Annotated in this window: 96 protein-coding genes (2 of these 96 only partly in view); 32 read left to right on the top strand and 64 right to left on the bottom strand. The window is 68.3% G+C overall.

All coding sequences use genetic code 11. The annotated features are described in order from the left end of the window. The 3 genes from AC1D29_RS04025 to AC1D29_RS04015 all read right to left on the bottom strand — a co-directional run. A protein-coding gene (locus AC1D29_RS04025; protein ID WP_477894607.1) for a carboxymuconolactone decarboxylase family protein crosses the window boundary here: on the bottom strand, positions 1–209 show its beginning. It extends 271 nt beyond the left edge of the window; 209 of the gene's 480 nt are visible here — the first part of the coding sequence; the start codon lies at positions 207–209; its stop codon lies beyond the left edge, outside the window. A 99-nt stretch (positions 210–308) separates the two neighbouring features. Next, positions 309–2120 (bottom strand): glycoside hydrolase family 9 protein, encoded by a 1812-nt coding sequence (locus AC1D29_RS04020; protein ID WP_477894606.1) that lies wholly within the window; start codon positions 2118–2120, stop codon positions 309–311. An 11-nt stretch (positions 2121–2131) separates the two neighbouring features. Continuing rightward, a complete protein-coding gene (locus tag AC1D29_RS04015) occupies positions 2132–3238 on the bottom strand; it encodes a hypothetical protein (protein WP_477894605.1) in 1107 nt (368 codons plus the stop codon). Positions 3239–3547: 309 nt separating this feature from the next. Here AC1D29_RS04015 and AC1D29_RS04010 point away from each other — a divergent pair, with 309 nt between their 5' ends. From AC1D29_RS04010 to AC1D29_RS03980, 7 genes are all read left to right on the top strand, one after another. Next, a complete protein-coding gene (locus AC1D29_RS04010; protein ID WP_477894604.1) occupies positions 3548–4798 on the top strand; it encodes an ROK family transcriptional regulator in 1251 nt (416 codons plus the stop codon). Positions 4799–4861: 63 nt separating this feature from the next. Next, entirely contained in the window at positions 4862–5812 is a 951-nt protein-coding gene (locus AC1D29_RS04005) for a carbohydrate kinase family protein (protein ID WP_477894603.1), read from the top strand. A gap of 13 nt (positions 5813–5825) precedes the next feature. Beyond that, positions 5826–7064: an MFS transporter gene (locus tag AC1D29_RS04000; RefSeq protein ID WP_477894602.1), complete on the top strand. Its 1239-nt coding sequence runs from the start codon at positions 5826–5828 to the stop codon at positions 7062–7064. Positions 7065–7136: 72 nt separating this feature from the next. Beyond that, complete coding sequence (locus tag AC1D29_RS03995) at positions 7137–9776, top strand: TonB-dependent receptor (RefSeq protein ID WP_477894601.1); 2640 nt, start codon at positions 7137–7139, stop codon at positions 9774–9776. Positions 9777–9925: 149 nt separating this feature from the next. After that, positions 9926–10528, top strand: coding sequence for a DUF1326 domain-containing protein (locus AC1D29_RS03990; RefSeq protein WP_477894600.1), 603 nt, complete (start codon positions 9926–9928; stop codon positions 10526–10528). Beyond that, on the top strand, positions 10525–11352 hold the full coding sequence (locus AC1D29_RS03985) for a DUF2182 domain-containing protein (RefSeq protein ID WP_477894599.1): 828 nt from the start codon (positions 10525–10527) through the stop codon (positions 11350–11352). Before AC1D29_RS03990 ends, AC1D29_RS03985 begins: the two co-directional genes overlap by 4 nt. After that, entirely contained in the window at positions 11345–12226 is an 882-nt protein-coding gene (locus AC1D29_RS03980) for a DMT family transporter (RefSeq protein WP_477894598.1), read from the top strand. The genes AC1D29_RS03985 and AC1D29_RS03980 overlap by 8 nt, the downstream gene beginning before the upstream one ends. A 48-nt stretch (positions 12227–12274) precedes the next feature. Here the strand turns inward: AC1D29_RS03980 and AC1D29_RS03975 are convergent, their stop codons facing one another. Continuing rightward, a complete protein-coding gene (locus AC1D29_RS03975; protein ID WP_477895161.1) occupies positions 12275–13462 on the bottom strand; it encodes an MFS transporter in 1188 nt (395 codons plus the stop codon). A gap of 14 nt (positions 13463–13476) precedes the next feature. Further along, a complete protein-coding gene (locus tag AC1D29_RS03970; RefSeq protein WP_477894597.1) occupies positions 13477–14727 on the bottom strand; it encodes an SGNH/GDSL hydrolase family protein in 1251 nt (416 codons plus the stop codon). 76 nt (positions 14728–14803) lie between these two features. Between AC1D29_RS03970 and AC1D29_RS03965 the strand changes: the two genes are divergently transcribed. After that, positions 14804–15688: a LysR family transcriptional regulator gene (locus AC1D29_RS03965; RefSeq protein ID WP_477894596.1), complete on the top strand. Its 885-nt coding sequence runs from the start codon at positions 14804–14806 to the stop codon at positions 15686–15688. A gap of 46 nt (positions 15689–15734) precedes the next feature. Here the strand turns inward: AC1D29_RS03965 and AC1D29_RS03960 are convergent, their stop codons facing one another. The 5 genes from AC1D29_RS03960 to AC1D29_RS03940 all read right to left on the bottom strand — a co-directional run bounded on the left by AC1D29_RS03960 (position 15735) and on the right by AC1D29_RS03940 (position 20340). Continuing rightward, positions 15735–16214, bottom strand: coding sequence for a carboxymuconolactone decarboxylase family protein (locus AC1D29_RS03960; RefSeq protein ID WP_477894595.1), 480 nt, complete (start codon positions 16212–16214; stop codon positions 15735–15737). 81 nt (positions 16215–16295) lie between these two features. After that, a complete protein-coding gene (sigJ, locus tag AC1D29_RS03955) occupies positions 16296–17234 on the bottom strand; it encodes an RNA polymerase sigma factor SigJ (RefSeq protein WP_477894594.1) in 939 nt (312 codons plus the stop codon). 67 nt (positions 17235–17301) lie between these two features. Then, positions 17302–17844 carry a hypothetical protein gene (locus tag AC1D29_RS03950; RefSeq protein ID WP_477894593.1) on the bottom strand — a complete coding sequence of 181 codons (543 nt, stop codon included), beginning with the start codon at positions 17842–17844 and terminating at the stop codon, positions 17302–17304. A 55-nt stretch (positions 17845–17899) separates the two neighbouring features. Beyond that, complete coding sequence (locus AC1D29_RS03945; protein WP_477894592.1) at positions 17900–19477, bottom strand: hypothetical protein; 1578 nt, start codon at positions 19475–19477, stop codon at positions 17900–17902. Further along, positions 19474–20340, bottom strand: a complete 867-nt coding sequence (locus AC1D29_RS03940) for an ABC transporter ATP-binding protein (protein ID WP_477894591.1) — start codon at positions 20338–20340, stop codon at positions 19474–19476. The genes AC1D29_RS03945 and AC1D29_RS03940 overlap by 4 nt, the downstream gene beginning before the upstream one ends. A 240-nt stretch (positions 20341–20580) precedes the next feature. On the opposite strand from AC1D29_RS03940, the gene AC1D29_RS03935 reads away from it, so the two are divergent. Beyond that, positions 20581–21321: a transporter substrate-binding domain-containing protein gene (locus AC1D29_RS03935; protein ID WP_477895159.1), complete on the top strand. Its 741-nt coding sequence runs from the start codon at positions 20581–20583 to the stop codon at positions 21319–21321. A 7-nt stretch (positions 21322–21328) separates the two neighbouring features. On the opposite strand, the gene AC1D29_RS03930 is transcribed toward AC1D29_RS03935, so the two are convergent. The 9 genes from AC1D29_RS03930 to kdpF form a co-directional block, all read right to left on the bottom strand. Further along, positions 21329–21547, bottom strand: a complete 219-nt coding sequence (locus AC1D29_RS03930; RefSeq protein WP_477894590.1) for a DUF3820 family protein — start codon at positions 21545–21547, stop codon at positions 21329–21331. After that, positions 21544–22209 (bottom strand): response regulator, encoded by a 666-nt coding sequence (locus AC1D29_RS03925; RefSeq protein WP_477895157.1) that lies wholly within the window; start codon positions 22207–22209, stop codon positions 21544–21546. The genes AC1D29_RS03930 and AC1D29_RS03925 overlap by 4 nt, the downstream gene beginning before the upstream one ends. Before the next feature lie 34 nt (positions 22210–22243). After that, positions 22244–24925, bottom strand: a complete 2682-nt coding sequence (locus tag AC1D29_RS03920; RefSeq protein WP_477894589.1) for a DUF4118 domain-containing protein — start codon at positions 24923–24925, stop codon at positions 22244–22246. Continuing rightward, positions 24922–25890 (bottom strand): magnesium/cobalt transporter CorA, encoded by a 969-nt coding sequence (gene corA / locus AC1D29_RS03915; protein WP_477894588.1) that lies wholly within the window; start codon positions 25888–25890, stop codon positions 24922–24924. The genes AC1D29_RS03920 and corA overlap by 4 nt, the downstream gene beginning before the upstream one ends. A gap of 16 nt (positions 25891–25906) precedes the next feature. After that, complete coding sequence (kdpC, locus tag AC1D29_RS03910; protein ID WP_477894587.1) at positions 25907–26536, bottom strand: potassium-transporting ATPase subunit KdpC; 630 nt, start codon at positions 26534–26536, stop codon at positions 25907–25909. Positions 26537–26550: 14 nt separating this feature from the next. Continuing rightward, positions 26551–27294, bottom strand: coding sequence for a TorF family putative porin (locus tag AC1D29_RS03905; protein ID WP_477894586.1), 744 nt, complete (start codon positions 27292–27294; stop codon positions 26551–26553). 25 nt (positions 27295–27319) lie between these two features. Further along, positions 27320–29320 (bottom strand): potassium-transporting ATPase subunit KdpB, encoded by a 2001-nt coding sequence (kdpB, locus tag AC1D29_RS03900; protein ID WP_477894585.1) that lies wholly within the window; start codon positions 29318–29320, stop codon positions 27320–27322. 128 nt (positions 29321–29448) lie between these two features. Beyond that, the gene (kdpA, locus tag AC1D29_RS03895) at positions 29449–31245 is read right to left on the bottom strand and encodes a potassium-transporting ATPase subunit KdpA (RefSeq protein ID WP_477894584.1); all 1797 of its coding nucleotides are present in this window, start codon (positions 31243–31245) and stop codon (positions 29449–29451) included. A 163-nt stretch (positions 31246–31408) separates the two neighbouring features. Further along, positions 31409–31501, bottom strand: coding sequence for a K(+)-transporting ATPase subunit F (kdpF, locus tag AC1D29_RS03890; protein WP_477894583.1), 93 nt, complete (start codon positions 31499–31501; stop codon positions 31409–31411). Between the two features lie 236 nt (positions 31502–31737). On the opposite strand from kdpF, the gene AC1D29_RS03885 reads away from it, so the two are divergent. After that, a complete protein-coding gene (locus AC1D29_RS03885; protein WP_477894582.1) occupies positions 31738–32481 on the top strand; it encodes a substrate-binding periplasmic protein in 744 nt (247 codons plus the stop codon). Between the two features lie 19 nt (positions 32482–32500). Here AC1D29_RS03885 and AC1D29_RS03880 read toward each other — a convergent pair whose 3' ends face one another. The 3 genes from AC1D29_RS03880 to AC1D29_RS03870 form a co-directional block, all read right to left on the bottom strand. After that, the gene (locus AC1D29_RS03880) at positions 32501–33202 is read right to left on the bottom strand and encodes a riboflavin synthase subunit alpha (RefSeq protein ID WP_477894581.1); all 702 of its coding nucleotides are present in this window, start codon (positions 33200–33202) and stop codon (positions 32501–32503) included. 56 nt (positions 33203–33258) lie between these two features. Next, the gene (locus AC1D29_RS03875; protein ID WP_477894580.1) at positions 33259–34464 is read right to left on the bottom strand and encodes an ammonium transporter; all 1206 of its coding nucleotides are present in this window, start codon (positions 34462–34464) and stop codon (positions 33259–33261) included. 135 nt (positions 34465–34599) lie between these two features. Then, the gene (locus AC1D29_RS03870; RefSeq protein WP_477894579.1) at positions 34600–34962 is read right to left on the bottom strand and encodes a Spx/MgsR family RNA polymerase-binding regulatory protein; all 363 of its coding nucleotides are present in this window, start codon (positions 34960–34962) and stop codon (positions 34600–34602) included. A gap of 23 nt (positions 34963–34985) precedes the next feature. On the opposite strand from AC1D29_RS03870, the gene AC1D29_RS03865 reads away from it, so the two are divergent. Together AC1D29_RS03865 and AC1D29_RS03860 are read left to right on the top strand one after the other, a co-directional pair. Beyond that, a complete protein-coding gene (locus AC1D29_RS03865; RefSeq protein ID WP_477894578.1) occupies positions 34986–35717 on the top strand; it encodes a leucyl/phenylalanyl-tRNA--protein transferase in 732 nt (243 codons plus the stop codon). After that, entirely contained in the window at positions 35714–36454 is a 741-nt protein-coding gene (locus AC1D29_RS03860) for an arginyltransferase (protein ID WP_477894577.1), read from the top strand. The genes AC1D29_RS03865 and AC1D29_RS03860 overlap by 4 nt, the downstream gene beginning before the upstream one ends. Here AC1D29_RS03860 and AC1D29_RS03855 read toward each other — a convergent pair. Next, entirely contained in the window at positions 36451–37671 is a 1221-nt protein-coding gene (locus AC1D29_RS03855) for a pyridoxal-dependent decarboxylase, exosortase A system-associated (protein ID WP_477894576.1), read from the bottom strand. The two genes, AC1D29_RS03860 and AC1D29_RS03855, sit on opposite strands and share 4 nt — an antisense overlap. Positions 37672–37703: 32 nt before the next feature. After that, on the bottom strand, positions 37704–39293 hold the full coding sequence (locus AC1D29_RS03850) for an acyl-CoA ligase (AMP-forming), exosortase A system-associated (RefSeq protein WP_477894575.1): 1590 nt from the start codon (positions 39291–39293) through the stop codon (positions 37704–37706). A gap of 133 nt (positions 39294–39426) precedes the next feature. Here AC1D29_RS03850 and AC1D29_RS03845 point away from each other — a divergent pair, with 133 nt between their 5' ends. From AC1D29_RS03845 to AC1D29_RS03810, 8 genes are read left to right on the top strand one after another with little or no spacing between them, the layout of a single operon-like run. After that, the gene (locus AC1D29_RS03845; RefSeq protein ID WP_477894574.1) at positions 39427–39684 is read left to right on the top strand and encodes an acyl carrier protein; all 258 of its coding nucleotides are present in this window, start codon (positions 39427–39429) and stop codon (positions 39682–39684) included. Then, positions 39681–40505, top strand: a complete 825-nt coding sequence (locus tag AC1D29_RS03840; protein WP_477894573.1) for a hydrolase 2, exosortase A system-associated — start codon at positions 39681–39683, stop codon at positions 40503–40505. The genes AC1D29_RS03845 and AC1D29_RS03840 overlap by 4 nt, the downstream gene beginning before the upstream one ends. Further along, positions 40502–41353 carry a hydrolase 1, exosortase A system-associated gene (locus AC1D29_RS03835; RefSeq protein WP_477894572.1) on the top strand — a complete coding sequence of 284 codons (852 nt, stop codon included), beginning with the start codon at positions 40502–40504 and terminating at the stop codon, positions 41351–41353. Before AC1D29_RS03840 ends, AC1D29_RS03835 begins: the two co-directional genes overlap by 4 nt. Then, positions 41323–42045 carry an ABC transporter permease gene (locus AC1D29_RS03830; protein WP_477894571.1) on the top strand — a complete coding sequence of 241 codons (723 nt, stop codon included), beginning with the start codon at positions 41323–41325 and terminating at the stop codon, positions 42043–42045. Before AC1D29_RS03835 ends, AC1D29_RS03830 begins: the two co-directional genes overlap by 31 nt. Positions 42046–42048: 3 nt before the next feature. Next, positions 42049–42999 (top strand): glycosyltransferase family 2 protein, encoded by a 951-nt coding sequence (locus AC1D29_RS03825; RefSeq protein WP_477894570.1) that lies wholly within the window; start codon positions 42049–42051, stop codon positions 42997–42999. Beyond that, positions 42972–44099, top strand: a complete 1128-nt coding sequence (locus AC1D29_RS03820; RefSeq protein WP_477894569.1) for a glycosyltransferase family 4 protein — start codon at positions 42972–42974, stop codon at positions 44097–44099. The genes AC1D29_RS03825 and AC1D29_RS03820 overlap by 28 nt, the downstream gene beginning before the upstream one ends. Further along, positions 44096–46297, top strand: a complete 2202-nt coding sequence (locus AC1D29_RS03815) for a GNAT family N-acetyltransferase (protein WP_477894568.1) — start codon at positions 44096–44098, stop codon at positions 46295–46297. Before AC1D29_RS03820 ends, AC1D29_RS03815 begins: the two co-directional genes overlap by 4 nt. A gap of 15 nt (positions 46298–46312) precedes the next feature. Beyond that, positions 46313–47983, top strand: coding sequence for an asparagine synthetase B family protein (locus tag AC1D29_RS03810; RefSeq protein WP_477894567.1), 1671 nt, complete (start codon positions 46313–46315; stop codon positions 47981–47983). Between the two features lie 7 nt (positions 47984–47990). On the opposite strand, the gene AC1D29_RS03805 is transcribed toward AC1D29_RS03810, so the two are convergent. The 10 genes from AC1D29_RS03805 to AC1D29_RS03760 are packed head-to-tail and all read right to left on the bottom strand — an operon-like array spanning position 47991 to position 60706. After that, positions 47991–49127 carry an acyltransferase family protein gene (locus AC1D29_RS03805; RefSeq protein WP_477894566.1) on the bottom strand — a complete coding sequence of 379 codons (1137 nt, stop codon included), beginning with the start codon at positions 49125–49127 and terminating at the stop codon, positions 47991–47993. A gap of 5 nt (positions 49128–49132) precedes the next feature. Then, on the bottom strand, positions 49133–50092 hold the full coding sequence (locus AC1D29_RS03800; protein ID WP_477894565.1) for a polysaccharide deacetylase family protein: 960 nt from the start codon (positions 50090–50092) through the stop codon (positions 49133–49135). 57 nt (positions 50093–50149) lie between these two features. Further along, positions 50150–51070 (bottom strand): glycosyltransferase family 2 protein, encoded by a 921-nt coding sequence (locus tag AC1D29_RS03795; protein WP_477894564.1) that lies wholly within the window; start codon positions 51068–51070, stop codon positions 50150–50152. A 51-nt stretch (positions 51071–51121) separates the two neighbouring features. Continuing rightward, on the bottom strand, positions 51122–52600 hold the full coding sequence (locus AC1D29_RS03790; RefSeq protein WP_477894563.1) for an oligosaccharide flippase family protein: 1479 nt from the start codon (positions 52598–52600) through the stop codon (positions 51122–51124). 34 nt (positions 52601–52634) lie between these two features. Further along, positions 52635–53696: a hypothetical protein gene (locus tag AC1D29_RS03785; RefSeq protein WP_477894562.1), complete on the bottom strand. Its 1062-nt coding sequence runs from the start codon at positions 53694–53696 to the stop codon at positions 52635–52637. A 28-nt stretch (positions 53697–53724) separates the two neighbouring features. Then, entirely contained in the window at positions 53725–55047 is a 1323-nt protein-coding gene (locus AC1D29_RS03780) for a putative O-glycosylation ligase, exosortase A system-associated (RefSeq protein WP_477894561.1), read from the bottom strand. Next, entirely contained in the window at positions 55040–56251 is a 1212-nt protein-coding gene (locus tag AC1D29_RS03775) for a glycosyltransferase (protein WP_477894560.1), read from the bottom strand. Before AC1D29_RS03775 ends, AC1D29_RS03780 begins: the two co-directional genes overlap by 8 nt. Beyond that, positions 56248–57450: a glycosyltransferase family 4 protein gene (locus tag AC1D29_RS03770; RefSeq protein WP_477894559.1), complete on the bottom strand. Its 1203-nt coding sequence runs from the start codon at positions 57448–57450 to the stop codon at positions 56248–56250. Before AC1D29_RS03770 ends, AC1D29_RS03775 begins: the two co-directional genes overlap by 4 nt. Continuing rightward, positions 57447–58763, bottom strand: a complete 1317-nt coding sequence (locus tag AC1D29_RS03765; RefSeq protein ID WP_477894558.1) for a nucleotide sugar dehydrogenase — start codon at positions 58761–58763, stop codon at positions 57447–57449. The genes AC1D29_RS03770 and AC1D29_RS03765 overlap by 4 nt, the downstream gene beginning before the upstream one ends. A gap of 17 nt (positions 58764–58780) precedes the next feature. Next, entirely contained in the window at positions 58781–60706 is a 1926-nt protein-coding gene (locus AC1D29_RS03760; protein WP_477894557.1) for an XrtA/PEP-CTERM system amidotransferase, read from the bottom strand. A 226-nt stretch (positions 60707–60932) separates the two neighbouring features. Between AC1D29_RS03760 and AC1D29_RS03755 the strand changes: the two genes are divergently transcribed. The 4 genes from AC1D29_RS03755 to AC1D29_RS03740 are packed head-to-tail and all read left to right on the top strand — an operon-like array spanning position 60933 to position 65212. Continuing rightward, on the top strand, positions 60933–61313 hold the full coding sequence (locus AC1D29_RS03755) for a GtrA family protein (protein WP_477894556.1): 381 nt from the start codon (positions 60933–60935) through the stop codon (positions 61311–61313). Between the two features lie 13 nt (positions 61314–61326). After that, on the top strand, positions 61327–62358 hold the full coding sequence (locus AC1D29_RS03750; RefSeq protein WP_477894555.1) for a glycosyltransferase family 2 protein: 1032 nt from the start codon (positions 61327–61329) through the stop codon (positions 62356–62358). A 12-nt stretch (positions 62359–62370) separates the two neighbouring features. Beyond that, complete coding sequence (locus tag AC1D29_RS03745; RefSeq protein ID WP_477894554.1) at positions 62371–63564, top strand: glycosyltransferase 87 family protein; 1194 nt, start codon at positions 62371–62373, stop codon at positions 63562–63564. A 4-nt stretch (positions 63565–63568) separates the two neighbouring features. Next, a complete protein-coding gene (locus AC1D29_RS03740; RefSeq protein ID WP_477894553.1) occupies positions 63569–65212 on the top strand; it encodes a hypothetical protein in 1644 nt (547 codons plus the stop codon). On the opposite strand, the gene AC1D29_RS03735 is transcribed toward AC1D29_RS03740, so the two are convergent. The 11 genes from AC1D29_RS03735 to AC1D29_RS03685 all read right to left on the bottom strand — a co-directional run bounded on the left by AC1D29_RS03735 (position 65167) and on the right by AC1D29_RS03685 (position 78237). Beyond that, positions 65167–66318 carry a TIGR03088 family PEP-CTERM/XrtA system glycosyltransferase gene (locus tag AC1D29_RS03735; protein WP_477894552.1) on the bottom strand — a complete coding sequence of 384 codons (1152 nt, stop codon included), beginning with the start codon at positions 66316–66318 and terminating at the stop codon, positions 65167–65169. The two genes, AC1D29_RS03740 and AC1D29_RS03735, sit on opposite strands and share 46 nt — an antisense overlap. Beyond that, positions 66315–67595, bottom strand: a complete 1281-nt coding sequence (locus tag AC1D29_RS03730) for a nucleotide sugar dehydrogenase (RefSeq protein WP_477894551.1) — start codon at positions 67593–67595, stop codon at positions 66315–66317. Before AC1D29_RS03730 ends, AC1D29_RS03735 begins: the two co-directional genes overlap by 4 nt. A gap of 41 nt (positions 67596–67636) precedes the next feature. After that, positions 67637–69184 carry an exosortase A gene (gene xrtA / locus AC1D29_RS03725; RefSeq protein ID WP_477894550.1) on the bottom strand — a complete coding sequence of 516 codons (1548 nt, stop codon included), beginning with the start codon at positions 69182–69184 and terminating at the stop codon, positions 67637–67639. Beyond that, on the bottom strand, positions 69184–70377 hold the full coding sequence (locus AC1D29_RS03720; RefSeq protein ID WP_477894549.1) for a TIGR03087 family PEP-CTERM/XrtA system glycosyltransferase: 1194 nt from the start codon (positions 70375–70377) through the stop codon (positions 69184–69186). The genes xrtA and AC1D29_RS03720 overlap by 1 nt, the downstream gene beginning before the upstream one ends. After that, positions 70374–71423 carry a FemAB family XrtA/PEP-CTERM system-associated protein gene (locus AC1D29_RS03715; protein ID WP_477894548.1) on the bottom strand — a complete coding sequence of 350 codons (1050 nt, stop codon included), beginning with the start codon at positions 71421–71423 and terminating at the stop codon, positions 70374–70376. Before AC1D29_RS03715 ends, AC1D29_RS03720 begins: the two co-directional genes overlap by 4 nt. Next, positions 71423–72310 (bottom strand): XrtA system polysaccharide deacetylase, encoded by an 888-nt coding sequence (locus AC1D29_RS03710; protein ID WP_477894547.1) that lies wholly within the window; start codon positions 72308–72310, stop codon positions 71423–71425. The genes AC1D29_RS03715 and AC1D29_RS03710 overlap by 1 nt, the downstream gene beginning before the upstream one ends. A gap of 22 nt (positions 72311–72332) precedes the next feature. After that, the gene (locus tag AC1D29_RS03705; protein ID WP_477894546.1) at positions 72333–73439 is read right to left on the bottom strand and encodes an XrtA/PEP-CTERM system-associated ATPase; all 1107 of its coding nucleotides are present in this window, start codon (positions 73437–73439) and stop codon (positions 72333–72335) included. A gap of 26 nt (positions 73440–73465) precedes the next feature. Further along, complete coding sequence (locus tag AC1D29_RS03700) at positions 73466–74992, bottom strand: TIGR03016 family PEP-CTERM system-associated outer membrane protein (protein WP_477894545.1); 1527 nt, start codon at positions 74990–74992, stop codon at positions 73466–73468. Further along, entirely contained in the window at positions 74973–75956 is a 984-nt protein-coding gene (locus tag AC1D29_RS03695; protein WP_477894544.1) for an XrtA-associated tyrosine autokinase, read from the bottom strand. Before AC1D29_RS03695 ends, AC1D29_RS03700 begins: the two co-directional genes overlap by 20 nt. Before the next feature lies 1 nt (position 75957). Next, positions 75958–77547, bottom strand: coding sequence for an XrtA system polysaccharide chain length determinant (locus tag AC1D29_RS03690; RefSeq protein ID WP_477894543.1), 1590 nt, complete (start codon positions 77545–77547; stop codon positions 75958–75960). Between the two features lie 66 nt (positions 77548–77613). After that, positions 77614–78237 (bottom strand): XrtA/PEP-CTERM system exopolysaccharide export protein, encoded by a 624-nt coding sequence (locus tag AC1D29_RS03685; RefSeq protein WP_477894542.1) that lies wholly within the window; start codon positions 78235–78237, stop codon positions 77614–77616. A gap of 248 nt (positions 78238–78485) precedes the next feature. On the opposite strand from AC1D29_RS03685, the gene AC1D29_RS03680 reads away from it, so the two are divergent. Continuing rightward, positions 78486–80111 (top strand): FAD-binding oxidoreductase, encoded by a 1626-nt coding sequence (locus AC1D29_RS03680; protein ID WP_477894541.1) that lies wholly within the window; start codon positions 78486–78488, stop codon positions 80109–80111. A 7-nt stretch (positions 80112–80118) separates the two neighbouring features. Here AC1D29_RS03680 and AC1D29_RS03675 read toward each other — a convergent pair whose 3' ends face one another. From AC1D29_RS03675 to AC1D29_RS03625, 11 genes are all read right to left on the bottom strand, one after another. Continuing rightward, the gene (locus AC1D29_RS03675; protein ID WP_477894540.1) at positions 80119–80820 is read right to left on the bottom strand and encodes a hypothetical protein; all 702 of its coding nucleotides are present in this window, start codon (positions 80818–80820) and stop codon (positions 80119–80121) included. Positions 80821–80902: 82 nt separating this feature from the next. Further along, complete coding sequence (locus AC1D29_RS03670) at positions 80903–81775, bottom strand: PEP-CTERM sorting domain-containing protein (protein WP_477894539.1); 873 nt, start codon at positions 81773–81775, stop codon at positions 80903–80905. Between the two features lie 180 nt (positions 81776–81955). Beyond that, a complete protein-coding gene (locus AC1D29_RS03665) occupies positions 81956–82711 on the bottom strand; it encodes a S1 family peptidase (RefSeq protein WP_477894538.1) in 756 nt (251 codons plus the stop codon). A gap of 17 nt (positions 82712–82728) precedes the next feature. After that, the gene (locus AC1D29_RS03660; RefSeq protein WP_477894537.1) at positions 82729–84006 is read right to left on the bottom strand and encodes a GNAT family N-acetyltransferase; all 1278 of its coding nucleotides are present in this window, start codon (positions 84004–84006) and stop codon (positions 82729–82731) included. A gap of 39 nt (positions 84007–84045) precedes the next feature. Continuing rightward, positions 84046–86841 carry an XrtA/PEP-CTERM system TPR-repeat protein PrsT gene (gene prsT, locus AC1D29_RS03655; RefSeq protein WP_477894536.1) on the bottom strand — a complete coding sequence of 932 codons (2796 nt, stop codon included), beginning with the start codon at positions 86839–86841 and terminating at the stop codon, positions 84046–84048. Then, entirely contained in the window at positions 86838–88199 is a 1362-nt protein-coding gene (prsR, locus tag AC1D29_RS03650; RefSeq protein ID WP_477894535.1) for a PEP-CTERM-box response regulator transcription factor, read from the bottom strand. The genes prsT and prsR overlap by 4 nt, the downstream gene beginning before the upstream one ends. Then, the gene (gene prsK / locus AC1D29_RS03645) at positions 88196–90346 is read right to left on the bottom strand and encodes an XrtA/PEP-CTERM system histidine kinase PrsK (protein WP_477894534.1); all 2151 of its coding nucleotides are present in this window, start codon (positions 90344–90346) and stop codon (positions 88196–88198) included. The genes prsR and prsK overlap by 4 nt, the downstream gene beginning before the upstream one ends. Before the next feature lie 60 nt (positions 90347–90406). Further along, positions 90407–91789 (bottom strand): TIGR03013 family XrtA/PEP-CTERM system glycosyltransferase, encoded by a 1383-nt coding sequence (locus AC1D29_RS03640; RefSeq protein WP_477894533.1) that lies wholly within the window; start codon positions 91787–91789, stop codon positions 90407–90409. A gap of 698 nt (positions 91790–92487) precedes the next feature. Next, positions 92488–93630 (bottom strand): branched-chain amino acid ABC transporter substrate-binding protein, encoded by a 1143-nt coding sequence (locus AC1D29_RS03635; protein WP_477894532.1) that lies wholly within the window; start codon positions 93628–93630, stop codon positions 92488–92490. A 121-nt stretch (positions 93631–93751) separates the two neighbouring features. Then, complete coding sequence (locus AC1D29_RS03630) at positions 93752–94174, bottom strand: DNA polymerase III subunit chi (protein WP_477894531.1); 423 nt, start codon at positions 94172–94174, stop codon at positions 93752–93754. 2 nt (positions 94175–94176) lie between these two features. Beyond that, the gene (locus tag AC1D29_RS03625) at positions 94177–95640 is read right to left on the bottom strand and encodes a leucyl aminopeptidase (RefSeq protein ID WP_477894530.1); all 1464 of its coding nucleotides are present in this window, start codon (positions 95638–95640) and stop codon (positions 94177–94179) included. Between the two features lie 28 nt (positions 95641–95668). Between AC1D29_RS03625 and lptF the strand changes: the two genes are divergently transcribed. From lptF to AC1D29_RS03605, 4 genes are read left to right on the top strand one after another with little or no spacing between them, the layout of a single operon-like run. Further along, positions 95669–96766 (top strand): LPS export ABC transporter permease LptF, encoded by a 1098-nt coding sequence (gene lptF / locus AC1D29_RS03620; RefSeq protein ID WP_477894529.1) that lies wholly within the window; start codon positions 95669–95671, stop codon positions 96764–96766. Continuing rightward, positions 96763–97890 (top strand): LPS export ABC transporter permease LptG, encoded by a 1128-nt coding sequence (lptG, locus tag AC1D29_RS03615; protein ID WP_477894528.1) that lies wholly within the window; start codon positions 96763–96765, stop codon positions 97888–97890. Before lptF ends, lptG begins: the two co-directional genes overlap by 4 nt. Continuing rightward, complete coding sequence (locus AC1D29_RS03610) at positions 97890–98258, top strand: sirohydrochlorin chelatase (protein ID WP_477894527.1); 369 nt, start codon at positions 97890–97892, stop codon at positions 98256–98258. Before lptG ends, AC1D29_RS03610 begins: the two co-directional genes overlap by 1 nt. Further along, positions 98255–99199: a CysB family HTH-type transcriptional regulator gene (locus AC1D29_RS03605; RefSeq protein ID WP_477894526.1), complete on the top strand. Its 945-nt coding sequence runs from the start codon at positions 98255–98257 to the stop codon at positions 99197–99199. Before AC1D29_RS03610 ends, AC1D29_RS03605 begins: the two co-directional genes overlap by 4 nt. A gap of 14 nt (positions 99200–99213) precedes the next feature. On the opposite strand, the gene AC1D29_RS03600 is transcribed toward AC1D29_RS03605, so the two are convergent. After that, the gene (locus AC1D29_RS03600) at positions 99214–100914 is read right to left on the bottom strand and encodes a FimV/HubP-related protein (RefSeq protein ID WP_477894525.1); all 1701 of its coding nucleotides are present in this window, start codon (positions 100912–100914) and stop codon (positions 99214–99216) included. Between the two features lie 131 nt (positions 100915–101045). On the opposite strand from AC1D29_RS03600, the gene AC1D29_RS03595 reads away from it, so the two are divergent. Beyond that, positions 101046–101750, top strand: coding sequence for a Crp/Fnr family transcriptional regulator (locus AC1D29_RS03595; RefSeq protein WP_477894524.1), 705 nt, complete (start codon positions 101046–101048; stop codon positions 101748–101750). A 78-nt stretch (positions 101751–101828) separates the two neighbouring features. Next, positions 101829–102902, top strand: coding sequence for a phosphotransferase (locus AC1D29_RS03590; protein WP_477894523.1), 1074 nt, complete (start codon positions 101829–101831; stop codon positions 102900–102902). A gap of 3 nt (positions 102903–102905) precedes the next feature. Here AC1D29_RS03590 and AC1D29_RS03585 read toward each other — a convergent pair whose 3' ends face one another. Beyond that, positions 102906–103613 (bottom strand): hypothetical protein, encoded by a 708-nt coding sequence (locus AC1D29_RS03585; protein ID WP_477894522.1) that lies wholly within the window; start codon positions 103611–103613, stop codon positions 102906–102908. A gap of 87 nt (positions 103614–103700) precedes the next feature. Between AC1D29_RS03585 and AC1D29_RS03580 the strand changes: the two genes are divergently transcribed. Further along, a complete protein-coding gene (locus tag AC1D29_RS03580) occupies positions 103701–104393 on the top strand; it encodes a glutathione binding-like protein (RefSeq protein WP_477894521.1) in 693 nt (230 codons plus the stop codon). A 12-nt stretch (positions 104394–104405) separates the two neighbouring features. On the opposite strand, the gene AC1D29_RS03575 is transcribed toward AC1D29_RS03580, so the two are convergent. The 6 genes in view from AC1D29_RS03575 to AC1D29_RS03550 are tightly spaced (at most 18 nt apart) and all read right to left on the bottom strand, a layout consistent with a single transcriptional unit that may run on beyond the window. Continuing rightward, on the bottom strand, positions 104406–107693 hold the full coding sequence (locus tag AC1D29_RS03575) for a phage tail protein (RefSeq protein WP_477894520.1): 3288 nt from the start codon (positions 107691–107693) through the stop codon (positions 104406–104408). Next, positions 107693–109603: an ATP-binding protein gene (locus AC1D29_RS03570; RefSeq protein ID WP_477894519.1), complete on the bottom strand. Its 1911-nt coding sequence runs from the start codon at positions 109601–109603 to the stop codon at positions 107693–107695. The genes AC1D29_RS03575 and AC1D29_RS03570 overlap by 1 nt, the downstream gene beginning before the upstream one ends. After that, complete coding sequence (locus AC1D29_RS03565; RefSeq protein ID WP_477894518.1) at positions 109600–111297, bottom strand: hypothetical protein; 1698 nt, start codon at positions 111295–111297, stop codon at positions 109600–109602. The genes AC1D29_RS03570 and AC1D29_RS03565 overlap by 4 nt, the downstream gene beginning before the upstream one ends. A 2-nt stretch (positions 111298–111299) precedes the next feature. Next, on the bottom strand, positions 111300–112565 hold the full coding sequence (locus AC1D29_RS03560) for a hypothetical protein (RefSeq protein WP_477894517.1): 1266 nt from the start codon (positions 112563–112565) through the stop codon (positions 111300–111302). Between the two features lie 4 nt (positions 112566–112569). Further along, complete coding sequence (locus AC1D29_RS03555) at positions 112570–115026, bottom strand: hypothetical protein (protein WP_477894516.1); 2457 nt, start codon at positions 115024–115026, stop codon at positions 112570–112572. Positions 115027–115044: 18 nt separating this feature from the next. Next, a protein-coding gene (locus AC1D29_RS03550) for a phage tail protein (protein ID WP_477894515.1) crosses the window boundary here: on the bottom strand, positions 115045–115343 show its 3' end. It continues 2428 nt past the right edge of the window; the window shows 299 of its 2727 coding nt (coding positions 2429–2727); its start codon lies off the right edge, out of view — the gene reads right to left on this strand; it ends in the stop codon at positions 115045–115047.

Raw genomic sequence — 115343 nt, 5'->3', positions numbered from 1 at the left:
TGCAGGCGCAGCTCGCGCTCGCCGTGCATCTTGGCCTGCTTGACGTGCATGTCCAGGCAGAACGCGCAGCCGTTGAGCTGGGAGGCACGGATGTCCACCAGCACGGCCAGCGTCTTGTCCATGCGGAAGGCCATGCCGAAGTCCATGTACTTCTTGGACAGGTCGGCGGACTGACGGAAGTAGTCGAGGCGGAGGGCGTGCGTGCTCATGGCGATGTCCTTGGCTTGTGGCGGACCGGCGGAATCGCTGGCCTCACTCTCAAGACGGATCAACCGCGCCGTTTGTGACGGGAACGGGCTCGCCGCTTCTTACTTCGCCGTCGCCACCGCCGCCAGCAGCATCCAAGCCGAGTGCGGCAGCCACTGCTCCACCCAGCGCCACTGCGCATCGTCTGGCCCCGGGCCGAAGGCGATGCCCTCGCCCGTGTCGCTGCCCACCGCGCCGGTGATGCCGTTGGAGATGCCGCCGGCAAACATGTCGCCCGCGCTGGATGGCACGGCCGGCGGGTTGCGCTGGCCAAAGCCGTAGAGCATGGAAATGCCATACGGGTTGCGGCCCAGCGTCCAGTCGAGCTGGCTCTGCGCATAGCCGGCCCAGTCGGCCGGCATGCCGGCGCCGACCTTGCGGCCCGCGACGACCATCGCGGTGCTGAGCGACGCCAGCCGCGCGCTCTCGCCCTGCCACCAGTAGCCGGTCTCGTTGCGGTGTGGCATGAAGAAGCCCTCCAGCACCTCGCCGTCGGGCCTGCCGCCCTTGGCGAGCTGGAAGGCCTGGCGCGCGTAACCGTAAGGGTTGGACACGCGCTGCGTCAGCTCGATCTCGTGGCGCAGCGCCGCGGTGATCGCGGCGCCCGCTTTCGCGCGGCGCTGCGCGTCGGTCTCGATGTCGAGGTAGTGGCCCAGGCTCAGCGCAGGCATGCCGGCTTCAACCCCGTGGTAATAAGGCCGCGAGCCACCATCGCTGACGAAACCGCCGGCCGGGGTCTGGCGCGCCATCAGCTGGCCGGCACGCACACGCGCCGCCTTGAGGAAGCGCGGCTCGCGCGTCGCATGGAACAGCTCGGTGGCGGCCATCAGCGCCGTGTAGTCGTCAATGATGTTCTCGACGCCGTCGGCGCCGTACTGCGCATTGAACTGCTGCAGGTGATCGAAGGCCCGCACCGCGTCGGCCAGGTAGGTCGCGCCTTCGAACTCGCCATGCCGGCCGGACTGCTTGGCCAGCAGCGAGGCCCGCGCCAGCGTGGCGATGGCCAGGCCGCCGCCCGCGCGATAGGCCGAGCGGTAGAGCTTGGTGTAGGTACCGTCCTCGCCCTCGTAGCCGACGACCATGCGCTCGGCGCCCTCGCCGCCCCATTTGTCGAACACGGTCGTGTAGAAATAGCCGTCGGCATCGAGGATGCGGTGCAGGTAGTCGGCGCCCCAGAAGGCCTCGTCCTCGACACGCCGCTGCAGGCCCGCGCGGCGGTACAGGTCTGCCGAGGTGTGGGCCGTGTAGGCCAGCACCCAGGCCACCATGGAGGTCTGCTGCGGGTTGAAGAAGTTCGCGTAGCCGAGGTGTGACAAATACTTGCCGGTGTCGCCACCGGCGTCCTTCCAGCCGCCCCAGACGTTGACGTGGCGGTCCGTCTCGAAGATGCGGATGCGGCGATCGCCGTCACCGGTGTGGCGGCTGCGGTGGAAGTAGTCCAGCGTCTTGTCGGCAATGGTCGTGAACAGCGCCCGGTCCTGCACGCGCACGGGAGCGGACAGCACGCGGGCGCTGCCCAGCGTGACCTCGACGCGGTAGACACCCGACGCTTGCAGCGACGAGAAATCGACCTCGAAGTAGCGCTTGCCGGCGCCCCAGGCCGAGAAGTCCGGCAGCGCCTTCAGCGCGCCCTGCGCGACGACCTTGCCGCCGGCCAGCACGCGGTAGCGCCCGGCTTGCGCCGGGCCCGTGGACTCGACGATCGCGCGCTTGGGGCCGACGCGCTCCAGTGCCACCTGGTTCAGTTGCACCAGCAGCGGCTCGGTGGGCAGGCTGACCGAGACCGTCGTCACCGGCGCCGGCGTCTGGGCCCGCAGGCCGGCGGGCAGCAGCGCCGCCCCCGCGGCGAGGGCGATGGCGTGGCGCCTGTTCATGCGGTCTCGATTCATTGCCAGGCCATGTTCTTGGACCACTTGACGCCGGAGGTCGGGCACTTGCCGCTGTTGTCGGGGTAGCTGCTGTTGATGACCTGGTTGACGACGCTGACGCTGTTCATGGCCGGATTCTTCTTGTAGATGTCCAGCGCCATGCTCGCGCGCCAGCAGTTGCCCGCATCGTCGCCCAGGCTGCCGGACTTGAGCCAGCGGATGTACTGGTCGGTCAGGTAGGTGGCGAAGCAGGTCTCGTTGCTCATGCTGCCGCAGTTGCCGGCGTTCTTGACCGAGGTGAAGGCCGAGATGCTGGCGATGGAGCCGGTGTTGACCTGCACCTGGAAGGCCAGGCCGACGAGGTTGTATTGGTTGAAGGCGGTGAAGCCTATGCCCTTCAAGGCGGCGAGCACCGGCAGCAGCTTGTCGTTGTTGATGTGCGCGTAATGGCTCATCACATACTTGTCCTGCTGGCTGTCGAAGGCCGACTGCAGGGCCTTGCAGATCTTGGTCAGCGCCGCGCGCTTGGTCGAGTTGGAGCGGCTGAGGTTGGGATAGGGGTCCAGCTGCGAGTCGTCGGCCTTGAAGTTGCCGGCCGACACGCCGGTGACCTGCACGCCCCAGTTCTTCATGTCGGTGTTGGTCGCGCCCGTCTTGCCGAGTACATAGGGCGCGAAGGCGTTCTTGAAGTAGTCGGGAAAGTCGCCCACCGTCGTCACGCCCACCGGACCGAAGGTGTTGCCGCGGTAGTCGGAGATGCCCACGCTGGCTTCGTAGTCCACCTCGCAGTAGCGCCAGGGGCCGACGTCCTGGTAGTTGGTGGTGCCGTTCTCCGGATAGGCGTCCATGCTGAGCACGGCCTGCCATTGGGCCACCGTCAGCTTGCGGCTCTTGTCGAAGACATTGCCGTACACGCGCGAGTCCCCGACGGGAATCACACCACTGGCAGCGGCGGGCTGGACCGCCGTGACCACGGCCTGGCCGCTGGCAGTCTCGGTCTGCGTGTACAGCCAGCCATCCTGAACGAAGGCCGTGCTCTTGGCGGGGTTGCCGGCCGAGAGTGCGAGCGAAGACAGGCCCAACAGGGCGACAGCCGCACAGGAGCCGATCCGGAGTGATTGCATGTTTGCCTCAACGAAGTCTTGTGGCCATGGCCACGGGTTGTTGATGCCCAGAAGCGGCGCCAAGAGCGCACCGCCGGCGAGGAGAGCGCAACTTCACTGCTGGATGCGCCGGGCCAGACCTCGTCCCTCCAACGGGACCATGGGGCGCGAATGTAGGGCCGCCTAGCCGGCATCGTCAATATTTAAATCCAATGGTTGTTTAAATTTATTTCAAAGGCGCCAGACGACAACGCTGCCGCCTCGGACAGAATCGCGGCCTGAGTCCAGCCCCCACCTATCATGGGCGCCACGAAAGCGCCGTCAGCACGCATGAGAACCACCGGCCGAGGAGCCACCCAACAGTCCAGCGCCCCCTACAACCGCCGCGTGGTGCTGGACTTCATCCGCCAGCAAGGCGCCGCGTCGCGCAAGGACATTGCCGACATGGTGTCGCTGAGCGCCCAGACGGTCGCCAACATCACCAACGACCTGGAGGCCATCGGCCTCATCGTTTCGCGGCGGCTGAAGGTCGACAAATCCCGCGGCCAGCCGCCCATCGCCTTCGAGCTGAACCCGCAGGCGGGCAACGCCATCGGCATCAGCCTGGAGCCCGGGCGCGCGTCAGCGGCGCTGGTCAATCTCGTCGGCGAGATCCGCCACCGCTGTGAGGTCGAGATGGACACCAGCGACCGCCGCCAGATGCTGGCCGCGATGCTGCAACTCGTGGCCCAACTGCGGCGCGAGTCGAGCGAGCGGCTGTGGGGCATAGGCGTCGCCCTGCCCGGCCCGCTGGGCCACACCGACATCAGCTTCATCGGCCCGACCGCGCTGGAGGGCTGGAACGATTTGTCGGTGCTGGACGAGCTGCACGAAGCCACCGGCCTGCCCTTGTTCTACCGCGTGGACAGCGTTGCCGGTGCGCTTGGTGAGACGCTGTTCGGCGTTGCCAAGCACCTGGACGACTTCTTTTACCTGCACCTGGGACTGGGCCTGGGCGGCGCGCTGGTCATCGGCCGCTCGGCCTACCCGGGCGCGGACGGCAACGCGACCGAGATCGGCCACGTGCCCATCGTGCCCGGCGGCACGCCCTGCTACTGCGGCAACCGCGGCTGCCTGGAACGCTATGTGTCCATGCATTCGCTGGCCGAGGCACTGAGCGTGTCCGACCACGATGTCTGGACGCTGGATCTCGCACAGCGCCTGCAGCAGCCTGGCGACGAAGCCCTTCACCGCTGGTGCCGCCAGGCGGCCGACCGGTTGCGGGACGCCGTCTGCATGATCGAGAACATGCTGGACCCGCGCGCCATCGTCATCGGCGGCTCCGCGCCCAAGGTGCTGGTGGAGCACCTGGTGGCGCTGGCCCAGCCCTGGCATCGCTCGGTGCGCGGCGGCATGGCCAGCCCGGAGACACGCATCGTGCTGTCGGACCGGCAGGACGACAGCTCCATCCTCGGCGCGGCCGTGCTGCCCATCTACGAGATGCTGTCACCGCGCCTGGAAGTGCTGCAGCAGGACCGCCGCGCAGACGTCGACGTGGCCGAACTGATGGGCCACCGGCCAACCGGCAGACGGGGCGGATAAATATTTAAAACCACTGGTTTTATTTATTGACAGACGATTCGGGGCGCTTCTATAGTCAGCGCCATGGACACGGATCGCGCACCCCTTCGCCCCCACCAGGGCACCAGCCTCAGCATCGTTGGCGACGTGGGCGTCGACCTGGTTCTCGGTTCGCTGGAGGCCTGGCCCGAGATCGGCACCGAGCTGCTGATGCCGCGCAGCGAACTGCGCGCCGGCGGTTCGGCCGCCAACGCCGCCCTCGCCGCCCGCCACATCGGCCTCGCCACCCAGCTGATCTCGGCCGTGGGCAACGACCACTTCGGCCACTGGCTCGCCGAGCAGTTCGGCGGCGTGCGCACGCACCTGGAGGTCTGCGACTGCGAGACCACAGTCTCCGTGGGCCTGATGCATGCCTGCGGCGAGCGCAACTTCTTCACCACGCACGGCCACCTGCAGCAGCTGTCGGTACAGCATGTGCTCAAGCATCTGCAGCCAACGCGCGCACCGGCCATCGCCCTCTTCACGGCGCCCTTCCTGCTGGCCGGCCTGCGTGAGCGGTACACCGACCTGATCGCCGAAGCGGCCACCCGCGGCTACCGGATCGCGCTGGACACCGGCTGGCCGCCCGAGGGCTGGGACCGCGACGAGGTGCGCGGCTGGCTGAAGCACTGCGACCACCTGCTCATCAACGAGCTGGAAGCGCGCAGCATCGCCGGCACCGAGGACCTGGACGCCGCCATGGCGCTGATCGTGCAAGACCTGAAGCCCGGTGCCAGCATCATCGTCAAGGTCGGCGCGCAAGGCGCCATCGGCGTCGAAGCCGGCCGCCACGTCAGCCAGGCGGCAGAACCGGCCGACATCTTCGACACCATAGGCGCGGGCGACGCCTTCAATGCCGGCTACCTCGCGGCCCGTCTGCGTGGCGGCACGCTGGCCGATGGCCTCGCCTCCGGCTGCCGTACCGCCCGCGCCATCCTGTCGCGCTTCCCGCGCAAGACCATCCACGCCGGCGAGTTCGCCGACTGCGTCGCCTGACCGCCGCAAAGCCATGAAGCACCGCGCGCTGATCGTCGGCTACATCCTGCTGATCTGGTTCGTGATCTCCTTCGTCACCAACCTGATCGGCCCGCTGATGCCGATCATCATCCAGGACTTCCACCTCAGCCTGGCGATGGCGGGCTTCCTGCCCTTCTCCTTCTTCCTCGCCTACGGCCTGGTGTCCATTCCCGGCGGCATGCTGGTGGAGGCCAGGGGCTCGCGCTTCACGCTGCTGGTCGCCTTCGCGCTGAACTTCGGCGGCTCGCTGGCCATCGCGCTGCTGCCCAGCTACGCGACAGCCATCGCCGGGCTGTTCGTCATCGGCCTGGGCATGGCGCTGCTGCAGGTCGTCATCAACCCGCTGATGCGCACGGCCGGCGGCGAGGCCCATTTCGCGTTCTTCTCGGTGATGGGCCAGCTCGTGTTCGGCCTCGCGTCCTTCCTGAGCCCGCTCGCATTCAAGCTCTTGATGGAGCGCCCCGGCGCCGCCGCGGCGGGCCTGGCCTGGGTGCCGTTCTACTGGGTGTTCGCGGCGGGCTTCATCGCCCTCATCGCCGCCAACCAGACGCTGCCGCTGCCCCAGGTGCAGCTCAAGGACGACGAGCGCGTCGGCGGCTGGGCGGCCTACCGCGAGCTGCTGGCGCGGCGCGATGTGCGCCTGTTCTTCCTGGCCATCATGGCCTACGTGGGTACGGAACAGACGCTGGCGAACTGGATGTCGCAATTCCTCACCACGTACCACGGCATCTCGGCCACCGACGATGGCGCCGACACGGTCGGCCGCTTCTGGGGCCTGATGTCGCTGGGCTGCCTGCTGGGCCTGGGCCTGCTGAAGCTGTTCGACTCCCGCGCGGTGCTGGCCGGCTTCACGGTGCTGGCAATGGGTTGCGTCGCCCTTGCGCTGTTCGGCCCGGCCAATGTGTCGCTGTGGGCCTTTCCCGCCTCGGGCTTCTGCCTGTCGGTGATGTTCTCCATCGCCTTCTCGCTGGGCCTCAACTCCGTGCCCCGCCACCACGGCGCGTTCTCCGGCGTGCTGTGCACCGGCATCCTGGGCGGCGCCGTCGTGCCGCTGATCGTCGGCGTGCTGGGCGACGCCTTCGGCCTGCGCGCCGCGATGGCCCTCGTCTTCCTGACGCTGGCCTACATCCTCAGCGTCAGCGCGTGGGCCAGGCCACTCGTGCGCAACGAGACGCTGTCCGTGGCGCAACTGCTTTCCCAGATCAAGCCCAAGCCAAGACCCAGGGCCTGAATTCCCTGCATGGCATCTGGCGGCCACCGGCCGGGATGCCTCCTGCCCGACATGAACCAAGGAGCGACCGTGATGAGACCCAACCGAGCTGGATTCCACCGAACCGTCACCGCCACGGCCGCCGCGCTGCTGGCCTGCCACGCCGGCGCCGCGCTGGCGCAGGAAGCCACCGACAAGCAGGACAAGAACGAGCTGCCCACCGTCGTCGTCAACGCGACGCGTGTCAACTCCAACCTGCTGAAGACGCCGGTGGCCGTCACCGCCATCACGCAGGAGGCGCTGAGCCGCGAAGGCATCCACGACGTGCGCGGCCTGTCCGGCACGATCCCGAACTTCCAGATCTCCTCCGGCGCCGACTCCGGCATACAGATCAACATCCGCGGTGTCGGCTCCACCAACTTCACCGAGATCGGCGACCCCGCCGTGGGCCTGCACGTGGGCGGCCTGTATTCGCCGCGGCCGCAGGGGGCGCTGGCGCTGATGTTCGACCTGGAGCAGGTGGAAGTGCTGCGCGGCCCGCAGGGCACGCTGTTCGGCCGCAACTCCACCGGCGGCAGCGTCAACATCATCCCGGCCAAGCCCGACTTCGCTTCGACCTACGGCAATGTCGAGACCGACTTCGGCAGCTACCGCAAGCGCCAGCTCAACCTGGTGCAGAACATCCGCGTGAACGACAAGTTCGCGCTGCGCGCCACCTTCAGCAAGGTCAAGCGTGACGGCTGGATCAACCAGCAGCAGGACTTCACCGACGTCGACATCCCCGAGCACGGCTTTCACGCCGACGGCATCCCCGACGTCGACCAGCGCCGCAACACGCTGGTCTCCAAGAGCAAGTATTACTACAACCGCGACGAGTGGGCCGCCCGCATCGCCGGCCGCCTGAAGCTCACCGACAACCTCGAGTGGCTGCTCGCCTACGAGAAGTTCCAGAACAACAGCGCCGGCGACATCGCGATGAAGGACTGCGACATGGCCGCCGGCACGGCCTTCGCCTGCACCGGTGGCAAATGGGACGTCAAGGTCAACGTGCCGGGCAAGACCGACATGTCCATCGATACCGTGCGCTCCAACCTGGTGTGGAACCTCAGCCCGAGCTCGAGCGTGGAGTACGGCTTTTCCTTCGCCAACCAGAAGCGCTCGCAGCAGGCCGACGACGACGGCGGCTACCACCCCATCGCCAGCCAGGTGACAGCCAGCCTGCCCGTGGGCCCCGATGGTGACTGGGGCACCTGGCCCGTCTCCGACATGACCTCGTTCACGCTGGGCTCGACCTACAAGTCCAGCGTGCATGAGCTGCAGTTCAAGCACCACACGGACAACCTGCAGCTCGTCACCGGCCTGTTCTGGATGCACGAGAAGAACGCCATCGACTACGCGCAGGAGCAGCTCGTCACGGCGCCCTATGGCTTCCCGACCAGCCAGTTCTATCACCAGCCCGACCGCCAGATCGACGCCAAGGCCGTGTTCGCCCAGGCCGACTGGAAGTTCGCGCCGACGTGGACGGCCACGCTCGGTGCCCGCTACAGCTACGACAAGAAGACCGACCGGAACGGCCAGGTCTTCGGCGGCTGGGACGGCTCCACGCCGGCCTACTACAACGGCCTCTACCATCCCGGCACGCCGGGCGACCCCGATTTCCGCGCCCACAACGGCCGCGACCTGACCGAAAAGATGGGCCCGTTCGCCGGCACCGGCGCCTATGCCGAATGGGGTGCGCCCGCGGGCAACGACAACTCGGAGAGCTGGAAGAAGATCACCTACCGCCTGGGCCTGGCCAAGCAGCTCACGCCGCTGGACATGATCTACACGTCGCTGTCCACCGGCTACAAGGCCGGCGGCTTCGGCGACAAGGACGACCGCTGCGGCGGCCATGACTGCGTGGACGGGCCGGCCGGCCCGCAGTACACCTTCTTCTCGTACAAGCCCGAGACCGTCACCAACCTCGAGTTCGGCTACAAGGGACTGATGCTGAACAAGCGGCTGAGCCTGTCGGCCACCGTCTTCTTCAGCCGCTACAAGGACATGCAGGTCACCGGCGACAACTTCGCCTCGCGCATCAAGCGCACGGAGCCCTGCCCCGACGACAACCCCACCTGCGACATCGTCACCAAGTGGCAGACGGTCAACGTGGGCGTCGTCAGCATCCCCGGCCTGGAGCTGGAGGTCGACTACAAGCCCTGGCCCGGCGCGCGCGTGGGCGCGTTCTTCAGCTACATCAACAGCAAGATGAAGAACTACCCGTCGTACAGCGACAGCTGGAACTGCGGCGTGCGCGAGGAGGTCGGCGCGCCGCACTGCCCCGAGCCCTACAGCGGCCCCATCCGCGAGTTCGCCGGACGCCAGATCCTGGACATCACCGGCAACCACCTGCCGCTGTCGCCCAAGTACAGCTTCGGCATCAACTTCTCGCAGAACTTCGTCTTCGCCGAGGGCTGGGAGCTGACGCCCTGGGTCAACCTGAAGTGGCAGGACAAGATGTACTTCACGCTGCTCAACCTGGACAACCCGCACATCTCCGACGGGCAGAAAGCCTTCACCAAGATCGACGCCAGCCTCAAGCTGCAGGCGCCCAAGACCTGGCACGCCGAGCTGTACGTGCTGAACGCGACGAACAAGATGACCAAGAACGCGGTGCAGGACGGCGGCGGCTTCGTGCGCGGCTACTGGAACGACCCGCGCACCTACGGCATCCGCGTCGGCATCGACTACTGACCCGGGCGCCCCACCGCTCGTGCCAGCACGGCGCCGGAGGAGCGTCGTCGGCCTGGACTCGGCCTGGTGCGCGGCGTAGGATCATTTTTCGCCTTGCCGGCCGAGCCGCGGCGACAAGTTCATTGTGTTTGGCTTTGACGGAGCGTCATATGAGCTATCACTTGGAAGGTCGTCTGCTCGAGGTTTGCAACTGCAACGTGCTGTGTCCCTGCTGGATAGGCGAGGACCCCGACAACGGCACCTGCGACACCATCGTCGCGTGGCGCATCGACAAGGGCGTGGTCGACGGTGTCGACGTCAGCGGCAACACCATTGCGGCCGTGGCCCATGTCCCCGGCAACATCCTGCAAGGCAACTGGACCGCCGCGATCTTTGTCGACGACCAGGCCTCCGCGGCGCAGGAAGCGGCGCTGCTCAAGGTCTACACGGGTCAGGCCGGCGGGCCGGTCGCCGATCTCGCCGCGCTCATCGGCAAGGTGGTTTCCGTGGAGCGGGCACCGATCAAGTTCACCGTGTCCGACGGCAAGGGCATTCTTGAGATCGGCACCGACTACTACGCGGAACTCGAGCCCTATCGCGGCGCGATGGGCGGCCTGACCACCCTGTCCGACACCGTGTTCTCGACGGTGCCGGGAGCGCCCGTGTTTGTCGGCAAGGCGCCGACCTATCGATCCAGGAATCCCGCGCTGGGCATCGACCTGGACCTCAAGAACCACAACGCGCTGCAGAGCACCTTCGTCTTCGACGCATGAGCGCCGCTGGCGGCGCCGTACCGGCGCGCCCGCCCGCCGGCGACGCCCGCCACCGCCGCGTGTTCCTCGCGGTCCTGAGCGCCCTGGCGGTGCTCGCCTGGCTGGCGCTGTGGGCCTGGGCGCGCAGCCCCTACGGGCGCTACCTCGATCACGGCGACTGGACCACGTCAGGTCCGGCCGCCTTCGTGTGCCGAGCCATTCCCGGCGGCGACTTCATCGTGCCCGCGCTGCTCTACGCCGTCGCGTGGATCCTGATGACCACGGCCATGATGCTGCCGACCACCCTGCCCCTGTTCAACGCCTTCGATCGCCTGACGGCGCGGCGCGCGGACCACCGGCGGCTCCTCGTGCTGCTGGGCCTGGGGTACATGGCGGTGTGGGGCGCCTTCGGGCTGGCCGCGCATGTGCTTCACGCCGGGCTGCTGTCGCTGGTCAACAGCGTGCCCACGCTGGCCTGGCATGGCTGGCTGATCGCCACGGCCATCATTGCGCTGGCCGGGGTCTTCCAGTTCAGCCGCCTCAAGCACCGCTGCCTGGAAAAGTGCCGCACGCCTTTGAGCTTCGTCATGGAACATTGGCGCGGCCAGGCCGAGGCGCGCCACGCCTTTGCCCTCGGCGCCCACCACGGGCTGTTCTGCGTCGGCTGCTGCTGGGCGCTGATGCTGCTGATGTTCGCGCTGGGCACCGGCAGCCTCGGCTGGATGCTGCTGCTGGCCGCCGTGATGGCGGTCGAGAAGAATGTGCGCTGGGGCCACCGGCTGAGCACGCCGCTGGGCGTCGCGCTGCTGGGCTGGGCGGCCGCCCTGGTGACCACCCATGTCTGAGCCGCGCGCCGGCCCGCCGCTGCCGCAAACCGTGGCCCTCACCGCGCTGGCGATGCTGGCCTTCGCGGCAAATTCGCTGCTGTGCCGGCTCGCGCTGCGGCAGGCGCTCATCGATCCGGCCAGCTTCGGCAGCATCAGGCTGGTCGCCGGGGCTCTCACGCTGGCGGCCATCGTGCGATTCCGGCCGGGCCCAGCCGCCGCGGTTCATTCCGATTGGCGCGCCGCCGCCATGCTGTTCACCTACGTCGCCTGCTTCTCCTTCGCCTATCTCAGCCTGTCCGCGGGCACCGGCGCCTTGATCCTGTTTGGCGCGGTGCAGGTGACGATGTTCAGCGCGGGCCTGCGCGCCGGCGAGACGTTCAGGCCGCTGGCCTGGTTCGGCCTCGCGCTGGCCGTCGCGGGGCTGGTCTATCTGGTATCGCCCGGTGTCGCCGCGCCACCCCTCCTCGGCGCGGCCATGATGGCGCTGGCGGGCATGGCCTGGGGCGTGTACTCGCTGCGTGGTCGTGGCGTGAGCGACCCGCTCGCCGCGACGGCTGGCAACTTCCTGCGCGCCACGCCACTCGCCCTGCTGGTGAGCGTGCTGCTCGCCCGCCAGGCGCATGCGGACACGGCCGGCGTCGCACTGGCCGTCATCTCGGGGGCCGTCACGTCGGGCATCGGTTACGTCGTCTGGTACGCGGCGCTGCGCGGGCTGCCCGCGCTGCGCGCGGCGACCGTGCAGCTGTCGGTGCCGCTGATTGCCGCATTGGGCGGCGTGGCGCTGTTGTCGGAAGCGCTCACGCCGCGCCTGCTGGCGGCCTCGGCGGCCATCCTTGGCGGCATTGCGCTGGTGCTGGCCAGCAAGTCGCGCAACACGCGCCCGCCGCGCTAGTGGCCCAGCCGGGCGCGCGTCTGCGCGAGCAGGTCCGCCGGGCTGGGTTCACCTGCGCTCATGGCAGGGTTCTGGCCGGCGCCACAACGGCCGGCCGGCGCAGGCCGACTGCGCCAGCGCCAGCAGCGCGAGCGCGGCGGCAGCGAGGCCGGCGGACAGCACGGGCAGCCAGGCCAGGCCCATGCCCGCGCGCAGCGCCTCGGCCCCCAGCCACGCGGCGCCCGCGTTGCCCAGGTTGAAGGCGGCGATGTTGAGCGTGGAGCCCAGCGAGGGCGCGTCGGCCGACTCGACCAGCACGCGGCTCTGCAGGCCCGGTGCGGTCGCGAAGGCGGCCATGCCCCACAGCACGATGCAGACCACCACCAGCGCCGGCACCGCGAGCACCGCGTGCAGCGCCAGCTCCACCAGCATCAGCGCCACGAGGATGGCGGCCATCGCGCGCTGCGGCCAGCGGTCCGCGGCCCAGCCGCCCAGCACGTTGCCCACCGTCAACCCCAGGCCGAACAGCACCAGCACGCCGTTGACCTGCGCGGCGCTGAACTGGGCCTCGGACTGCAGCATCGGCGCCAGGAAGGTCAGCGTCGTGAAGATGCCGCCAAAGCCCAGCGCCGTCAGCCCCAGCGCCGCCAGCAGCCGCGGCCGGCGCAGGATGGCCCAGCTGCCGGCCGAGGCCGATGCCGCACGCAACTGCATGGACCTGGGCACCAGCACCAGCAAGGCCAGCAGCGCCACCAGCCCCAGCGCGCTGACGGCCCAGAACGTAGAGCGCCAGCCCGCCTGCTGGCCCAGCCAGGCGCCCGCCGGCACGCCCAGCACATTGGCCAGCGTCAGCCCGCTGAACATCAGCGCGATGGCCGAGGAGCTGCGTTGCGGTGGCACCAAGGCCACGGCCACGGTGGCGCCCAGGCCGAAGAAGGCGCCGTGCGTCAACGAGGCCACGATGCGCCCGGCCATCAGCCAGCCATAGCCGGGTGCCAGCGCGCACAGCACATTGCCGAGGATGAACAAGACCATCAGCCCCGACAGCGCCCTGTAGGGCGGCAGCCGCGCGGTCAGCACCGCCAGCGGCGGCGCGCCCAGCGCCACGCCCAGCGCATAGCCGGTCACCAGCAGCCCGGCCTGAGGCAGGCTGCTGCCCGTGTCCGCGGCCACGGCCGGCAGCAGGCCGACGATGACGAACTCGGTCGTGCCGATGGCAAAGGCCGCCAGCGCCAGCGCCAACAGCGGCAAGGGCAGTGTCCAGCGCGGGCTCATGGCCGCAGCTCCGGTGCAGCGGCGCCCAGCGTGGCGCCCAGGTCCACGGCCTCGGCCATGCGCCGGTAGCCCAGATCGTTGGGGTGCAGGTGGTCGCCGGAATCGAGGTCGGCGCGCAGGCGCGAGGGCCGCGCGGGGTCGCGCAACACGGCGTCGAAGTCGACCACCGCGTCGAAGACACCGCTGCTGCGCAGCCAGGCATTGAGCGCCTGGCGCAGCGCCTCCTTCTGCGGGCTGTAGTGGCCCTCCAGCGGCGTGCCCTGCAGCGCGTTCTCGAACGGCGGCACGGTGGCCGCCACGACCCGCACGCCGCGCGCATGCGCCAGCGCGACAAGTTGCCGGAAGCCCTGGGTCAAGGCCTGCAGCGAGACCGGCGCCTCGCGGGGCGCGAACGGGCTGCCCGGCATGCCGATGTCGTTGGTGCCCAGCAGCACCAGCGCCGCGCGCACACCGGCGTGGCGCAGCACGTCGCGCTCGAAGCGGGCCAGCGCGCTGTCGCCCCAGCCATTGCTCAGCAGCCTGTTGCCCGAGATGCCGGCATTGAGCACCGTCACGCGCTGCGCCATGAAGCGCCGCGCCAGGTGGTCGGGCCAGCGCTGGTCGGCGCCCGGGGTCGAGCCATTGCCATCGGTGATCGAGTCGCCGACGGCGACGACCACGGCCCGGTCGGCGGCCGACTCGACCAGCAGCTCCGACACGAAGCCGCGCGCGGTGGACGTCTGCACGGGCACGGTGTCGCGGCGGCCGACAGCGTCGCCGGGCAGGATCAGCGTCTGCTCACGGGCGTCCCAGTGGAAGCCGGCCAGCGCCGTCGGCTGCGGCAGATGCAGGTCAACTTCCAGCCGCTGGCCCGCCACGGTGCGCAGCGCGACCGGATCGCTGACGGCACGCGCGCCGGGCACGACGACGACGCCGTCCTCACCCTGGAAGCGGACGGCCGATGCGCCCTCGCCGCCTTCGGCACGGACCGCCACCCGCCCCAGCGTCAGTGGCGTCGTGCCGTACTCGTTGCTGATGACCAGCCGCAGGCGCTCGCCGCTGGCGCCGGTCTTCAGCACCTGGCGCAGCGTGACGTCGCGCAGGCTCGCGGGCAGGCCCAGCGGCGCCACCCAGTCGTCACCCCAGACGGGCTGCGGGCTGGACAGCCACGCAGGCCGCCAGGCGGGCCGGGCGTCGGGTGGCGGGGCTGCTGCGGCGTGCGCCGTGAGCAGGGCGGCAAGGAGGGAGGTGGCAAGTTGGCGTTTCATGGCGCCACTCTCCTGCATTCCATATTCAATAGGAAGACAGCAAAATGGAAGCCTCGCCATTCGATACTGGAATACCGTGGACCGACTTCGTGCGATGGCCGTCTTCGTGAGGACCGCCGACCTGGGCAGCCTGTCGGCCGCGGGGCGGTCCATGGCCATGACGCAGCCCACCGTCAGCAAGCTGATCGCGGCGCTGGAGGCCTCGCTGGGTGTACGGCTGCTGGAGCGCGGGCCGGCGCGCGCGGTGCTGACCGACGAGGGCCTGCGCTTCCTGGACAGCGCCCGGCGCCTGGTGGAGGACTACGAGGAGGCCGTCGCCAGCCTGGACGAGCGCGCCCGCCAGCCGCGCGGGCTGGTGCGCATCTCCGCGCCGCTGGCGCTGGGCGAACTGCGGCTGAACGCATTGATGCTGCGCGCGCTGCAGCAATACCCCGAGCTGCAGATCGACCTGATCCTGGAAGACCGCTTCGTGGACCCCGTGGAGGAGCGCTTTGACCTGACCGTGCGCATCGGCGGCGAGCTGCCCGCCGACCTGGTGGCCCGGCCGCTGGCGACCTGGCCGCGCTACATCGTCGCGTCACCGGCCTATGTGGCGCGTCACGGCCTGCCGGAGAGCGTGGAGGACCTGGCGCAACACCGCTTCCTGCGCTACCCGCTGTGGGCCGACGACAACGTGACACTGACCGGCCCCGACGGACCGCAGGCGCTGACGCTGGCCAGCCGCTACCGCGTCAACCACGCGGTGGCGTTGCTGGACGCCGTGCGCGACGGCGCCGGCATCGCCTTCCAGCCCTGCTGGATGGTCAAGGAGCCGATCGCGCGCCGGCAGCTGGTGCGGCTGCTGCCGCAATGGACCGGGCCGGCGCAGACCGTGCACCTCGTCTACCCGCCACGCCGGCGGCCGCCGATGCGCGTGCAAGTCATGCTGGACCTGCTCACGCAGGAGATCCAGGCGCTGTAGCGGCAAGCGCCGGTTGGCGGCGCGTCTGGGCGGGTCGAGGCTCGACTCAGTTCAACCCCGCCTTGTCCAGCCCGAACATCTTGTCCTGCGAACCGGGCACGTTGCGGAAGGCCACGTTCATGCGGTTCCAGCCGTTGATGGCGGCAACGCGCCAGGTCAGTTCGGACAGCTCCTCGTCGGCGAACTGCTCGCGCACCTCGGCGTAGGCCGCGTCCGAGATGCCCTCGGGGGCGATGCGCGTCAGCGCCTCGGTCCACGCCAGGGCCGCGCGCTCCTTGGGTGTGAACAGCGGCGACTCGCGCCAGATGGCCACGTGGTGCAGGCGCAGCTCGCGCTCGCCGTGCATCTTGGCCTGCTTGACGTGCATGTCCAGGCAGAACGCGCAGCCGTTGAGCTGCGACGCGCGGATGTCAACCAGCAGCGCCAGGCCCTCGTCCATCTTGAAGGACATGCTGAAGGCGAGGTACTTCTTGAACAGGTCGGCACTGAGGCGCGAGTAGTCGAGGCGGGGTTGCTGCGTGCTCATGATGGATGTCCTTGAGGTTGGTCGGGCCGGCGGATTTGCCGGCCTCATCCTCAAGACGGGGCAGCCCCGCGCGTTGTGACATCAGACGCGACGGCCTTGCGCAATCGCCTGCAACTTGTCCGGGTTGCGCTGGATGTAGAGCGCACCGACCTGGCCCTGCGCCTGGGCCGGCGCCAGCGCGATGGTCTGGACGATGCGGCCGCCGGCCGCGTCGTCGATGACCAGGCAGCCCGGCAGCCCGTTGACCAGCGCCGGCACCAGCCGCCAGCCCTGGCTGGTGGGCAGCTGCGCAAAGCCGATGAAGGTGCGCGCAATCAGTGCGCCGCCGTGCAGCGCGCGCGGCACCGCGCTGACCTTGCCGCCGCCGTCGGCCATCAGCACGGCGTCTTCGCTCAGCAGCCTGGCCAGGCCCGTCACGTCGTGGCTGCGCACGGCGTCCATGAAGGCAGCGATCAGGCGTTCGCCATCCTCCTTGGCCACCTCGCGGCGTGCGTAGTCGGCCTTGACGTTCTTGCGCGCGCGGCTGATGAGCTGGCGGCAGGTGGCCTCGCTGCGGTCCAGGTGACGGGCGATCTCGTCGTAGTCCAGGTCGAACACGTCGTGCAGCAGGAAGGCCGCCCGCTCCAGCGGCGACAAGCGCTCCAGCGCCAGCATGAAGGCGATGGACACGTCCTGCGCGAACTCGGCCTGCTTCTCGGGGCCGGGTGCCCAGCCGAACAGTTCCTCGTCCTCCAGCAGCGGCTCGGGCAGCCAGACGCCCACGTACTGCTCGCGCTGCGCCGCGGCCGAGCGCAGCTTGTCCAGGCACAGGTTGGTCACCAGCCGCGACAGGAAGGCACCGGCATGCTGCACGCCGGCTTCGTCCACCTCGGCCCAGCGCAGCCAGGCCTCCTGGACGATGTCCTCGGCCTCGGCGCGCGAACCGAGCATGCGATAGGCCAGCGCGCGCAGGCGGCGCGCATGGTCGCGGTCAAAGCTGCGGGCGCGGGCGGCGGGAGAGAGATCGGTGTCGTCGGCCATCGGGGCGGGCTCCAGGGTTGCTGGTGATGCTCACCAGACGGAACAGGCCCGCAGTTTGTGACACGAATCAGGGGCAGCGCAGGAACATGCCTTGCACGGTGCACACGCCGCGCGGCCCGACGACGTTGGGGCCGATGCGGGTCAGCGTGGAGCCGTCGCTGCCCAGGCAGGTGGCTGCATTGCAGTTGCTGACCGTGATGGGCGGATCGAAACGCGGCAGCGGAACGGTCACCGGCGGCATGGCGGGCGTTTGTGCGCGTGGGGCGACGGCCGTCGGCCGGGCGGGCGTGGGCACGACCCAGGTGTGCTGCGACGGCGGGGGCGACGTGGTCAGCCCGCCGAGGCAGGCGTTGGCCACGCGCACGCGCAAGGGCTGCAGGCGCGCGGCAACCGAGCGCTGGCGGTCACGGTCGGCCGCGACGGCGGACGAAGCCGCGCCGCTGGCGGCCAGGGCTTCCTCGGCCTGGTCCAGCGCCTGCAGGGCCGTGCGGCAGGCCGGTGTCTTGGGCAGCTCCTCGGCCAGCGCCGCCGAGCAAGCGCCCAGCACGAGGGCGGCCCGGCACAGGCTCAAGGCCAGTGCCTGGAAGCAGGCGGTCGCGCGCGTGGTCATGGCCTGCGTATCTTGCGCTCGCCACCCGGTGCCGGTGTAGGCCGAGGCCTTTCGCTCAGGTCCGACGCAGCCGGGGCAGCGCCAGCAGCGCCGCGAACACCAGCCCACCCGCCAGCACATAGCCCAGCGCGCTGCCGGCATGCGCGTCGCCACCCAGGCCCAGCAGGTCCAGCCCGGCCACGCCGGTCCGCTGCAGGCCGAGGTAGAGCGCGAACAGGAACAAGGCCAGGAAGCTGCGCGGGCCCTGCGTCAGCCGGCCCAGGGCCGTGGCGGCCGCGCTCAGGAACAGCAGGCCGGCCACGCAGGCCAGCGCCCGCGTTGGGTCGTCCACGCCCCAGCGCAGCAGGGTCGGCAGGCTCAGCAGCAACCCAAGGCCGAAGGCCGCCAGGCCCAGGCGCCAGCCGCGCTCCCAGGCGCCACCCGGCGCGGCGCTGGCCAGCGCCAGCGTGCCGCTCTGCAGGTCGCGCGAACTGACGTCGGCCACGGCCACGCCCCAGGTACCCAGCAGCACGGCCAGCAGCGTCGGCAGGTGCTCCACCGGCGCGGCGGTGGCCGCCACCGCGCAACCCAGCATCACCAGCGCCGGCAGCGGCTGGCTCAGCAGCACCAGGCTCACGTCCGCCAGCCAGCGGCCGGGCAGGCCCGGCAGCCGGGCGCTGGCGCGCAGCAGCAGCTGCAACGCGGCCGTCAGCGGCCGCACCAGCGGCTGCAGCAGCCACTGCAGCAGCGCCACGACGCGCCAGCGGCCCGCCGCGTTGCGCAGCTTCACCAAGTCTGGCGCGTAGCGATGAAAGCGCAGCACCGCGGGCACCAGCGGCAGCAGCGCCAGCAGCATGGACCCCACGCGCAGCGCCACCAGCTCCTTGCTCCACAGCCCCTCGGGCATGTGCAGCACCGGCAGCGTCGCGTCGAACGGCCCGCCGCCGACGCTGATGTGCGTGACGTCCAGCAGCTGGCTCAACGCCACCAGCAGGGGCGACGCGCCGTTGATGTCGAACACCTGCCAGCCGCTCAGGCGGGCGACGCCCTGCCCCAGCATGGCCGGCATGAAAGCGAACTGCGCGATCCAGAACAGCCAGTACAGCAGGTCGCCGCGTTTGCCCATCAGCGGCGCCCAGGCATCGGCCAGCACGGCCAGGCTGGCGCACAGCATCAGCCCCGGCGCCAGGCCCAGCACGAGCATCTGCAGGTAGGGCAGCGGCTGCAGCGGCCCTTCGCCGCGCACCAGCTGCAGCACCCAGATCGTCAGCATCAGCACCGTGCCCAGCGACATCAGGAAGCCGAACGCGCCCAGCCAGCGCGCGCCCAGCAGCTGCGCGTTGCCCACCGGCGTGGCGGCCAGCACCGCGGCGGTGCCGCAGCGCAGGTCTTCCTGGCTGCGCCCGCGCGCCAGGTAGAAGCCCGCCAAGCCGAACAGCAGCGACGCGATCAAGCCGGTCGCGAACGCGAGGGCCTGGCTTTCATAGGCGACGCGCTGCTGGTGCACCACCATCATGGCGGCGCCGCTTTTCGGGTCCAGCACCATCAACCAGCTGACGGCCACGACGGCCAGCAGCACCACGAGGCTGCTGAGACGCCGGCTGCGCAGCCGCCATTCGTTCAGCGCCAGGGCCTGGTAGAGCGTCATGTTCATGCGGCCTCCCGTGCGTCGGCATAGCGTTGCGCCATCAAGGCTTCCTCGAGGCTGGCATTCGCCGGCTCGGCGCCGGGGCATGGCAGCGATGGGTGGGCCATGCGCACCTGCACGCGCGCACCCTGCGGCTGGGCCTGCAGCACCTGCACCTGGCCGCGCAAGGCCTCGTAGGCGGCAGGTGCCAGCAAGGCTGTCCAGACCTTGCCCGCCGCGCGCGCCAGCACGGCGTCCGGCGTCTCGAAGGCCACCAGGCGGCCCTGGCGCAGGATGGCCAGCTGCGAGGCCATGTTCTCGACGTCCGAGACGATGTGCGTGGACACGATGACCAAACGCTTGCGGCCCAGGTCGCCCAGCAGGTGGCGAAAGCGCAGCCGCTCCTCGGGGTCCAGGCCGGCCGTGGGCTCGTCGACGATGAGCACGTCGGGGTCGTTCAGCAGCGCCTGCGCAATGCCCAGGCGCTGGCGCATGCCGCCCGAGAAGCCGGCCGCCGGGCGGTGGGCCTGCTCGTGCAGGTTGACGAGTTCCAGCAGCTCGCGAAGGCGGCGCGCATCGCGCACCCCTTTCAGCGCGGCAAAGTACTGCAGGAACTCCAGCGCCGTCAGGTGCGGGTAGACGCCGAAGTCCTGCGGCAGATAGCCCAGGCGGCTGCGCATCAGCTCGGGCTTGGCGACGATGTCCTGGCCGTCCAGCAGGATGCGGCCGCGCGTCGGTTTCGTCAGCGTGGCGAGCATCTGCATCAGCGTGCTCTTGCCCGCGCCGTTGTGGCCGATCAGGCCGACGACGCCGGGCGCCAGGTCCAGCGACACGCCGTCCACGGCGTTGACTTTTCCGAAGGTCTTCACGACGTCTTGAATCTGCAGCATGGCCACTCCTCTGATGCGAATGGACGCAGCCTAGGGACCGCAGGCGCGGCTTCAAACGCGGTTGCGACGGACCGCAGCGCCTGCGGCCCAGGCCGGCAAAAGGGCGGCCTGGGCCGGCGCCGTGGGGCGAAGATGCACGCCACCTTTGCAGGAGCCACCGCCATGCGCCAGCCGATCCGCCTCGCCCTCCGCCATGCGATGCTCATTGCCTGCATCGCCACTCTGCTGTCCTGTGCCGCCATGACACCGCCTCCCGCCCAAGCCATTGCCGACCTCGCGCCCACGGGGCGGCTGCGCGCCGTCATCAACCTGGGCAACCCCATCCTGGCCAACCGCGACGCCGACGGCCAGCCCGTGGGCGTGTCGGTGGACCTGGCGCGCGAACTGGCGCGGCGCCTGGGCGTGGCGGCCGACCTGCTGGTCGTGACGTCCGCGGGCGACTCCGTCGACGCGCTGGCCACCGGCCGCGTGGACGTGGGCTTCTTCGCCATCGACCCCGCGCGCGCCGCGACGACGGCGTATTCAGCAGCCTATGTGCAGATCGAGGGCGCCTACCTGGTGCGCAATGATTCGGCCTTGCAGTCCAACGACGAGGTGGACCGGCCCGGCGTGCGTGTGGCGGTCGGCGCGCGCAGCGCCTACGACCTCTACCTGACGCGCGAGCTGCGCGCTGCCAGCATCGCCCGCGCGCCCACGTCGCCCGCGGTGGTCGACTTCTTCGTCGCCGAGCAGCTCGACGTGGCCGCGGGCGTGAAGCAGCAGCTGGAGGCGGACGCGAAGCGCATCCCCGGCCTGCGGCTGCTGCCGGGTCGCTTCATGGTCATCCAGCAGGCCATGGGCATGGCCAAGGGCAAGCCAGCGGGCGCCCGCTTCCTCGCCGACTTCGTGGAAGCGGCCAAGGCCTCGGGCTGGGTGGCTGCCGCGCTGCAGCGGCACGGCATCGGCGGCGCCACCGTCGCACCGGCCGCGACGGCGCGCTGACCGCGCGTCAGCGGCGGTGGCCGCGCAACGGCTGCAGCAGCTCGCCCAGGCCGTTGTGGTCGATCTCCTGCATCAACGCCAGCAGCCGGCCCACCTCCCCCTTGGGAAAGCCCTCGCGCGCAAACCAGTTCAGGTAGTTGCCCGGCAGGTCGGCGATCGGCGTGCCCTTGTGCTTGCCGAAAGGCATCTCGGTGGTGATCAGCTTGAGCAGGTCTTCGGGGTTCATGTCTTGAGGCGGTAGCCGACGCCAGCCTCCGTCACCAGCCACTGCGGCCGGTTGGGATCGGCCTCGATCTTCTTGCGCAGGTTGGCCATGTGCACGCGCACGTAGTGCACGTCCTCGGCATGGCCGGGGCCCCAGACGGTCTTGAGCAGGTGCTGGTGCGTCAGCACGCGCCCGGGGGCGCTGGCCAGCTCCTGCAGCAGCCGGTATTCGATGGGCGTGAGGTGCAGCTCCTCGCCAGCGCGGGTGACGGTGCGCAGCGACCGGTCCATGGCCACGTCGCCGAAGCGAAAGACGGGGTCGGCGACGGCGCTGGCGCCGCCATGGCGACGCAGCTGCACGCGCACGCGCGCCAGCAGCTCGGACACGCCGAAGGGCTTGACGAGGTAGTCGTCGGCGCCGGCGTCCAGCGCCTGCACCTTGCGCTCCTCGCCCTCGCGGGCCGACAGCACGACGATGGGCGCCTGCGACCAGCCGCGGAACTCGCGGATGAAGTCCAGGCCGTCGCCATCCGGCAGGCCCAGGTCCAGCACGACCAGCTCGGGCCGGCGCGTGGCCGAATCGATGAGGCCGCGCTGCAAGGTGGCGGCCTCGAAGACCTCCAGGCCCTCGCTCTCCAGCGCCATGCGCACGAAGCGGCGGATCTCCGGCTCGTCCTCGATCATCAACACGCGTGCGGCGCCCACTCTCTCTGCTCCCTCAAGCCGGCGGTTGGCCGAGCGGGAGTTCCACTCGCACGCAGGCACCGCCCGTCGCGACATTGTGGGCGCTGATGCGCCCGCCATGCGCCTCGACGATGGCCTTGCAGATGGCCAGGCCCAGGCCCACGCCGGGTGTGGCGCTCTCGCGGTCGCCGCGCTCGAACTTGTCGAACAGCTGCGCCTCGCGCCCCGCCGGGAAGCCGGGGCCGCTGTCGGTCACGTCGATCTCGACATGCCGCCCCGCCGTGCGCGCACCGATGCGGATGGGGCCGTCCGCATACTTGGCAGCGTTCTCCAGCAGGTTCACGAGCACCCGCTCGATGAGCACCGCATCCAGCTCGACGAGCGGCAGTTCGGGCGGCAGCTCCACGACGACGTGCCGACCGGCCAGCACTTCGTCGAGGCCGGCCAGCGTACTGCCCACCACCTCCTGCAGCGGCAACCAGTGGCGGTTGAGCTGCACGGCGCCGGACTGCAGACGTGCCATGTCCAGCAGGTTGCTGACCAGCGCGCTCATGCGCAGCGCGGAGCGACGCATCGCGTCGGCCACCTCGGCCTGCGGCGGGCTCAGGCTTGGCGGTGCGAGCTTGAGCGCATCGGCCAGGCCCACCAGGGCGGCCAGCGGTGTGCGCAGGTCGTGGGAGATGGCCGTCAGCAGCGAGTTGCGCAGCCGCTCGCTCTCGATCTGCAGCGTGCTCTGCTGCGCGACCTCGATGTAGTGGATGCGCTCCAGCGAGATCGCCAGCAACGCGGCGCAGGTGTCCAGGAGCTCGCGCGCCTCGGGCGACCAGCGGCGCTTCTGCTCGCCGATCCGGCCCTCCACCGCCAGCACGCCGCGCAGCCGCATCGGCGCGGTCAGCGGCAGCATCAGGCAAGGGCTGGCGGGCAAGGTGTCAGTGCCCTGCCCCGCAGCCTGGGCGTGGTCGAAGGCCCATTGCGCGACGCCAAGGTCGGGCTGCACGCTGGCGCCCGGCAGCACGGCCAGCACCTCGCGGCCGGCCGAAGCCGACAACGGCGGTGTCAGCACCGCGGATGCCACACCGAACTCCGCGCGCAGGAAGCGCGTCGCGATCTCGGCCACTTGTTCGGGCACCAGGGCCGCGCCAAGGTCGCGAGACATCGCATACAGGCCTCGAACGCGCCGCTCGCGTTCCTGGGCCGCACGGGCTTGCGCCTGCAGCCCGGCCGCGAGCTGGCCGATGACCAGGCCCACCAGCAGCAGCACACCAAAGGTGACGAGGTATTGCGCGTCCCCCACCGCGAATGACCAGCGCGGCTCCACGAAGACGAAGTCGAAGGCCGCCACGCCCAGCAGCGCGGCCAGCGCCGCCGGCGCGCGGCCGAACCACAGCGCAACGCCCACGACGTTGAGCAGGTAGAGCATCGCGATGTTGGTCGGGGCGATGAAGCGCAGCAGCCCGTTGGCGACCATCGTCGTCAGCGTGACCCCAACCAGCGCGGCCACATAGCCGCGCAGGGCCAGCGGTGCGAGCAGGCCACGCGCCTGCTGGGGCGGTGGGTCGCGCTCGCGTGTCGCCGTGGGCAGCGCGACCTGCAGCACGTCCATGTCCTCGGCGAGGCGGTTCAGCGCCTCGGCCAGCGACGGCCGGCCCGGCCAGCGCCAGGCGCGTTCGCGGCGGCCGACGACGAGGCGGGACAGGTTGTGCTCGCGCGCATAGCCCACCAGCGCGGCGCCGAYTTCGGGGGCCGACAGCACCGCCGTGCGCGCGCCCAGGCTTTGGGCCAGCTCCAGCGTGCGCTGCGCGCGCTGGCGGGCCGGCTCGGTCAAGGCCCGCGTCGTCTCGACATGCACCGCATGCCAGTCCAGCCCAAGTTGCTGCGCCAGCCGCGCCGCGCTGCGCACGACCTTGTCGCTGGCCGCGCCGGGCCCCACGCAGGCCAGCAGCGACTCGCGGTTGGGCCAGACGGCGCCCGCGCTGTGTTCGCGCCGGTAGGCCTGCATCTGGTCGTCCACGCGGTCGGCCGTGCGGCGCAGCGCCAGCTCGCGCAGCGCGAGCAGGTTGCCCTTGCGGAAGAAGTTCTTGGCGGCGCGCTCGGCCTGCTGCGGCAGGTAGACCTTGCCCTCCTTCAATCGCTGCAGCAGCTCGTCGGGCGGCAGGTCCACGACGACGACCTCGTCGGCCTCGTCGAAGACCTTGTCGGGCAGCGTCTCCCACACGCGGATGCCGGTGATGCCGCCGACGATGTCGTTCAGACTTTCCAGGTGCTGCACGTTCAGCGTGGTCCAGACCTCCACGCCGGCCTCGCGCAGCTCCTGCGCGTCCTGCCAACGCTTGGCGTGGCGCGAGCCGGGCGCGTTGCTGTGGGCCAGTTCGTCCAGCAGCAGCACGCCGCCAGGTTCGGCCGTGCCCCAGGCCAGCGCGGCATCGAGGTCGAACTCGCGCAGCGTCTGGCCGCGGTGGACGATGTCCTTCAGCGGCACGCGCGGCAGGTCGCGCGCAATGGCCTCGGTGTCGGCGCGGCCATGGGTCTCGACGACGCCGATGCGCACACCCCTGCCCTGACGCTGCGCCGCGTGTGCGGCCGCCAGCATCGCAAAGGTCTTGCCAACGCCGGCATTGGCGCCGAAGAAGATCTTCAGCCGACCACGCCGCCCAGCGGCCTCGTCGCGCTGCAACCGGGCGAGCAGCGCGTCAGGGTCTGGGCGTTCCTCGCTCACAGCCAACCGAGGCGCTTGAAGCGCCAGTACAGGGCACCGCTGACGAGCACGATGGTGCACAGCGCCATGGGGTAGCCGTAAGCCCATTTCAGCTCGGGCATCTTCTCGAAGTTCATGCCCCAGATGCCGGCCAGCGCCGTGGACGCCGCAAAGATGGCGGCCCAGGCGGCCAGGCGCTTGGTGACCAGGGATTCATCCAGCGTGACCAGCGTCAGGTTCACCTGCGTGGCCGCGATGATGGTTTCGCGCGCCGCATCGATGCTGGCTTGGATGCGCAGCAGGTGGTCGTAGACATCGCGGAAATAGTCCTGCATGGCCTTGCAGACGACGGGCACGCGGCCACCGTGCAGCTTGGCCGTCACTTCCAGCAGCGGCGTGACGGCATGGCGCAGCGTGGCCAGGCGCTGCTTCAACGCGAACAGGCGCTGCACGACGGCCTGACGGTCCAGCCGGGGCTGGAACATCGTCGCCTCCAGCTGTTCCAGCTCGGCCTCGATGGCGTCGATGAGCGGGAAGTAGCGGTCCACGACCGCGTCCATCAGCGCGTAGAACACAAAGCCGGGGCCTTGCTGCAGCAGATGCGGCTCGCGCTCGGCGCGGCCGCGCACGCCCAGGAAGCCCTGCGAGCTGCGATGACGCACTGAGACGATGAAGCGCGCGCCGACGAAGACGTGCACCTCGCCGACCTCCATGTCTTCAGAGCCGGCCTCCAGCAGGTGCATCGCGGCGAACAACATGTCGCCGTATTCCTCCAGCTTGGGCCGCTGGTGGCCTTTGCGGGCGTCCTCCACGGCCAAGGGCGGCAGGGCCAGCTCGCTTTGCAGCAGGTTCAGCTCCTCGTCGCTGGGGTCGCGCAGCGCGATCCAGATGAAGCCGGTCGTGCGCTCCAGCGCCTCGGAGACGCCTTGCAAGCCGGGCTCGGCCACGATCCGGCCATCCTCGTACACGGCGCTGTTGATCAGCATGGCGATTGGCCCAGAGTCATCGTGCGGTCATCGTCGCATGGTCAAGCGCCAGATTCAGGGCCAGCACGTGCACGCGCGGCTCGCCGATGAAGCCCAGCCAGCGGCCCTCGGTATGAAGCGCCACAAGCGCCCGCACCTTCTCGACCGGCAGACCACGGACGCGGGCCACGCGGGCGACCTGGTAGTCCGCCGCGGCACGGCTGATGTGCGGGTCCAGGCCGCTGGCCGACGTCGTGACGAGGTCGACCGGCACGGGCTGGGTGTTGCCCGGGTCGGCGGCGCGCAGCGCCTGCACGCGGGCCTTGACGGCGTCCACCAGGGCCGGCGCGGTCGGCGACAGGTTGGAGCCCGCCGAATTGCCGGCGTTGTAGGGCATCGGACCGGTGGCGGACGGGCGGCTCCAGAAGTGGCCAGGGTCGGTGAAGGTCTGGCCGATCAGCGCCGAACCGACGGCCTTGCCGTCCTGGACGATGAGGCTGCCGTTGGCCTCCCTGGGGAAGACCGACTGGGCCACGCCGGTGACGACCAGCGGATAGGCCAGGCCGGTCACCAGGCTCAACAGGACGAACAGCGTCAACGCGGGGCGCCACAGCGGCACGTCCGGCGTGGCCGCCGTCGTGGCGGGAGTGGAGAGAGTCGTGGTCATGACGGAACTCCTGTTCAGAAAGTCTTCTTCAGGCCGACCACCAGCGTGGTCTTGCCGAGGAATTTGCCCGTCGCCGGGCTGGCGTAGAAGGTCTTGTCGGCATCGGTGCCGATGACGGCGCCGCTGACCACCAGGCCGGAGAAGTCCTTGGCCAGCGTCAGCGAGTAATCGGTGTACGAGGCCACCGCCAGGTGCTTGACGGTCTGGTGGCCGACGTGGGGCGACAGCGTGATGCCGTCGCCGAGGTCGAAGCTGGCTGTCACGTCGAAGTAGCCGCTGTTCTTGCTGTTGACGTTGCCGAACAGGTTGGTCGTGCTGTGCGAATACTTGGCCGTCACCGGGCCGAAGGTCACGGCACCGTAGAGCTCGAAGGTGTTGGCGTTGGCGAAGCCGGACACGGCCTTGAGCTTGTTGCTCGGGTAGAGGTAGTAAAGGCCCCCCACGTCCAGCGTCAGACCCTGGGCGACTTCGGTCTTGTAGCCGCCGTAGAGGTCGATCTCGACATCGGCGTCGCCGCCGGGGATGTCCTTGATCCACTTGATGGTCGACGCCCAGGTGCCGACGTAGAAGCCGCTCGGGGCGGCGTAGTCGATGCCGCCCTGCAAGGCGGCCTTCAGGCGGGACTGGGAGATGCCGCGGTAACGGTATTCGCTGACGGCGCCGACATTGAACGACAGCGGATCGGCGGGCGCCGCAGCGTCCTCCGCAAAGGCGGGAACGGTGGCAGAGAGAACGAGCAGGGAAACGAGGGTTTTCATGTTGGGGTAAGAGAGATGGCGACGCTCACGCCAGGCCGAGCGCGACGAGGATGAGGTCAATGACCTTGATGCCGATGAAGGGGACGATGACGCCACCCAGGCCGTAGACCAGCAGGTTGCGGCGCAGCAGCGCCGCGGCGCCGATGGCGCGGTAGCGCACGCCCTTGAGCGCCAGCGGGATCAGCACGACGATGATCAGCGCGTTGAAGATGACCGCGCTCAGGATGGCCGAGTTGGGGCTGGCCAGGCGCATGACGTTCAGCGCGGCCAGCTGCGGGTAGGTCGACACGAAGGCCGCCGGCAGCACGGCGAAGTACTTGGCCAGGTCGTTGGCGATGGAGAACGTCGTCAGCGAACCGCGCGTCATCAGCATCTGCTTGCCGGTCTCGACGACCTCGATGAGCTTGGTCGGGTTGCTGTCGAGGTCGACCATGTTGCCGGCCTCCTTGGCGGCCTGCGTGCCGGTGTTCATCGCCACGGCCACGTCGGCCTGCGCGAGGGCTGGCGCGTCGTTGGTACCGTCGCCGGTCATGGCCACCAGCCGGCCCTGGCCCTGATGCTCGCGGATCAGCGCCAGCTTGGCCTCGGGGGTGGCCTCGGCGAGGAAGTCGTCCACGCCGGCCTCGGCGGCGATGGCCGCGGCCGTCAGCCGGTTGTCACCGGTGACCATGACCGTCTTGATGCCCATGCGGCGCAATTGCGCGAAGCGCTCCTTGATGCCGGGCTTGACGATGTCCTTCAGCTCGACGACGCCCAGCACTTGAATGCCATCGGCCACGACCAGCGGCGTGCTGCCGCGGCGGGCGGCCTCGTCCACGCTGGCCTGCACGCTGGCGGGCCAGCGGCCGCCCAGGGCCTCGACGTGGGCGCGCACCGCGCTGCCGGCGCCCTTGCGGATCTGGCGCGAGCCGAGGTCCACGCCGCTCATGCGGGTCTGGGCCGTGAACGGCATGAACTCGCCGCGCTCCGCCGTTGCCGCTGCGCCGAACTTGCGGTCCGCCAGCGCGACGATGCTGCGGCCTTCAGGCGTCTCATCGGCCAGCGATGCCAGACGCGCGGCCTCGGCCAGCTGCGCCTCGCTCGCGCCGTCGACCGGCCAGAACGCATCGGCCTGCCGGTTGCCCAGCGTGATGGTGCCGGTCTTGTCCAGCAGCAGCACGTCCACGTCGCCGGCGGCTTCCACGGCTCGGCCTGAGGTGGCGATGACGTTGGCCTGCAGCATGCGGCTCATGCCGGCCACGCCCACGGCCGACAGCAAGCCGGCGATGGTGGTGGGGATCAGGCAGACCAGCAGCGCGACGAGCACGACGATGCCGACCGGCTGGCCCGAGCCGGCCACGGCCACGCTGAACTGCGAGAACGGCAGCAGCGTGGCACAGACGCCCAGGAACACCAGCGTCAGCGCGACGAGCAGGATGGTCAGCGCGATCTCGTTGGGCGTGCGCTTGCGCTGCGCGCCCTCGACCATCGCGATCATGCGGTCCACGAAGGTCTCGCCCGGGTTCACGGCGACGCGCGCCACGACCCAGTCGGACAGCACGCGTGTACCGCCGGTGAGCGCCGAGAAGTCACCGCCGCTCTCGCGGATGACGGGCGCCGATTCGCCGGTGATGGCGCTCTCGTCCACGGACGCGACGCCGTCAACGACTTCGGCATCGGCCGGCACGACGTCGCCGGCCTCGATCAGCACGACCTCGCCCTTGCGCAGCGTGCCGGCCTCGCGCGGGTGCCATTGCAAGGACTCGCGCGCCACGCCGGGCTTCCAGCCCTCGGCGACCTTGGCCCAGGTCTCCTTCTTCAGGCCGCGCAGCGACGCGGCCTGGGCCTTGCTGCGGCCCTCGGCCAGCGCCTCGGCGAAGTTGGCGAACAGCACGGTGAACCACAGCCACACCGTCACGGCAACGACGAAACCGTTGGGTTGGGCCATGGACAGTGCCGTCGTCAGCAGGCTGCCGAGGTAGACCACGAACATGACCGGGTTGCGCAACTGCGTGCGCGGGTCCAGCTTGGTGAAGGCTTCGCCCAATGCCTGGCGAGCCAGCTTGGGATCAAACAGGGAAAAACCAGCGCGATTCTCAAGAGAGCGACGGGCCGCTCCCGAGCTCTCTTGCCCCCCTCGGGGGGCCTGGCGCGCAGCGACAGGTTCGGGGGTACTCATGACTTGCTCCACAGGATCAGGTGATCGACGACAGGCCCCAGGGCCAGCGCCGGCACGTAGTTCAGAAGGCCGACGAGAAGGACGGCACCGATGAGCAGCACGACGAACAGCGGGCCGTGCGTGGGCAGCGTGCCCTCGCCGGGAGCCAGGCGCTTCTTGGCCACCAGCGAGCCAGCCATGGCCAACACCGGCACGATGACGCCGAAGCGACCCATCCACATGACCAAGCCCAGCAGCAGGTTGTAGAAGGGCGTGTTCGTCGACAGGCCACCAAAGGCGCTGCCGTTGTTGTTGCCGGCGGACGAGAGCGCATACAGCACTTCGCTGAAGCCGTGCGCGCCGGGCGCCGCGATGCCGGCCTTGCCGGGCTCCATGGTGACGGCCAGGGCCGTGCCGATCAGCACGGCCAGCGGCGTCAGCAGGATGGCCAGCGACACCATCTTCATCTCATGGGCCTCGATCTTCTTGCCCATGTATTCCGGCGTGCGGCCGATCATCAGGCCCGCGACGAAGACCGACAGGATGGCGAACACCAGCATGCCGTACAGGCCCGCGCCGACGCCGCCGAAGACGACTTCACCCAGCTGCATCATGACCATGGGCACCGCGCCGCCCAACGGCGTGAAGCTGTCATGCCAGGCGTTGATGGCGCCGCAGCTCGCGGACGTCGTGATGACGGCAAAGAGCGACGAGGCCTCGATGCCGAAGCGCACTTCCTTGCCTTCCATGTTGCCGCCCGACTGGCTGGCGCTGGCCACGGCGTCGACGCCCAGCTTCGTGAACTGCGGGTTGCCGGCCTGCTCGGCCGCCGTCGCGATGACGACGGCGACAACGAACAAGGCGGTCATCGCGCCCAGCAGCGCCCAGCCCTGGCGCATGTCGCCCACCTGGCGGCCCATGACGAAGCACAGCGCCGCCGGGATCAGGAAGATGGACAGCATCTGCAGCGCATTGGTCGCCGCGCTCGGGTTCTCGAAGGGATGGGCCGAGTTCGCGTTGAAGAAGCCGCCACCGTTGGTGCCCAGCATCTTGATGGCGAGCTGGGAGGCGACGGGGCCGACGGCGATGCTCTGACTCTGGCCGGACTTGTCGACCATGACCGGCTGGCCATCGGCGCCCTTGAGCGGCTGGCCGGCCTCGTCGAGCTTGGGCTCCTGCCAGCTCTGCGCCTCGATGGTCGTCACGTCCTGGTAGGGCTTGAAGGTCTGCACGACGCCCATGCCGGCCAACAGGACGGCGAACACCAGCGACAGCGGCAGCAGCACCCACAGCGTCGCGCGGGTCAGGTCGGTCCAGACGTTGCCGATGGCCTGGGCGTTGTGGCGGGCGAAGCCGCGCAGCAGCGCGATGACGACGGCGATGCCGGTGGCAGCAGACAGGAAGTTCTGCACCGTCAGCGCGAGCATCTGCGTCAGATAGCTCATCGTGGTCTCGCCGCCATAGCCTTGCCAGTTCGTGTTGGTCACGAAGCTGATGGCGGTGTTGAAGGCCGAGTCCGGCGACACCGCGCCCATGCCCTGTGGGTTCAGCGGCAAGTACTGCTGCAGGCGCTGCAGCGCATAGACGGCGATGACGCCCAGGCCGTTGAAGATCAGCAGGCCCAGCGCATAGCGCAGCCAGCCCTGCTCGGCATCGGCATTCACGCCAGCCAGCTTCAGCACGCCGCGCTCGGCACGGCGCAGCCACTCGATGCGGCCTTCCATCGCCGCGTGAATCCAGCGCGCGAGCGGCCACGCCAAGGCCAGCAGCACGACGAGGAATGCGATCAGTTGAATCCAGGCGGAGGTCGTCATGCCAACCTCTCGTCCGATGAGTACATCGGCCGGCCTTGCAGGCCGCGCTGCAGCGATTGCTGCAGCCCTTCGGCAGGCACCCGGTTTCCACCGGACAGCGGGTGTCCGGCCTCAGCCCCCGAGGGGACGGCCGCTTGCTTGGGGCGACCCTGCACTGCGCGGCTCATGTCAGATCCTCCGGGAACAGCAGGGCCCAGAACAGGTAGATCACGAGGAACACCACCAGTCCGGCCGACACCCATTCAAGAACGCTCATGCGCGGCCTCCGTTGCGTTGAACGCGAAGTCCCTCGCAGCCCCAGGCCGCCAGCGCCGTCACGAGGGCAAGGGCAGCGCCCAGCCCCAAAAACACGATGTCCATGACACCTCCTTTGATAGGAAAGGATTCTGGAAATCGAGCCGTCAAACCGCCGACAAGATCGCGGTGCGTGGCATCAAGAAAGCATCAAGAACGCATCGAGGCGAGGGCCTGGCCCCTACCTAAAATCCCTTGATGACCCATATGCCGGATTCGCGCCGCCGCCAGATGCTGGTGCTGGCGCTCGCAGAGGCGCTGGGCCTGTCGGCGTCGTCAGCCTGGGCGGCCGGCAAGCCCGTGGTGCCGCTGTTCATCGGCAACGGCCCGTCGTCGGAGCAGGCGCCAAGGATGCTGGCCTGGCTGGCGGCGCAGCTGGGCCTGACCTGGGACTTGCGCCCGACCCCCTGGCTGCGCGCCCAGAAGCTGGCCGCCGCGGGCGAAGGCGTGATGTACGGCCTCAGCCGCACGCCGCAGCGCGAGAAGGAGCTGCAGTTCAGCCTGCCGGTCTGGCTCAACCACACCTGGGCCATCGTTCGCGATGGCGAACAGGACCGCGTCCGGCAGTACGGCGACCTGGCCGGCCAGTCGGTGTGCTGGGCCCGCGGGTCGAGCTATGGGGACTTGTTCACGCAGGCCGGCCTCGGGCGCATGGCGGGCGTGGAGGCAGCCGACGATGCCGGCGCCCTGCGCATGGTGGCCGCCGGGCGCTGCCGGGCAGCCTTGCTCACCCTGGAAACGGGCCAGGTCGAACGGGCCGAGCGGCATCCCGCGCTGGTCGACCTGCGCGAGCGCGGCCTCGCGCTGTTGCCCGCCCCCGTCGCCACGACACCGCTGCATTTCGTGACCGGGCACGGCAGCCGTTGGGCCTGGGTGATCGAGCGCCTGAACCCGGTCATCGCGCGCTCGCGCGCCGAGCTGGAGCGCATCCGCCAGGGCTGAAGCAGGCGCTAAGGCGGCGTTAGCGCGGCAGCGTGAGCTGGGTCAGCTCGATGCCACGCTCGCGGGCGATGGCTTCCAGCACGGGCAGCAGCGGCCCCAGCTTCTCGTCCAGCGCGTCGCGCACCGTGTCGACGACGACTTGCGTGCTGCGCTCGATCTCGATGTGCGCGCCGTCGCCCACGACCTTCTCGCCGAAGGTGGTCATGCGCAGCGTCTCGGGAATCAGCCAGACCTCGAACCAGCCCGAGCCGTCGCGGTCACGCTGCGCCTCGGCCACGGTCAGGCTGCAGCCGTTGACGGCGATGTAGCCTTTGGCGAAGACATAGCGCATCCACGGCGCCGGCAGCGCGAAGCGGATGACGCGGTTGTTGTCCGGCGTGCGGATCTCGGCGATGCGCGCCGACACGTCCACATGGCCGGACAGCGGGTGGCCGCCGATCTCGGCGCCATCCTTGGCGGCACGTTCGACGTTCAGGCCCGAGCCGACGGCCAGGCGGCCCAGCGTCGTCAGGTTCAGCGTCTGCGCCATCACGTCGAACAAGGCCACGTCCGGTGACGGCCGCTCGGTGACGGTCAGGCAGACGCCGTCGCAGGACACGCTGGCGCCGATGGCGAGCTCGTCGTCGAAGCCGGCCGGCAGCTTCAGCGCCAGCGTGTGCAGCCCCTCGCGGGCGTCAATCGATTGGACGTGGGCGACGCCCTGAACGATGCCTGTGAACATGATGAAAAAAGGCCCCAGGGAAGACGTCGGGGCCGTTTGGAAAGTGATGAGTCAGCTTACCAGCTGACCTCGCGGTCGGGCGTCGAGCCGATCTTGTGGATGGACAGGTCGGCGCCCTCGAACTCCTGTTCGGCTTCCAGCCGCAGGCCGGTGACGCGCTTGATCAGCCCGTAGACGACGAAGCCGCCTGCCAGCGCCCAGGCCACACCCCCGACCGTGCCGAGCAGCTGTGCACCCAGGCTGACGCCACCAATGCCGCCCAACGCCTTCTGCCCGAAAACGCCACAGGCGATGCCGCCCCAGGCGCCGCACAGCCCGTGCAGCGGCCAGACGCCCAGCACGTCGTCGATCTTCCAGCGGTTCTGCGTGAGGGTGAAGAACTGCACGAACACCCAGCCGGCAATGCCACCGGTCACCAGCGCGCCCAGCGGGTGCATGACGTCCGAGCCCGCGCACACGGCCACCAGCCCGGCCAGCGGGCCGTTGTAGGCGAAGCCGGGGTCGTTGCGGCCCAGCAGCACGGCCACCAGCGTGCCGCCGGCCATCGCCATCAGCGAGTTGACAGCCACCAGGCCCGAGAGCTTGTCCAGCGTCTGGGCGCTCATCACGTTGAAGCCGAACCAGCCCACCGTCAGCACCCAGGCACCCAGTGCCAGGAAGGGGATGCTGGACGGCGGATGGGCGCTCATCGCGCCGTCCTTGCGGTAGCGGTTCAGGCGCGGGCCCAGCAGCAACACGGCGGCAAGGCCGATCCAGCCACCCACCGCGTGGACGACCACGCTGCCGGCGAAGTCGTGGAACTCCGCACCGGTGGCGGCCTTCAGCCAGGCCTGGATGCCGAAAGCCTGGTTCCAGGCCACGCCCTCGAAGGCGGGGTAGATGAAGCCCACGACGATGGACGTGGCGGCCAGTTGCGGCCCGAAGCGGGCGCGTTCGGCGATGCCACCCGACACGATGGCGGGGATGGCCGCCGCGAAGGTGAGCAGGAAGAAGAACTTGACCAGCTCATACCCGTTCTTCTGCGCCAGCTGCTCGGCGCCGATGAAGAAATGCGTGCCGTAGGCGACCAAGTAGCCGACGAGGAAATAGGCCAGCGTGGACACGGCAAAGTCCACAAGGATCTTGACCAGGGCATTGACCTGGTTTTTCTTGCGCACCGTGCCCAGTTCCAGGAAGGCAAAGCCCGCGTGCATGGCCAGCACCATGATGGCGCCCAAAAGGATGAAGAGCGCATCGGCGCCCTGCTTGATCGATGTCTCCAACGCTGTCTCCGCTGCCGGCCCAGACCCGTGCGACATGCACCAAGTCGACTCGGCCCGCACCGAAACAGCAAATTCGATGCCCGCTTTCAAGGCGGCCGTCGTGCCGCACGAGGCACCAACATCGATCAGTGAGTATTACTTTGGTGCGTTTCGTGCACCTTGTTCGAACTGCTCCGCACTGAATCCAAGCGTCCAGCGACCATCCGGCCAGCGCACCACGGGGCGCTTGATGACGCTGGGCTCGGCCAGCATCAGCGCAGTGGCTGCAGCATCGTCGACGACGGCGGCCTTGGCTGTGTCGTCCAGCTTGCGCCAGGTGTTGCCGGAGCGGTTGACCAATTTGTCGCGGCCGAAGGCCCTCAGCCAAGCCGGCAGCAGCTCGGTCGGCACACCCTGCTTCTTGAAGTCGTGGAATGCGGCCTCCAGGCCGTGCTGGGCCAACCACGCGCGGGCGCGCTTGACGGTGTCGCAGTTCGGGATGCCATAGACGGTGATCATGGGCGTCACCGTACCATGTCGACATGATCGACTGGCTCGATGAGGCTTCTCTCGATTTCCCGCCCAGCGAGCGGGCGCTCGGCCCCGAAACCGATGCGCCCGGCCTGCTTGCCGCCGGCGGCACGCTGACCCCGCAACGGCTGGCAGCCGCCTACCGGCGCGGCATCTTCCCCTGGTACGGCCCCGGCCAGCCGCCGCTGTGGTGGGCGCCCGACCCGCGCATGGTGCTGCAGACGGCCGACTTCAAGCTGTCCCGCTCGCTGCGCAAGGCGGTGCAGCGCTTTGCGTCGACACCGGGCTGCGAGATCCGCATCGACCACGACCGCGCCGCCGTGCTCGCCGCCTGCGCCAGCGCGCCGCGCGAGGGCCAGTCGGGCACCTGGATCGTGCCGGAGCTGCAGGCCGCCTACCTGGCCTGGCCGGCGATGCACAGCGTCGAGACCTGGGTGGATGGCGAACTGGTCGGTGGCCTGTACGGCATCAACCTCGGGCGCATGTTCTACGGCGAGTCGATGTTCATGCGCCGCACGGACGCGTCCAAGATCGCGCTGGCGGCGCTGGTCTGCCTGTGCCGCGAATACGGCATCCCGTGGATCGATTGCCAGCAGAACACCCGCCACCTGGCCTCGCTGGGCGCCGCGGAACTGCCGCGCACTGCCTTCGAGGCCCATCTGGCCACCCATATGGGCGAACCCGCGCCCGGGCCCTGGACCTATCATCGGGACTACTGGCACCGGCTCCTGAATTCCACGTGACCCACCCCAAAGAACTGCCCCTCGCGCAGATCCAGTTCTATGCCACGGCCGCCTACCCGTGCAGCTACGTGCCGGGTCGCCAGGCGCGTTCCCAGGTCGCCACGCCCAGTCACCTGATCCACGCCGACGCCTACTCCAACCTGGTCGCCGCGGGCTTTCGCCGCAGCGGCCTGTTCACGTACCGCCCCTACTGCGACCAATGCCGCGCCTGCATCGCGCTGCGCGTGCCGGTCGGCCGCTTCCAGCCCACGCGCAGCCAGACGCGCGCGCTGAAACGCCACGGCAACCTGCAGGCCAAGGTCATGCGCCTGGGCTATTCGGCCGAGCATTACGCCCTCTACCTGCGCTACCAGGCCGGCCGGCACAGTGGCGGTGGCATGGACCACGACAGCGTCGACCAGTACACCCAGTTCCTGCTGCAGTCGCGCATCAACTCCCGCCTGGTCGAGTTCCGCGAGCCCATGCCCGATGGCAGCACACCACTGCGCATGGTCGCCATCCTGGACATCCTCAACGACGGGCTGTCGGCGGTCTACACCTTCTACGACCCCGACGTGCCGGGCAGCTTCGGCACTTATGGCGTGATGTGGCAGATCCAGCAGGCCAAGGAGCTCAAGCTGAGCCACCTGTACCTGGGGTACTGGATAGCAGAGAGCCCCAAGATGGCCTACAAGGCGGGCTTCCAGCCGCACCAGATCCTGCACAACGGCGTCTGGGAGGACGCCAACGAGGCTTAGACCAGCACTTCCACGACTGCCGGATGACCGAGGAAGCCCTCGGGGCTGGCGCTGCGGCCATAGGCGCCGCTCTGGAAGATGACGGCCAGGTCGCCCACCTCGCCGCGCGGCATCTCCATTCGGTCGGCCAGCAGGTCCAGCGGCGTGCACAGCGGGCCGACGACGCTGGCGGCTTCCACGGCCGCTTCGCTGCGGCCCTGGGGCTGCACGGTCGCCGGGTAGTTCTTGCGCAGCACCTGGCCGAAATTGCCCGACGCCGACAGGTGGTGGTGCAGGCCGCCATCCGCCACCAGGAAGACCTGGCCACGCGAGACCTTGCGGTCGACGATGCGGCTCACATAGATGCCGGCCTCGCCGACAAAGTAGCGGCCCAGCTCGATGACCAGCTTGGCCTGCGGCAGATCGGCCTTGGCACGCGCCTGCAACGCGGCGAGGTTGTCGGCGATGGGCGCCAAGTCCAGCCGTTGCTCACCAGGGAAATACGGGATGCCGAAGCCGCCGCCCAGGTTCAGGAAGCTGACCGGCGCCGGCGCGGCCTCGGCCAGGCGCAGCGCCAGCTCGTAGCTCTTCAGCTGCGCCTCGCAGATCGCCTCGGCCTTCAGGTTCTGCGAGCCGGCAAACAGGTGGAAACCTTCAAAGGCGACGCCCTCGCCCGCCAGGCGACCGACCTCGGCCAGCACCTCGGGCACCGTCTCGGCGTCGATGCCGAACTGCTTGGGGCCGCCGCTCATGCGCATGCCGGAACCCTTCAACTCGAAGTCCGGGTTCACGCGCAGCGCGATGCGAGCGGGCTGGCCCAGGCGCTGCGACGCGGCCGCCAGCACCTTCAGCTCGCGCGCTGATTCGACGTTGACCAGCACGCCCGCGGCCACGGCCTGGCCCAGCTCGATGTCGCGCTTGCCGGGGCCGGCAAAGCTGACCTCGTGCGGGTTGGCGCCGGCGTTCAGCGCCACCTGCAGCTCACCCGCCGACGCCACGTCGATGCCGTCCACCAGCCCGGCCATCAGCCCGACCAACGCCGGCATCGGGTTGGCCTTCATCGCGTAGTGCAGCTCGATGCCCTTGGGCAGCGCCGCACGCAGTTCCGCGACGCGCGCCTTCAGCAGCCCGCGGTCATAGGCGTAGAACGGCGTCTGGCCCACGCGTTCGGCCAGCACCGACAGGCGCTGACCGCCGACGAGCAGCTCGCCACGCTCGTCGACAGGGAATTGCGACATGGCCACATGGGCCGGGGGACGTTTGGGTTCGGTCATTGCGTGTGGCGTGCCACCCAGTCGGTCGACAGGGTCTTGCGGTCGATCTTGCCGTTGGGGTTGCGCGGCAGCGGGCCGGCCTGCGCCTCGATGCCGTGCGGCACCATGTAGGCCGGCATGCGGGCCTTGCAGGCTGCCAGCAGCGCAGCGGCGTCCAGCTCGGCCGCGCCTTCCGGCGGTGTCGCGATGACCTGGATGGCATGGCCCAGCGTGTCGTGGTCGACACCGAAGGACACGCATTCGCCGACCAGCCCGGTCGCGTAAAGCACTTCCTCGACCTCGGTCGGGCTGACCCGGTAGCCCGAGGTCTTCATCATCTCGTCGCGGCGGCCGACGAAGTACAGGAAGCCTTCCGCGTCGCGTCGCACGGAGTCGCCGGAGAACACGGCGAACTCGGGCAGTTGCAGGCCGCCTTCACGGCCACCGACGCCGACCGGCAGCGGCTTGTAGCGCTCGGCTGTCTTCTCGGCGTCGTTCCAGTAGCCCAGGCCCACCAGCGCGCCGCGGTGCACCAGCTCGCCCGGCTCGTCAGGCGCGCATTCGCTGCCGTCCTCGCGCAGCACCAGGATCTCGGCGTTGGGGATGGCCTTGCCGATGGAGTCCGGCCGGCGGTCCACCTCCGCGGGCGGCAGATAGGTCGAGCGGAAGGCTTCGGTCAGGCCGTACATCAGGAAGGGCTGGGCCGACGGCGCCTTGGCGCGCAACAGGTCCAGCGTCGCGCGCGGCATGCGCCCACCGGTGTTGGCGAAGTAGCGCAGGTGGGCGTCGATCGCGGCCGGCCATTCCAGCTGGGTCAGCTGGATGTAGAGCGGCGGCACGGCCGTCAGGCCCGTCACCTTCTCACGCTCCATGGCCTTCAGCACATCCTTGGGCAGCAGGTAGTTCAGCAGCACGACGCGGGCGCCGCTGTGGAAGGCCGTCGTCAGCTGGCTGAAGCCGGCGTCGAAGGACAGCGGCAGTGCGGCCAGAAGCGTGTCGCTGGCGCGGTTTTCCAGGTAGCTGGCGACGCTCTTGCCGCCCGCCACCATGTTGCGGTGGGACAGCACGACCCCCTTGGGGCGACCGGTGGAGCCGGAGGTGTACAGGATGGCCGTCATGTCCGTGTCGATGACCCGGTGCCCGGCATGGAGCGGCGCGGCCAGCAGCGCGGCCCAGTCATGCACCGGCACGGGCGCCGAGCCGCTGCCGCTGGTCAGCACGACATGGCGCAGCGACGGGCACTGCGTCAGCACGTCACCCAGCTGCGCCAGGCGCTCGGGTGACGTGACCAGCACGCGCACGTCGCAGTCGCGCAGGATGAAGCCGACCTGCTCGGGCTTGAGCAGCGGGTTCAGCGGCACGAAGACGCCGCCGGCCGCCGGCGCGCCGAAGCTGGCGACGACCGTCTCGAAGCGCTTTTCCAGGTAGATCGCGACCCGCTCACCGCGCCCCAGGCCCAGACCCATCAAGCCGCTGGCGAAACCACGCACGGCAGCGTCCAGCTCGCCGTAGCTCAGCGTTGCCGCGCCATACGTCAGGGCCGGGGCGTCGGGCGTGCGCTCAGCGGCAACGGCCACCAGCTCGTTCAGCAGGGTCGATTCGGGCATGAGCTCTGGCGTGGGGGATGGGCTGAAACAGTGAAAAAAGTATCTCATGCGCCCCCGAGCCCGAGGGGGCCGCTCCCCGGAGCCGAGGGGGCGGCCCGCTAAACTGCGCGGCTGCTTTTTTGGACGCCCACGAATGGACAACGCCCAAGTCCTCGGCCATGTGCTGAGGCTTCTCGACGACGTGCTGAGCCTGAACGGCCGCGCCCAGACCTTCACCCGCGACACCGCCCTGCTCGGCGCCCTGCCCGAGCTGGACTCGATGGCCGTGGTCAGCCTGATCACCGCGCTCGAGGAGCAACTGGGCCTGGTCGTCGACGATGACGACATCGACGGCGACACGTTTGCCACCGTGGGTTCGCTGGCCGACTTCGTCGCGGCCCGCCTGGGTTGACCCCTCACGCGCAAGTCTTCTTCCTGCCCGCCGCGGGCGGCGAGCAGCGGCTTTGTCTCTTTCACGCGCCGCCCCCGGAGTTCCAGGACGGGCCGCGCAGCCGGGTGCTCTATCTGCACCCCTTTGCCGAGGAGATGAACAAGTCGCGCCGCATGGCCGCCCTCGCCTGCCGCGCACTGGCCGAGGCCGGGCACGCGGTGCTGCAGATCGACCTGCGCGGCTGCGGCGACTCATCGGCCGACTTTGGCGATGCGGGCTGGGCCGATTGGCAGGCCGATGTGCGCCTCGGCCTGGACTGGCTGGACGCCCACGTGCCCGAAGCGCAGACAGCGCCGCTGTGGCTGTGGGGCCTGCGCGCCGGCTGCCTGCTGGCCGCTAACGACTGGGGCCGGCCGGTCAACCACCTGTTCTGGCAGCCGATGACCAGTGGCAAGCTGGCGCTGCAGCAGTTCCTGCGCCTGAAGCTGGCCGCCGAGATGGCCAGTGGCGCCAGCAAGGGGCTGATGGAGCAGATGAAGTCTGAGCTGGCTGCCGGCCGATCCGTCGAGATCGCCGGCTACCGCCTCGGCGCCGGGCTGGCATCCGGCCTGGAAGCCGCCAAGCTGGCCCCCGTGGGCACTCCCGGCCGCGTCGAATGGCTGGAGGTCAGTACCCGCGAGGACGCCGTGCTGACGCCGGTCAGCGAGCAGGCCATCAAATCCTGGCAAGACGCCGGCTGGGCGGTGCGCGCCCGGATCGTGGCGGGGCCTGGCTTCTGGGCCACGAGCGAGATCGAGCTCGCGCCGGCGCTGAGCGCCAGCACCGTGGAGGCGCTGTCGTGAAGGAATCGGTGCTGAACTTCGCCTGCGAGGGCACGCCGCTGGTGGGCATCCTGGCCGAGCCGGCTGAGGGCACGCCGGCGGAAGTGGGCGTGCTGATCATCGTCGGCGGCCCGCAGTACCGCGCCGGCAGCCATCGCCAGTTCACGCTGCTGGCCCGCCACCTGGCCGGCCACGGCTTCGCGGCGCTGCGCTTCGACTACCGCAGCATGGGCGACAGCCCCGGCGAGACGCGCGACTTCCTCGCCGTCGATGCCGACATCGCCGCCGCGATCGATGCGCTGTTGGCGGCACGGCCCACACTGAAGCGCGTCGTGCTGTGGGGCCTGTGCGACGCCGCCTCGGCCGCCCTGCTCTACCTGGACTCGACCCGCGACCCGCGCGTCGCCGGCGTGGCGCTGCTGAACCCCTGGGTCCGCTCGGCGGCGACGCTGGCCCGCACCCATGTGAAGCATTACTACTGGCGCCGGCTGCGGGAGCGGGCGTTCTGGCTCAAGCTGCTGCGCGGCGGCGTCGGACTGACCGCGTTGCGCGCGCTGGGCAGCAACCTGCGCCTGGCCCGTGGTGCGAAGGTGGCCACGGACAACCGCAGCTTCCAGGACCGCATGGCCGCGGGCCTGCGCACCTTCGGTGGTCAAGCGCTTCTGATCCTCAGCAGCGATGACTACACTGCGCAGGAATTTGTCGAGCACAGCCGCAACTCACCCGCCTGGACGGGGCTGCTCGCCGCGCCGGCCCTGCAGGCACTGTCGGTGAACGGCGCCGACCACACCTTTTCCAACGCCGAGCATCGCGTCGATGCCGAGCTCCAGACCCTGACATGGCTGCAAAACATCTGCGTCGCCCGCTGATCACGACCCTTGCGGGGCTGGCTCTGGCCGGTTGCGCAGGGCTGGCGCAAGCCCAGGAGGACGATCCCGTCTGCGGTACGCTGCGGACCCACTACGGCCCGTTCGACTTCCGCGGCACGACACCGGCGATGCGCGACCTGGTGGAGCGGGCTCACTTCAACCGCGGCGTTGAAACACTGACGACCCGGCTGACCGGCCCCTTCGGCGGCGACATCTGGTACACGCTGTCGGCCTACCCCAACCACCCGCGGGCACTGCTCGCGATGGAGAGGCTGGCGCAGCGGGAAAAGACGAACACGCCGATGAACTCCCGCTACAGCATCGACTGCCTGTACGAGCGAGCCCTGCGCTTCAAGCCCGACGATCACGTGGTGCGCATGCTGTTCGTCAGCTTCCTGCTCAAGCGAAACGACCGCGAACAGGCGCTGAAGCATCTGGAATACGTCGTGTCCACCACCGCCGAAGATCCGCTGGCCCAGCTCAATGCAGGCCTGCTTTACGCCGACATGACGCTGTACGACAAGGCGCTGGAGCAGGCGCACAAGGTGATGGCGATGGGCTTCACCCGGCCCGACCTGAAGGACAGGCTGGTGGCGGCAGGTCGTTGGGTCGAGCCCGCGGCCAGCCCGGGCGCCGGCGCCGCAAGCGCCGCGCCGCCGGCGGCCTCGGCCGCTTCCACTGCCGCGCCCTGAGCGATGCAATTGCCGCCCGCGCAGCTGCCGCCGGTCAGCGTCGTCGTCCCCTGCTTCAACGCGGAACGCTACCTCGCCGTGACGCTGCGGGCGGTGCAGGCCGAATTGCCGCCCGGATCGGAGCTCATCGTCGTCGACGACGGCTCCACCGACGGCTCTGCCGCGCTGGTGCGCGCCGAGTTCCCTGAGGCCCGTTTGCTGGCTCACGCCAATGCGGGCGTGGCGGCGGCACGCAACGCCGGCATCGCCGCCGCGAGCCACGAATGGATTGCCTTCTGCGACGCCGACGACGTCTGGCTGCGCGGCAAGCTGAGCGCCCAGTTCGCAGTCATGGCCGCCGCGCCGGGCTGCCGCATGAGCTATGCGGCATGGCAGGTCTGGGCCAGCGACACGCCAGAGCCCGAGCCCGAGTTGCTGGCCAAGCTCGCCGCGCGCGCCGACGAGCCTGTGTGGGCTGGCGCGACGGGGTGGCTGTATCCGGAGTTGCTGCTGGATTGCGTGGTCTGGACATCGACCGTCCTGATGCACCGCAGCGTGTTCGATGAGGTCGGCGTGTTCGACGCCTCGCTGCGCATCGGCGAGGACTACGACCTCTGGATGCGTGCCTCGCGCGTGACCCGCATCGAACGCGTGACGCGGCCGCTGGCGCTGTATCGACAGCATCCCGCCAACATCACGCGGCGGCTGCCGCTGGACAACTATCAGGGCCGCGTCGTGCAGCGTGCACTGGATACCTGGGGCCTGGCTGGGCCCGATGGCCGCCGCGCCGACGCTGCCGACGTGCGCGCCAATCTGGCCCGCAGCTGGAGCGCGTTTGCGCACGCCCAGCTTGCGGCCGGCCAGCGCGCGGCGGCAAGGCAAAGCATCGGCCAGGCGCTGCGCGTCGACCGCGGCCACTGGCCCGGCTGGAAGCTGCTGCTGCGCTCGTGGCTGCCGCTCAGGAGCGCGTCGTGAAGGTCGGGCTGGTGGCCCGCTGCCTGAACACCACGCACATCCGTGGCATGGGCAAGTACGTGATGGAGCTGATGCGCCACAGCAGCGACGACATTGCCTGGCATCTGTTCGCCGACGACCCGCGCCACCCGGTGCTGCACCCGGAGGGGCCGCGCTTCACGCCGGACGTCTTCGAGTTCCGCGGCGACCGCTTCCGCCTCTGGGAACAACTCGGCCTGCCGCTGCGCGCGCGCCGCATGCCGTTGACGCTGCTGCACTGCACCGAGGGCGCATTGCCGCTGTGGCAACCCCTGCCCACCGTCGTCACGCTGCACGACACGCTGGCCTTCGAGGAACGTCCCGACACAGCCGGCGAGCGCCTGTACTGGGATCACCTCATCCCGGCGGCGCTGAAACGCGCGGCCCATGTCATCACGATCAGCGAGTCCTCGCGGCGCGACATCCTCGCCCGCTGGCCCGAACTGGAGCCGCGGCTGACCGTCATCCATCACGGCATCGAGGCGGCCTATTTCGAGCCCCCGACCGCGGCACTGCCCGCAGCGCTGCAGCAGGCGCTGGGCGGCGCGGCCTACGCCGTCTACGTCGGCGGGCCCATGAAGCGCAAGCGCTTTGACTGGGCCTTGCAGGTGCTGCTCGCGCAGCCCGACCCGGCGCTGAAACTCGTGGCCTGCGGCTTCGGTGCCGCCGCGCGCGAGGTCGCTCGCGCCGCCCTGCCGCGCGAGCTGCAAGGGCGCGTCGTGTTCGCCGAATTCCTGTCCGACGCCGAACTGCAGGCCGTCTATGCGGGTGCTGTGGCTGTGCTCTACCCGACGCTGTACGAAGGCTTCGGCTTTCCGGCCATCGAGGCCCAGGCCGCCGGCACGCCCGTCATCTTCAGCCCGCTGGGCAGCCTGACCGAACTTGTCGGCCCATTGGCGACGTTGGCGCCAGCCGACGATCTGCCGGCCTGGGCCGCCGCACTGCACGGCGCCGCAACAATGAGCCCCGAGGCACGCGCCGACCAGGCCAGCAGGGCGCGCAGCTGGGCCCAGGGCTTTCGATGGGCCGAGAGCTGGCGCCGCCATCTCGAGGTCTACCGCAAGGTGGCAGGCACGCGATGAACAGCTTCATTGCGCCGCTGGTCTGGCATCTCGAAGCGCTGGAACCCACGCAAGGTCTCGGTCGTCATCGCGACTCGTGGGATCTCCTGAACCGCCAGTTGATGAGCGGTCATGCCATGCTCGACGGTGCCTTCGTCGACGCGCTGCTGGGTCATTTCGGCGAGCCCGGCGTGCTGCTGGCCAGCGCCCAGCAAGCCGGGCTGCCCGTCGCGATGCTGCTGATCAACAGGCGCTCGCTGGGCCTGGGTGTCTGGTCGAGCTTCCTGCCTTCGCAAACCCAGATCGGGCCCAGCCTGGTCCCGGCAGGATTGGATCTGCGCGGCCTGTTTGCCGCATTGCCCGGCTATGCGAGCGAGCTGGATCTGCTGTGCAACGACCCGCGCTTCGGTGATCTGCGCGAGCTGCCTGGGTGCCCCGTGCAGAGCCTGCCTCACGCCTTGACGATCAGCGTCAACCTCAAGGGCAGCTTCGACGACTACTGGGCCCAACGGCCGCGCAAGCTGATCCAGAACATGCGCCGCTATCTGCGTCGCCTGCAGAGTGAGCCGGACGGGGAACGGCTGGAGGTCATCGAGTCGCCCGAGGCCATCACGGCCGCCGTGAACCGGTATGCCGCACTCGAAAGCAGTGGCTGGAAGGGCCGCGAGGGCACCGCGGTAGGGCATGACAACCCGCAAGGACGCTTCTACGCCGAGGTCATGCAGACCTTCGCCCACCGCGGCCAGGCCTTGGTCTACGAGCTCTGGCTCGGTGAGGACCTGCTGGCCTCCCGGATGCTGCTGCTCCGTGATGCCCAGGCCATCATGCTGAAGACCGCCTTCCACGAACGCTTTGAACGGTTCGCGCCGGGCCGCGTCCTGCTGCTGCGCGTGCTGGAAGACCTCTTCAGCCGCGCACCCGGCGGCGTCGTCGAGTTCTATACGAATGCCGACGCCGACCTGCTGGCCTGGTCGACGTCACAACGCTGGATCAATCACGTCAGCGTCTATCGCCACAGGGGCCTGCCGGAGGTCTACGGCTTGCTTCGCAGCGGCAGCCGCGGCTGGACGCGCCGCCACCGGCAAGCCCGGCGCGTCGACGCGGCCGCGATGGTGCAACGCAGCGGCGCGACCGTGGAGTGTTTCAGCCATCCGAGACAGCTGCCCGAGGACGCGCTGGCTTTACTGCGCCGCCGCGAACAAGCCTATGTCGAGTATGGCGCGGACTGGTTCGGCCTGTTGGCCGACGCCGTCTTTCGCGACGACACCAAGGTGTCGCTCTACGTCCTGCGTCGACACGGCCAGACCTTGGCGGTCCTGCCGGTTGGCGTGCAGGGCGGAGAGTCCGGGCTCGAAGTCGGCGCATTGGCCAACTACTACACGACGCTCTACGCCCCACTGGTAGAAGACGATCTGACGGCCGAAGACCTGCTGCCGCTGGTACTGGCGATGCGGCAAGGCCACAGCGGCGCGCCCGCCTATCGCTTCTCACCGATGGACCCACAGGCGCGCGAGTTCCAGCTGCTCCGCGAAGCACTTCGCCTTGCGGGCCTGCGCACCTATGAGTATTTCGCGTTCGGCAATTGGTACCTGCAGGTCGACGGCGACTGGGCGAGTTACCTGAAGAACCGCAGCGGCCAGCTGCGCAGCACGATCAAGCGCATGACGAAGCGCCTGGCCGGCGAGAACGGCCGCCTCGAAATCATCCGCGACGAGGCCGATGTGGAACGCGGCATCGCGGCCTACGAGGCGGTCTATGGCGCCAGCTGGAAGGTGCCCGAGCCCTACACCGACTTCATCCCCGGCCTGATCCGGCTTTGCGCCCGGCGCGGCTGGTTGCGCCTGGGCCTGGCCTGGATCGGTGAGCAGCCGATCGCCGCCCAGCTCTGGATCGTCAATGCCGGGCGGGCCCACATCTACAAGGTGGCCTATGACGAGGCCTTCAAGGCGATAGCGCCCGGCACCCTGGTCACCGCGCTGCTGCTCGAGGAAGCCATCGAGCGGGACCGCGTGACCGAGGTGGACTACCTGATCGGTGACGATGCCTACAAGAAGACCTGGATGAGCCACCGCCGCGAGCGCTTCGGTCTCGTGGCCTATGACCCCATGACGGCGCGCGGGTTGTTTGGCCTGCTGCGCCAAGCCGTCGGCAATGCCTGGCGGCGCCTGCGCGCGCTCCGCACACCGCCTGCCCTTCCCGCTGACAATCCCGCGTCCTGATCCCCGCGAGCCCGCATGCAAGCCCACGCCCTGCCGCCCGACACCCCCTTCGCCTCCGGCACCCCCCGCTTTGCCACGCCCAGCAACGATGCCCTGGCGGCCTGGCAGCAAGCCTATGCGGCGCGCGGCGCTGCCTGCGCGGCCGACGTGGGCGGCGAGTTCGCCGTTGCGCTGAGCCTCGACGGCGGCGGCAGCTTTCTCGCCGTCGACCGCTTTGCCGTGCACAGCTTGTGCTACGCCGTGCATGACGGCCGCCTGCACTTCGCAACGCGCGCCGACGCGCTGGCCCGCCAGCTCGGCATCCGCGAACTCGACCGCCAGGCCATCTTCGACTATCTGTTCCACCACTGCATCCCGTCGCCGCGCACGATCTACGCCGGCATCCACCGCCTGCCGCCGGCGCACTACGCGCTGTACGAGAACGGCAAGCTGACGGTCGCGCCCTACTGGGTCGCCCGCTTCGACGAGCAGCCCAGCCCCAGCTTCGATGCGCTGCGCGACGAGTTCCGCGGCATCCTGCGCACGGCCGTGAAGGAGCGCCTGGCCAGCGACGGCAAGACCGCCTGCTTCTTGTCAGGCGGCACCGACAGCTCTACCGTCGCCGGCCTGCTGCGCGAGGCGACCGGCCAGGCACCGGCCAGCTATTCCATCGGCTTCGAGGCCGAGGGCTACGACGAGATGGCCTACGCCCGCATCGCCGCCAAGGCATTCGGCGCCGACCACCACGAGTACTACGTGACGCCGGCCGACCTCGTCGCCGCCATCCCCGATGTCGCCGCCCACTATGACCAGCCGTTCGGCAACTCGTCGGCCGTGCCGGCCTTCTACTGCGCGCGCAAGGCGCATGACGACGGCTACACGCGCATGCTGGCCGGTGACGGCGGCGACGAACTGTTTGGCGGCAACACGCGCTATGCCAAGGAACGGGTCTTCCACGTCTACAGCCAGATCCCATCGCCGCTGCGCACCGGCGTGCTGAACCCGCTGTTCGCCAACCCCGTCACTGGCAGCATTCCGCTGCTCAAGAAGGGCACCAGCTACATCCGCCAGGCGCGCGTGCCCATGCCGGACCGCATGCAGAGCTACAACCTGCTGGACCGCCTGGGCATGGCCGAGGTGTTGACGCCCGCCTTCCTGGACGCCGTGGACACCGGCGCGCCGCGCCAGCACCAGCGCGCCACCTGGAACAGCGGCCCGCATGAGGCCAGCCTCGTCAACCAGATGCTGGCCTTCGACTGGCGCTACACGCTGGCCGAGAACGACCTGCCCAAGGTCGTCGGCACGACGGCGCTGGCCGGCGTGGACGTCGGCTTCCCGCTGCTGGACACGCGGCTGCTGGACTTCTCGCTGAAGCTGCCCACCAGCTACAAGCTCAAGGGGCTGAAGCTGCGCTGGTTCTTCAAGGAGGCGCTGCGCGGTTTCCTGCCCGACGAGATCCTGACGAAGAAGAAGCACGGCTTCGGCCTGCCGTTCGGCCCCTGGGCCGTCAAGGACGCCGAGTTGAACGCGCTGGCGGCAGACTCGCTGCGAGGTATTGCCGCGCGCGGCATCGTGCGCCAGGACTTCGTCGAGAGCCTGTTGACGCAGCGCCTCAAGGAGCACGCCGGCTATTACGGCGAGATGGTCTGGATCCTGATGATGCTGGAGCAGTGGCTGCGCCGGCACGCGCCGGACTGGCGCGTCTGACGCAAGCTCAACGGCTCAACCGTTTCGCCCAGCGCTTGCCCAGGGCCTGTGCGGGCAGTTCGACCCAACGATGCATCAAGCCCGCCGCGGCGATGCACGCGCCGATGGCGAGCAGTGTCAGCCCAGCCAGCGCGGCGCCGTCCAGCCTTGAGGCCCAGCTCTGCGTCAGCGTCTTCACCAGCGGGTGCACCAGATACAGGCTGTAGGAACAGCCGCCCAGCCACACGGCGAGCCGCAGCAGCGGCCACGCAGCCACGCGGCGACTGCCGTCCAGCGCGGCCTGCGCGGCCAGCGTCAACAGCACCACGCCAAGCGCAAACAAGCCCGACCGGGTCGGACCGTGGCCGCTGAGACCAGGCCCCAGCAAGCCACATGCTGCCAGCACCACGCCCAGCACTGCCACAGCGCCCGCCCAGCGTCGAAATGACTGCCCACCGGCATGACTGAACGCGGCAGCCAAGCCCAGCCCCAGCACGAACTCCAGCAACATCGGGCTGCTGAGCAGCGTCGCCAGCGGCCACAGGCTCACTTCGCTCACGCCAGTGCTGCGACCGACCGGCAGCGTCGCCTCGGCATCGAGCGTGAAATGCCCCGCGACGGCCTGGCCGATCAGCATCACGCCAACCAGCAATGCCGCGGCCAGCACACCACGGCGCGCGCGCCCCCACGCCGTCGCCAGGGCCGCGGCAAACAGCCCGTAGAACACCAGCTCGTAGGTCAGCGTCCAGGCGACGATCAGAAAACCGTAGCCCAAGTAAGGCGGATGGCCAGTCTCGCGAGGCAGGAATAGAACTCCACGCAGCAGATCGATCAAATAAGGCGGCTTGAGGGCAACCAGCAGTGCCATCGCAAACCAGGCGGGCAGCACCACCCGGCACAGCCGCCGCACCAGGAAGGGCGCGGCAAGGCGCGCCCGTTCGGCGCGCGTGGCGTGATAGATGATGAAACCGGAGATCAGGAAGAACACGTCCACGCCCACGTAGCCGTGGCTGGCCAATGCAGCCAGGCCGGGCGAGAAACGCGCGATGGGTTCCTTGAAGTGCATCAGCACGACGGCCAGGGCCGCCAGGCCACGCAGCACCTGCAAGGCGTCGAGTTGCGCCTCCTGCGCGTGTGCAGCGGCTGCGGCCGTTCGCGGCGACATCGCGGTCATGACAGCAGGTTGCGCGCCAGGCGCAGGCCGAAACGCATGCGACTGCGATCCCAGGGCGTGAAGCGCGGAATCTGGAACAAGTCCTCACCCGCCCGCGCCGCGCCCCAGTGGGTGGAGACCGCGGCGTCGAAGCCCAGTTCACGCACCAGCCGCGGGTGGACGGCGGGCAGGTAGTCGGTGCCGGGCTTGCCGTTGGGGTAGGCAAACAGTCCCACTCGCTCGCCAAGCAGCGTCTGCAGCGCATCCCGGCTGCGCGCGATCTCATCCACGGCTGCCTCGGGCGTGAGCGTGGCCAGGATGGGGTGGCTGACCGTGTGCGCGCCGATTTGCATGCCCGCGGCGCGCAGCGCACGAACCTGGTCGCCGCTCATCATCAAGTCGTCGGGTGGCTGCACCTCGGCACGCTGCGCGATGGCATTCACGCAGGCCAGGCGCGGTTCCGGCGCAAGGTACTTCACGCGCTGGATCAGGCCGGCCAGACGTTGCCGGCGCTGGTCCATGTCGCCGAGTTCCACCACGCCCAGTTCCAGGCCCTGCGCATCGTGCAGGTCACGCAGGTCCAGCGAGGGCAGCGGGCTGCGGCGCACCGCCTCGATCAGCGTGTCGTTCCACATGCGCCCGCCATCCAGGAAGCCGGTCGCGACAAAGAAGCTGCACGGCAGACCGTGGCGACGCAGTATCGGCAGGGCAACGTCGTGGTTGTCGGCGTAGCCATCGTCGAAGGTGAGCGCGGCGGCACGAGCGGGCAGGCTGCCATCGCGCAAGCGCGTGACCGCCTCGTCCAGCGGCAACACGTTGAACCAATCGGCAATCCAGCCGAGCAGGCCGTCGAAGCGCTGCGCGTCGACCTCATCGGGGAAGAGCGGATCGGGTTCGCGCAGCACGCGGTGAAAGATCAGGACATTCAGCCGCGCGCGCGCGCCGGCCGGGGAGAGCAAGGTGAAAACTGTCTTCATGGCTTTGCCGGGAGTACCCCGCTTCGGGCCCTGGGCGTGCTGGTGGCTGTCATGGCTTCAGAACTGGAAAGGCAGCTTCACGATGCCGCGTAGCGCCAGCCCCACCAGGCCCAGGCGCAGCGCCCGGACGTAGTGAGTCAGCGCTGCGGCCTTGCTGCCGCGCCGCTTGTCGAAACCGGCCGCGAAATTCGCCTGGGCGCAGGCCGCGCGAACTTCCTGGTGATGGGGCGACTGCCTCGGCACCTGCGCCAGAAGCACGTCGAAGATGCGCGCATTCCAGTAGCTTTTGTCCGGCGAAATGCTCATGGACGCCGTGTGCACGAAATAGTTCGCGCTCAAGGTTTCATTGACGACCAGGTACAACTCCTGTCGCAGCGCGGCTTCCAGATACAGCAACCAGTCCGCACTTTTCCGAATTTCGCCGCGAAACCGATGGCGCGCAAAGAAAGCGCGCGAAAACAATGCGTTGGCGCAATTGAAATAAATCTCGCCACGCAACATCGTGGAAAAGAAGTCGCCGCGCAGGTGGAGTTCGTCGCCCTGACGTTGACCACGTTGAGCCAGCGCCGGCGTCACGATGACCTGCCGCTCGTTTGGCGTCCCGGGGCGCTCGACCATCATGCCGGTGATGTAGGCATCTACCCCGTCAAGCCGGCCGCCACGTAATAGTTCCACCAGCTTTTCGTGATATTGCGGCTGGACGCTGTCGTCGTCATCCAGGTAGTGGATGTAGCGGCCGGTCGCGGCATCCAAACCAAAATTCCGGCAATTGAACAAGCCGCCCGGCCCGCGATAGTCGAGAACCCGCACGTTGGCCTGCCCGGCAGACGCGGCCAGCAGATAGTCGTGGGTGCCGTCTGTGCAATTGTCGAGCGCGTAGATCAACTCTACGTCGGGCGGCAAATCACTGCGCAGTTTCTCGAAATGCAGCTCGACGAAGGATTGTCGGTTGTGCGTGCAGCAGATGATGGAAATCATCACGTCCGGATTCATTTCATTCCAATCATTTGTCCGGTCTTGCCCGAAAGATTACTGGCCGGTCGGCGCGCGCCGCAGGAAGAACCCGGTCAAACGCCGAAAAGCCGGCTCCTGGGCCAGGGGATGGCCACACCAGTGCACGGCGATCAACCACATCGCGCAGGTGCCGAAACAGGTCAGGAGAAAGCCCATCAACGGTAGCGGCTGCGTGCGCTGCCAGCCTTGTGTGAGCGACAGCAAAGCGGGCACCGCCAGCGTCAGTAATGCAACGCGCATGCTGCGATTCAGCGCCTGCACCATGGCCGGCCAATCGGCTCCCATGCATTTGGCCTTGACGCCCAGATGCACAAAAGGCGCCAACATGAAGCCACAGCTCAAACCGATGGCCACCGCTTCCATGCTGTGAAAGCAGAAGAGCGCAAACAGCAGCAAACCTACGCGTGCCAGGCCCACGGCAATATCCACCCGCGATGCGACCTTGAATTGGCCTGCCGCCAGCATCGCGTTCGGCACCAGCGTGGAAACCGAGGCGAATACCCCGGCGAGCGCAAACCACGGCACCAGCGGCGCGGCAGCATCCCAGTTCGGCCCGGCCATCAGCCTCAGCATTTCCAGCGGAAACAACGCCATGAAGCCAAAATAGGTGAAGCTCACCGCGGTGATGACCGCCGTGGCCTTGACAAAACCACCCTCGAAATCGCCGCCGGCGCGATGCAACGCAGCGAATGCGGGATAGGCCACATTGCGCGCAGCCGTCATCAAATCGCGCTGGAACAGATTCAGCAAACCCAGCGCCCGACTCACCAGCGCGGCGGGCCCGAAACCCAGCACCCGCCCCACGGCGAGGTCGTTGATGTCCGATGACAGGCTGGACAAGACTGCGGCCGGCGTACCCGCCCGGCCAAAAGCGACCGCGCCACGCCATTCATTGTTCCAGCGCCAGAAGCGCGGCCGGGCGCCTGGTCCCATCGCCTGCCAGGCCAGCAGTGCAGTGGCGATGTTGCAAATCAGCACGCCGAGCGCCAGGCTCACGGGGCCCAGTCCGGCCAGCGCCGCCGACAGCGTGGAAACGAAGCCCAGCAGGGTGGCCAGCACGTTGATGAACAGCAGCCGCTTGAAACGCATTTCGCGCCGCAAAAGCGACAAGCACACCGAACACAACGGCAAGGCGAGGAAATTCAGCGCGACCACGCGGACGACCAACTTCAAGCCCTGCTGGCCGTAAAAATCGGCAATCGCGCCGGCGCCCAGCCAGGACAAGCAGAACAGCAGCAGCCCCAGCCCCGTCGTCAGCGTCGCTGCCGCATCGATCTTGGCTGGCGACAGTTCGCGCTCCTGGATCAGATAGTTGCCGACGCCGAACTCCCGCAGCACCTGCGCCATGCCGGCCAGGGCCGCGACGGCGGAGTACAGCCCGACTTCCTCGGGCGTCAGCACGCGCGCGATGACCACATACGAGATCAAGCCGATGGCGGTGACCGCGTATTTCTCGACGAAGCTGAAGGCCAGCGAGCGGTGGACGGAGGTCATGTCGTGATGGGGCAGCGCACAGGCGGGTGCCGGTTCAGCGCTGCGGGCGCAGCTGGAAGCTCGCGGGATGGCGCCACAGCACGCGCTCCCAAACGGCGCCGCGCAACCCAGTGGCCAGGCGCAGCCAGGGACGGGAACGCCAGGCGGCATAGCGTGGCAACAGATCGTCGTTCAACAGATTCAGCCATTCGGCGCGGATCGCCGCATCGGCAAAGTCCCGCGCAGCCTCGTTGCCGGCCTGCACGATGGCGCGCCGCTGCGCCGGCTGCTGCGCAAGCTGCTCGATCGCCGCAACGACCGCTTCGCCCGTCAAGGCCTCGAGGTAGTTGACACCCGGCTGCCCTTCGGCGCGAAAGGCCGACTCGTAGCCCAGCACTGCGGGCACGCTGGCCCGCCAGGCGTTGTGCAGCTTGAGCGCGGGCTTGTTCAGATGAGGCTCTGCCAGGCCGAAGTTGCGCACCGCAAGCACCGCGTCCGCGTCGGAAAAGTCATGCCAGCCGGAAGGTGGCGGAATGACGAGCCGCAAACCCAGGCGGCGCAGATGCGCCTCGAACTCCGCACTGGCGAAGAAGGGGTGCAGGTTCTCGCGGTTGCCGACGAAGTAGAGCGTCTCAAAGCGCTCGCCACGCGCGGGATCGCGTGGCAGCAGGCCGATCTGCGGCCAGGGAGGCATGTAGCGGCTGGGCACGCCGAAGCGCAGGCGCTGCACCGGGTTGTGGGTCAGGTGCAGGACCGCATGCGGCAGGGGCACCTCCTTGTCCACCAGCGCCGCCACGACCATGCGGGTCGCGGTGGAGCGGATGCCGTAATCCAGGCACTCGACGTGGCTGAAAACAATGCCGGCGTCCGGCAGGCTGTGCGTCAGCCGAACGTCCGCACCCGCAGCAGCCAGGTGCAGATAGGGCTGAAGCACCCAGTGGTAGCGACCGAGGAAAGGATTGAGCTCGGTCTCGCTGTTTTGCCAATCGACATAGTCCTCAATGCGGCGCGGCATGCGCTGCAGTTGAGCCTGCGTGCAGGGCAAGAAGAAGTGAACTGTCATGCACTCCGCTCCGCGGCGCTCGTGCGCATGTCCGCGTGCCGGGCGGCGCTGCAACAGATCTCCTGCACGTTGAGCCTCGCGATCACGATAGGGTGGTCGACTTGCCGGGTCGCGGTTTGAACATGCGCCGAACGAAGAGCGGCAGATTGACCAGGGGTTCCGGCTTCTCGGTCAACCAGGCCTTGTTCTGCAGCCATCTGCGCCCGACGACCGCCATCACCATCAGGTTGTAGGGCAGGTCCCAGTACGAGAGGCTCAAGAAAGCTCCTCCGACCGCGTAGCCCACCAAGCTGACCTGCAGCATGCCACCCAGATCAGACATCCATTGCGTCTCGGGCTGGCGCCGGCCTTGTGTAAGCAAGCGACCCGATGTCGACCAGACCAGGCCGAAGATCAGCAAGAAGAGGAACAGGCCGATGAAGCCCTGTTCGCCCAACACCATGAAGTAGATGCTGTGGGCTGCGTGCGGATCGAGCGGATCGGGGGCATAGATCGCAAAGATCGGGCCGCACCAGATGAAGAAGCCGCCGCCGAAGAAGTTCGCCTTGGCAAGGTTGAAGGCCATCCACCAGGCGTTGATGCGCCCCATCGCGGAGGTGTCCGTCTGGTAGGTCTTGATGGTGTTCATGCGCTCCCACCATTCGGCCGGCATGAATGACAGCAGAACCGCACCCACGACCACCATGCCGATGGCCATGACGAACTTGTTCTTGCCCCGCCACCACAGGACCAGGGCCATCGCGGCGATCGCCAGCAGGGCGCCGCGCGAGTGACTGCCCAGCGCCGATGCCGCCATCAGCACCATGCAGACGGTCATCGTCGTCTTGGCCCACCGGGACTGCATCTGCTGCTGCAGGAAGCGCATCAACGGGATCACCATGACGATGGCCAGGGCCACTTCATTGTTGCCCTCGATGTAGGTGTTCGTCGGTCCCCAGACCTTGTAGCTGCCGCCGGTGAGGATGGTGAAGGCACCGCCCTTGACGCCGTAGAACGCGATCGAGATGACGTTGATCCAGATGAACAGCATCAAATGCCGCTTGGACTGCAGCACGACGATGGACACCAGCACCATTAGGTCGATCTTCATGACCCGCGTCCACAGGCCATAGCTGTCGTCGTACATCATGGAGAAGGGCAAGGTGATGCACATCCAGACCATGAAGACCAGCAGGGCCATGCTCTCCCGGTAGAGCGTGAAATCACGCTTGTCCTGGGTGATGAAGAGGCCGACCAGCGTGGCACCGCCGACGATGGCCGCGACGGGGAAGGCGCTCAGCGTCCACGACAGCGCGTGGGGGTTCATGATGCTGACCCAGGTCCAGCCCAGGATGCCGATCCAGGGCCGACGCAGGGCCTGCAAGGTGATCCAACCCAGCATCACGGCCAGCAGCAAGTCACGCATGGGCAGTCTCCTTGTCGGCCACCGAGTGCAGTAAATCGCGCAGGCCCGGAATGAGCGCCGCCCAGTCCCACGCCAACGCATGGCTGCGGATCACGGTGGCGTCCGGCTTGCGGGCCAGCCAGCGCCGCAGTGCGGCGGCCAGAGCGGCGGCCGACCGCTCCGGCAGCAACTCGCCCAGAGCGGGTTTCGTGATCACTTCGGGCAGGCCGCCCACGCGCGTGGCGATGACCGGCGTACCGCAGGCCAGGCACTCCAACACCGCATTGGGCATGCCCTCGCGGCTGGACATGAAACCCATGCAATCCGCCGCGGCGTACCAGTTGGCCAGGCCAGCCTGATCGATCCGACCGACCAGGCGCACCCGCTCGTCCAGACCCAGGGCTTGCGCCTGGGCGGCCAGGGCGGCACGCTGCGGCCCCTCACCCACGAGTGCGAGAGTGAGGTCGGGCATCTCCTGCGCCAGCAGACCCAGCGCATCGACCAGCAGATGCTGGCCCTTCACTTCAAGCAGATTGCCCACGCCGATCAGCAAGCGACCGTCGACTGGCAGGCCCAGCCGGGACCGCGCCTCGGCGCGCGCCATGGGCTTGAAGCGCTCCAGATCGACGCCGTTGGGCATGCAATGCAGCTTGGCCTCGGCAACACCCCAGCCGCGCAGCACGTCCACCAGTGCCTGGCTCACACCGATGCAGGCGCCTGCCTGCTGCGCAGCAGCCAGCATGCGCCGTCTCGGGGCAGGCATCTGGCCGATCAGATTCAGGTCCGAGCCGCGCGCGCTGATCACGAGCGGCTTGCCAAAGCGACGCGCCAGCCAGGCCGCGGCGACACCATCGGGATAAAAGTAGTGGGCATCGATGAGGTCGAAGTCAAAGCCTTCGTCCAGCAGGGTCTGCACGGCCGCACAGGCGCCACGGGCCAGCGACAGCGGCGCCGACGACATGCCGATCTTGGGCAGCAGCAGGTAGCGAGGATGCAGCACGTCCAGCCCGTTGCGTTGCTCTCGGGCAGGCGTGGCGGCGAACCTGGCGTATTCACCCCAAAGCGGATGCGCCGAAGGCCACCATGGCACGGGAGCGATCACGCGCGACTCGATCTCGCCGCACTTCTGCAATTCGCGCAGCCGCGTCTCCACGAAGATGCCGTGACCAGGCCGCACGCTGCTGGGAAACAGCGTGGAGAAGGTCAGCACCTTCAGCTTGTTCACGCTGCCGCCTCGACTGCCTCGACGAGGACACGGCCGAACACCTCGGCCGCAACGCGGTGGCCGAAGCGGGCTTCGACCAGCTCGCGCGCTGCGCGCGACAGCTTCAGGCGCAGCGCCCCGTCGGCGATCAGCTTCAGCGTCGCGTCGGCCAGCGCCTCGGCCCCGTCGGCGCGCAGGAAATGCGTGCCGTCGTCGACGTCCAGGCCCTCGATGCCAATGGTCGTTGACACGACCGGCAGGCCCATGGCCATGGCTTCGAAGGCCTTGATGCGGGTGCCGCCGCCGACACGCAACGGGATGACGAAGGCCTGCGCGTCGCGCGCGTGGTCGCGAACGTCATCGACGAAGCCGGTGAATGTCACGCCAGGCACGTTGCGTTGCAGCAGCGACGCAGGCGGGTTCTTGCCGACGACTCGCAACTGCGCGTTCGGCACCTGGGCGCGCACGCGCGGCCAAACCTCGTCGATGTAGAAGCGGATGCCGTCGACATTGGCCTCCCAGTCCATGGAGCCGGTGAAGACGACGGTGGGGCGGCCCTCGGCCGGCGCCTGCCAGGAGAAGAAGTCGAGGTCCACGCCGGTAGGGATGGCCCGCGCCGTCGTCAGGCCGTCGGCGGCGAACTTGTTGGCGTCGCGCTCCGACACGGCGACGACGCGCGTGAAGCGGCTCAAGGCCTCGCGCTCGAAGCGGCGCATCTTGCCCGCCTGCGAGGCCCAAAGCCAGCGCAGCGGCGCGCTTGAGGCCGTCTTGGCGTGGCGCTCGAAGATCTCCGTCTCGACGTTGTGCGTGAAGCAGACCGTCGCACCTTTCAGCCCCTCAGGACGCAGCACGGCGGCGTGGACGAAGTCGAAGACGACCACGTCGAAGGCCTCGGCGGCCAGCAGGTTCTGCACCGCGGCCAGGGCCGCCGGCGTGCGGTCGGACGCGACATTGATCGGCAGCGCCGACATCAGATCAGGCGCACGCCGCCAGCGCGGCGCCGGCGCGCTCGGCGTCCAGCCGATGAAGCGCTCGCATTGCTTGCCCAGCTCGCCCTGCCATTCACGCTGCTGCTCGGCCGTGGCCGGCGACAGCAGCGTGATGTCGAACTGGCCACTCTCCTTCAGGCCGCGCAGGATGTTGCCGGTGCGGATCTTGCCGCCAGCGTCCGCAGGGAACAGGAAAACCGGCGAGATGAAAGCAACGCGCAGGCGTGTCACCAGCAGATGCCCTCGTACTGCGCGAAGCCCGCGGCACGCAGGTCGGCGTAACCGTTCAGATCGACGACGCGAGCGCCCTTGGCCAACGCGATGATGCGCTGGCGCGTCTCGGCATCCGCATGGCCCACGACCACGATCTCGGCGCGCGCCAGCGCGGCGTCGGGCGTCTCATGCAGCAGCTTGTCGAGGTGGGGAATCTCGCGGTCAATGTATTCCTTGTTCTTGCCCAGCAGCCGCGCGATCTTGACGAACTTGTCGTAGATGGCCAGGTCGAAGCCCTTGCCCAGCAGGCGCTCGGCCAGCACGACCAGCGGCGAGTCGCGCAGGTCGTCGGTGCCGGGCTTGAAGGCCAGGCCGAACAGCGCGACCGGCTTGCGGCCGGCGGCGGCGATCAACTCGTAGGCGCGGCCGATGTGGGCGTCGTTGCTGTCCAGCAGCGAACCCAGCACGGGGATGTCGACGCCGCGCTCGCGGGCGATGGTCAGGAAGCCCTTGACCTCCTTGGGCAGGCAGGAGCCGCCGAAGGCGAAGCCGGGGCGCAGATAGGCCTTGGAGATGTTGAGCTGGGTGTCACGGCAGAACAGCTCCAGCACGTCACGGGAGTCCAGACCGGTTTCCTTCAGCACCGCGCCAGCCTCGTTGGCGAAGACGATCTTCAGCGCATGGAAGACGTTGCACAGGTATTTGACCGACTCGGCCACGCCCACGTCCGCCGCGACGAAGTTGCCCGGCACGCCGGTGTACAGGCGCTTCATGACCTCCACACCGGCCTCGTCCAGGCTGCCGACGATGGTCTGCGGTGGGTTGTGGAAGTCGGAGACCGACGAGCCCTCACGCAGGAACTCCGGGTTGAAAACGAGGCTCAAGCGATCGCCGATCTTGCGGCCCGCGGCCTTCTCCAGCAGCGGCGCGATGCGCGCGCGCGTGGTGCCCGGCGCCACGGTGCTGCGGATGACCAGTGTGTGGGGGCCGTCCTTCTTGGCGATCTCGGCGCCGATCTGGCCGACGACGGCATCCAGCGCGGTCAGGTCGGGCATGTAGTTGGGCAGAGACGGCGTGGCGACGGAGATCAGCGAGATCTCGGTGTCGCGCACGGCCGCGGCCACGTCGCGCGTGGCGGTCAGCTTGCCGGCCTTGACGGCGGCGCCGATCAGCTCCTCGATGCCCTCCTCCACCACCGGCGACTGGCCCGACGCGATCAGCTCGACCTTGAGCGGGTTGATGTCCACGCCCACCACGTCGTGGCCGAGTTCGGGCAGGCAGGCGCAGGACACCGCGCCGACGTAGCCGAGACCGAAAACCGAAACCTTCATTGCTTGTCCTTGTGATTTCAGGCCGCGGCCCGGGTGGGCACGGCGGCGGTGCCCAGGCCCGCATTGCGCAGGAAGGCGTCAAACATCAGCAGCACCCACAGCGGCTGGGCATGGTCCATTGCGCCGCGCTCGTGCTGGTCCAGCAGGCGGCTGATGACGGTGGGGTTGAACCAGCCGGTCTGGGCCAGCGCACCGTGCTGCAGCGCCTGGCGGGTCTGCTCGCGCAGCGGCCCGCGCAGCCAGCGCGCCAGCGGCACGGCGAAGCCCATCTTGGGCCGGTACAGCACGTCGTGCGGCAGCATGGGCTCCAGCGCCTTCTTGAAGATGTACTTGCCTTCCTGGCCACGCAGCTTCAGCGCGGACGGCAGCGTGGCCACCCATTCGACCAGCTTGTGGTCCATCAGCGGCTCGCGCACTTCCAGGCTGTGCGCCATGCTGGCGCGGTCGACCTTGGTGTTGATGTCGCCGGGCAGGTAGGTGTGGATGTCAAGGTACTGCACCAGCGCGAGCGGGTCATCCGTGCCCGACCGTTGCGCGTGCTCGTGGAAGATCTCGCTGGCATGCCAGCCCTGCAGCTCGCGCTTGAAGCCGTCGCTGAACAGCTCCTGGCGCAGCGGGTCGCGCACCAGGCCCATGGTGTTGAAGTAGGCGTCGACCGAGTTGCGGGCGATGGCCTGGAAGGTGGTCTTGGCGCGGAACACGCGCGGCGCCCAGTCGGCCTTGGGGTAGAGCTTGGCCAGCGGGCCGAAGACGCCCCGGCGCAACGCGGGCGGGAAGGCGCTGCGCATGCGCTCTTCCATCATGTGCATCTTGTAGCGGCGGTAGCCGCCCAGGCTTTCGTCGCCGCCGTCGCCGCTCAGCGCCACGGTCACGTGCTTGCGCGCCAGCTCGCAGACGCGGTAGGTGGGGATGGCCGACGAGTCGGCATAGGGCTCGTCGTAGAGATGGGCCAGCAGGTCGACCAGGCCGAAGTCGTCGCTGCTGACGGTCTCGACGCGGTGATTGGTGCGGTAGCGGTCCGCGACCTGTTGAGCGAACTGCGTCTCGTTGAACTTGGGATCGTCGAAGCCGATGGAGCAGGTGTTGACGGGCTGGTCGTCCAGCTGCGCCATCGCAGCCACCACGGCGCTCGAATCCACGCCGCCCGACAGGAAGGCGCCCAGCGGCACCTCGGCCTTCAGGCGCAGCTTGACCGACTCGGACAGCTGGCGGCGCAGCTCCTGCGCGGCCTCTTCCTCGCCGATCTTGGCGTCCAGCGTGAACTTGACGTCCCAGTAGCGCTGCGGCGTGCCCAGCGCCTGGCCGCGCTTGACGAGCAGGCGGTGGCCCGGCGCGAGCTTCTTGGCATGCTTGTAGATGGTCCCGGGATCGGGCACATAGCCCAGCGCGAAATAAGCCTCGACGGCGCGCGCGTCGATCTCCTGGCGCAAGCCGCCGTGGGCCATCAGGCTCTTCAGCTCAGAACCGAACAGCAGCCAGCCGTCCTCGGTCAGCGCGTAGTGCAACGGCTTCACGCCCAGGCGGTCGCGAGCCATGAAGAGGCAGTCGCGCTTGCGGTCGTGGATCATGAACGCGAACATGCCACGCAGGTGGTGCACGCAGTCCTCGCCCCAGTGCTCCCAGGCGCGCACGATGGCTTCCGAGTCGCTCTTGGTGCGGAACACATAGCCGTGGCCGCGCAGCTCGTCCATCAGCTCGAGATAGTTGTAGACCTCGCCATTGAAGACCAGGGCCACCGACTTGTCGTCGTTGAAGATGGGTTGCTGGCCTGTCGCGATGTCGATGACCGACAGGCGGCGGTGGCCGAAGCCCACGCCGGGCTCGATGTGCAGGTCACCCTCGTCCGGGCCGCGGTGGTGCTGGGACTCGTTCATCCGGTGCAGGCGGTCCCGCTCGGGGAGGCGCTGGCCGCGGGTGTCGAACAGACCGGTGATGCCGCACATGGGTTGGACCTGATTCAGCCGTGGAGGAACCCACGCCGGCGCGGCGCAGGGAAAGGCGGATTCTTACCGAGCTTGGTGACGCCACCCGCGTATCCGGCCGCCCGGCGTGACGTCGCGCACGGGTTCACCCCCTGTACGGGGGATGCCGGGCCCTCGGGAGGCGGGATCGTCGTGCGTCCGCGAGCGCCGATACTTCGGCGCCCGTTACCAAGCCGCCGTCCAAGCCTTGATCGCCCAGCTGTTCTCCTTCCTGTCCGTCGGCGTACTTGCCACGCTGCTGCAATACCTGCTGACAGCCGGGTTCGTGCTGGCGGGCTGGCTGCCGCTGGTAGCTGCGTCGACGGTGAGCTTTCTGATCAGCGCCGCGTTCAACTACTGGGCCAACGCACGCCTGACCTTTGCCGCACAGGGCAGCCATGCCAGCAATCGCGCCCAGCAGCTGCGCTTTATGGCCATGGTGGCGGTGGGCTGCGCGCTGAACGCCGGCCTGCTGCGCCTTGCCGTCGCCTTGGGCCTGCATGCCATACCTGGCCAGCTGATCGCCACTGCCGGCGTGCTGGCCAGCAATTTCGCCCTCAGCCGCCTCTGGGTGTTCCGCAAATCTTGACTGCCTTCCAGCCATGGACCTGATCAATCCCGCCCGTTTCGCCCGCGCCAGCTGGGTCGTCGAGCAACCGCCCGTCGTCAACTTCGTGCTGCCCTGCTACAACGAGGAAGCCGTGCTGCGCGAGACGGCCAGCCGCCTCGGCGTGCTGCTGGGCGAGCTGAAGGCCGAAGGCCTGATCGCGCCGGCCAGCTCGGCCTACTACATCGACGACGGCAGCCGCGACGGCACCTGGGCGCTCATCGAGACGCTGGCCCGCGAGCGCAGCGACGCCTGCGGCATCAAGCTCAGCCGCAACCGTGGGCACCAAAACGCGCTGCTGTGCGGGCTGATGTCGGTCGGCGGCGACGCGCTGATCAGCCTGGACGCCGACCTGCAGGACGACCTGTCCATCATCCCGGACATGATCCGCGCCTTCCGCAACGGCAGTGAACTCGTCTACGCGGTGCGCCGCCGCCGCGACACCGACACCTTCTTCAAGCGCTTCACCGCCGAGGGGTATTACAAGGTGCTCGCGGCCATGGGCGTCGAAGTGGTCTTCAACCACGCCGACTACCGCCTGATGGGCCGCCGCCCACTGGAGGCGCTGCGCAGCTACGGCGAGACCCACCTCTTCCTGCGCGGCATGATCCCGCAGCTGGGTTTTCGCAGCAGCGTCGTCGCCTTCGACCGCGCCGAACGCTTTGCCGGCGAATCCAAGTACCCGCTCAGCAAGATGCTGAGCCTGGCCTGGCGTGGCGTCACGTCGTTCTCGGCCGCGCCGCTGCGGGCCATCACCGGCCTCGGCGCGATGGTCTCCATCGTCAGCGTGGCGTTCGGCCTGTGGGCGCTGGCCATCCGGCTGTTCACCGACGTGGCCCTGCCCGGCTGGGCGTCCACGGTGATCCCGATGTACCTGCTCGGCGGCATCCAGCTGCTGAGCCTGGGTGTCATCGGCGAATACCTGGCCAAGGTCTACGAGGCCAGCAAGCAAAGGCCGCGTTTCCATGTCGAAGCCATCGCGGGCGCCTGGTCGTCAGGCGAGTCGGGCCCGACCGACGCCGCCTAGGCAGTTGCGGTCATGACACCCTCCCTACCGGATCAACCGCTGGCCACGCAGACGCCGCGCCGCAGCGTGGCCATCGCGGCGCTGCTGGCGCTGGCCGTCTTCGCGGTGCTGGGCCGCTGGTGGCACTGGGATTTCCTGTCGCGGGACGTCGCTCATTTCCTCTATCCCTGGATCAACCACCTGGGCCAGCACGGCTTCAACGGGCTGGCGACGGTCGAGGCCAACTACAACCCGCCCTATCTCTACCTGCTGCTGATCGGCAAGAGCCTCCTGCCGCAGGCCAGCCCGGAAGACGTCACCAAGCTCATCTCGACGCTGTTCGACGTGGCGCTGGCGCTCGCCGCGGCGGCGGCCATCCACAAGAGCGCCCACTCGGAACGGCGGTTGCTGCTGTTCTTCGGCGTGCTGGCCCTGCCCACGGTCTGGCTGAACTCCGCCACCTGGGGCCAATGCGACGCGATCTACACGTTCTGGCTGCTGGTCGGGTTGCTGCTGGTCGAACGGCAACGCCCCCTGTGGGCCAGCGTCGCCTTCTCCACGGCCGTGGCGTTCAAACTGCAGACCGCATTCGCCGGCCCCGTGCTCGTGGCGGCACTCTGGGCGGGCCGCCAGCGTGTCGCAGCGGTAGCCGCGGCGGTCCTTGCCTATCTGGCCTGGATGCTCCCCAGCGTGCTGGCCGGTCACACCTGGGTCGGCGCCTTGAGCGTCTATTTCCAACAGGCCACGTCGGAGTCCGAGCTGTCCTATGGCGCACCCAATCTGTGGACCTTGGCGAAGTATGCGTTTGCAAATCCGCAGGCGCAGCGTGTCGCGCTGATCGCCGGGCTCGTCATCGCGGTCGGGTTTTCATTGTTCTGGATCGCGTTCAGCCTGCGCCTTCTGCGCAAATCTCCGCAGCACGTGCTGGCACTGGCCTGCACCAGCGCGATGGTCGTGCCGTTCCTGCTCCCAAAGATGCACGACCGATATTTCTATCCGGCCGACATCCTGACGCTGGTGCTGGCCGCGCGCGACCGGCGCTGGATTCCCATCGCCTGCCTGGTGCAGCTGGGTTCGCTGACGGCCTACCTCGGCTATCTGACCGACCTGCCTGGCCCGCTGGTGCGCCCCCTCGGCATTGCCGCCAACTGCGCCGCCGTGGTGTTGATGGCCAGGTACTGGCTGCAGATCACCCGGCAGGACGCGACCGCCCCGTCACTCACGTAGCGCCATGGCTCATACGAAACCAAGAAGATTCAGCCTTGCCACCACGCTGGTCGCTTTTGCCGTTGCGGCAGCCTATGCGCTGCTGTGCTCGCGCATCAAGGTCGATGACGTCGACCGCTACTGGCATGAACTGGGCGCCAACAGCTTCTTCTGGGACCTGGGCCATCTGTGGATGCAGCCGCTGGCGATGCTGCTCTACCGCGCCAGCGGCGGCCTGCTGGGCATCAACCACAGCCTGGAAGCCATCAATGTCGTCTCGGTGGGCCTGGGCTGTGCGGTGTTCTTCGCGACGCTGCGCGAAGCCGGCCACAGCTTGTGGAAGAGCGTCGCCACCGTCGTCTTCGTCGCGGCCAGCTTCAACCTGGTCACGCTGGGCCCAACGGCACACATCAAGCTGATGGTGTTCCCCGCCCTGGCGCTGGCGTTGCACCACGCGTTGCGCTGGGAGCGGGCCGAAGCTGCGGGTGAACCGGGCCTGCGCGACATGGTCACCAGCGCCGCGTGGTCGGGCATCGGCGTGAACTTGCTCGTCAGCGTGCTGCCGCAGGCGCTGCTGCTGGCCTTGTTCATGCTGATCCGCGGCACGCGCCGCAATGGCCTGGCCAAGGCCGTTCGCGACACACTGCCCTACGCGGTCACGCTGGCCGTCGTCGGCTTCGCACTGCTGCTGGCGGCCTATGCCACGGCGCGCCAGACCGGCACGACGAATGCTCAGGACCTGCTGGGCTTCACGCTGGGTGGTCTGAAGGAAAAGCAGGCCTTGCAGAACTGGCTGGTCTCCTGGAAGGAGATGCCGCTGCGCTTTGCCTTCAGCTTGATCAACAACTTCGCCTTCCTGCCGTCGCTGGGCACGCTGGGCCGGGCCTACATGTGGGGCTGGCTGCCTGACTTGAAGGCCGTGCTGCCCTCACTGCTCGGCCAAGCCCTGCTGGCGGCGCTCGTGGGCGGGCTGCTGCTGGCGACCTTTGTCACCGGTGCACGCCAGGCTCTGCGCAAGACCGAGCCGGGGTTGCTCTCGCCCTGGGCCTTCGTGCTCGGCGCGGCAGCCTTCTCCTATTACTACAACCTCAACGATCCCGAGCACTGGTTCCAATTCACGATGCCGGTCACCGTGCTCGCACTGCAATTGCGCCGGCGCTGGCTGGACGCCTGGCTGCTGGGTGTGGCGATGCCGGTGCTGCTGGTCGTCAACCTCGTGGGCTACGGCATCCCCAAAGCCCGCTTCGCGCTGGCCGAGCGCCAGCAGGCGTTGCAGACGGCGCTGGGACCCCAGGGGCTTTACGTCGGCTTTGCCGCCTATCCGGGCGAACCGGACAGCAGCTTGTTCGACACGCCCGGCATCGAGCGTTTCAACATCGACCTCGTGCAGATGAACGAGACCAAGGCCGATGTGCCCGCGCTTCTGGCTGGTCTCGACACGCATGTGGACGCAGCCCTGGCGCGTGGCGGCCGGGTGCTGGTGTTCCGTGCATTGGACGAGCAAGACTGGCGTGGCCCCGTCATGCAGGTGGCCCTGGGCGGTCTGCCGCGCGCCAAGCTGCGCGAGCATCTGGCTGCCCGCTACGCCATCAGCGGGCCGATCGACGCCGGCGGCTTCCCGGCCTACGAGCTGCGCCCGCGCGCCGCCGAAGCGTACAAGGCACCGTAGGCGGCGATCATGTCGTCCAGGCTGAACTGGGCGCGTGCGCGCGCCAGTGAGGCCTGGGCGAACCGCCGGCACAGCGCCGGCTCGTTCACGAGGCGCGCAAGGGCTTGGGCCAGTGCGCCGTCATCCCGGGCCGGCACCAGCAGGCCATTGGTACCCTGCTCCACCAGCTCCGGGTTGCCGCCCACGTCGGTCGCCACCGGCGTGCAACCGCAGGCCATGGCTTCGAGCAGCGTGTTGCTGATGCCTTCCGACTGCGAGGGCAGCGCGAAGATGTCGATCTGCGGCAGCAATTCAGCAACGTCACTGCGGTCACCCGGTAGCCAGGCCTGATCGGCAGCGCCAGCCTGGGCCAGGCGCTCGCGCGCCGCATCGAGCAGTGGCCCGCCACCCAGCATGACAAGCCGCAGGCGGGGCCAGTCGGCCGGGCTGAGTTCGCGCAGGCGCAAGAAGGCGTCCACGAGATTCAGCGGGTCCTTGACGGCCTGCATGCGGCCCACGGCGCCAATGACGAGATGCTTGCCGCGACGATACGGCCAGGCCTCGGGCGCTGTCACGGCCGGCGCAAACCGCTGCGTGTCGACGCCATTGCAGATGCGCAGCACGCGCTCGGGCGCAAAACCCACCGGGCCGGTCAAATAGGTTTCGATGGCCTTGGACAGCGCGACGAAGCGATGCGTGCCCGCGCCGTAGACACGCCGCAGGCGCTGGTTGGTGCGGCTGACGCCGCCGAGGTCGTTGACGTCCCAGCCGTGCTCACTGTGCAGGCGCAGCGGCACGCGCGCGGCCCAGGCCGGCAGCTGGAATTCCATCGCGCCGAGGTTGCGCGTGTGCACGACGGCCGGCCGCAGCCGACGCAGCAACTCGTAGACGCGCGGATAGAGCCAGAAGCCCTGGCCCGGCGGCTTGTTCAGCGCGAAGAACTGCGTGTCCGGCGCGCTGACCCGTTCTTTGAACGGGGTGATTTCCGTCACCGCGATCACCGCATGCCGGAAGGCCGGCAGGTGGTTGATCAGGTTGACGACGCCGTTCTCCAGCCCGCCGGTGTCAAAACGGTTCAGCAGGTGGGCGACCAGCGGCCGCGGGTCGGCGCCGCCGGCTGGGTTCACAGGCGCCAGAGACGGAAACCCGCGTCCACCAGCGTCTTGGCGTCGAAGGCCGCCTTCACGTCGATGAAGGCGCCGCCCTTGACGAGCTTCTTCCCGAGGTCCTCGACCGACAGGTTCGCGTACTCGCGGTGCGACACGGCGGCAACGATGGCGTCGGCGCGGGGCAGTTCGTCAAAGGGCATCAGGCGCACGCCGTACTCGTGCATGGCCTCGTCGGCCTCGGCCTGGGCGTCGGTCACGAAGACCTCGACGCCATAGGTCTTCAACTCGTTGATGATGTCGATGACCTTGGAGTTGCGCAGGTCGCCGCAGTTCTCCTTGAAAGTCAGGCCCAGCACGTTGACGCGCGCCCCCTTGATGTAGCTGCCGCTGGCGATCATGTGCTTGATCGTCTGCTCGGCGATGAACTTGCCCATGCCGTCATTGATGCGCCGGCCGGCCAGAATGACCTGCGGGTGGTAACCCAGCATGTCGGCCTTGTGGGTCAGGTAGTACGGGTCCACGCCGATACAGTGGCCGCCGACCAGGCCCGGCTTGAACTTCAGGAAGTTCCACTTGGTGCCGGCAGCCTCCAGCACCTCCGTGGTGTCGATGCCGAGCTTGTCGAAGATGATGGACAGCTCGTTCATCAGCGCGATGTTGAGGTCGCGCTGCGTGTTCTCGATGACCTTGGCGGCCTCGGCAGCCTTGATGCTGGACGCGCGGTGCACGCCGGGGACGATGATCTTCTCGTAGACCTTGGCGACCGCGTCGAGCGTCTCGGGCGTGTCGCCGGAGACGATCTTCAGGATCTTGGTCAGCGTGTGTTCCTTGTCACCCGGGTTGATGCGCTCGGGGCTGTAGCCGACGAAGAAGTCCTGCTTCCATTTCAGGCCGGACTCGCGCTCCAGCACCGGGATGCAGACCTCCTCGGTGGCACCCGGATAGACCGTGCTCTCGTAGACGACGATGGCGCCCTTCTTCATGTTGCGGCCGACGCTCGTGGAGGAGCCAATCAGCGGACGGAAGTCGGGGATGTGGGCTTCGTCGACCGGCGTGGGCACGGCGACGATGATGACGTCGGCCTCGGCCAGCATGGCGGGGTCATCCGTGTAGATGGCGTGCTTGGCGGCCTGGACTTCCTCGTCACTCAGCTCGCGGCTGGGGTCGGTGCCACGCTGGCAGGCCTCGACCTTGAACTTGGCGATGTCGAAGCCGATGGTGCGCATCTGCTTGCCAAACTCCACCACCAGGGGCAGGCCCACATAGCCGAGGCCGATGACTGCGAGCGTATTCATGGGTCGTTTCTCGTTGCTGTGATTTTTGGGAGCTGTGATTGTCACGGCTTGTGCGTGGAATCGCGATCACGGACCCCGCTCAAAGCGGTGTCCAACGCGGCCCAGTGCCGTTCCAGAAACTCTCTGAGCCGCGCATCGTCCGCGCCGGCCTGCGCCTTGTCGGCGTAGACAAAGACGACGGCCGCGTCGTCGCCGCGCCCGAACAGGCTCAGCGACGCGCCGTAGAGCTTGGCTTGCCAGTCGCTGACAAAGGGCTTGCCGTTGATCCAGTAGCTTTGCCAGACACGCAGGCGTGGCGCGTTACTGCCGTCGCCGCTGACCGCGGCCAGCGCCTGGCCGCGCAATTCGGCGGTGCGCCAGCTCTGCCCGCCCAGTGCCGTCAAGCCGGACACCGTGCGAACCCAGTCCTCGCCATGAACCAGCTCGTTGACCGACGTGACCAGCTGGCGGCCGTAGCGTTGATCCCGGTAGTAGCCGATGTACAGGCCGACGGACGGTCCACCCGCGACCGGCTCGTAATGCCCGTGCAGCTTCGCCGCGGCATTTTGAAAGCTCGGGGTCCAACTGCTCAGCGGATCGGGCTTCCAAACCCACCCGGGCAGTTGCGGCGCCGCCAGTTGAGGTGCGCCGTGAGCACCGGCACCGCTGGCATGGATGCGCAGCCCTGTCGGCAGGGCCAGCAGCAGCAAGACCGCGATCAGCACGGTCGCAAGGCGCTGCGTTGCCGCCGGCCGTTGCGCCTGGCCGGGCACGGCGGGCAGCGGATCGGCGTCGGGATCGGTCCAGCGCGCGCCGATCATGAACATCGCCAGCATGATGATGCCGAAGAACACCCAGCCGTAGATGATGTGGTCCACACCGACGGCCAGCGTGTTGCCCGACAGGTGGCCCAGCATGACGATCATGTAGGCCCGCAGCCAGTTGCCAATCAGCGGCGTGACGATGGCCACGCCCAGAAAGGCCCAGCGCTTGCGATAGCTGCGGTAGTTCAGATAGGCGAACAGCGTGCCCACCATGACCGACGCCATCAGATAGCGGATGCCGCTGCAGGCCTGCACGACCGACCAGGAGCCGGACGGGATGATGAACTGGTTGCCCTCGCGGAACACCGGTATGCCGGTCGCCCGCAACGCGACCACCGTGAAATCGGCGGTGCGGTCGATCAGCCAGGGCGTCAGGAAGTCGCCGAAGGGCACGGCGAAGAACAGGAAGCCGAGCGGGAAGGCGATGCGCCGTGCGGCCTCGGTGCCGAGCAGCGCGGGCACCACGGCGACGATCATGCCCATCAGCGCGAACTGCGTCGCGGCATTGGCGGCCGCCAGGTCGCCCAGCAGCCACAGCAGGCCCAGCGGCGGCATCAGCCACAGCCAACGCAACGACGGCTGGGGCACGAGCACGGCCAGATCGGCACGCCGGCGCCACACCAGCCAGGCCGAAATCGGCGGCACCACCCAGGCGTGGGCGAAGGTCTCCGAGCGGTTCCAGATGACCACCATGGCCTCGCCGGTGTCGTAATACAGGACCGCCAGCAACGCCCAGGCCAGCAACAGGCCGAGCAGAGGCAGCCGCCAGGGCTGGGGCAGTTTCATCACGCGGCCTCCAAATGCCGATCCAGGCCGGTCAAATGCGCATCCCAGCTGTAGGCGCCCAGCACGAAGTCACGCGCGCTGCGGCCCGCCGCGTCGGCTGCCGCGCGGTCGGCGAGCCACGCGCCGAGTCGCTCGACATAGCCGGCGACGTCATCCGCCGCTTGCAGACCGGCCGGCGCATCGGCGGCGATCGCCTTCACACAGGTGCCTGCCGCGACGACCGGACGGGCCATGGCCATCGCCTCCAGCACCTTGTTCTGGATGCCGCGCGCCAGCCGCAGCGGCGCGACGACGGCGGCGGCATGTTGCAGATAGGGCCGAACGTCGGGCACCGTGCCGGTCACGTTGATGTGGGCGGCGGCCAGCGCCTGCACGGCCGGCGCCGGGCTGCGGCCGACAATGTGAAAGCGCAGTGCCGGGAAGCGCTCGCGCAGCGTCGGCAGGATGTCACTCGCGAACCAGGTCACTGCGTCGACGTTGGGCCAGTAGTCCATCGCGCCGGTGAAGACCAGCGGCAGTTCAGCGGCTGCAAACGGGCTGACGCGCGCGGAGTCGGGCGTGAAGAAGTCGGCGTCGACGCCGTTGCCCAAGGCCGCGAGGCGCAGCGGCCGGCCGGGGCTCAGCTCGCGGAACAAGCCCACTTCGTTGTCGGTGACGAAGAAGCTGCAGGCGGCGTCGCGCGCGACGCGCTGCTCGAAGCCCAGCAGCTTGGCGAATTCGCGCCGGTACAGCCAGGACATCGGCCAGGCATGCTCGGGCGCGTAGTCGCGCCACTTGGCCGAATCGACGTCGACGAAGTCCACCAGCGTCTTCACGCCGCGCAGGCCACCCGTGTATTGGGCCATCACACCGCTGAAGACGACGACGGCGTCGAAGCCGACACGCGCGGCCGTCTCGTCCACCCAGGCCTGCAGGCCTGTATCCCGGTAGTAGGGCAGGCTCAGCGCTTCGCCACTCAACAGGCCGCGCAAGCTCAGCAGCTTGGCGAGGCGCGGGTTCAGGCGTGCGACATGCAGGCTGGCACACAGTTCGCGCACGCGCGGCAGATGCACTTCGTCATCGGGGTCGTCAAGGAAGGTGCCCAGATGGACCTCGTGCCGCGCCGCCAGATGCTTGAGCAGGTGGTAGGAGCGCACCTTGTCGCCCTTGTTGGGCGGGTAAGGCAGGCGGTGGACGAGGTAGAGGATCTTCACCCGAGGCTCTTGACGATGAAGGGCCCGAGCCAGTTCGCCACGCCGATGGGCAGCTTGCGCCAGGCCTTGATCATCAGCTGGTACTTCGGATTGTTCGGGTTGTTCTGGGGGATCGCGTCGCGCTTGAACAGCCGGTACTCGTAGCTCAGCGGCTGGGGTTCGAAACCCCAGTTCTTCTTGAACGCATAGGGGCCGGTGCCCTGCTTGCTGCGGCCGTAGTCGAAGACCTTGAGCCCGCGCGCGCAGGCGCGGCGCATCAGTTCCCAGTACTTGAAATCGTTGGCGGCAAGGTCGCGCGCGGCCTCGTCATCGCCGGCGTAGTAGGGCAGCACCTCGTCGCGGAAGTAGAAGCTCAGCACGGTGGACAGGGGCTTGCCGTCCGGCCCGGTGACGGTCAGCACTTCGGCGTCGGCACCGAACTCGTCAAGCAGCGCCTGAAAGTATTTCTTGGGCATCGCCGGCGTGCCGTGGCGATGCACGTTGTCCGCGTAGAGGTCAAAGAAGCGCTCGACACCGGCGTCGATCTCGGCCTTCAACTCGTTCTTGATGCCCTTGCGCACCATGGCCCGCTGCTTGCGCGGGATGGCCAGCATGTTGGCCTCCTCGTCGGGCAGGATGGCCTTGCGGAAGGTCACATAAAGGTCCTGGCGCGGCCAGTCAGCGTGGCGCGTCTCGCCGAGGTTGCGGTATTCGAGGTGCTCGGCGCCCTGCCCTCGGGCGATCTTCTCGGCCTCGGCTTCCAGCGCCGCGGCGGCCTCGTCGTTCAGCGCAGCGACGCCGCCGTAAACGGCAAACGGCAGGCTGGTGACCGCGTGGCCGAACAGCCGGCTCTTGACCTCGGCGAGCGGCAGCACCCCCTCGATGACGCCATCGCGTTCAGCGTAGAGAAAGAAGCCGCGGTGGCCGAAGACGCGCTCGATGACGCGCAACCAGCCGCTGCGGTGGAAGAAGGTGGCCTGCGGGTGGGCGAAGACGAACGCGTCCCAGCGCGCGGACACAGCCTTGTCCTGCGCGGCAAGACGCGCAATGTGAAGGGCTGCGCTCATCAGGCGGGGCTCAGCGAGGGTGCCGGTGCGCGCGGGCTGGCTTCGCGCCCGAGGAAGATCTCGTCCATCCGGCCCCAGCGGAAATCCTCCAGCAGCCGCGCGATGCGGCCGTGGGTGCGCGGGATGTTGACGTAGTGGCGAAAGCGAGTTTTCGCATTGATGCCTGCCACGCGCGGCTGCTCGGTGTCGATCTCCCAGGGGTGGAAGTAGAAGACGGCCGGCTCGCCATCGGTCTCGTTGACGCGGCGGATCATCCAGCGCGACAGCGCATAGGGCAGCAGCCGGAAATAACCACCGCCGCTGCTGGGCAGGTTGCGCGAGCCGATGCGCAGCGTCGTCACCGGGATCTCCAGCAAGCCGTCGCGCACCGGATAGGCGAAGCGCGGCGAGTCGGGCATGCCGTAATGGTCGTGCGCGATGGGGTAGACGCTGGAGGAATAGCGGTAGCCCGCGTCGCGCAGCACGTCAAAGGCCCAGAGGTTGCTCTTGCCGATGGAAAAGCTGGGCGCGCGGTAGCCCACGACGGGCACGCCGCCCAGGTCTTCGAGCAGCTTCTTGGCGCTGGCGATGTCTTCCAGGAAGGCCGCCGGGCTCAGGTCGCTGGCGCGTTCATGGCCATAGCCGTGGCTGGCCAGCTCGTGGCCGCCGGCCACGATGGCCCTGACCAGCTGCGGATAGCGCTCGGCGATCCAGCCCAGCGTGAAGAAAGTAGCCTTCACCTGCTTGTCGGCCAGCAGCGCCAGGATGCGCGCGATGTTGTGTTCGACGCGGCATTCCAGGCCGTTCCAGTCCTCGCGGCGGATATAGGGCGCGAAGGCCGAGACCTGGAAGTAGTCCTCCACGTCAATGCTCATCGCATTGCGCAAGGCGGGGGTGGGCGTGGGCATCAGCATGACGATCTCGCTCGATTCAATGCTGCTTGACCGCGTCGACCAACTTCTGCAGCAGCGCCAGCGTCTGCAGGTTGATGCGCTCCAACCGCATCATGCTGCGTTCCAGGCGCTGCAGGCGGTCGGTGTGGTGGTCGGCGCTGAGCGCAGCGATTTCGGAGGACAAGCCCTCGACCTCAGCCACGCTCATCTTCAGCCGGCTCACGTCCAGCGCGCCGGGCTCGCTCGGCGAACCGTCCAGTGCGCCGGGCCGGCTGTCGGGCAGCCGGGACGGCACGCTGTCCAGCGGGCTGACGTCGCTGTTGCGCGGGATCTCGCTCTCCTGGGCGATGTCGCGCAGCACCTCCTTCACGTCGGCCAGCGTCAGGTGCGTGCGCCCCTGCATGAAGCCCAGCAGCAGCAGGCGGTCACAGAGCCGGTTGATGCGGCGCGGGATGCCGTTGCTGGCCTTGTGGATGGCCGGGAAGGCGTCGTGGTCGAAGGTGGGCTTGCCGATGGAACCCGCGCATTTCAGGCGGTGTTCCATGTAGCGCTGGGTCTCATCCTCGTCCAGCGGGCCGATGTGGCAGGTCGCCGCGACGCGCTGGCGGAACTGCTCCATCTCGGGCCTTTGCAGGATGCCGCGGAACTCGGGCTGGCCGACGAGGAAGGTCTGCAGCAGCGACTGGTTTGCGAACTGGAAGTTGGACAGCATGCGCAGCTCCTCGACCGCGCGCGGTGTCAGGTTCTGCGCCTCGTCGACGATGAGCAGGCAGCGCTTGCCCTGCGTGACCTGGTTGACGAAGAACGCCTCCAGCGTCATCAAGAGCTCTGACTTGGGCGCGTCCTTCACGCGCACGCCGAAGGCGGCCCCCACCATGCGCAGCGTGTCCTCGGCGTCGAGCTGGGTCGTCACGACGTTGCCGATGACGACGTTGCTGCGGTTCAGGCTGTCCAGCAGGCCGCGCAGAAGCGTCGTCTTGCCGGCGCCGATCTCGCCAGTGATGACGATGAAGCCGTCGTTGCGCAGCACACCGTAGTCCAGATACGCCTTGGCCCGGCGATGCTGCTTGCTGCCGTAGTAGAAGTTCGGGTCCGGGCTGAGCTGGAATGGCTTGCTGCTCAGGCCGTAAAAGGCTTCATACATGTCGGTGGAGCCCGGGTCGTTTCATGTCAGAACTGTTGGGTCAGGCTAGCGTAGACCGCATTCTCGGTGTAGGGCGTGACACCTTCGAAGCGGCTGTGGCGCGCCCCGAGTTGCGTGCTGAGCCGCGGCCCGAGCAGGGCGTTCCAATTGGCAATCAGGCTTGTCAGCTGCGTGGTCTGGGTGCTGAGATCGCCCGCCGTCTCCTGCCGCGAGGCCGTCAGCGAAATGCCCGACTGTGGCGTCAGCTGGTGGCTGCCGGACAGCGAATACGAGCGCTGTTCGATGCGGGCGCTGCTGGCGAGGCTGCCCCCGTTCTGGTTGTTGCCCAATCGGCTTGTGATGGCGCGGGTGACCTGCGCCGACAGCGTGCCGCGCACACCCTGCATCGTGACGCCGAGCAGTTGGCTGCGTAGCTGGCTTGGGCCCGTCGACAGGAAGCCGCCCGCCACCGGCGCGTCAGGAGACAGCCCCTGCGACTGCAGGTAGGCGCGCACCAGCGTGTCGCGCTTGATCGGGTCCGGCTCCAGCGATGTGAACAACAGGAAGAACTGGTCGTAGTTGCTGCGCACACCGCCACCCGCGCCGGTGTTGCCGATCATGACGTTCTGCGTATCGGCCAGACGCCAAACCGAGCGCGACATGCGATGCTCGAGCGTCAAGCCATGGCTGTTGCCGTAGTTGTGGCGCTGCCAGTCTGCGCCAATGCGGGTGCGCGGCGTCGGCGTCCATTCCGCAGTGGCGCCAGACGTCGCACCGTTCTGCGAGCCGGAGCCCAGGTAGTCGTTGCGTTCGCGACCAGCATTGACCGTGAAGCCCCAGTCCGGGTCGGGCCGGTAACTCAGCCCCACCCTGAGCGAGTCGTTGCGGTTGGACGAGGCCGTCTTGACGCGCTGCGTGCTCGCCTGCAGCCACCAGCCCAGCACGCCGGCATTCAATTGGTTGAGCCGCAGCGAAGCCCCGGTGCCGTGGCTGTCGCCGAGGCTGGTGCCGCGCGCTTCGGTGCGCGTGAAGTCGCCGCGCAAGTCATACGTGGCCAATCCGCCTATCACGCCGCGCAGGGATGGCGACACGCTCAGCGTGCCGGTCTCGTGCTGGTTGGCATTGGCGAGATTGGAGGCGCCGCCGCCCTGTGAACCCAAGGTCGGCGCGCTCTGCGTGCCGAAGGCCGAGGCGCTCTGCTGGCCGATGCTGGCTCGCGCCTCGACGTACAAGGTGTTGCTGATCAGTTCGGCCTGAAGGCTGGCCGACAGGGCGTTCTGCACGCGCGAAGGCTGGTCGGTCTTCACATAGGCGATGCCGTTCAGCGAATAGTCCAGGCTGCCACGCCAGCTGCCGCCGTTGCGCGCCAGGCTGACGCCGGGCGACACCGTCGTGATCAGCGCAGCGTCCTTGTTCTGGTCGTCCAGCCGCAGGTTGTCGGTCCAGGTCTGCGTCACCGCCAGCCGCGGCTGGACGACCGTGCCCCCGGACGCGGCCTGCTGGCCGTGCGCCGCCATCGCGCTGGCGGCGAGTGCGAACGCTAGGCAGTACGGCTCAGCTCTGCGCCGAGTCATTGCTGCCATATCCGTAGCCGTATCCGTAGCCGTAGCCATAGCCATAGCCGTAGCCATAGCCACCGGCGGCATTCGGGCTGGCCTGGTTGAGCAACATCATCTTCACCGGGCAGCTCTCGATGGCCGCAAGCGCCTGCTGGACCGCGCTCTGCGCGGTCTTCTCGGCGTGGACGACGATGATGATCTGACCCATGTGGGAGGCCAGCACGCGCGACTCGGTCGTCAGCAGTAGCGGCGGCGAGTCGAAAATGATGATGCGGTCCGGATAACGCTTGGCCATGTCATCGAGCAGATGGCTCATCGAGTCGCTGGCGAGCAACTCGGTCGCGCGCGGGTGTGGTGTGCCGCTGGGCAGGATGGTCAGCTTCTCGATGTTGGTGCGCAGCAGCACCTCGGACATGTCAACGCGCTCTTCCAGCACGTCAAGCAGACCAGGGCCTTGCGGCAGGCCCAGCATGCGCAGCACGGAGGGGCGGGCCACGTCGGCGTCAACCAGCATGACCGTGTTGTCGAGTTCGGCGGCGATGCTGAGCGCGAGATTGATGGACGTGAAGCTCTTGCCCTCGCCCGCAAGCGCGCTGGTCACCATCAGCAGGTTGGCATGATTGATGGTCGCGGCACCCTTGCCCATCGCGTTTTTGATCAGCGGCCGCTTGATGACGCGGTACTGGTCACCGGTCTGCGACCGCGGCGTGTGCGGCATCAGGAAACCCTGCGCGGCCAACGCGACAACGTCCAGCTCAACGCGCTTGGACGACGGGTGGTCGCCATCGTCCAGCACCGAGATGCCGACGGGACGCGGCGCCTCAGACGTCGAGGCCCGGGCTGCAGGGGCCGCTACGGGTATGGGAGGTGCTACAGGTTCGGCGGCGGGCGGCGCGGCCTGTTCATCGCCGGGCAGCACCACGCCGGCCTGCCGCAGTTGCTCGAGCCGCTGGGCGGCCTGTTCGATCAAGCTCGTCATGTCAAACCACCTGCCGGCTGAGTTGTACGGCCAAGACCGTCAATGCGACGGCAAACATCACCAGCAAGCCCCCGGCGCCGGCCGAGAAGCGAATCAGGTCCACGCGCTGGCGCGACCGGTCGGCATCGGTGACCAGCCGGGTCACGACACCCAGGATGGGCAATTCGACGCGCGCGCGCAGATCGTCCGCGTCGTGGAAGACCGGCCGCAGATGGCTGGCCGCCAGGGTCGTGAAGAGCCCGATACCCAGGGCAGCAGCCATCGCACCGGCCAGCAGCAGCAGGCGGTTCGGTGCGACCGGCTTGGGGTTGGCCCGCGGCGGATCGATGACACGGAAATCGGCGACGCCGGAGGCGACGTCCAGTTCCCCCGAAATCGAGGCCTGCTCGCGCCGTTGCACGAGGTCTTCGTAGTTTCTCTTCTGGATCGCGTAGTCGCGGTTCAGCTGGGCGGCCTCGGCCTCGACCTGGGGTGCCGTCTTCAGCGCCGCCATTGCCTGGGTGTAGCGGCCCGAATATTCGTCGACCCGGGCGCGCAACGAGGCTACCTGCACCTCGGTCGTCGCCAGGATGCGAACCATTTCCTGGACAGCCGGGTTGCCCCCTGACTGACCCGCCGAGACGGTCGGCATGTTCATCGCCGCCTTGCGCAATTCGGCCATCTCGCGCTTGCGCTGCTCTTCAAGGTCCTTGATGAGCTTGCGCGTCGTGATGATGTCGGGATGCTGCTCGGTGTAGCGCTGCAGCAGCGCGTCGAGGTTGCGACGGTACTCGGCCAGGCGGGCATCCAGCTCTGGCGTGCTGATGTTGGCCGCCGACTCCTGGATCAGGCTCTGGGTCGTCGTCGGCGCGCCATTGCGCGCTTTCTCGGCCTCCAACTGCGCCTTTGCCGCATCGCGTGCGTTCATGGCCTCGCGGTACTCAAGGCGCGCACGCTCCAGTTGGCCGCTGATTTCGGCGATGCGGGTTGCCGAGTCCTTGCCATCGCCAGACATGTTGGAAAGATTCTTGAGCCGGAACTCCTTCAGCCGCGTCTCGGACTCTTCCAGCTTGGTCTCGTAGGTCTTGATCTGCTCATTGATGAAGGTTGTCGCCGTCGAGGTGTCCTTGCGCGTCGCACCAAGGCTGGACTCCACGAAGATCGACACCAGCGACTGCACGACACGCTTGGCCGTCTCGGGATCGCTGTCCCGATAGCCAAGGATGTAGAGGTTGTCGCGGCCGCTGCTCTGGATGGACAGGCTGCTGGTCACCGACTCGATGGTGGCTTCCTGCTGCGCCTTGGATTGGTTCTTCAGGTCCAGGTCGGCCATGCGGACCAGTTTCTCGACATTGGGGCGGCTGATCAGCGTGCGGCTCAGCATCGTGACCTGTTGCTCCACGTTGGGCTGGACTGCCAAGCCGGACATCAGTGGCTTCAGGATGGATTGCGTGTCCACATAGATGCGGGCGCTGGCCTCGTAGCGGTCTGGCAGCGCAAACACCACCACGGCGCCGACCAGGCCGGTCACCCAGGCCACGACCAGACCAATCCAACGGTATTTCCACATCCGCCGGACGATGATCAGCAGCTGGACAATCAGCATTTCCATCGGGAACTGTCTCTGTTATTTCGATCTGCAGGAAAGGCCCGGCTCAACGCCGCAAGCCCGTCCGATTTAGAACAAGCTTTGCGGAATGATCAGGATGTCGCCCGGGCGCATCTCGACGTTGGCCGACACGTCGCCACGCTTGATCAGGTCCTTCAGGCGCACTGAATATTGCTTGTTGCCCTCTGCCGTGCGCAGGATGGTTGCGCTGTTGCCGGCCGCGAAATCAGTCAGGCCACCCACGGCGATCATGACGTCAAGCACCGTCATCTTTTGCTTGTAAGGCAGGAACTGCGGCTTGGCCGCTTCGCCGACGACACGGATCTGCTCGCTGTAGGGACCAACGAAGCCCGTGACGATGACCGTGACGACCGGATCGCGCACGTATTTGCCGAGTGCTTTCTCGACCTCTCGTGCCACCTGCACCGAGGTCTTGCCCTGCACCATCATTTCGTCGACCAGCGGCGCGGCGATCTTGCCGTCGGGACGCACTGGCACGGCCATCGACAGCTCCGGATTGCGCCAGACCATGATGTTCAGGTTGTCGCCTGCGCCGATGACATAGCTGTAGTCGTCGGAAGCCACCGTGGCCGGCGCGGGCGCCAGGTTGCCCGACCCCATCGACGCGCACCCCGCCAGCACCAGCGCCGTGCCGCACAACGCCAGCAAGCGTGCGGGTGCCAGGATCGACATGCGGGCAGACAGGACTCGGACGACAGACGGAACAAAGCGCTTCACGGGCAACTCCATAGTGTTTTTTCTGGCCATGACGGCCGGCCTCCGCCACGCGCCAGCGGGCTTCGAAGTCAGGCGGGCGCAAGTTAGCAGGACATGATGCCATAGCCCAGTCGCGCGACTGCATCGCGACCCCCTCGACTGAATGACAATGTTCACCGAAAAAGCCGCGGCAATTCCGCCCGCGCTCATCACAGGACGCTCACATGCTCACGCCTCAGCAAGCTGCCATCGACGCCTGGCGGGGTCAGCTGGGAACTGAGCGGGTGCTGGTGGGGCCCGCAATCCCGGAGCGCTACCGACAGGACACCAGCGGTTGCCAGTCGGCGCCGCTGGTCGTTCTGCGCGTCGCCGATGCCAAGCAATTGCCGGAACTGATGCGCATCGCCGTGCAGCATCGCCAACCTGTACATCCCATCAGTACCGGCCACAACTGGGGCTACGGGAGCGCCCTGCCCACGGCAGCAGGGGTGGCGCTGATCGATCTCGGCGAGTTGTGCGCCATCCTGGATTTCGATGCGGAGCTGGGCGTGGTGACCGTAGAGCCAGGTGTCACGCAGGGGATGCTGGCCGAATACCTGGATCGCAACGGCCACGACTACATGGTCCCTGTGACGGGGGCCGGTCCGAGTTGCAGCCTGCTCGCCAACGCACTGGAGCGCGGCTACGGCGTCACACCGCATGTCGATCACTTCGGCGCAGTCACCGAGCTCGAGGCAGTGCTGGCTGACGGTAGTATTTACCGCAGCGCGTTGCGTGAGACCGGCGGGGATGAGCTGGCACGACTGTTCAAGTGGGGCATTGGCCCCTACATGGATGGCCTCTTCACGCAGAGCGGCTTCGGCATCGTCACCCGCGCCAGCATCGCGCTGGCGCCCCGGCCGGAATGCACGAAGGTGTGCCTGTTCAGCTTGGCAGACGACGCGCTACTGGAAGCCGCCGTCGACCGGGTGCACCGACTCCTGGCCGACCTGCCTGGCACGCTCGGCGGCATCAACCTCATGAATCGACACCGGGTGCTGGCGATGACAGCACCCTACCCCGCCACCAACCAACTGGACGCCACCGGGCTGATGCCGCCAGCCCTGGTTGAGCAACTCGGCCGCGCCTACCAAATCGCCCCTTGGACCGGCTTTGCAACCCTCTACGGCCGGCCGCGCATGGTGCAGGCTGCTCAGCGGGAGATTCGCAAGGCGCTCAAGGGCGTCGCCAGCAGGCTGCTTTTTCTGTCACCGCGGCAGGCCGGTTGGTTGTCCGCGCTGGCTGGTCGGCTACCCGGATCCATCGGCGCGCGGCTGGGCCGCACCGCAGCCACACTGAATGCCTCCCTGTATCTCGTGCAGGGTCGCCCAAACGAGACCGCCCTGCCGCTGACGTATTGGCGCGCCCGCCTGCCTCAGCCCGCCGCGGGCCGAAACCCAGCCCGGGATGGATGCGGTCTGCTCTGGTACGCACCGCTGATCCCGATGCGCGCGACCGATGTCAGGCGGTTCGTCAACTTCGCTCGCAAGGAACTTCCCGCCTTGGGGCTGGAGCCGCTGATCACGCTAACCAGCCAGGGCGACCGCCTGTTCGACAGTACCGTGCCCCTGCTCTTCGACCGGCAAGACAGCGCCGCCTCAGCAGCGGCCAGCACCAGCCTGGAGCATTTGATCGAGAGCGGTCGAGCTCAGGGGTTCTATCCGTATCGGCTGCATGTCCAAAGCCAGGCCGCACATCTGGCGCGACAACCCTCAGGCGCGGACGTGGTGTCTCGGCTACGTCAGGCGCTCGACCCCCATGACCTGCTTGCGCCTGGCCGGTACGCCCCCCGCCATCAAGGAGCGGACTGAGTCGACGTCAACGCGCCGACAGTCCTTGAGGAACCGACACCGCAGACGACATCCACGGCAATACCAGCCGGCGAAAGAACAGGCCGATGCCACCCCACATGGTGACAAACCAGGGAGGCACGCCGCCCGGAATGTCGATGGGATAGAACCACTGGCCGGCATGCACTCCCACGTACTCGACCAAGGTGCCGAGGATCACCATATGTCCGACATACGCGAGATCCAGTCTGTCGTGGAAGAAATACAAGGCGACCAATAGCAGCGTGGCCGTCGCGCCAAACAGCAGCATTTGATTGGTGATGACCGCAAAGGCTGCCGCAAAACCCAGGCCCAAGGCCCAAGCCAAGGCCGTCTGCGGCTTCGCTGGCGCCGCCCCGCCCCACAGGCGATAGACATGCAGCAGATAGAAGCCCCACATCAGGAACTCGTAGGCCGGCATACCCAGCAGGTCGGGCTCACGGAACTGGAAGATGCCCTGCTTCAGCGCGGAGGCGTTCATGCCAGTGAAAAACAGGCAGACACCGGCCACCATCAAGATTTCAGCGGTACGCAGCGGCAAGAACAGCAGCGCCCAGAGTACGAGCAGCACCAGCGCCTTGACCGTGGTGCCAGGCACCCAGGCCAGCACCACCAGTGTCACTGCAACCTGCAGCGCAGCTTGGCGTAGCCGAGTTGCGTGATCCAAGGCGAGGCCGGCATTCGTCATCATGAATTTTTGGAAACAGACAAACGAATCTACAACAAAAAAGCGGCCTCGAATGAGGCCGCTCTTGTCAAACAGAGCTGACTGATCAGGCCGACTTGCGACGACGAGCCAGACCCGCACCAACCAGACCCAGACCGACCAGAGCCAGCGAAGCGGGCTCAGGCACGACAGCAGAGCCGACGACAGGATCGTCGATCTTCAGCTGCCAACCGCCGGATGCCGGGGTACCACCAGCTTGCGCGAACGTGGCGCAAGACGACGTACCAACCGTGCAGAAGGTGTTGTTGGCATTCAGGTCAGCAGCGCCGCCGATGAAGCCATTCGTGTTGAAACGATTCAGTTCCGAACCGCCCGTCACAGCCAAATAGCCTTGCGCGTTGCCACGCAGGGGATTGGCGGTCTGCAGGTTGCCGTAAACCGTGGTGGTACCCGGGTTCAGAGGATCAACGCCAGGCACATAAACGGTGTCAAGCAGCAGACCGCCAGCACCGACGTTGCTCACGCCGTTATAGCAATTCTGATTTGCCGCGCAACCACCACCAGCAGCGGCATAGCCACCAATGCCTTGGGTGAAGCCGCCAGCCAGAGCCGAGCTGCCGAGCGGGTTGATGTAGAAGCTCGCCGAACCGCCGATGGCAGACAGCACGCCGCCGCCGAGGAACGGTTGGAAGTTGGAGACCGTGATGCCACTGAACGCACCAGTGATTTCAGCGCCGTTGTCGCCATCGGCCCAGATGGTGGTTTCGTTGAAACCGATGGTCTGGATCGACGTAATCTTCAGGACACCGAAGTTTTGGCTGCCAACGTTCAAGCCGTTCGAGAACGACTCAAAGCCCGTCAGCTTGATGCTGAACGCACCGTCCCAACCGGCGGGAACATTCTTGAAGCTAAAGGTAGGCGCCGCCTGTGCAGCGCAAGCAGCCAGACCCAGGGCGAGGGCGAGAAGCTTGGATTTCATGGAAAAACTCCTTGCGGGATGTTGATTTGGCCAGCGACGCTTGCCAGTCGGATCAATTAAAGCAGGGTCCGTGCCAACCCACTCAAAACACATCTAAATGGCTGATTCTTATGAAAAATCTCCGGGAGCCGCTAATCAGGCCAGCCCACTGAAGCGTGAGCTGTAAAGAATCCCGACAGCTCAATCCTGAGCACCACGGTCGGCCAGAAGCGCCAGCACATGACTCGCCATGATGGCGTAGCTGATGCCGCTCGGCGCCGCGAGCGCCGCCTCACGCGTGCCTTTGACCAGCACCATGTTGACCACGCCAACGACATCACCGCTGGCGGGATCGAGGACGGGCCCGCCGCTGTTGCCCGGGTAGGCGGTGGCGTCCAGTTGCAGCACCTCGAACGCGCCCCGGCGCAGCTGCTGCAATGCGCGAGGCTGCAGGCTCTGCGAAGTCTGGGCTTGCGGCGCGATCGCCGTGCGCGCGGCCACCATGCCGCGATGGGTGACGTGCGAATAGCCGAGCGCGCCACCCAGCGGAAAGCCCATCAGGAGAATGTCTAGCCCCTCGGCCGGGTCAACAGCGGCCAGCTTGAGCGGCGCCAGTGACGGGCCATCGAATGCCAGCAAGGCCAGGTCATGCAGGGGATCGGTACGCAGTACGCGGGCTTCCCGCACGCGCCAGCCGGCGTCGGCGGTCCAGTGCTGGATGGCAATGTTGCGATCCACCCGACCCGGCTGCAGTGGCGGCAGCACATGCACGTTGGTGATCACATGGCGGCCATCCGAGACAACAAACCCCGTTCCACTGAAGCCAAAACGCGGGCTGTCCATCAGACCGTAGCTGCCCACCAGCACCACGGAAGGCTTGACTCGCGCGATCAGCTCAACCGCGCCGTCAGCCAGGCACGCGGACGACAGGCTCGACAGCGCCGACGCTAGCAACAACGAACGCCGCGTTAACCTCACAACTCGTCCCCCACGTGGCGGGTTTCCAGCGCCGCGACACAGTGGCGCCAGGCTTCGTCGGCCTCCGTCACGCGAAAGCCGTAGAAGCTGACATCACCTCGGAACTCCCGCACGACATCCACTTTCAGGTGTGAACGCTCGTCCGCGCCGAGCTCCACCACGACGCTCCCTTGCGTGCCGACCTGCAAAGGCAGCTTCGACTGCGCCTGAAAGCCTGACAGGGACAACTCGATCACGGTCATCACGAGCGTCCGCCCCGCACCTTCGGTGGTCTTGAATTCCGCGGGGCAGCGCATGGAAAAGCGCTGGTGCCGCCGCATCGTGGCGAAGGAGACATGCCCCTCCTGCAACAGCGGAAGCACCGGACGGAACTCGGGCTGGTCGTAAATGGACCACAACAGCGCGCGACGGCGGTCGTCGAGTTCCTCGAACACGCGGCTGCGCTGGTTGAAGAAGTAGTCGAGCATCTCCGGCGTCAGGACCGGGTCGTTCGTGAGGTGGTAACGGCGACGCGGCAGCTGGATGTTGGGCAGACGCAGGTCGACGAAATAGCGATAAAGGTTCTTGCGCGGCTTGCGACTGGCGTACGTGCGGCGGAACACTTCCCGAGCGCGTGACAGGTCCAGCGTCGCCCCGACGGCGGGCGCGCCGTTGGCAAAGTCGTAATGGTCGACAGTGTTCTCTTGAAGACGGCGGAAGAACAGCAGCGACTCGTACATCTCGATGCGGTCGGGATTGACCGCGATTACGAGGTGGCGCGTGTCGAAGTACTGGGTGCAGTACTCGTACATGAACTTCATCAGCGGGAACAGGATGGACCCGCCGGTCTTTCGAAAGTCCGGGTGCACGGCCAGCGCGGAGATTTCCGCGATCTGGCCGGCCTCCGCACGCACGGGACTCAGGTCGAACGCCGCCTGCATGGGGAAGCCAAACACGCCCTCGCGAATCATCGAGATCGTGCCGACGACGCGGCCTTCATATTTGGCGCACAGTGTCGTCGTCGTGGGCAGCGCGTGATACGGCGTCACGCGCATGCCGGACGGCGACGGCTTCATGAAGCCGGAAGAGACGTAGGCGTCGTGCAGGATGCGAAAGCAAGCCTCAAGCTCATCCTGCGTGTTGGCGACCTTCAGCTCCAGCCGCGGGTCTGGCGCAGGGTCGCAATCAATCAGTCGCCGGTACAGCTCGAAGCGGACGTCGCGAGGCAGTTGCGCCAGCAGCGCGCGAAGTGTGCGGTGCCAGGCCTTGCGAAATGAAGCTTGCTTGATCGACATGCGGCGCTCCTTCGGTGGGGTGAGGCGCGGCACCACAGCCTACAGCAGGCGCATCAAACGCTTCACCTCATCCTGTCGTGAGAACTTAGGGCCGAGGCTTTCCAGGGCTTGCAATTCCTTGCGCGCAGCGGGCAGTTGCTTGTCACGGATCAGGTAGTCGGCCAGATGCAGACGGTGCACGGGCATGTCGGGCGCCAACTCCATGGCCTGCCGCTGCAGCGCGATGGCGCGGTCCAGGCGACCGGCACGCGCATGAATTTCGGCCAGCGTGTCGTGGAAGGGGCCGGACTTGGGCGCCAGCGCGACGGCTCGCTCAGAAAACTCCTGAGCACCGGGTTTGCCTTGCTGCGTCAGGATCCAAGCCAGATTGTTCAGACTCGCGGGGTCTTGCGGCACAACCTCCAGCACGCTGCGGTAGAGCGCTGCGGCGGCATCGAGGTCACCGAGGGCCAGGTAGCGATCACCCAGGTAGTAGTTAAAGAACGGATCGCGTGGACGTTCGGCGCGCCATTCCTTCTCGAACTTCTGCGCCTCCTTCAACTGGCCGGCATCTTCCATGGAACGGTGAAGTTTGACGGCGCTGGCCCCGACGCGGGCCTTGGAGAGACCCGTCCGGTATGCAGCCGCGGCGGCAGCGTGCTCCGCCTTGCCTGTGCGCAAATCACCCTCGAGCATCCAGCCTGTCGGGTCCGCCGGCGCGGCGGCTTGCGCGGCGCGGGCCTGCGTCACGGCCTGGTCGGTCTTGCCCATGCGCGCGAGCATGGTGACGAGTTGCAGCTGCGCGTCCATGTTGGCCGGTTCCAGCGTCACCGCCTTGCCAAGCTGCGCCAATGCACCGGTTGCGTCCTTGTTGGCCGCATAGGCCTGGGCCAGCCGGATGAGAGGGGCGGTATCTGTGGGCTGCAGCGTGGCAAACTGCGAGAAGGCTTGCAGCGCCTTGTTAGTATTGCCCGCAGCCAACTCGCTCAAACCGACGGCTTCCACGGCGGCAGCGCTGGACGGGAAAGCCGTGACGGCCTCGTTGGCCACCACCTGGGAGCGCTTGACGTCGCCGGCCTCCAGCAAGGCGCGCACGAGGGCTATCCGGGGCAATTCGCTGTCAGGGTACTTCTTGACCAGTGCTTCCAGTTCAGTGGCTGCCTTGGCGGCCGTATTGCCATGCGATCTGCCAAACGCCACGATGGTGAGGTCGACGTTGATCGAGCGCGGATTCTTCTCAGCGTAGGCACGCAAACGGGCCAGCGCGGCTTCGGGTTTGCCGGCGCGCTGATCCAGCGTGACGAGCGCCGAGATGGGCGCAAAGTCCTTGCTGTCGCGTTGCGCGGCGGTCTCGAACTGCCGCGTGGCTTCGGCAACATCACCCTCGGCCAATGCCAGCTGAGCGCGCAGATAGGACGCTGCGGACGCATCAGGCTGCTTCTTCTCGATGGCGTCGATGGCCGTGCGCGCCTGGTCGAGCTTGCGGCCGCGCAGGTAAGTGGAGGCCACCAGCACGTCGGCCTGCAAACCGGCGGAGGTGCGCGCGACATCCTTGAGCACCATCACACCCTGGTCGAGCTTGCCGTCCGAAATGTCGTAGATGGCCAGCGCACTGCGGGCACGCTCGTCCGTCGAATCGACCGACAAAGCTCGTTGGTAGAGCTGTTTTGCAACGTCGGGCTGACCCAGGCGCACTTGGGCGTCGGCCGCCAGCGTGAAAGCCTCGGCCGGCACGCCGGTGCGTTCGCCCAGCAGCGGCTGTAGGGTGGCCAGCGCCTTTCTGTTGTCACCCGCGCGCAGCAAGGCACGCGCCAGCAGCAGCCGCACGGGCGTGGCCGATGCTGCGCGCGGCAATGCCTTGCTCAGTTGCGCCGCAGCCTGCGCGTAATTGCCTGCCTCGAAGGCAATGCGGCCGGCGAGGTGCAGCGCGAGGACACTTTCCGGCGCCAACTTCAGCGCGAGCTGGATGGACTCCTGCGCGACGCGCAGATCACGACGCTCAAGGGCCAGTAGCGCGGCGAAGTAGTGCGTGGGCAAAGAATTGGGCTGGGCCTTGCGCAGCAACTCGAGTTGCGCGGTGGCGGCTGTCATGTCTTTCTGCCGGATCGCCAGCTCAATCAGCCCGGAATGAGCCGGTATGTCCCTAGGGTCCAGGACCAACACTTCCCGATAGACCTGGGCGATTGCAGAGGCGTCGAAGCGATCGCGCATCTGCGCCATCAGCTGCGCCTTGAAGATTTTGGGGCGCACTGTCTGTGCATGGCTGCGCTCCGCATGAGCCACATCGTCCAGCGCGCCGGGCAGGTCGTCACGCATGGCCTTGATCTGCGCCATCACCAGCAGGCCTTCGAGCCCCTCGGGATCGTCCCGCAGCGAGGCTTCTGCACTGGCACGGGCCAGATCGAATTTGCCGCGCATGCCGTAAGCCGTGGCGAGCGACGCGGACAGTTGGGCCTGCGCCTTGGGCGAGCCCAGCTTTTTCGTCGCCCAGTCGTTGATGAGCTTGTCCAACTCGCCCCGCGCGAGCTGCGCCCGCGCCAAGAGCGGCACCAGCTGGTCGGGCTCGTAGCCCGCCGCATTCAACTTGTTGAATTCGACCAGCGCGCCAGCGCTGTCGCCGCCTTCCAGCAGCGTTCGGCCGAGCAGGAAGCGCGCCTCGTTCAGCGAGCCATCCTTCTGCAACGCGTTCTTGAATTCGATGGCCGCTGCCCGGTACTCCTTCTTGTCCAGGCGCGCACGGCCCGCGGCAATCAGCTGGGCCGGGTCTTGCCCGGAGCAGGCCGCGAGCACGCCCAGTGCGGTCGCTGCGGCCCATACACGACGGTGCCGCCAGGCACGAACGAAGGATTCACTCATTTGATCTGCAGTCGATTCATCAAGTCGTAGAGGGTGGGCCGGCTGACGCCCAGCAGTTCGGCAGCGCGCACGATGTTGCCGTCGGTGCGCGCCAGCGCCGTGAGGATGGCGTGGCGCTCGGTCTGCTCTCGCACGCTGCGCAGGTCCAGGGACGCGCCGTCATCGACAGGCTCGGTGCTTGCGCGCAGCCCAAGATCGGTGGCCGTGATGCGGTCATCGTCCGCCATGATGACCGCACGCTTGAGCATGTTCTGCAGCTCACGCACATTGCCAGGCCAGCGGTGGGTTTCCAACGCCCTGACGGCGTCGTCGGCCAGCGTCGGCGCCGGGCGGCGCATCTCCGTGGCAAAGCGGCGCACGAAGGCATGCGCCAGCAGCACCGGATCGCCCACGCGGTCACGCAGCGGTGGAATCTCGACGACGATCTCGGCGAGGCGGTAGTACAGGTCTTCGCGGAAGCGGCCGTCGATGATGCGCTGCTTCAGGTCCTGGTGGGTCGCGCCGACGACGCGTACGTCGATCGGGATTTCCTGACGCCCGCCCACACGCTCGATGACACGCTCCTGCAGGAAACGCAGCAGCTTGGCCTGCAGCGGCATCGGCAGGTCGCCGATCTCGTCAAGCATCAGCGTGCCACCGTTGGCCGTCTCGATCTTGCCCAGCGTCGACTTGGTCGCACCGGTGAAGGCGCCCTTCTCGTAGCCGAAGAGCTCACTCTCCAGCAGCGTTTCGGGAATGGCCGCGCAGTTGATTGCGACGAAGCGCCCCTTGCGCTTGGACGCATCGTGCAGCCCCTGCGCCAGCACTTCCTTGCCGGTGCCGCTCTCGCCGAGCAGCAGCACGGTGGCGCCGCTGGGCGCGACCTTCTCGATCATGCGGCAGACGCGCTGCATGCCGGGGTCGCGAGTGACCAGGCCGGAGAACACGTCGCTGCTCTGCTGCATCTGCAGGCGACGGTTCTCCTGCTGCAACTCGTACAGGCGATAGGCGCGCTCGACGGTGAGGCTCAGCACGTCCGGGTCGACCGGCTTGGCCAGGAAGTCGTAGGCGCCCATGCGGATGGCACGCAGCGCGTTGTCCTGGTCGTTCTGTCCCGTCAGCACGATGACCTTGACGGCCGGATCGAGCTCAAGCAGTTTCTCCAGGCACTTGAAGCCCTCCGACACCGAATCACGGTCCGGCGGCAGACCAAGGTCCATCGTGACGACGGCAGGGTTGTTGCGACGGAACTGCAGCACGGCGCTGGCGACATCGTCGGCCAGCACGGACTCGAACCGGTCCAGCGACCATTTGAGCTGCTTCTGCAGCGCCAGGTCGTCCTCAACGATCAGCAGCGGGGCGTGACGGGGCGTGCTCATCGAGCCTCGAGCTCGGCCAGAGGCGCATCGGCCTGTGCATGGAACAAAGGCAGCAGCAGGGTCACGGTCGTGCCCCGGTTCAATTCACTCTGCACGCTGATCTTGCCTCCCAGTTCCTGCACGTATTGATAGCTTTCGTGGGCACCGATGCCCATGCCGCTGGCCTTGGTGGTCTGGAACGGCTTGAAGAGGCGATTCTGTATGAAATCCTGGCTCATGCCGCAGCCGCTGTCCTGCACCCGAATGCGGGCTTGGCTGCCCTCGGCGTCCAGCGCCAGGCAGACGCGGCCATCCACCGGCGTCGCGTCGAAGGCGTTCTGCACCACGTGGCCAAGCACGCGCTCGACGCGCTCGCCATGACCGCGCGTGCTGACGCCCGCCTGCAGTTCCAGCTCCAGCACCCGCCCCTTGCTGGCGGCTGCGGCGGCCAGGCGGCGCGCGATCTGCTCCAGATCGACCCCGCTCGTCACACCATGCGGTTTGTCGCCCTCGCGCAACTGCAGCATCAGCTGCCGCATCTTCTCGAGTGAGTTCTCGACCGTGTCCAGCATGTCTTGCTGGAACTCGGGGTTGTTGCGCAGCCGCTTGGCGTTCTTCATCATCAGCGACAGCTGGGTGACGATGTTCTTCAAGTCGTGCACGACAAAGGCCGACATGCGGTTGAAGGCGTCGAACTTGCGTGCTTCCAGCAGCGCCTCGGTGGCCTGCGCCTGCGCCAGGTAGCCGGACGCCTGGCTGGCCGCGGTGCGCAGCAGGTCGCGCACCTCCCAGTTCAGCTCGACAACGGCGCGTGGCCTCCCGAGCACGGCAAAGCCGATCAGGGCTTCGCGCACGAGCAGAGGAATAACCAGCCAGCAGCGCGGCTCTTCCACCAGCCAAGCCGGCAGTTCCAGACCTGGATAAGCGTCGCGCCGCTGCCGCCATTCATCCACGTCGACGATCCACGCGCGCGCGCGCCAGAAGCTCGCCAGCGGGCCGTCGCGCGTTTCGCTGCCAGGATGCGCAGGCAGGTTCCAACGGGCGGCCTGCACGAAGTCGGCGTCCGCCGCGCGCTGCAGCCACAACATGCCGCTCGGGCTCTCAACCAGGTTGGCCAGCGCGCGCACGACAGTCTCTGCGGTGCCCTCAGGCTCCGTGCTGCTCGACAACAGCTGCGTGAACCGCAACCACTCCTCGCGATAGTCGTAGCGGTAACTGAAGAAGTTCTTGCTGATGTAGACCCGCAGCCGCGAACGTATCGAGCCAGAAGCCACGAGCAGTGCCAAAGCCACCAGCGCGACGAAAACCAGCGCCACCGACAGCGCCCTGCCCCATTGCCCACCGGTGTAGCGAACGTAGTAACCGACGCCTGCCACGATGAGCAGATAGATGCCCACGAGCAGCAGCGCAACCGAGTGGAAGACGGCAGCGCGCGACACGTGCAGCTTGCCCAACCAGTCGCCATGCCGGCGCGACGCCACGTAGAGCAGCGGCACGGCCGCCGCATGCACCAACGCCCGCACGCTGACGGCGTCGCCGTCGAAGTGCTGGAACAGCGCAGCCTGCGACCCGATGAAGAGGTCGAAGACGAAGATGCCGCCCAGGCCAAGGCAGACCGGCTTGGCATTCCAGCGCGCGTCCGCCGTGGCATTGCGCAGCATCTGCTCGACAAGCACCAGGCCCAGCACCGCAATGCCCAATGACGACAGGGCGAGCGGCCGGATCAGCGTGTCGGAAGGCAGGCGTTCGGCAGCAAGGATCAACGTCAGCTGAGCCAGGATCGCGACGATGGCGACGGGGCGCACCCAGGCAAGCCCGGCGCCTCGACGGGCCGGCGGCAGCAACATCAGGATGAAAGTGAACCAAAGGCCAAAGCGCAGCAGATCGAGGCCAGGCGCGATCCAGCCCGGCAAACGATCGGACCAATGCCTGAGCCCGTCGGCCAGCGCAACACCAGCCCAGATCGCGCTGGTCGTCAGCGCCGCCAGAAATACCAGCGCCGGCGCGGTGACCGGCAGACTGCCGCGCACCAGCCGCTGTGCGAAATAGAGCGCGAACAGGCCATAGGCCACGCAGCAGATCAGGTCGCCCAGGGTGCTCAAGGAGGCGTGCGGGGCGAGCGCCTCGATGAAGGCGCCAGGGGCGGAGTACAGACCGGCGCTAGGCATGCGAGATTCAAGCATGCCCGACCGGCTCGCAGCATCGGCGCTTACGCCGAGGCGCGATGTTCAGCGGGCGCCCTTGCCGGTCAGCACGACGGCCACCGTCTCCAGCATGATCAGCAGATCAAGGAAGAGCGAGTGGTTCTTGACGTAATAGAGGTCGTACTGCAACTTCTCGACCGAATCCTCGATGGTCGAGCCGTACTCGTAGCGGACCTGGGCCCAGCCTGTCACACCAGGCTTCACGCTGTGTCGCACCGCGTAATACGGGATCTTGCTGATGAGCTCGTCGACGAAATACTGGCGCTCGGGGCGCGGACCGACCATGCTCATCTCGCCCCACAGCACGTTGAAAAGCTGCGGCAGTTCGTCGATGCGAACCTTGCGGATGAAGCGGCCCACCCGGGTCACGCGGTCGTCGTTCTTCGTTGCCCAGCGCGGCTTGCCATCCTTCTCTGCGTCCGTTCGCATGCTGCGGAACTTAATGACCTTGAAGGGCACGCCGTTGAGACCGACACGCTCTTGGCGATAAAGCACCGGGCCACGCGATTCGGCACGGATCGCCAGCGCAGTGGCAAGCATGACGGGCCAGGACACGGCCAGGATCAATGCAGCGAAAACGATGTCGCAAACCCGCTTGATCGCGGCGCGCACCATGCCTTGGCTGAAGCCATCACCAAACACCAGCCAGCCGGCGTTGACATGCTTGATGTTGATCTGCGCCAGCGTCTTCTCAAAATGGGTCGCGATGTCCACGACGCGCACGCCAGAAAGCTTGCAGTCCAGCAATTGGCGCAGCGGCATGCTGCCGCCCCGACGCTCGCTCAGCGCAACAACGATCTCGTCGACGTTGTGCTTCAGCGCGGCCTCGGTCAGATTGGCGCCGTCATTGATGATCTCGGCACGCGCGACCTCGTGCTGCTCTTCATTGGGCCCGGCGTAGTAGCCGACGATCTGCGCATGGGGGTCAGAGGCCCGCAAAGTGTTGCCCACCGTGCGCGCGGCGTGGCCCGTGCCGAAGATCAGGATGCGACTGCGCAGGCGGGCCTGCGTGCCGGAATGCGCCGCGTAGACGCGATGCACCATGACGGCGGCAACAGCGGCCATGGCCACCAGCGTCAACATGTCCCGGTGACTGGTATTCGACGGCACCAGGCTGAAGATGGCGTAGGCCAATGGCAGGCCGAACAGCAAACCGAACAGCGCACGGGCGCAGGACTCGGTGATGGAGCGGTTGTGCACGTGCTGGTAGAAGCCCGTGGCCGAATTAATGACGAACATGCAGCCGGCCAGCGACAAGCCATGCGAGGCCGCGAACGGCAACACGGTCTGAGCCGCTTCCCCCTGGCTCAGCACCACCGCGATGACGGCAAACACGATCAGGCCAAGGTCAAAGAAGACCTGGAGCAGGGTCTGCTTGTGCAGGTAATGGTTGAATATTCGAATCATTTACTTCCCCGATCACTTCTGCTTGGCGTCATCCATACTTGCATTCCGATCAACGGAATTCGAATCAAATCGATATTCCATTCATCCTGGCGCAGAGGCCGCCTGTCGCATCGCCGCCGTCCGCCACGCCCAACGACGACGGACCGCTTCGGAGACCGCTGGTCAGGCTTGAAATGCGCGGACTTGACGCCGCAACGAGCACCCTTCACCCACCCTTGACCGCGCCGGCATCATGCCTCTGGCCCCTGGGCTTGAAAGCCCCCCGTTTAAAGGGGGCCTGCCCCTTGAATCCGTCTCGTCCGATAGCGCCCTCTCGCACTCAGTCAAAGGTCAACTTCATGACCGGCGGCAGTAGACATGAAAGCCGGCGACAGCACCATGACAGGTCTTGCCCCTCGGCGGGCAAAGCGTGCGAAACGCACAGGCATTTCGTTGAAATTCGACGAAACCCGTTTTGCAAAGCCTGCACGCCTATCAGCCCAGCCAGATTGAAAAGACCGTGAATATTGCACGGCATATTCATCACCCACATTAGTCACGATTTATTCAGCCGACCTGTCGCTGACCCCGCAAGTTTGTCGTCTAAGCACACGCATATTGCAATATGCGCCCTCAAAAGCACCGAACCCGCCGGCGGCGGGTTCGGTCCCAAACGAAAAACACCCGCCGGCGGCGGGTGTTCGGTCAGGCAGAGATGATCAGCGCACGACGGCGAGTTGCTCGCGAGCGCCACCCTTGTAGGTGTAAAGCGTCAGCGCGCCGTTCTTGATGTCGCCCTTGTCGTCGAAGGCGATCGTGCCGGTCACGCCCTTGTAGCCGGCGGTCTTGGCCAGCACGGGCAGGTACTTGGCGGGTTCGGCCGAGTTCGCCTTCACCATGGCTGCTGCCAGCACATTGACGGCGTCATACACGTAAGGCGCGTAGATCTGCACGTCGACGTTGAACTTGGACTTGAACTTGGCCTTGAAGTCGTCCATCGACTTCTTGGCTTCGCCCTCGACGCCACCGGCCTCGGCGCAGACGACCTGGCCATCGCCCATGGTGCCGGCGGCCAGCTTGGGCAGCTCGCCCGTGCAGATGCCGTCGCCACCCAGGAACTTGGCTTCGATGCCAAGCTGCTTCATCTGGCGCAGCATCGGGCCGGCCACCGCGTCCATACCGCCGAAGAAGACCACGTCGGGCTTCTTGCTCTTCAAGGAGGTCAGGATGGCGGTGAAGTCCGTGGCCTTGTCGTTGGTGAATTCACGACCGACGACCTTGCCGCCCGCACCCTTGACACCCTTTTCGAACTCGTCGGCGACGCCCTGGCCGTAGGCCGTGCGGTCGTCGATGACGGCGATCGACTTGCCCTTCAGGTCCTTGGCGGCGTAACGGCCTAGCGTGCCACCCAGGTGCACGTCGTCAGCCACGACGCGGAAGGTCGTCTTGTAGCCGTTGCGGGTGAACTTGGGGTTGGTGGCGGACGGCGAGATCTGGGGGATGCCAGCGTCGCTGTAGACCTTGGAGGCCGGGATGGAGGTGCCCGAGTTCAAGTGACCCACCACGCCGTTGACCTTGGCGTCGACGAGCTTCTGGGCAGCGGCCGTGCCTTGCTTCGGATCGCCGGCATCGTCTTCGGCCAGCAGCTCGAACTTGACCTTCTTGCCGCCGATGGTGACGCCCTTGGCGTTCAGGTCTTCAATGGCCAGGCGGGCGCCTAGCTCATTGTCCTTGCCCAGGTGGGCGATCTGGCCGCTGGTAGGACCGACGTGGCCGATCTTGACCACCAGATCCTGGGACATTGCGGCACCACTGAGCAGTGCTGCCACTGCGCCCACCACCACATTCAACTTGACTTGCATGGATCAACTCCGGTTTGAATAGAGAGAACGAACAGACAACTAGAACTGTTGATTTTTCAACCAATTGAACATACCCCAAATCCGGGGTGCTCTCATTCGGGAAAGCGTGGACGCGGCCTTGTCAACCTGCTGCAGAAAAGTGGTCCAGCTTGGCACCCGCCTGCAGATAGGCGCGATAGCGCGCACGCCCAGCTTGAACGTGCGAGGGCTCGCGGCCGATGACTTCGAGCACGCGCTCGAAGTCCAGGCCGTCGGAGGGCATGTTCTCAGCGAGGTTCAGCAGCAGGCCGCGGTGCGGCAGCTGCGCAGCGTCGTCAACCAGCAGCACTTCGCCCGGCGCGGGCGGCGTTGCGCCGTCCCAGCGCCGATGCGGGATGAATTCGGTGGACTCGAAGCTCCACAGCAACGCGTCCAACCGGGCCGCCTGCCCCGGCGTCACGCAGACGCCGACCGGCTTGCCGGACGCGAGCGCGCGGCGGATCAGCCGGCAGGCGTAGTGCAGCGGATCTTCCGCGTCGCTGTAGAAGCTGACCTGAAGGGCCACGCTTACTTCGCGTGACTCAGCACGAAATGGGTCAGCAGACCGACGGGTCGCCCGGTGGAGCCCTTGGCCGCGCCGCCCTTCCAGGCCGTGCCGGCGATGTCCAGATGGCCCCAGCGGTACTTGGCCGTGAAGCGCTGCAGGAACTTGGCCGCGGTGATGGAGCCGCCCGCACGGCCGGCGATGTTGGCCACGTCGGCGAAGTTGCTCTTCAGGCCTTCGGCGTAGTCATCGTCCAGCGGCATGCGCCAGCAGGGGTCCAGCGCCGCGTCGCCCGCCGCGGTCAGCGAGGCTGCCAGTTCGTCGTCGCTGGCGTACATGCCGCTGCGGATGCCACCCAGCGCTATGACGCAGGCGCCGGTCAGCGTCGCCACGTCGACGACGACCGCCGGCTTGAAGCGCTCGGCATAGGTCAGCGCATCGCAGAGGATGAGCCGGCCTTCGGCGTCGGTGTTCAGGATCTCGATGGTCTGGCCCGACATCGACGTCACGACGTCGCCCGGCTTGACGGCGCGGCCGCTGGGCATGTTCTCGCAGGCGGCGACGATCATGACGAGGTTGAGCTTGGGTTTCAGCTCGGCCACGGCGCGCAGCGTGCCGATGACGCTGGCGGCGCCGCCCATGTCGAACTTCATCTCGTCCATCTCGGCGCCCGGCTTCAGCGAGATGCCGCCGGTGTCGAAGGTGATGCCCTTGCCGACCAGCACGACCGGCGCCACCGTCTTGGCCGCGCCTTCGTAGCGGGCGACGATGAAGCGCAGCGGCTCGTCCGAGCCCTGGGCCACGGACAGGAAGCTGCCCATGCCGAGCTTCTCGACGGCCTTCTTGTCGAGCACGTCGACCTTGAGGCCGTGGGTCTTGCCCAAGCCTTGCACGACCTCGCCGAGGTAGGTCGGCGTCGCGTAGTTGGCGGGGCGGTTGGCGCATTCGCGCGCCAGCTCGACGCCGGCAGCGATGGCCTCGCCGCGGACCAGGCCGGCCTTGGCGGCCTTCTGGTCGGCCTTGGCGACCAGCAGCGCCAGCTTGGCCAGCTTGGGTGCTGCCGGCGCGCTGGGCTTGGTGTGGCGGTACAGGTAGACCGCGTCGGTGGCGGCAAGCGCAGCCTGCTCGGCCAGCGACTCGGCCAGGCCGGCATCGAAGCCGACGAACGCGACGGCCGCGCTGACCGCGCCACGCGATTTGATCTGCGCCAGACCCGCCGCCAACGCCGCACGTGCGGCAGCCAGTGTCGTCTTGCCGCTGGCCGCGAGCACCAGGCGCGGGGCCTTGATGCCTTCGGCCTGCGTCAAGGTCAGCGCCTGGCCGCCCTTGAGCGCGAAGTCGCCGAGCTTGATCGCTGTTTGCGCATGCTTGGCCACGGCCGCATCCAGACCCGCGGCCAGAGCCTCACCGCCGAGTACGACGACGAGCGCATCGGCACCGACTCCCGCGAGCGCATTCAGCTCAGCGGTTTGAATCTTGAAGTCCATAATGACTAGAAGTAGATAGAGTGATTTGATGTTATTCGATTCATCGACGCGGTCCGAGCTGGCCAAAAGCTTCGGCGTCACGCTTGTGGTCATCCTGACCATCATGCTCACGTCGACCCTGATCCGCACGCTGGGCCAGGCCGCCGGCGGCAACGTGGCGCCGCAGGACGTCGTGCTGCTGATGGGCTACGCGACCATCGCCCACCTGGCGACGATGCTGATCCTGTCCCTGTTCATCGCCGTCGTCATCACGCTGGGGCGCTCCTACCGCGAGTCGGAAATGACGATCTGGTTTGCGGCCGGGATCCCGCTGTCGCGCTTCGTGCGGCCGGTGCTGCGCATGGCCTGGCCCATCCTGCTGGCCGTCGTCGTGCTGGAGCTCATCGTCTGGCCCTGGGGCAACCAGAACAGCGCCGAACTGCGCGATCGTTATCAGAAGCGCAGCGACCTGTCGCGCGTCGCGCCGGGCCAGTTCCAGAGCTCGCGCGACGGCAGCCGGGTGTTCTTCATCGAGCGCGACGGCGACAACGCCGCGACCGGCCGCAATGTCTTCATCCTCGCCAACCAGAATGAGCGCGAATCGGTGACCACCTCGTCGCGCGGCCATCTGCAGATGGAGGGCGACGACCGCTTCCTCGTGCTGGACCATGGCCAGCGCAACGAGACCCAGCGCAAGACTGGCGAGAAGAGCCTGGCCCGCTTCGAGCAATACAAGGTGCTGACGGACACGCAGGCGTTGGCCAACGCCAACCAGCTGCCGCCCAAGGCGATGGGGACGCTGGACCTGCTGCGCCTGCCGACGCCCAAGAACCAGGGCGAGCTGGCCTGGCGGCTGGGCATGATCCTGGGCGGCATCAACATGGCGTTGCTGGGGGTGGGCCTGTCGGCCTCCAACCCGCGGCGCGCCAGCAACTGGAACCTGCTGTTCGCGCTGCTGGCCTTCATCGTCTATTTCAACCTGATCAACCTGTCGCAGTCCTGGGTCGGCAATGGCCGCGTGTCGCTGCCGCGCGCACTCATCACGGTGCACGGCAGCGCCCTCTTCATCGCGCTCGCCGCCATCTGGCTGCGCGACAACGGCAACCGGTTCTGCCTGCGCCGCCGTGCGAAAGGGGCTGCGGCATGAGGACGGTTCGCAGCCTGCTGTACAAGGACATCGTCGGTTCCGTCGTGCTGGTCGCGCTGGCCTTCCTGTCGCTGTTCTTCTTCATCGACTTCGTCGACGAACTTGAGCGCATGGCCCGCATCGGCGCGGGTGGCGGCAAGGCGGCCCTGCTGGCCGTCATGGACCTGCCGGGGCATTTCTACGAGCTTTTCCCCATCGCCGTGCTGATCGGCGCCATCATGGCGCTGGCCCGGCTCGCGCAGAGCAGCGAGTTCACCATCCTGCGCACCGGCGGCCTGGGGCCTGCGCGCGCGCTCACATTGCTGGCCGGCCTAGCGGCCGTGTTCGCGGTGCTGACCTTCGTCATCGGCGACTACGTTGCGCCGCAGTTCGAGCGCCAGGGCGACGAGATGCGCGCCCGCTTCAGCCGCGATGCCAACCCGGCCAAGCGTGGCGCCTGGCTCAAGGATCACCGCAAGGTCGACGGCCAGGAACGCAGTTACTCGGTCAAGGTCGGTCGCGTCGGCGGTGCCGGCGAGCTGGAAGACGTGCGCATCTACGAGTTCGACGCCGAGAGCCGGCTGATGTCCCGCACCGAGGCCGACAAGGCCGACGTCGACGGCCAGGGCCTGTGGCATCTGCAGGCCGTCAAGCGCACGGTCTGGAACCCGGGGGCCGCGACCGGCGGCAGTTCGGTGGGCGAGGTCGTCGTCAGCGAGCAGCAACTGGACAAACTGGACTGGCAGAGCTCGCTGCATGCCGGCGTCATCGCGGCCGCCGTGCTGCCGGCCATGTCCATGTCGACGCTGGAGCTGTACCGCTACACCGCGCATCTGTCGGCCCAGGAGCAGTCGGCCCAGGCCCACAACATCCAGTTCTGGCGCAAGGCCTTCTACCCGTTCGCCTGCTTCGTCATGGTGGCGCTGGCCCTGCCTTTCGCCTACCTGCATGGCCGCTCGGGCGGCATCAGCATCAAGGTCTTCGGCGGCATCATGCTGGGCATCAGCTTCGTGCTGCTGAACAACGTCGCCGGCCACCTGGGCCTGTTGAAGAACTGGACGCCCTGGGTCGTCGCCGCAACGCCAAGCCTGCTCTATCTGGGCTTGTCGATGGCGGCATTCACCTGGCTCGTGAGGTACCGCTGATGGACGGCCTGCTGCTCTTTGCCCACGGCGCCCGCGACCCCGCGTGGGCACGACCCTTCGAGATCGTCACCGAGCGCCTGCGCGCTGCACGACCCGGCACGCCGCTGGCGATGGCGTATCTCGAATTCATGTCACCCGACATGGAGCAAGCCGCCGCGCAACTCGCCGCCGCCGGCTGCACGCGCGTGCATGTCATGCCCCTGTTCCTCGGCACCGGCGGCCATGTGCGGCGCGACGTGCCGTTGCTGCTGGACCGCCTGCGCGAACAACACGGCGACGCCATCGACTGGCAGCTGCACGCACCGCTGGGCGAGCAGGATGCTGTGCTCCAGGCCATCAGCCAAGCCTGCCTGACAGTTCTCGAATGAATCTCCACCAATTCCGCTTCGTCCAGGAAGCCGCCCGCCGCAACCTCAACCTGACCGAGACCGCCAAGGCGCTGTTCACGTCGCAGCCCGGCGTCTCCAAGGCCATCCTCGAGCTGGAGGAGGAACTGGGCGTCGACATCTTCTCGCGCCACGGCAAGCGGCTGCGCCGCATCACCGAGCCGGGCCAGCAGGTGCTGGCCTGCATCGAGATCATCCTGCGCGAAGTCGGCAACCTGAAGCGCATCGGCGAGGAGTACTCGCGCCAGGACAGCGGCACCTTCTCCATCGCAACCACCCACACGCAGGCCCGCTACGTGCTGCCGGCGCCGGTGGCGCAATTGCGCAAGAACCTGCCGCAGCTGCGCATCAGCCTGCACCAGGGCAGCCCTGACCAGGTCGCCAAGATGCTGCTCGACGAGAGCGCCGACCTCGGCCTCGCGACCGAATCGCTGGCGCAATACCCCGAGCTCGTCACCCTGCCCTGCTACGAGTGGCAGCACGTGATGGTGGTGCCGCGCGACCACCCGCTGGCCACCGTCGAACGGATCAGCCTCGAGCAGCTGGCCGCCGAGCCGCTGGTGTCCTACCACCCCAGCTTCACCGGCCGCACCCGCGTCGACAAGGCCTTTGCCGCGCGCCACCTGACGCCCAACGTCGTGCTGGAAGCCATCGACTCCGACGTCATCAAGACCTACGTGCGCCTGGGCATGGGCGTGGGCATCGTCGCGGAGATGGCGATGCGCGAAGAGCCGGCCAACAGCGACCTCGTCGCGCGGCCGCTGGGCAGCCTGCTGGGCAGCAACGTGACGCGCATCGCCTTCAAGCGCGGTGCCTATCTGCGCAACTACGTTTACAGCTTTGCCGAGTTGTTGTCCGAGCGGCTGAGCCGCAAGCTCATCGAGAAGGCCATGAGCGGCGACGCGACCGACTTCGGGATGTAGGCACGGCGCCGGCCTCAGGTCTGCTCGCCGAAGCTGGAGTCCAGCGGCAGCATCAGGTCGACGCCGTCGCTGCGCAGCCCACCCTCGAAGAGGTCACGCGCCACGCTGTACAGCGTCAGCAGATCGCGATAGGCCGGCAGGTCGAAGTGCGATGCGCCGGGGCCGGCGCCGCGGCCCAGCAGGTCGCGCAGCATCTGCATGGCAGATGCGGGATCGGACCAGATCACCTGCAGGTGCGCAATGACACTCGGGCTCGCGTCCAGCGTGCGGCCGCGTGCCAGGCTCTGCGACCACTGCGGCGCGATCGCCGGGAATCGCTGTTCGAACTGCTTGGCCAGTTCGGCGAACACCTCGGGTTCGCCGCGCTGCTGGCAGAGTTCCATCAGCAGCAGATAAGGCATGGCACCGGCATCATGGCCGCGGGCCAGTCGTGCGGCCAGCAGATCGGCGGCGGCTTCGTGCTGGCCCAGCAACTGCAGGAAGTCGACCTGCTGCTGCAGGTCCAGAAGATCATCGGCAACCGTCAGCTCGTCGGACAGCAGCGGCGCCGCGGCAGCCTGGGCCGGCAGCGGCTGCGTGGCCAGCATCGACGCATCGATGGGCGCCGCGGGCGGCATGACCTGCATCGGCGGCCAGGGCATGGGACGGGGCTGCGGCCGGGTGACCTGGTGCTGGCCCTCATCCGGCAACGCGGCCGCCCCACCGAGGACGGGCGGCGCCATGCCGGGCACCGGCACCACCGGCGCGGGCGCGGCAGCCCCCTCGGCCGCGTGCAAGGCCTTCCAGTAGGCCCGCTCGCGCCGGGCGCGCTGGTCGCGCCAGCGGCTGACGTGGAAGGCCGCCGCGCCGGCCAGCAGGCTCAGGCCCAGCGTCAGCAGCCAGGTCATCGGGTCGCGGTAGGCCGCGGCCCGACCGCTGTGCGCGACAGCAGGCGGCGCTGCGGCCACTTGAGACGGCGCCACGGCAGGCGGCGGCGCGGCGGAGGCGGCGCTTTCGGCCAGCTGGCGTGCCTCCAGCTCGGCGCGCAACTGGGCCACGGTCTGTTCGAGCTGGGTGATCTGGGCCTCCAGCTCGGGGGTCAGGTCCGTCTCCGGCGCACTGGCTGGCGGCGTCACGGGCCGCGGCGCCTCGGCCACCAGCACCTCCGGCCGCTCCAGCACCAGGCGCGGGCCGGCCACGCGGGGCTTGAGCCGCGGGCGCGGCTTCACGGCGCGTTGCGGTGCAGGCGTCGGACCAGCCTCGGCCAGCAGGCGTGGCGAGGGCTCGGCGGCCATCGGAGTAGCCACGACCGGCGGAGGTGCAGGCAAGGCGGCGGCGCCTGCCGGCGGGTCGATGAAGGCATTGAACTCACGCGTCAGCCGCAACGGGCAACCCAGGGCCAGCGTGATGCGCAGCGCGGGTTCGTCGATGCGTGCCAGGCTTTGCAGGCGGATGCGCTGCTGCCCGGGTTCACCCTCGACGCGCAGTTGCAACAGTCCGGCCGGCACACGCGCATCGCCGGCCGACACCTCGGCGCGCAGGCAGCCGTCGGTCAGTTGCTCGCCATCGGCCAGCGTCAGCGGAATGCTGACATCCAGCGACTTGCCGAGTGTGGAATGGATCAACGGCCGGCCCAGCCCCAGGGCCGTGACGCCTTGGGGCGTCAGGCCGAGCAGCAGTGCCAAGGCGGGTGTGAGAGCACCCAGCAACGTCGGGCGCAGGGCCGTGAGGGGCATTGACGGCGAGCGGCTAGCGATGCGGTTGATCGAGGGTGAATGAACAGTTCGTTTCACTCTAGCACGGGCCTAGACGGCTGCGCAGCGTGGCGCACGGGCTGCGCCGGGGCTGCACAATGCCGCTTCAAACCATGAACGCACTCAGCCTCACTCCCGCCGAACGCCAGCAGATCGACCAGGGCGCCTGGTTCTCCCGGCTCTCCGAACCGCTGCGCGAAGACATCCTGCAGCGCGCCTTCGTGCGCCGCCTGCCCGACGAGACCATGCTGTCCCACCGCGGCGAGCCCGCCGAAGAATGGTCGGCGGTCGCCAAGGGCGCCGTGCGCGTCAGCTCGGTGTCTCTGGCCGGCAAGCAGATCTCGCTGACCTATGTCGAACCAGGCACCTGGTTCGGCGACATCGCGCTGTTCGACGGCCTGCCGCGCACGCACGATGCCTACGCCCACGGCGAGACGACGCTGCTGTGCGTGCGCAAGTCCGACTTCCGCGCGCTGCTGGCCGCGCACAGCGAGCTGTACGACGCGCTGCTGCGGCTGAACTGCCGCCGGCTGCGGTTGATGTTCGACATGATCGAAGACCTCAACACCCGCCCGCTTGCCGCGCGCCTGGCCAAGCAGGTGCTGCTGCTGGCGCGCTCCTACGGCGTGCAGGAGGGCGAAGAGATTCGCATCGGCCTGCAGCTGGCGCAGGAAGACTTGGCCCAGCTGCTGGGGGCGTCTCGCCAACGCGTGAACCAGGAGCTGAAAGCCTTCGAACGCGAAGGCGCCGTGCGCGTGGAGCCCACCCGACTGGTCGTGCTGAGCCGCGACAAGCTGCTGGCGGCGGCCTCGCGCTGACACGGCGGCGACACGGCGGGTATCGGCCGAATCGCACAATGGAAAGTTCGCGCCCTCGCGCCACTTAGAACGACATCCATGGAAGCATTCACCGGCACCCGTCCCCTGGCCCAGGCGCTGGACAGCGCGGCCCTCGAAGCCTGGCTGTCCGCCCACGTGAGCGGCTTCAAGGGGCCGCTGGCGATAGAACAGTTCAAGGGCGGCCAGTCCAACCCGACGTATTTGCTGACGACGCCCGGCGCGCAGTACGTGATGCGCAGCAAGCCCGGGCCGGTGGCCAAGCTGCTGCCATCGGCGCATGCCATCGAGCGCGAGTTCCAGGTCATGGGCGCGCTGGCCGGCAGTGACGTGCCGGTCCCGGCCATGCTGGCGCTGTGTGAGGACGAGGCCGTCATCGGCCGCGCCTTCTACGTGATGGAGTTCATGCCCGGCCGCGTGCTGTGGGACCAGAGCCTGCCCGGCATGAGCAATGCCGATCGCGTGGCCCACTACGACGAGATGAACCGCGTCATCGCGGCACTGCACCAGGTCGACTTCAAGGCCGCGGGCCTGGGCGGCTATGGCAAGCCGGGCAACTATTTCGAGCGCCAGATCGGCCGCTGGAGCAAGCAATACCTGGCCTCCATCACCGAGCCCAACGCGGCGATGGACGCGCTGATCGAATGGCTGCCGGCCCACATCCCGGCCACGGCGCGCGACGAGGCCGAGGTCAGCATCGTGCACGGCGACTACCGCCTCGACAATCTCGTCTTCCACGCGACCGAGCCGCGCGTCATCGCCGTGCTGGACTGGGAGCTGTCCACGCTGGGCCATCCGCTGGCGGACTTCAGCTACCACTGCATGAGCTGGCACATCCAGACCTCGGGCGCCGCGCGCGGCCTGGGCGGCAAGGACCTGGTCGCGCTGGGCATCCCCAGCGAGCGTGAGTACGTGCAGCGTTATTGCGAGCGCACCGGCCGCGCCGACGTCGACGCCGTCATGGCCGACTGGAATTTCTACCTGGCCTACAACCTGTTCCGCATCGCCGCCATCGTGCAAGGCATTGCCAAGCGGGTTGTGGACGGCACGGCCTCCAGTGCGCAGGCCAAGGAGACGGCGGCCAGTGCCAAGCCGCTGTCGCAGCTGGCCTGGCAGTTCGCGCAGAAGGCCTGAGGCTCAGGCCACGTCGCCGGGTCGCGTGGACGGCGTCCAGGCGACCGACGTGGTCGTCGGCCAGGCGCCGGTATCGGACAGCCGCGCGTTGACGCGCAGCGCCTCGCGCGCCGCGCATTCCAGCAGCCGCACCAGCGCCTGCACCCGCGGCAGGTCGGCTTCGCTCATCTCGGTGCGCAGGTAGAGGTTGCCGCGCATGCTCATCAGCACGAAGGGGTGGCCCTCGGGCAGCAGGTCCTGGCTGGCCTGGGCCAGCGCTTCGCTGAGCTCGCCGTCGATCCAAGCGCTTGTCAGCTCCTTGGTGACGCCCACGACGCCGTAGCGCTGGCGCACGATCTGCGACGCGGCGTTGTTGAACTTGGGGAACATCACCAGCCAGCGCATCTCCTCGGGCGTGTCGGTGTCGACCCGGGTCTTCAGCGTGTCGGTGTAGGCCTCGAAGACGGCGCGCTCCAGGTTCTCCATCAGCGCGCGGCACAGCACCATCAGCTGCAGGTCGGCGTTCAGGCCCATCTCGCAGCGCATGCGCAGCTCGGAGCCCGGCAGGTAGCTGCGCTGCGACACGCCCCATTCGACGCGCAACGGCCCAGGCTGCGCCTTGGGGTGGTCGATCAGGAAACCCTGGCCGTCACGGGTCTGCGTGAACTCCGCGCCGCGCGCCTCGGCCCATTCCTGGATCGGACGCCACCGCGCCGCGTTGGCGCGGGTCACGAGCCAGTGCTTGACTTGCTTTACCACCATGAGTCGAGAGGAAGTCTGAGAATGGGGGCTGGTTGAGCGCACCGCACGGAGGCGACGATGATTGAAGTGTATTCATGGCCCACCCCCAACGGGCACAAGGTGCACATCATGCTGGAGGAGTGCCGCCTTGCGTACCGGGTGCATCCCGTGGACATCGGCGCCGGCGACCAGTTCGCCCCCGCCTTCCTCGCAATCAGCCCCAACAACAAGATCCCCGCGATCACCGATTCGGACGGGCCCGACGGCCAACCGATGTCGCTGTTCGAGAGCGGCGCCATCCTGCTCTACCTCGCCGGCAAGACCGGCAAGTTCTTGCCGGCCGATACGCGCGGCAAGTACGAGGCGTTGCAGTGGCTGATGTTCCAGATGGGCGGCGTAGGCCCGATGCTGGGCCAGGCGCATCACTTCCGCATCTATGCGCCCGACAAGTTGCCGTATGCCATCGACCGCTACACCAACGAGGCCAGGCGGCTCTACAGCGTCATCAACAAGCGGCTGGCGCACACGACCTACCTCGGCGGCGCGGCGTATTCGATCGCCGACATCGCCGTCTTCCCGTGGCTGCGCTCGTGGAAGAACCAGGGCGTGGAGATGAGCGACTACCCGCATCTGAAGGGCTGGTTCGACGAGATCGCCAAGCGCCCGGCCGTGCAGCGCGGGTTGGAGGTGCTGGCCGGCGTGCGCAAGCCGCTGACCGACGACAAGGCGCGCGAGGTGCTGTTCGGCAAGCGGCAGGTGGAGCAGCGCTGAGCCGCCGCCGGCTCAGTAGCCATAGGTCTTGCCGCCGTCCTCGATGCTGTTCTCTATCGTCACGGTCAGCTTGTCGAGCAGCTTGCCCTTCTTCGTCCACTCGCCGCTGCTGTCCTTCTCCAGCTCGTGAGCCTGGCATTTGAAGCCGGCCGTGAGCAGGTTCAGCGCCTTCAGCGACTGCATCTCGGCGGCCTCCTTCTTCGTCAGCGGCTTGCCTGACTTCTCCTTCTGCCTCAGCTCGGCCAGCCGCGGGTTGCCGCCGCGCGGTGGGGCCGCCAGCGCGGTGACCTTGTAGTAGATGACCTTGCCGTTCTTCTTGTTGACCTCGTCCTTGACGGTCGACTCGACATCGGCCTTGTGCTTGTTGTTGGCCCGCTTGGCGATGGGCGTCAGGTTGAAGCGCAGGCCGGGCCCGCCCAGGGTGTGGTTGAGCAGGTGGCCCTGCACATAGTGCGTCTGCCGCACGGACTTGCCCTTGCCCGCGCCGAGGTCGCCCAGCGCGTCCCAGATCTTGGCGTTGTCGCCCGGCGGGTTGCCCGGCGGGTGGTCGTTGCTGAGGATGGTGGCCTCGGCCGAGATGCCGCCGCCCAGCCCGTCGGTGCCGCCGTAGCCGATGACGGAAGCCGGCCGGCTCTTGTCCGCGTTGAGGATGGTGATCTGCGTGGCCAGGTCGTTGAACCACTGCTCGACGTTCTGCGCATGCGTGGCGTCGTCGCCGCCGCGCGGCTTGCCCTGCTCGATCTTCTGCGCCAGGCCACTGGCCGCCGTGTGCGCCGCCTTCACAGGCGCCGGCGCCGACTTGGCCGGCTTGTTTTTCGCCAGGTACTGCGACCACGGCACGCCCGGTGAGCTGGCCACCAACACCTTGGTCGACTGCTCGTTGCCCTCGGTGTAGAGCGTGATCTGCTTGCCCTCGGCCGAGATGCTCTTGCGATGCTTCCACCACTGCATCACCTTGGCCGCACCAGCCTTGACCTTGCCGACAAGCTTCTTGACGACAGCGACGATCTTGGCGATGACCTTGTCGATGGCCGCATCGACCTTGGCCTGCACCTTCTTGATGAAACCCTGGATCTTTTCGGTGATACCCGACAGCCCCAGCAGCCGCGCCAGGAAGCCGATGACCACGGGGATGGCCGCCGCCAGCGACTTCTCTATCCAGGCGATCGCGCCGCCGATCGCGCCCGTCGCGATCGCGTAGACGGAATTGATGACCGCCTCGACCAGCGCCATGATCTGCTGCGCCTTCTCGATGACGAACATGACCACGTTGTAGATCGCGATGATGGCCTGGATGATGGCGCCGGCCGGGTTGAACATGGACACGATCTTGGTCACCGCCTGCTTGACGACGGTCTCGATCAGCCAGTCCTGGATGGCGCCGATGACCATCTCCTTCAGCGTCGACAAGTCCTCCTTGACCTTCTCCCACAGCGCCGCCACGCCGCCGGTGAACAAGGCCTGCACGTACTCGACCAGCTTCTCGATGACGGTCACCGCCGTCTCGCCGATCAGCTTCACGGCCTTGGCACGCAGCTTGGGGTAGGTGATGCCTAGCACGTCCAGCACGAGCTTGAACACCGACATCAGGCTCAAGTCGCTGGGCAACGTGATGCCGGTGGCCGCCAGCGACCCCAGCAGCCATTTGAAGAAGCCGGCCTTCAGGTGGGTCCAGATGTTGCCGATGAAGGCGTTGAAGCCGCCCTTCACCGCGGCCAGCAGGTTGCCCAGGAAGGCGATGGGGTCGTCCAGGATCAGCTGGATGGTCTCGGCGCCCTTCTTCAGCAGCCCCAGCAGCTTGGCCTTGAACTCCATCAGCGCCTTGACGATCTCGCCCAGCTTCTCGATGAAGCCGGCCACCAGGCCCTTGTTCTCCTCCTGCATCTGCTTCAAAGCCTCGTCGGCTTTGTCGAAGGCCTCCTTGTACTTCTGCGCCAGGCCCGCGGCGATCTCGTTCTTCTTGCTCTCTATGCCCTCTTCCAGCTCCTTGAAGCGGTCGTTCACCGCCGTCTCGGCGGCCTTGCCGGCCGCCTGCAGGTTGGCGGGCAAGCCGGCCACGTAGGCCTTGATCTCGGCCTGGCCTGCGGCCACCTCGGCCTTGGCCTCGGCCAGGCGCTTCTCGACGAGGGCCGCGACGCGGTCGATCAGCGCGTCCATGGACTTGGTGAACACCGCGCGGCCCTGGGTGTAGAACACGTTGACCTCGTCGGGCAGGCCCAGCGCCGCGTCGCGCAGCCAGCGCGCCAGGCCCACCAGCGGGATGCTCAGGTAGCGGCGCAGCTTGTAATCGAACAGCTTGTCGTCGACGAAGCTCTTCATCTGCGCGATGGCCGCGTCCACACCGGGGTCGAAGATGGCGCTGACCTCCGCGTCCAGCCCGCCCAGCTTGGCCTCGACCTTGGTCTTGGTGCGCGTGTAGATGGCTTCGATGTTGGCCGCCACCTTGGCGCGTTCGGCCTCCTCCTTGGCCGCCTGCTGCTGCTGGCGGCTCAGCACCTTGACGTTGCCGCCGCCCTTGCGGCCGGCCATCAGCAGCGAACCCATGCGCGCGCTGCCGGCAGCCTGCGCGCCGGCCTTGGCCAGCACCCCGCTCTCCTTCGCGCGGAACACGCCCGGCGCCTTGTCGGCCTGCGCCGCCACCTTGCCCTTGGCATCGGCCACCGCCGAGAAGCGCGGGTCGTTGGCCTTGGCCAGGCTCTCGGGCTTGATCTTCTCGTCCTTCAGCGCCTGGTCGGTGTCCTTCTTGGTCTCCTGCAGCGACACCTCCTGCGGCTTGGCCGGCTCGGGCATGGCCTGGCCGCCGGCGATGGGCGGCGGCGTCGCCGCGGGTTCGGCCGGCAGCGGCGTGCTGGGCTGCTCGGGCACCGCACCCGTGTCGGGCGGCTTCTTGACGGCCTGGTCGGCCGGGCCGGTGGCCGCTTCCTTCTGCTGCGCCACGCCGCCGCTGCCTGCGGCCTTCATCTGGCCTTGCGCACCGCCCTCCATGAATTTCTCGGTGTCGCCCAGCGTCTTGGGCATGGCCTTGTCGATCTCGGCGCGCAGCAAGGCCTTGAACGAGGCCGGCTGCGGCTTGGGCGCCGGTGCCTCCTTGACCGCATCGACGACCTTGGCCTTGGCGCCAGCCAGGCGCTCGTTGGCCGGCGGCTTGGCGGACTTGCTGGCCTCCTTGGCCTTCCTGGCCGCGGGCGGGTGCTGCTTGAGCTTGGTCGCACCGGCCTTGGCCTGCTCGGTGACGGCGACAAAGCGCGGGTCGCTCTTGGGTTTGGCGACGCGGGGGGCGAAGGAGCGCGGCGCCAGCATCACAACCTCGCCAGCGGGCACAGCCCGCCGCTGCGCCGGTACTCACGCTGCAACGCATCGAACAACAGCGCCGCGTCGACACACTGGTCCTGAGACAACGCCGCCGACACCGCATCCAGCACCACGTTGCGCACCTGGCCGCCCGCCAGCGCGCAGGCCTCGGCCACGGCGCCCAACTGGGCGGGCGTGAGGGCATGGTCCTGCGGCAGGTGCGCCTGCCACAGGCGCAGCCGCTCGGCCACCTCGGGCGGGCGGAACGGGATGACGAAATCGAAGCGACGCATGAAGGCCGAGTCGATGCGCGCCTGCGCGTTGGTCGTCACCAGCACCAGGCCCTGGTGGCTTTCCAGCCGCTGCAGCAGGAAGTTGGTCTCCAGGTTGGCATAGCGGTCGTTGCTGGAGCCCACCTCCGTGCGCGGCGCCAGCAGCGCGTCGCCCTCGTCCAGCAGCAGCATCACGTCCAGCGCCTGCGCGGCGGACAGCAGCTTGTGCAGGTTGCGCTCGGTCTCGCCGATGTATTTGCTGACGACGGCCGACAAGTCCAGCCGGTACAGCGGCAGGCCCAGTTCACGCGCCAGCACCTGGGCGGCCAGCGTCTTGCCCGTGCCCGACGGGCCGGCGAGCAGCGCGCGCACGCCGGCATTCAGCCGCGCCGCAAAGGCCGCGGGCAGCGCGCCACCCAGCCGGTCGCGCTGCTGGCAGCGCGCGGCCAGCGCGGCGAGGTCGCGATTCAAGGCCTCGTCCAGCACCAGCGCATCGGGCGGCGCCTGCGCCGGGTCCAGCCGCTGCGCCAGGCGGGCCAGGCCGGTGGCGCCATCGGCCAGTGCCGCATCACGCAAGGCCGCCTCGTCGCAGGCCATGGACTGCGTCAGCGCGCGATGCAGATGCCCGCAGGCCAGGTGCAGCCGCGCGGCCAGGCCCGGTGCATCGGCCAGGCCGGGCCTGACGCTGTGGATCAGGGCCAGGCGTTGCTCGTAGGCCGGCAACGCGAGCGTGATGGCGAGGACATCGGCAGGCAGGCCTTCGAGCCCGTCCTCGTCGCCCGCGACGACCGCATGGCCGCCCGCCAGCACCGGCAGGCGCAGCGCCTCGCCGGGCAAAGCGTCGGCGCGCAGCAGCAGCATCGCGCCGCACAGCGCAGCCAACGCCGCCAGTGTGGCGGGTGGCGGGCTGCTGCCGTCCAGCCGGCACTCCAGCACCGGCCTGCCCTGCTCACGTGCCAGCGCCGCGATCAGGCTGCCACGGCCGTTGTGCTCCGGGCCACGCACCAGCAGCGCCTGACCGGGCTGCCAGCGCGCCAGCCGCGCGCGGGTCGCGGCCGTCAGCACCAGGCTGGCCACCGGCGGTGCGGTCTCGGCGGCCCGCAGGCGCAGGCCCGGCGCGGGGTCGGCAAAGGGCTCGCCGCGCAGCGCCGCCCAGCAGGCCTCGTCCACCTCGAAACGCTGGGCCGCGCGCGACTGGCCGGCGCTCTCGGGCTTGAGCACGCCGGCCTGCAGCAGCACCCGCAGCGCCGGCCTCAGGCCCTGGCCCGGCAGGTTGCCAAAGCTCTGCTGCAGCCAGGCCGGGCCGGGCTGGGCACCGTCCTCGCCCAGCGCCTGGTTCATCGCCTCGAACAACGGGCCGAAGCGCCGGTCCTCTTCGGCCAGGCCGTGCACCAGCCACAACTCCACGGCCGGCTCGGGCCAGTCGCGCGCCAGCGCCGACAGCCCCGGGTGCGGCAAGGCCTCGTCGGACAGGGCCTCAAAGGCGGTGGCGTGGTCGAGCGCAAAACCGAAGCGCGCGGCGACCTCGTCCTCGCCCAGCAAGGACTGCGCATCGCGCACGACGCGCCAAGCCGCCGCCAGCAGCAGCCCGCGCAGCGCGGTCGCGGCCTGCGGCCAGAGTTCGGGCGTGGGGTCGGCACGCATCATGCGAAGACGAAACGCAGGCTGCAGCCCGCCGATGGCAGCCAGCCGGGGTCACGGTCCAGGCCGGCCAGGCGCCAGGCCACGTCGTGGGCCTGCAGGTCGAACTCGACGACCCACTCCGCCTCGCTGTGCCACAGCCGCGCCGGCCGGTCCAGGCTCAGTGCGCTCGGCCAGGCCGCCGTACGCCGCGCCAGGCGCCGGCACAGGCGCTGGCGCAAAGCGCGGGCATAGGCCGCCAGCCAGGTCGGCCAGGGCCCGGCTGCGGCGCCGGGTGCGGCGGGCATGAACTGGGGCACGGCCCAATCGCCGCCGTGCTCGGCCAGCATGGCTTGCAACGGGTCGCCGGCCGGCAAGCGCCAGGCCGTCGCCAGCGCGCCCAGCAAGGCCCACAGCGGCACCGGCAGGCCCGGGTCACGCGGCCGCGTGAAGTCGGGGTAAAGGCCGTCCTCCAGCAGCGCGTTGACGATGAAGAGCAGCGGCGCCTGCCGGGTCGGCAGAGCTTGCGGCCAGGGCCACGCGGCGGCGGCGGGTTCCAGCGGCGCTGGCAGCGCTGCCGCGCCAACGACCGTGGCGGGCTGCACAGCGCGGGCCCCTGGCAGTTCCGCGCGCGGGGCGTCTCGCGCGGCCAACTTGGCGGCCGGCGGAACGACCGATGCGTGCTCGCCGGTGGCTGCAACAGGCCGCGCTGTGGGCGACAACGTCCCGGCCCAAGGCTGGGTTGGCGGCGCCGGTGCATCGGGCGTCAGCTGCCGGCCGGCTTCGGGTCCTGGCGGCAATTGCGCTTGCCGCTGCGTCGGGATCTCGGCCGGCACGGGCGATTCGACGGGCGTTGCGATGCCGCCGTGGGGTGCGACGGCGGACCGCGGGCTGGGCGAAGGGCGCCTGGGCTCGATCACCGGCGCTGCCGTCAATGTCGACGGGGCCGGCTGTACCACCAGCGCTGGCGGTGCGTGCAGGTCGATGGCCTGTTCCGCCGTATCCGTGCGCAAAGCCGCGGTTGCGGCAAGCGGCAAATTGGCTGGCAGGGACGCGCACGGCGCAGCACCGACGTCCGCCACCACGACGTGCGGCGCGGCCGAGGCCGCCGGCGTCGCTGCAGGCGGCGGTGACGCCGGGTCGGGTGTGTCGCGACTCTCCCGCACCGGCTCGGTCAACGCCGGCAAAGCCATGCGGGCTGGCGGAACCGACGCCGCCACCGTGGCATCTGGCGCCAGCTTCGCCAGCAGGCGCTGCGCGCCGGCCTGCGCCTCGGGCCGCGCGGCCCAGGCGTGCTGCCATTGCGGCCACGCCCGGCCCAGCAGGCCGCGCCACCACCAGCGATCCAACTGCCCGGCCTGTGCGGCCAGCGCCAGGCAGGCCAGCATCTCGGCGGCATCGGCAAACAGCACGGCCGGCGCCGACTCCGGCACGGGGCCCAGCGCCGGGCGGGCGGCCTGCGCCAAGGCGGCGTCGAAGCGCTCACGGCCCGTGGCGATCCAGTCCTGGCGCCAGGCCGTCGGCGCGGGGCGCAACAGCGCCGCCTCGGGCGCCTGCAACTGCAGCCGGCGCAGCCACAGCAAGGCCTGCGGCGGCAGGCCGCGGGGCAGCGCGTCCTCCAGGTCGGCGCCCAGCGCCTGCAACGCCAATCGCGCGGCCACCGGCTGCGCGCGCGCCGGGGTGCGGGCGCGCAAGGCGTGGATGGCGAGGCTGGCGGGCATGGCTAGCGGCGTTTGCGGTCGGGCGCTTGCGTCAACGCGGACGCGGCGACGGCGAGTTCCTCTTTGCTCGGGCCGCCCTCGCGGCGCCGGCCGGCGGCGAGGATGCGGGCAGCCGCGGACGCGACCTTGGCCGATGTGCGCTCGCCCATGCCGCCACCGATGCCATCGCCACCCGACGCCAGATCCCCGGTCGCGCGCAGCAGCAGCCGTTCGGGGTGGCCTTCAAGCTGGGCCAGGTGCAGCTGAGCACCGGCGCGGCGCAGTGGCACGTCCTGCCAGCCGTCCAGCAGCGCCCGCGCGAACAGCGCGCGGTTCAGCACCTGCGGGCTGGCCGGCACGCTGCCGGGCAGCAGCTTACGGAACTGGGCGAGCTGCGCGGCCGTCATCGGCAGCGTCGGTGGCAGCCAGACGAAGGCGGCGGCCACGGCCTTGGCCTCCATCAGCTCGGCGAGGAATTGCGCCGCAAAAGCCTGCATCTCCACGGCCCAGGACGACGGCCACATCGCATCAGCCGCCTCGCCGGGCGGCGGCGCCAGACGCCGGCGCGCGCTGTCCGTGTCCAGCCACAGCGGCACCGCCTTGGCATCGATCTGCAGCAGCGCCAGCGGCAGCTCATCCGCCGACAGGCCCGGCGCCGCGGCGCCGCCGCCGATGCGCTGGCGCATCCACCAGCCCACGCGGCCGGCCTCGGGCACGGTGGTCAGCCCCCAGCCCGGCGACAGCAGCGCGACGGCCAGTTCATTACGCACCGACGCGGCGGCGAGGCCCGCCGGCGCCTGCACCTCCACCAGCCGCGCACGCACGGCCGGCTGCTCGGTGCGGCGGTTGCACGCGCCGACCTCGCCCAGCAGCGTGGCGGCGCGGCCTTGCGCGCTCCAGGCGGGCGTCAAGGTCAGCAGGTAGAGCCCGGCCAGCGGCTGGCCCTCGGCCAGGCCGGCGGCGCAGTTGCCGAAGCCGCTGAACGAGCTGCCGCGACCGGCGCTGCTGAGGTCCAGGTCCAGGTTGCCGATGGCGATGACCGCCCCCGACGGCGTGACGCCCAGGCCCGCGGCGATGTGCAGCACGCTGCCGGCGCCGGCCGCGACCGTCAGCCCCTCGGCCACGCCGCAGCCGATCAGGCGCGCCAGCCGCCGCTCCGCGTCGTCGCGCGCGGCCTGCTCGCGGGTCAGGTCTTCGGCGCTGAGCAGGCGGCCGTTGAAGAAGAAGCTGCGCGGCTCGCCGTCGACGGCGATGACCTGGTTGAGCCGGGCGTTCAGGACGGTGGCCATGGCTTCAGCTCCGGCCGATGACCAGCCACATGGGCGGGTCGAACTTGGTGGCGGCAATGACGGTCAGCGAGTTGCGGTTCTCCAGCCCCAGCTTCTGGTCGCCCTCGATGCCGCCGACGACCAGGCTGTTGCTCATCACCTTGATGACGATGACGCGGCCCTCGTCGAAGCCACCGGCTTCCAGCCGCGGCAACTCCAGCTCGACGGCGCGCGTCACGGCGGGCACGGCGACCACCAGCACGTGGTCGTCGTTGGTCACGCGCAGTTGCGCGGCGGTGCGCACGTAGCGGATGCGCCACTGGCCCACGTCCGTCGCCCCGCCCTGCGGCGCGGCCGTCTGCACCAGCTCGCCGCTGCCGGCATCCCAGCCCACCAGCGCCGGCACCGTGCGTTGCGGCAACGCCGCCAGGCTCAGCGCCTGGAAGCGCGGCGCGGCGGCCTGATGCAGCGGCTGAACGGTGTTCAAGGTGACAACGTTGGCACTGGTCGCCGCCGTCAGGCTGGGCGGGCTGCTGGCATTGCCGGCCGCCACGACCTGCGTGGCCGTGCCGCCGCTGGCGCTTGCGTCGATGCTGAGCTCCAGGCCGCCGCCGCTGACCGCACGCAGATTGACCGAGGTGTTCTTGCCGTCGACCAGTGTGGCCAGCGCGTAGTCGCCGCCGCGCGGCGTCGCGCCCTTCACGCCGACCAGCATCTGCATCTGGCCGGGGCGCGCGGCCAGGCCCGTGCCGCCGTCGTCGATGCGCACCGGCGCCTTCTCGCCGGGGGCGTAGACGAAGGGCGGCGGCGTGCCCGCCGACAGCGCGGCCTCGTCGCCATCCCAGGGCCTGGCCGCGACGACGACGCCCTTGTCGTCGGTCGCCAGCAGGCTGTTCAGCGGCGCGCCCAGCACCAGCTCGCCGTCAACGGACAGGCTGCCCGTCACGCTGGCGTTGCCGCCCACGGTCAGGTCGCCGCTGAGGTCCAGCCCGGCGAAATCGGGACTGGCGCCGGGGCCGATGTCCTGCACGGTGTCCAGCCGGATCGTCGGCGCGGCGCCGGTCGTGTCGACGAGGATGTTGGGCGATGGGCCCACCGGCTTGGGCAGCGCCGCGCCGGCCAGCGTGCCAAGCTCGAAGCGTGCCGGTGTGGGGCCCGCGGCTGAGCGGCCGACGAGGATGGCGCCGGTCGTCGGCGCCGCGGCCTGGCCGGTGCCACCGTCGGACACGGGGATGGGCTGCGTCATGGCCGGGCCGTAGTAATCCGGCCCGCCGCCCAAACCGCCGCCGGGCCATTTGACGGCCGGCACGACCTTGGCCTTGTTGCCGCTGCCGCCATCGGTGGTGTCCGGCACGAGGTCGATGCGCGTCATCGCATGGTCGTTGGCGGCGAAGTCGGCCAGCAGGTCTTGCGCATGATCCAGCTCGGGGTCGCCCTTGCCCAGCACGTAGTGGGCCTCGCGCGGCGCGTCCTGGCTGCCGTCGCGCAGCAGCCATTCCTGCAGCAGGCGCAGGTGCAGCAGCTGCGGCCGGCCCAGCATGCGCACGGCGCGCGTGCCGTCGGCGCCGGCCTTGGCATCGACGGCAGCCAGCAGCAGCGCGCGCTCGGCCAGCGCTTCGGCGGCCGGCACCGGGCCGTGGTGGGCCATGAAGCCGGCGCGCAGCAGCCGCGTCCAGACCTCGAAGGCGGCCGCGTAATAGGCGGCCACGTCGGCGCGCGGGATCTGCAGCTCCTTCGGTGGCGCGGGCAGGCTGACCTTGCTGGGCTTGGGCAACGGCGGCGTGGCGCTGGCGGGCATGGGCGGCGTGGGCGCATGCGGGTCGCCCCAGGCGGCCGTGATGGCCTCCTTCAAGCCGCTTTCGACTTGCGCCTGGAAGCTCAGCAACGTCTGCCCGGCCGGCGCGGCCGTGCGGATCTTGATGCCGCGAATCCACGCGACGACGGCGCGCAGCGCCAGGTCCTCGCTGGCGTCGGGCGGCGTCCACGAGAAGTCCAGCGCGAAGCTGTCGACGATGCGGGCGTCGGCGCTCAGCTCGCTCTCGTCACGGCAGGGCTCGCCAGGGATGGGCACCGGCGATCCGCTGCTCTCGGCAAAACGCAGCAGCACGTAGACGATGGTCTTGGCGGCCGTCGTCGGGTCGCGCGCCAGTTCGGCGTCCAACCAGGTCTGCAGGTTGGCGCATTGCTCGGCCGCGACGCCCACCAGCCGGCCATCGGGCATCAGCGCCAGGCCCGGCGCCACGCGCACCTGCTGACCCTCGCTGGCCGACGCGGGCTTGGGCGCGGCCACGCCCAGGCCGGTGATGACGCCGTAGCCTATGGTCTCGCGCAGCGCGCGCTCGTCGCGGGCGGCCAGGTAGGCATGCTCCTGGCGGAAGTCGTCCACGCCCAGCACCATGCCGAAGGTGTAGTTGACGCGCTGCAGCGGGTCGAGCGCGGCGTCGGGCGCGGGGGTGAAGCTGGAACCGGTACAGCAGCCCATGATGTGTCTCCCAGGTGTTCAACGATCCAGGCCGACGCGGTCGCGTGGCGGCAAGGGTCGCGGATGAGTCAGTTGCCCGCCGCCCAGGTCGCGCTCGCCGAGCACAAGGGGCGGCCAGATGGATTCCGAAGTCAGCGCGGCCAGCTCGGGGCGGCGCAGCAGGCCGTGCTCCAGCCGCGTGTCGTGCCCCAGCCGCGCCTCGCCGACGCGGAACAGCTCGAAGCCGAAGCGGATCTCGGCCACGGTGTGGGCCGGCTTGTCGCGCGCCACCGCGCGCTCGACGGCGGCGCGGCGGCGGGCCAGCTCGTCGAAGTCGA

It is taken from the genome of Roseateles sp. P1_C6 (assembly GCF_056406315.1).
The sequence above is the reverse complement of the archived record's forward strand: the minus strand, read 5'-3'. Positions and strand labels throughout refer to the sequence as shown.

Bases quoted from the DNA above. Each gene is read 5' to 3' on its own strand.
- AC1D29_RS04020 (WP_477894606.1), bottom strand. From the start codon at position 2,120: ATGAACAGGCGCCACGCCATCGCCCTCGCCGCGGGGGCGGCGCTGCTG.
- AC1D29_RS04015 (WP_477894605.1), bottom strand. From the start codon at position 3,238: ATGCAATCACTCCGGATCGGCTCCTGTGCGGCTGTCGCCCTGTTGGGC.
- AC1D29_RS04010 (WP_477894604.1), top strand. From the start codon at position 3,548: ATGAGAACCACCGGCCGAGGAGCCACCCAACAGTCCAGCGCCCCCTAC.
- AC1D29_RS04005 (WP_477894603.1), top strand. From the start codon at position 4,862: ATGGACACGGATCGCGCACCCCTTCGCCCCCACCAGGGCACCAGCCTC.
- AC1D29_RS04000 (WP_477894602.1), top strand. From the start codon at position 5,826: ATGAAGCACCGCGCGCTGATCGTCGGCTACATCCTGCTGATCTGGTTC.
- AC1D29_RS03995 (WP_477894601.1), top strand. From the start codon at position 7,137: ATGAGACCCAACCGAGCTGGATTCCACCGAACCGTCACCGCCACGGCC.
- AC1D29_RS03990 (WP_477894600.1), top strand. From the start codon at position 9,926: ATGAGCTATCACTTGGAAGGTCGTCTGCTCGAGGTTTGCAACTGCAAC.
- AC1D29_RS03985 (WP_477894599.1), top strand. From the start codon at position 10,525: ATGAGCGCCGCTGGCGGCGCCGTACCGGCGCGCCCGCCCGCCGGCGAC.
- AC1D29_RS03980 (WP_477894598.1), top strand. From the start codon at position 11,345: ATGTCTGAGCCGCGCGCCGGCCCGCCGCTGCCGCAAACCGTGGCCCTC.
- AC1D29_RS03970 (WP_477894597.1), bottom strand. From the start codon at position 14,727: ATGAAACGCCAACTTGCCACCTCCCTCCTTGCCGCCCTGCTCACGGCG.
- AC1D29_RS03960 (WP_477894595.1), bottom strand. From the start codon at position 16,214: ATGAGCACGCAGCAACCCCGCCTCGACTACTCGCGCCTCAGTGCCGAC.
- sigJ (WP_477894594.1), bottom strand. From the start codon at position 17,234: ATGGCCGACGACACCGATCTCTCTCCCGCCGCCCGCGCCCGCAGCTTT.
- AC1D29_RS03950 (WP_477894593.1), bottom strand. From the start codon at position 17,844: ATGACCACGCGCGCGACCGCCTGCTTCCAGGCACTGGCCTTGAGCCTG.
- AC1D29_RS03945 (WP_477894592.1), bottom strand. From the start codon at position 19,477: ATGAACATGACGCTCTACCAGGCCCTGGCGCTGAACGAATGGCGGCTG.
- AC1D29_RS03940 (WP_477894591.1), bottom strand. From the start codon at position 20,340: ATGCTGCAGATTCAAGACGTCGTGAAGACCTTCGGAAAAGTCAACGCC.
- AC1D29_RS03935 (WP_477895159.1), top strand. From the start codon at position 20,581: ATGACACCGCCTCCCGCCCAAGCCATTGCCGACCTCGCGCCCACGGGG.
- AC1D29_RS03930 (WP_477894590.1), bottom strand. From the start codon at position 21,547: ATGAACCCCGAAGACCTGCTCAAGCTGATCACCACCGAGATGCCTTTC.
- AC1D29_RS03925 (WP_477895157.1), bottom strand. From the start codon at position 22,209: ATGATCGAGGACGAGCCGGAGATCCGCCGCTTCGTGCGCATGGCGCTG.
- corA (WP_477894588.1), bottom strand. From the start codon at position 25,890: ATGCTGATCAACAGCGCCGTGTACGAGGATGGCCGGATCGTGGCCGAG.
- kdpC (WP_477894587.1), bottom strand. From the start codon at position 26,536: ATGACCACGACTCTCTCCACTCCCGCCACGACGGCGGCCACGCCGGAC.
- AC1D29_RS03905 (WP_477894586.1), bottom strand. From the start codon at position 27,294: ATGAAAACCCTCGTTTCCCTGCTCGTTCTCTCTGCCACCGTTCCCGCC.
- kdpA (WP_477894584.1), bottom strand. From the start codon at position 31,245: ATGACGACCTCCGCCTGGATTCAACTGATCGCATTCCTCGTCGTGCTG.
- kdpF (WP_477894583.1), bottom strand. From the start codon at position 31,501: ATGAGCGTTCTTGAATGGGTGTCGGCCGGACTGGTGGTGTTCCTCGTG.
- AC1D29_RS03885 (WP_477894582.1), top strand. From the start codon at position 31,738: ATGACCCATATGCCGGATTCGCGCCGCCGCCAGATGCTGGTGCTGGCG.
- AC1D29_RS03880 (WP_477894581.1), bottom strand. From the start codon at position 33,202: ATGTTCACAGGCATCGTTCAGGGCGTCGCCCACGTCCAATCGATTGAC.
- AC1D29_RS03870 (WP_477894579.1), bottom strand. From the start codon at position 34,962: ATGATCACCGTCTATGGCATCCCGAACTGCGACACCGTCAAGCGCGCC.
- AC1D29_RS03865 (WP_477894578.1), top strand. From the start codon at position 34,986: ATGATCGACTGGCTCGATGAGGCTTCTCTCGATTTCCCGCCCAGCGAG.
- AC1D29_RS03855 (WP_477894576.1), bottom strand. From the start codon at position 37,671: ATGTCGCAATTCCCTGTCGACGAGCGTGGCGAGCTGCTCGTCGGCGGT.
- AC1D29_RS03850 (WP_477894575.1), bottom strand. From the start codon at position 39,293: ATGCCCGAATCGACCCTGCTGAACGAGCTGGTGGCCGTTGCCGCTGAG.
- AC1D29_RS03845 (WP_477894574.1), top strand. From the start codon at position 39,427: ATGGACAACGCCCAAGTCCTCGGCCATGTGCTGAGGCTTCTCGACGAC.
- AC1D29_RS03830 (WP_477894571.1), top strand. From the start codon at position 41,323: ATGGCTGCAAAACATCTGCGTCGCCCGCTGATCACGACCCTTGCGGGG.
- AC1D29_RS03825 (WP_477894570.1), top strand. From the start codon at position 42,049: ATGCAATTGCCGCCCGCGCAGCTGCCGCCGGTCAGCGTCGTCGTCCCC.
- AC1D29_RS03815 (WP_477894568.1), top strand. From the start codon at position 44,096: ATGAACAGCTTCATTGCGCCGCTGGTCTGGCATCTCGAAGCGCTGGAA.
- AC1D29_RS03810 (WP_477894567.1), top strand. From the start codon at position 46,313: ATGCAAGCCCACGCCCTGCCGCCCGACACCCCCTTCGCCTCCGGCACC.
- AC1D29_RS03805 (WP_477894566.1), bottom strand. From the start codon at position 49,127: ATGTCGCCGCGAACGGCCGCAGCCGCTGCACACGCGCAGGAGGCGCAA.
- AC1D29_RS03800 (WP_477894565.1), bottom strand. From the start codon at position 50,092: ATGAAGACAGTTTTCACCTTGCTCTCCCCGGCCGGCGCGCGCGCGCGG.
- AC1D29_RS03795 (WP_477894564.1), bottom strand. From the start codon at position 51,070: ATGATTTCCATCATCTGCTGCACGCACAACCGACAATCCTTCGTCGAG.
- AC1D29_RS03790 (WP_477894563.1), bottom strand. From the start codon at position 52,600: ATGACCTCCGTCCACCGCTCGCTGGCCTTCAGCTTCGTCGAGAAATAC.
- AC1D29_RS03780 (WP_477894561.1), bottom strand. From the start codon at position 55,047: ATGCGTGACTTGCTGCTGGCCGTGATGCTGGGTTGGATCACCTTGCAG.
- AC1D29_RS03765 (WP_477894558.1), bottom strand. From the start codon at position 58,763: ATGAAGGTTTCGGTTTTCGGTCTCGGCTACGTCGGCGCGGTGTCCTGC.
- AC1D29_RS03760 (WP_477894557.1), bottom strand. From the start codon at position 60,706: ATGTGCGGCATCACCGGTCTGTTCGACACCCGCGGCCAGCGCCTCCCC.
- AC1D29_RS03750 (WP_477894555.1), top strand. From the start codon at position 61,327: ATGGACCTGATCAATCCCGCCCGTTTCGCCCGCGCCAGCTGGGTCGTC.
- AC1D29_RS03745 (WP_477894554.1), top strand. From the start codon at position 62,371: ATGACACCCTCCCTACCGGATCAACCGCTGGCCACGCAGACGCCGCGC.
- AC1D29_RS03740 (WP_477894553.1), top strand. From the start codon at position 63,569: ATGGCTCATACGAAACCAAGAAGATTCAGCCTTGCCACCACGCTGGTC.
- AC1D29_RS03730 (WP_477894551.1), bottom strand. From the start codon at position 67,595: ATGAATACGCTCGCAGTCATCGGCCTCGGCTATGTGGGCCTGCCCCTG.
- xrtA (WP_477894550.1), bottom strand. From the start codon at position 69,184: ATGAAACTGCCCCAGCCCTGGCGGCTGCCTCTGCTCGGCCTGTTGCTG.
- AC1D29_RS03715 (WP_477894548.1), bottom strand. From the start codon at position 71,423: ATGAGCGCAGCCCTTCACATTGCGCGTCTTGCCGCGCAGGACAAGGCT.
- AC1D29_RS03710 (WP_477894547.1), bottom strand. From the start codon at position 72,310: ATGCCCACGCCCACCCCCGCCTTGCGCAATGCGATGAGCATTGACGTG.
- AC1D29_RS03705 (WP_477894546.1), bottom strand. From the start codon at position 73,439: ATGTATGAAGCCTTTTACGGCCTGAGCAGCAAGCCATTCCAGCTCAGC.
- AC1D29_RS03700 (WP_477894545.1), bottom strand. From the start codon at position 74,992: ATGACTCGGCGCAGAGCTGAGCCGTACTGCCTAGCGTTCGCACTCGCC.
- AC1D29_RS03695 (WP_477894544.1), bottom strand. From the start codon at position 75,956: ATGACGAGCTTGATCGAACAGGCCGCCCAGCGGCTCGAGCAACTGCGG.
- AC1D29_RS03690 (WP_477894543.1), bottom strand. From the start codon at position 77,547: ATGGAAATGCTGATTGTCCAGCTGCTGATCATCGTCCGGCGGATGTGG.
- AC1D29_RS03685 (WP_477894542.1), bottom strand. From the start codon at position 78,237: ATGTCGATCCTGGCACCCGCACGCTTGCTGGCGTTGTGCGGCACGGCG.
- AC1D29_RS03680 (WP_477894541.1), top strand. From the start codon at position 78,486: ATGCTCACGCCTCAGCAAGCTGCCATCGACGCCTGGCGGGGTCAGCTG.
- AC1D29_RS03675 (WP_477894540.1), bottom strand. From the start codon at position 80,820: ATGATGACGAATGCCGGCCTCGCCTTGGATCACGCAACTCGGCTACGC.
- AC1D29_RS03670 (WP_477894539.1), bottom strand. From the start codon at position 81,775: ATGAAATCCAAGCTTCTCGCCCTCGCCCTGGGTCTGGCTGCTTGCGCT.
- AC1D29_RS03660 (WP_477894537.1), bottom strand. From the start codon at position 84,006: ATGTCGATCAAGCAAGCTTCATTTCGCAAGGCCTGGCACCGCACACTT.
- prsT (WP_477894536.1), bottom strand. From the start codon at position 86,841: ATGAGTGAATCCTTCGTTCGTGCCTGGCGGCACCGTCGTGTATGGGCC.
- prsR (WP_477894535.1), bottom strand. From the start codon at position 88,199: ATGAGCACGCCCCGTCACGCCCCGCTGCTGATCGTTGAGGACGACCTG.
- prsK (WP_477894534.1), bottom strand. From the start codon at position 90,346: ATGCCTAGCGCCGGTCTGTACTCCGCCCCTGGCGCCTTCATCGAGGCG.
- AC1D29_RS03640 (WP_477894533.1), bottom strand. From the start codon at position 91,789: ATGATTCGAATATTCAACCATTACCTGCACAAGCAGACCCTGCTCCAG.
- AC1D29_RS03635 (WP_477894532.1), bottom strand. From the start codon at position 93,630: ATGCAAGTCAAGTTGAATGTGGTGGTGGGCGCAGTGGCAGCACTGCTC.
- AC1D29_RS03625 (WP_477894530.1), bottom strand. From the start codon at position 95,640: ATGGACTTCAAGATTCAAACCGCTGAGCTGAATGCGCTCGCGGGAGTC.
- lptF (WP_477894529.1), top strand. From the start codon at position 95,669: ATGTTATTCGATTCATCGACGCGGTCCGAGCTGGCCAAAAGCTTCGGC.
- lptG (WP_477894528.1), top strand. From the start codon at position 96,763: ATGAGGACGGTTCGCAGCCTGCTGTACAAGGACATCGTCGGTTCCGTC.
- AC1D29_RS03610 (WP_477894527.1), top strand. From the start codon at position 97,890: ATGGACGGCCTGCTGCTCTTTGCCCACGGCGCCCGCGACCCCGCGTGG.
- AC1D29_RS03605 (WP_477894526.1), top strand. From the start codon at position 98,255: ATGAATCTCCACCAATTCCGCTTCGTCCAGGAAGCCGCCCGCCGCAAC.
- AC1D29_RS03600 (WP_477894525.1), bottom strand. From the start codon at position 100,914: ATGCCCCTCACGGCCCTGCGCCCGACGTTGCTGGGTGCTCTCACACCC.
- AC1D29_RS03595 (WP_477894524.1), top strand. From the start codon at position 101,046: ATGAACGCACTCAGCCTCACTCCCGCCGAACGCCAGCAGATCGACCAG.
- AC1D29_RS03590 (WP_477894523.1), top strand. From the start codon at position 101,829: ATGGAAGCATTCACCGGCACCCGTCCCCTGGCCCAGGCGCTGGACAGC.
- AC1D29_RS03580 (WP_477894521.1), top strand. From the start codon at position 103,701: ATGATTGAAGTGTATTCATGGCCCACCCCCAACGGGCACAAGGTGCAC.
- AC1D29_RS03575 (WP_477894520.1), bottom strand. From the start codon at position 107,693: ATGCTGGCGCCGCGCTCCTTCGCCCCCCGCGTCGCCAAACCCAAGAGC.
- AC1D29_RS03570 (WP_477894519.1), bottom strand. From the start codon at position 109,603: ATGATGCGTGCCGACCCCACGCCCGAACTCTGGCCGCAGGCCGCGACC.
- AC1D29_RS03565 (WP_477894518.1), bottom strand. From the start codon at position 111,297: ATGCCCGCCAGCCTCGCCATCCACGCCTTGCGCGCCCGCACCCCGGCG.
- AC1D29_RS03560 (WP_477894517.1), bottom strand. From the start codon at position 112,565: ATGGCCACCGTCCTGAACGCCCGGCTCAACCAGGTCATCGCCGTCGAC.
- AC1D29_RS03555 (WP_477894516.1), bottom strand. From the start codon at position 115,026: ATGGGCTGCTGTACCGGTTCCAGCTTCACCCCCGCGCCCGACGCCGCG.